Annotated in this window: 105 protein-coding genes, 2 tRNA genes and 1 pseudogene (1 of these 108 running past the window's edge); 63 read left to right on the forward strand and 45 right to left on the reverse strand. The window is 45.2% G+C overall.

Annotated elements, in window-relative coordinates; translation table 11 throughout:
* Both secG and EL341_RS01970 read left to right on the forward strand, forming a co-directional pair.
* Positions 1-125, forward strand: partial view of a preprotein translocase subunit SecG gene (gene secG, locus EL341_RS01965; protein WP_047779818.1) — the 3' portion only. Its footprint begins 208 nt before the window's first position; the window shows 125 of its 333 coding nt (coding positions 209-333); its start codon lies beyond the left edge, outside the window; its stop codon occupies positions 123-125.
* 43 nt (positions 126-168) lie between these two features.
* Positions 169-255: transfer RNA gene (locus EL341_RS01970), tRNA-Leu, on the forward strand.
* A gap of 117 nt (positions 256-372) precedes the next feature.
* On the opposite strand, the gene EL341_RS01975 is transcribed toward EL341_RS01970, so the two are convergent.
* From EL341_RS01975 to EL341_RS01990, 4 genes are all read right to left on the reverse strand, one after another.
* A complete protein-coding gene (locus EL341_RS01975) occupies positions 373-1,245 on the reverse strand; it encodes a phosphorothioated DNA-binding restriction endonuclease (protein ID WP_074820501.1) in 873 nt (290 codons plus the stop codon).
* A 227-nt stretch (positions 1,246-1,472) separates the two neighbouring features.
* Positions 1,473-2,432 (reverse strand): GTPase, encoded by a 960-nt coding sequence (yjiA, locus tag EL341_RS01980; RefSeq protein WP_074820500.1) that lies wholly within the window; start codon positions 2,430-2,432, stop codon positions 1,473-1,475.
* A 32-nt stretch (positions 2,433-2,464) separates the two neighbouring features.
* Positions 2,465-2,668: a YbdD/YjiX family protein gene (locus tag EL341_RS01985; RefSeq protein ID WP_047779821.1), complete on the reverse strand. Its 204-nt coding sequence runs from the start codon at positions 2,666-2,668 to the stop codon at positions 2,465-2,467.
* A 147-nt stretch (positions 2,669-2,815) separates the two neighbouring features.
* Complete coding sequence (locus EL341_RS01990; RefSeq protein WP_047779822.1) at positions 2,816-4,969, reverse strand: carbon starvation CstA family protein; 2,154 nt, start codon at positions 4,967-4,969, stop codon at positions 2,816-2,818.
* 632 nt (positions 4,970-5,601) lie between these two features.
* Between EL341_RS01990 and EL341_RS01995 the strand changes: the two genes are divergently transcribed.
* From EL341_RS01995 to truB, 9 genes are all read left to right on the forward strand, one after another.
* Positions 5,602-6,207: an ankyrin repeat domain-containing protein gene (locus tag EL341_RS01995; RefSeq protein WP_047779823.1), complete on the forward strand. Its 606-nt coding sequence runs from the start codon at positions 5,602-5,604 to the stop codon at positions 6,205-6,207.
* Between the two features lie 385 nt (positions 6,208-6,592).
* Positions 6,593-7,993, forward strand: a complete 1,401-nt coding sequence (locus EL341_RS02000; protein WP_074820498.1) for an amidohydrolase family protein — start codon at positions 6,593-6,595, stop codon at positions 7,991-7,993.
* Between the two features lie 170 nt (positions 7,994-8,163).
* Positions 8,164-9,093, forward strand: coding sequence for a LysR substrate-binding domain-containing protein (locus EL341_RS02005; protein WP_074820496.1), 930 nt, complete (start codon positions 8,164-8,166; stop codon positions 9,091-9,093).
* 588 nt (positions 9,094-9,681) lie between these two features.
* A tRNA-Met gene (locus tag EL341_RS02010) sits at positions 9,682-9,758 on the forward strand.
* A gap of 203 nt (positions 9,759-9,961) precedes the next feature.
* Positions 9,962-10,414 carry a ribosome maturation factor RimP gene (gene rimP, locus EL341_RS02015; protein WP_047779826.1) on the forward strand — a complete coding sequence of 151 codons (453 nt, stop codon included), beginning with the start codon at positions 9,962-9,964 and terminating at the stop codon, positions 10,412-10,414.
* Positions 10,415-10,436: 22 nt separating this feature from the next.
* Positions 10,437-11,924 (forward strand): transcription termination factor NusA, encoded by a 1,488-nt coding sequence (gene nusA / locus EL341_RS02020; RefSeq protein WP_047779827.1) that lies wholly within the window; start codon positions 10,437-10,439, stop codon positions 11,922-11,924.
* A 23-nt stretch (positions 11,925-11,947) separates the two neighbouring features.
* Positions 11,948-14,629 carry a translation initiation factor IF-2 gene (infB, locus tag EL341_RS02025; protein ID WP_074820492.1) on the forward strand — a complete coding sequence of 894 codons (2,682 nt, stop codon included), beginning with the start codon at positions 11,948-11,950 and terminating at the stop codon, positions 14,627-14,629.
* A gap of 68 nt (positions 14,630-14,697) precedes the next feature.
* On the forward strand, positions 14,698-15,099 hold the full coding sequence (rbfA, locus tag EL341_RS02030) for a 30S ribosome-binding factor RbfA (protein ID WP_047779829.1): 402 nt from the start codon (positions 14,698-14,700) through the stop codon (positions 15,097-15,099).
* Positions 15,099-16,046: a tRNA pseudouridine(55) synthase TruB gene (gene truB / locus EL341_RS02035; protein WP_047779830.1), complete on the forward strand. Its 948-nt coding sequence runs from the start codon at positions 15,099-15,101 to the stop codon at positions 16,044-16,046. Before rbfA ends, truB begins: the two co-directional genes overlap by 1 nt.
* Before the next feature lie 94 nt (positions 16,047-16,140).
* On the opposite strand, the gene EL341_RS02040 is transcribed toward truB, so the two are convergent.
* From EL341_RS02040 to EL341_RS02070, 7 genes are read right to left on the reverse strand one after another with little or no spacing between them, the layout of a single operon-like run.
* A complete protein-coding gene (locus EL341_RS02040) occupies positions 16,141-17,445 on the reverse strand; it encodes a DUF58 domain-containing protein (protein ID WP_083399621.1) in 1,305 nt (434 codons plus the stop codon).
* Positions 17,442-18,461, reverse strand: coding sequence for an AAA family ATPase (locus tag EL341_RS02045; protein ID WP_074820490.1), 1,020 nt, complete (start codon positions 18,459-18,461; stop codon positions 17,442-17,444). The genes EL341_RS02040 and EL341_RS02045 overlap by 4 nt, the downstream gene beginning before the upstream one ends.
* On the reverse strand, positions 18,451-19,704 hold the full coding sequence (locus tag EL341_RS02050) for a DUF4350 domain-containing protein (RefSeq protein WP_074820488.1): 1,254 nt from the start codon (positions 19,702-19,704) through the stop codon (positions 18,451-18,453). Before EL341_RS02050 ends, EL341_RS02045 begins: the two co-directional genes overlap by 11 nt.
* Before the next feature lie 2 nt (positions 19,705-19,706).
* Positions 19,707-21,227, reverse strand: a complete 1,521-nt coding sequence (locus EL341_RS02055) for a DUF4129 domain-containing protein (RefSeq protein WP_074820487.1) — start codon at positions 21,225-21,227, stop codon at positions 19,707-19,709.
* The gene (locus EL341_RS02060) at positions 21,217-22,215 is read right to left on the reverse strand and encodes a stage II sporulation protein M (RefSeq protein WP_047779834.1); all 999 of its coding nucleotides are present in this window, start codon (positions 22,213-22,215) and stop codon (positions 21,217-21,219) included. Before EL341_RS02060 ends, EL341_RS02055 begins: the two co-directional genes overlap by 11 nt.
* Positions 22,212-22,904: an RDD family protein gene (locus EL341_RS02065; RefSeq protein WP_074820485.1), complete on the reverse strand. Its 693-nt coding sequence runs from the start codon at positions 22,902-22,904 to the stop codon at positions 22,212-22,214. Before EL341_RS02065 ends, EL341_RS02060 begins: the two co-directional genes overlap by 4 nt.
* A 42-nt stretch (positions 22,905-22,946) precedes the next feature.
* Positions 22,947-23,771 (reverse strand): BPSS1780 family membrane protein, encoded by an 825-nt coding sequence (locus EL341_RS02070; protein WP_175474928.1) that lies wholly within the window; start codon positions 23,769-23,771, stop codon positions 22,947-22,949.
* A gap of 427 nt (positions 23,772-24,198) precedes the next feature.
* Between EL341_RS02070 and rpsO the strand changes: the two genes are divergently transcribed.
* The 8 genes from rpsO (at position 24,199) to yedF (ending at position 32,766) form a co-directional block, all read left to right on the forward strand.
* Positions 24,199-24,468 (forward strand): 30S ribosomal protein S15, encoded by a 270-nt coding sequence (gene rpsO / locus EL341_RS02075; protein WP_047779836.1) that lies wholly within the window; start codon positions 24,199-24,201, stop codon positions 24,466-24,468.
* A 285-nt stretch (positions 24,469-24,753) separates the two neighbouring features.
* Entirely contained in the window at positions 24,754-26,871 is a 2,118-nt protein-coding gene (gene pnp, locus EL341_RS02080) for a polyribonucleotide nucleotidyltransferase (protein WP_047782455.1), read from the forward strand.
* 147 nt (positions 26,872-27,018) lie between these two features.
* A complete protein-coding gene (gene nlpI / locus EL341_RS02085) occupies positions 27,019-27,906 on the forward strand; it encodes a lipoprotein NlpI (RefSeq protein ID WP_047779837.1) in 888 nt (295 codons plus the stop codon).
* Between the two features lie 102 nt (positions 27,907-28,008).
* Positions 28,009-28,086, forward strand: coding sequence for a protein YrbN (gene yrbN, locus EL341_RS17765; RefSeq protein WP_114987452.1), 78 nt, complete (start codon positions 28,009-28,011; stop codon positions 28,084-28,086).
* Entirely contained in the window at positions 28,079-30,007 is a 1,929-nt protein-coding gene (locus tag EL341_RS02095; RefSeq protein WP_074820484.1) for a DEAD/DEAH family ATP-dependent RNA helicase, read from the forward strand. The genes yrbN and EL341_RS02095 overlap by 8 nt, the downstream gene beginning before the upstream one ends.
* A gap of 219 nt (positions 30,008-30,226) precedes the next feature.
* Positions 30,227-30,985: a hypothetical protein gene (locus EL341_RS02100; protein ID WP_047779839.1), complete on the forward strand. Its 759-nt coding sequence runs from the start codon at positions 30,227-30,229 to the stop codon at positions 30,983-30,985.
* 267 nt (positions 30,986-31,252) lie between these two features.
* Entirely contained in the window at positions 31,253-32,524 is a 1,272-nt protein-coding gene (gene yedE, locus EL341_RS02105) for a selenium metabolism membrane protein YedE/FdhT (RefSeq protein WP_232036598.1), read from the forward strand.
* Positions 32,521-32,766 carry a sulfurtransferase-like selenium metabolism protein YedF gene (yedF, locus tag EL341_RS02110; RefSeq protein WP_047779841.1) on the forward strand — a complete coding sequence of 82 codons (246 nt, stop codon included), beginning with the start codon at positions 32,521-32,523 and terminating at the stop codon, positions 32,764-32,766. The genes yedE and yedF overlap by 4 nt, the downstream gene beginning before the upstream one ends.
* Before the next feature lie 54 nt (positions 32,767-32,820).
* On the opposite strand, the gene EL341_RS02115 is transcribed toward yedF, so the two are convergent.
* The 9 genes from EL341_RS02115 to EL341_RS02155 form a co-directional block, all read right to left on the reverse strand.
* On the reverse strand, positions 32,821-33,777 hold the full coding sequence (locus tag EL341_RS02115; RefSeq protein WP_126466865.1) for a D-2-hydroxyacid dehydrogenase: 957 nt from the start codon (positions 33,775-33,777) through the stop codon (positions 32,821-32,823).
* 77 nt (positions 33,778-33,854) lie between these two features.
* Positions 33,855-34,865 (reverse strand): LLM class flavin-dependent oxidoreductase, encoded by a 1,011-nt coding sequence (locus tag EL341_RS02120; protein WP_126466867.1) that lies wholly within the window; start codon positions 34,863-34,865, stop codon positions 33,855-33,857.
* 43 nt (positions 34,866-34,908) lie between these two features.
* Positions 34,909-36,288 (reverse strand): MFS transporter, encoded by a 1,380-nt coding sequence (locus tag EL341_RS02125; RefSeq protein WP_126466869.1) that lies wholly within the window; start codon positions 36,286-36,288, stop codon positions 34,909-34,911.
* Positions 36,289-36,514: 226 nt separating this feature from the next.
* Positions 36,515-37,408 carry a heme o synthase gene (gene cyoE / locus EL341_RS02130; protein ID WP_074820474.1) on the reverse strand — a complete coding sequence of 298 codons (894 nt, stop codon included), beginning with the start codon at positions 37,406-37,408 and terminating at the stop codon, positions 36,515-36,517.
* 11 nt (positions 37,409-37,419) lie between these two features.
* Positions 37,420-37,752, reverse strand: a complete 333-nt coding sequence (locus EL341_RS02135) for a cytochrome o ubiquinol oxidase subunit IV (protein ID WP_074820472.1) — start codon at positions 37,750-37,752, stop codon at positions 37,420-37,422.
* The gene (locus EL341_RS02140) at positions 37,753-38,379 is read right to left on the reverse strand and encodes a cytochrome o ubiquinol oxidase subunit III (protein ID WP_047779847.1); all 627 of its coding nucleotides are present in this window, start codon (positions 38,377-38,379) and stop codon (positions 37,753-37,755) included.
* On the reverse strand, positions 38,369-40,366 hold the full coding sequence (gene cyoB, locus EL341_RS02145) for a cytochrome o ubiquinol oxidase subunit I (protein WP_047779848.1): 1,998 nt from the start codon (positions 40,364-40,366) through the stop codon (positions 38,369-38,371). Before cyoB ends, EL341_RS02140 begins: the two co-directional genes overlap by 11 nt.
* A gap of 3 nt (positions 40,367-40,369) precedes the next feature.
* A complete protein-coding gene (gene cyoA, locus EL341_RS02150) occupies positions 40,370-41,257 on the reverse strand; it encodes a ubiquinol oxidase subunit II (RefSeq protein ID WP_047779849.1) in 888 nt (295 codons plus the stop codon).
* Positions 41,258-41,649: 392 nt separating this feature from the next.
* Positions 41,650-42,216 (reverse strand): metal-dependent hydrolase, encoded by a 567-nt coding sequence (locus EL341_RS02155; RefSeq protein WP_074820470.1) that lies wholly within the window; start codon positions 42,214-42,216, stop codon positions 41,650-41,652.
* A gap of 261 nt (positions 42,217-42,477) precedes the next feature.
* On the opposite strand from EL341_RS02155, the gene EL341_RS02160 reads away from it, so the two are divergent.
* The gene (locus EL341_RS02160) at positions 42,478-44,190 is read left to right on the forward strand and encodes a M14 family metallopeptidase (protein ID WP_164720427.1); all 1,713 of its coding nucleotides are present in this window, start codon (positions 42,478-42,480) and stop codon (positions 44,188-44,190) included.
* Between the two features lie 70 nt (positions 44,191-44,260).
* On the opposite strand, the gene EL341_RS02165 is transcribed toward EL341_RS02160, so the two are convergent.
* Both EL341_RS02165 and ubiU read right to left on the reverse strand, forming a co-directional pair.
* Complete coding sequence (locus EL341_RS02165) at positions 44,261-45,142, reverse strand: U32 family peptidase (RefSeq protein ID WP_126468228.1); 882 nt, start codon at positions 45,140-45,142, stop codon at positions 44,261-44,263.
* 12 nt (positions 45,143-45,154) lie between these two features.
* On the reverse strand, positions 45,155-46,150 hold the full coding sequence (ubiU, locus tag EL341_RS02170) for a ubiquinone anaerobic biosynthesis protein UbiU (RefSeq protein ID WP_047779852.1): 996 nt from the start codon (positions 46,148-46,150) through the stop codon (positions 45,155-45,157).
* A 530-nt stretch (positions 46,151-46,680) separates the two neighbouring features.
* On the opposite strand from ubiU, the gene ubiT reads away from it, so the two are divergent.
* Positions 46,681-47,202 (forward strand): ubiquinone anaerobic biosynthesis accessory factor UbiT, encoded by a 522-nt coding sequence (ubiT, locus tag EL341_RS02175; protein WP_047779853.1) that lies wholly within the window; start codon positions 46,681-46,683, stop codon positions 47,200-47,202.
* Positions 47,196-47,699 carry a GNAT family N-acetyltransferase gene (locus EL341_RS02180; protein ID WP_074820463.1) on the forward strand — a complete coding sequence of 168 codons (504 nt, stop codon included), beginning with the start codon at positions 47,196-47,198 and terminating at the stop codon, positions 47,697-47,699. Before ubiT ends, EL341_RS02180 begins: the two co-directional genes overlap by 7 nt.
* Here the strand turns inward: EL341_RS02180 and EL341_RS02185 are convergent.
* Positions 47,696-47,959 carry a GIY-YIG nuclease family protein gene (locus tag EL341_RS02185; RefSeq protein WP_074820461.1) on the reverse strand — a complete coding sequence of 88 codons (264 nt, stop codon included), beginning with the start codon at positions 47,957-47,959 and terminating at the stop codon, positions 47,696-47,698. The genes EL341_RS02180 and EL341_RS02185 overlap by 4 nt on opposite strands.
* Before the next feature lie 188 nt (positions 47,960-48,147).
* Here EL341_RS02185 and EL341_RS02190 point away from each other — a divergent pair, with 188 nt between their 5' ends.
* The gene (locus EL341_RS02190; protein ID WP_126468229.1) at positions 48,148-48,576 is read left to right on the forward strand and encodes a YhbP family protein; all 429 of its coding nucleotides are present in this window, start codon (positions 48,148-48,150) and stop codon (positions 48,574-48,576) included.
* Here the strand turns inward: EL341_RS02190 and EL341_RS02195 are convergent.
* The 4 genes from EL341_RS02195 to nrdD form a co-directional block, all read right to left on the reverse strand.
* Positions 48,573-48,839, reverse strand: a complete 267-nt coding sequence (locus EL341_RS02195) for a type II toxin-antitoxin system RelE/ParE family toxin (RefSeq protein WP_047779856.1) — start codon at positions 48,837-48,839, stop codon at positions 48,573-48,575. The genes EL341_RS02190 and EL341_RS02195 overlap by 4 nt on opposite strands.
* A 3-nt stretch (positions 48,840-48,842) precedes the next feature.
* Positions 48,843-49,100, reverse strand: coding sequence for a type II toxin-antitoxin system RelB/DinJ family antitoxin (locus tag EL341_RS02200; protein ID WP_126466873.1), 258 nt, complete (start codon positions 49,098-49,100; stop codon positions 48,843-48,845).
* Between the two features lie 194 nt (positions 49,101-49,294).
* Complete coding sequence (gene nrdG, locus EL341_RS02205) at positions 49,295-49,759, reverse strand: anaerobic ribonucleoside-triphosphate reductase-activating protein (RefSeq protein ID WP_047779858.1); 465 nt, start codon at positions 49,757-49,759, stop codon at positions 49,295-49,297.
* Between the two features lie 128 nt (positions 49,760-49,887).
* On the reverse strand, positions 49,888-52,026 hold the full coding sequence (nrdD, locus tag EL341_RS02210) for an anaerobic ribonucleoside-triphosphate reductase (protein ID WP_114987456.1): 2,139 nt from the start codon (positions 52,024-52,026) through the stop codon (positions 49,888-49,890).
* Between the two features lie 396 nt (positions 52,027-52,422).
* On the opposite strand from nrdD, the gene EL341_RS02215 reads away from it, so the two are divergent.
* From EL341_RS02215 to EL341_RS02320, 22 genes are all read left to right on the forward strand, one after another.
* Positions 52,423-54,669 carry a YgiQ family radical SAM protein gene (locus EL341_RS02215; RefSeq protein ID WP_114986154.1) on the forward strand — a complete coding sequence of 749 codons (2,247 nt, stop codon included), beginning with the start codon at positions 52,423-52,425 and terminating at the stop codon, positions 54,667-54,669.
* A gap of 1,143 nt (positions 54,670-55,812) precedes the next feature.
* Positions 55,813-56,403 carry a winged helix-turn-helix domain-containing protein gene (locus EL341_RS02220; RefSeq protein WP_074820454.1) on the forward strand — a complete coding sequence of 197 codons (591 nt, stop codon included), beginning with the start codon at positions 55,813-55,815 and terminating at the stop codon, positions 56,401-56,403.
* Positions 56,404-56,691: 288 nt separating this feature from the next.
* Positions 56,692-56,928 carry a Flp family type IVb pilin gene (locus EL341_RS02225; RefSeq protein WP_083399620.1) on the forward strand — a complete coding sequence of 79 codons (237 nt, stop codon included), beginning with the start codon at positions 56,692-56,694 and terminating at the stop codon, positions 56,926-56,928.
* A gap of 138 nt (positions 56,929-57,066) precedes the next feature.
* Complete coding sequence (locus tag EL341_RS02230) at positions 57,067-57,501, forward strand: A24 family peptidase (RefSeq protein WP_074820452.1); 435 nt, start codon at positions 57,067-57,069, stop codon at positions 57,499-57,501.
* 70 nt (positions 57,502-57,571) lie between these two features.
* Positions 57,572-58,399: a hypothetical protein gene (locus tag EL341_RS02235; protein WP_126466875.1), complete on the forward strand. Its 828-nt coding sequence runs from the start codon at positions 57,572-57,574 to the stop codon at positions 58,397-58,399.
* A 49-nt stretch (positions 58,400-58,448) separates the two neighbouring features.
* Complete coding sequence (locus EL341_RS02240) at positions 58,449-59,756, forward strand: type II and III secretion system protein family protein (RefSeq protein ID WP_083399619.1); 1,308 nt, start codon at positions 58,449-58,451, stop codon at positions 59,754-59,756.
* Entirely contained in the window at positions 59,753-60,256 is a 504-nt protein-coding gene (locus EL341_RS02245) for a hypothetical protein (protein WP_074820447.1), read from the forward strand. The genes EL341_RS02240 and EL341_RS02245 overlap by 4 nt, the downstream gene beginning before the upstream one ends.
* Positions 60,257-60,267: 11 nt before the next feature.
* A complete protein-coding gene (locus tag EL341_RS02250) occupies positions 60,268-61,404 on the forward strand; it encodes a hypothetical protein (RefSeq protein WP_074820444.1) in 1,137 nt (378 codons plus the stop codon).
* Between the two features lie 11 nt (positions 61,405-61,415).
* Complete coding sequence (locus EL341_RS02255) at positions 61,416-62,699, forward strand: CpaF family protein (protein WP_047779866.1); 1,284 nt, start codon at positions 61,416-61,418, stop codon at positions 62,697-62,699.
* Positions 62,696-63,577, forward strand: coding sequence for a type II secretion system F family protein (locus EL341_RS02260; protein WP_074820442.1), 882 nt, complete (start codon positions 62,696-62,698; stop codon positions 63,575-63,577). Before EL341_RS02255 ends, EL341_RS02260 begins: the two co-directional genes overlap by 4 nt.
* Entirely contained in the window at positions 63,574-64,410 is an 837-nt protein-coding gene (locus EL341_RS02265; protein WP_114986157.1) for a type II secretion system F family protein, read from the forward strand. The genes EL341_RS02260 and EL341_RS02265 overlap by 4 nt, the downstream gene beginning before the upstream one ends.
* On the forward strand, positions 64,403-65,146 hold the full coding sequence (locus EL341_RS02270) for a tetratricopeptide repeat protein (protein ID WP_047779869.1): 744 nt from the start codon (positions 64,403-64,405) through the stop codon (positions 65,144-65,146). The genes EL341_RS02265 and EL341_RS02270 overlap by 8 nt, the downstream gene beginning before the upstream one ends.
* A gap of 3 nt (positions 65,147-65,149) precedes the next feature.
* A complete protein-coding gene (locus EL341_RS02275; protein WP_074820437.1) occupies positions 65,150-65,644 on the forward strand; it encodes a TadE/TadG family type IV pilus assembly protein in 495 nt (164 codons plus the stop codon).
* A complete protein-coding gene (gene tadF, locus EL341_RS02280; protein ID WP_232036580.1) occupies positions 65,607-66,197 on the forward strand; it encodes a tight adherence pilus pseudopilin TadF in 591 nt (196 codons plus the stop codon). The genes EL341_RS02275 and tadF overlap by 38 nt, the downstream gene beginning before the upstream one ends.
* A 1-nt stretch (position 66,198) precedes the next feature.
* Positions 66,199-66,603, forward strand: a complete 405-nt coding sequence (locus EL341_RS02285; RefSeq protein WP_074820432.1) for a hypothetical protein — start codon at positions 66,199-66,201, stop codon at positions 66,601-66,603.
* Between the two features lie 92 nt (positions 66,604-66,695).
* Positions 66,696-67,916: a TadE/TadG family type IV pilus assembly protein gene (locus EL341_RS02290; protein WP_232036581.1), complete on the forward strand. Its 1,221-nt coding sequence runs from the start codon at positions 66,696-66,698 to the stop codon at positions 67,914-67,916.
* Between the two features lie 578 nt (positions 67,917-68,494).
* Positions 68,495-69,079 carry a hypothetical protein gene (locus EL341_RS02295; protein WP_074820428.1) on the forward strand — a complete coding sequence of 195 codons (585 nt, stop codon included), beginning with the start codon at positions 68,495-68,497 and terminating at the stop codon, positions 69,077-69,079.
* Positions 69,080-69,146: 67 nt separating this feature from the next.
* Positions 69,147-69,653, forward strand: coding sequence for a hypothetical protein (locus EL341_RS02300; protein ID WP_114986160.1), 507 nt, complete (start codon positions 69,147-69,149; stop codon positions 69,651-69,653).
* 63 nt (positions 69,654-69,716) lie between these two features.
* Positions 69,717-72,269: a TcfC E-set like domain-containing protein gene (locus EL341_RS02305; RefSeq protein ID WP_126466879.1), complete on the forward strand. Its 2,553-nt coding sequence runs from the start codon at positions 69,717-69,719 to the stop codon at positions 72,267-72,269.
* Positions 72,256-72,954: a hypothetical protein gene (locus EL341_RS02310; RefSeq protein WP_232036582.1), complete on the forward strand. Its 699-nt coding sequence runs from the start codon at positions 72,256-72,258 to the stop codon at positions 72,952-72,954. Before EL341_RS02305 ends, EL341_RS02310 begins: the two co-directional genes overlap by 14 nt.
* 4 nt (positions 72,955-72,958) lie before the next feature.
* Entirely contained in the window at positions 72,959-73,972 is a 1,014-nt protein-coding gene (locus tag EL341_RS02315; RefSeq protein ID WP_074820423.1) for a hypothetical protein, read from the forward strand.
* A 33-nt stretch (positions 73,973-74,005) separates the two neighbouring features.
* Complete coding sequence (locus EL341_RS02320) at positions 74,006-74,533, forward strand: hypothetical protein (protein ID WP_074820421.1); 528 nt, start codon at positions 74,006-74,008, stop codon at positions 74,531-74,533.
* Positions 74,534-74,596: 63 nt separating this feature from the next.
* Here EL341_RS02320 and EL341_RS17540 read toward each other — a convergent pair whose 3' ends face one another.
* Both EL341_RS17540 and uxuA read right to left on the reverse strand, forming a co-directional pair.
* Entirely contained in the window at positions 74,597-74,752 is a 156-nt protein-coding gene (locus EL341_RS17540) for a hypothetical protein (protein WP_164720428.1), read from the reverse strand.
* Positions 74,753-74,957: 205 nt separating this feature from the next.
* The gene (uxuA, locus tag EL341_RS02325) at positions 74,958-76,148 is read right to left on the reverse strand and encodes a mannonate dehydratase (protein ID WP_126466881.1); all 1,191 of its coding nucleotides are present in this window, start codon (positions 76,146-76,148) and stop codon (positions 74,958-74,960) included.
* A 745-nt stretch (positions 76,149-76,893) separates the two neighbouring features.
* Here uxuA and EL341_RS02330 point away from each other — a divergent pair.
* From EL341_RS02330 to uxaC, 4 genes are read left to right on the forward strand one after another with little or no spacing between them, the layout of a single operon-like run.
* Complete coding sequence (locus tag EL341_RS02330; protein ID WP_074820417.1) at positions 76,894-78,204, forward strand: MFS transporter; 1,311 nt, start codon at positions 76,894-76,896, stop codon at positions 78,202-78,204.
* A gap of 11 nt (positions 78,205-78,215) precedes the next feature.
* On the forward strand, positions 78,216-80,615 hold the full coding sequence (locus EL341_RS02335; protein ID WP_126466883.1) for a glycoside hydrolase family 31 protein: 2,400 nt from the start codon (positions 78,216-78,218) through the stop codon (positions 80,613-80,615).
* 10 nt (positions 80,616-80,625) lie between these two features.
* Complete coding sequence (locus EL341_RS02340; RefSeq protein ID WP_126466885.1) at positions 80,626-82,110, forward strand: mannitol dehydrogenase family protein; 1,485 nt, start codon at positions 80,626-80,628, stop codon at positions 82,108-82,110.
* Positions 82,107-83,516 (forward strand): glucuronate isomerase, encoded by a 1,410-nt coding sequence (uxaC, locus tag EL341_RS02345; RefSeq protein ID WP_126466887.1) that lies wholly within the window; start codon positions 82,107-82,109, stop codon positions 83,514-83,516. The genes EL341_RS02340 and uxaC overlap by 4 nt, the downstream gene beginning before the upstream one ends.
* A 451-nt stretch (positions 83,517-83,967) precedes the next feature.
* Here uxaC and EL341_RS02350 read toward each other — a convergent pair whose 3' ends face one another.
* Positions 83,968-85,116, reverse strand: coding sequence for a 4Fe-4S binding protein (locus EL341_RS02350; protein WP_126466889.1), 1,149 nt, complete (start codon positions 85,114-85,116; stop codon positions 83,968-83,970).
* A 327-nt stretch (positions 85,117-85,443) separates the two neighbouring features.
* Between EL341_RS02350 and mgtE the strand changes: the two genes are divergently transcribed.
* Entirely contained in the window at positions 85,444-86,886 is a 1,443-nt protein-coding gene (mgtE, locus tag EL341_RS02355; protein ID WP_126466890.1) for a magnesium transporter, read from the forward strand.
* A gap of 71 nt (positions 86,887-86,957) precedes the next feature.
* On the opposite strand, the gene panE is transcribed toward mgtE, so the two are convergent.
* Positions 86,958-87,890, reverse strand: a complete 933-nt coding sequence (panE, locus tag EL341_RS02360; protein ID WP_126466892.1) for a 2-dehydropantoate 2-reductase — start codon at positions 87,888-87,890, stop codon at positions 86,958-86,960.
* Between the two features lie 277 nt (positions 87,891-88,167).
* Between panE and EL341_RS02365 the strand changes: the two genes are divergently transcribed.
* From EL341_RS02365 to EL341_RS02380, 4 genes are all read left to right on the forward strand, one after another.
* The gene (locus EL341_RS02365) at positions 88,168-88,890 is read left to right on the forward strand and encodes a phosphatase PAP2 family protein (RefSeq protein ID WP_232036583.1); all 723 of its coding nucleotides are present in this window, start codon (positions 88,168-88,170) and stop codon (positions 88,888-88,890) included.
* Between the two features lie 18 nt (positions 88,891-88,908).
* Positions 88,909-89,496: an undecaprenyl-diphosphate phosphatase gene (gene ybjG, locus EL341_RS02370; RefSeq protein WP_126466894.1), complete on the forward strand. Its 588-nt coding sequence runs from the start codon at positions 88,909-88,911 to the stop codon at positions 89,494-89,496.
* A 423-nt stretch (positions 89,497-89,919) separates the two neighbouring features.
* On the forward strand, positions 89,920-90,927 hold the full coding sequence (locus EL341_RS02375) for a collagen-like triple helix repeat-containing protein (protein WP_126466896.1): 1,008 nt from the start codon (positions 89,920-89,922) through the stop codon (positions 90,925-90,927).
* A gap of 73 nt (positions 90,928-91,000) precedes the next feature.
* The gene (locus tag EL341_RS02380) at positions 91,001-92,728 is read left to right on the forward strand and encodes a ShlB/FhaC/HecB family hemolysin secretion/activation protein (RefSeq protein ID WP_074820400.1); all 1,728 of its coding nucleotides are present in this window, start codon (positions 91,001-91,003) and stop codon (positions 92,726-92,728) included.
* A 69-nt stretch (positions 92,729-92,797) separates the two neighbouring features.
* Here EL341_RS02380 and EL341_RS02385 read toward each other — a convergent pair whose 3' ends face one another.
* Both EL341_RS02385 and EL341_RS02390 read right to left on the reverse strand, forming a co-directional pair.
* Positions 92,798-93,259 carry a YehS family protein gene (locus EL341_RS02385; RefSeq protein ID WP_047779886.1) on the reverse strand — a complete coding sequence of 154 codons (462 nt, stop codon included), beginning with the start codon at positions 93,257-93,259 and terminating at the stop codon, positions 92,798-92,800.
* Between the two features lie 198 nt (positions 93,260-93,457).
* The gene (locus EL341_RS02390; protein ID WP_047779887.1) at positions 93,458-94,333 is read right to left on the reverse strand and encodes a LysR family transcriptional regulator; all 876 of its coding nucleotides are present in this window, start codon (positions 94,331-94,333) and stop codon (positions 93,458-93,460) included.
* 111 nt (positions 94,334-94,444) lie between these two features.
* On the opposite strand from EL341_RS02390, the gene EL341_RS02395 reads away from it, so the two are divergent.
* Positions 94,445-94,909, forward strand: a complete 465-nt coding sequence (locus tag EL341_RS02395; RefSeq protein WP_114986174.1) for a multidrug/biocide efflux PACE transporter — start codon at positions 94,445-94,447, stop codon at positions 94,907-94,909.
* A gap of 431 nt (positions 94,910-95,340) precedes the next feature.
* Complete coding sequence (locus tag EL341_RS02400) at positions 95,341-96,366, forward strand: TerC/Alx family metal homeostasis membrane protein (protein ID WP_074820398.1); 1,026 nt, start codon at positions 95,341-95,343, stop codon at positions 96,364-96,366.
* A gap of 56 nt (positions 96,367-96,422) precedes the next feature.
* Here the strand turns inward: EL341_RS02400 and EL341_RS02405 are convergent, their stop codons facing one another.
* From EL341_RS02405 to EL341_RS17550, 5 genes are all read right to left on the reverse strand, one after another.
* Positions 96,423-96,608 (reverse strand): hypothetical protein, encoded by a 186-nt coding sequence (locus EL341_RS02405; protein WP_126466898.1) that lies wholly within the window; start codon positions 96,606-96,608, stop codon positions 96,423-96,425.
* A 17-nt stretch (positions 96,609-96,625) separates the two neighbouring features.
* Positions 96,626-96,787, reverse strand: a complete 162-nt coding sequence (locus tag EL341_RS17545) for a hypothetical protein (RefSeq protein ID WP_164720429.1) — start codon at positions 96,785-96,787, stop codon at positions 96,626-96,628.
* Between the two features lie 85 nt (positions 96,788-96,872).
* The gene (locus tag EL341_RS02410; RefSeq protein ID WP_074820396.1) at positions 96,873-98,228 is read right to left on the reverse strand and encodes a sigma 54-interacting transcriptional regulator; all 1,356 of its coding nucleotides are present in this window, start codon (positions 98,226-98,228) and stop codon (positions 96,873-96,875) included.
* Positions 98,215-100,047, reverse strand: a complete 1,833-nt coding sequence (locus tag EL341_RS02415; RefSeq protein ID WP_126466900.1) for an ATP-binding protein — start codon at positions 100,045-100,047, stop codon at positions 98,215-98,217. Before EL341_RS02415 ends, EL341_RS02410 begins: the two co-directional genes overlap by 14 nt.
* On the reverse strand, positions 100,031-100,297 hold the full coding sequence (locus EL341_RS17550; protein WP_164720430.1) for a hypothetical protein: 267 nt from the start codon (positions 100,295-100,297) through the stop codon (positions 100,031-100,033). Before EL341_RS17550 ends, EL341_RS02415 begins: the two co-directional genes overlap by 17 nt.
* Before the next feature lie 99 nt (positions 100,298-100,396).
* On the opposite strand from EL341_RS17550, the gene EL341_RS02420 reads away from it, so the two are divergent.
* The 3 genes from EL341_RS02420 to EL341_RS02430 all read left to right on the forward strand — a co-directional run bounded on the left by EL341_RS02420 (position 100,397) and on the right by EL341_RS02430 (position 103,261).
* A complete protein-coding gene (locus EL341_RS02420; RefSeq protein ID WP_126466902.1) occupies positions 100,397-100,903 on the forward strand; it encodes a periplasmic heavy metal sensor in 507 nt (168 codons plus the stop codon).
* A gap of 452 nt (positions 100,904-101,355) precedes the next feature.
* Positions 101,356-101,895 carry an SLATT domain-containing protein gene (locus EL341_RS02425; RefSeq protein WP_126466904.1) on the forward strand — a complete coding sequence of 180 codons (540 nt, stop codon included), beginning with the start codon at positions 101,356-101,358 and terminating at the stop codon, positions 101,893-101,895.
* Positions 101,888-103,261: an RNA-directed DNA polymerase gene (locus EL341_RS02430; RefSeq protein ID WP_126466906.1), complete on the forward strand. Its 1,374-nt coding sequence runs from the start codon at positions 101,888-101,890 to the stop codon at positions 103,259-103,261. The genes EL341_RS02425 and EL341_RS02430 overlap by 8 nt, the downstream gene beginning before the upstream one ends.
* A gap of 248 nt (positions 103,262-103,509) precedes the next feature.
* On the opposite strand, the gene EL341_RS02435 is transcribed toward EL341_RS02430, so the two are convergent.
* From EL341_RS02435 to EL341_RS02465, 7 genes are all read right to left on the reverse strand, one after another.
* Positions 103,510-103,977, reverse strand: a complete 468-nt coding sequence (locus tag EL341_RS02435) for a DUF6392 family protein (RefSeq protein ID WP_126466908.1) — start codon at positions 103,975-103,977, stop codon at positions 103,510-103,512.
* A gap of 61 nt (positions 103,978-104,038) precedes the next feature.
* Positions 104,039-104,506 (reverse strand): DUF6392 family protein, encoded by a 468-nt coding sequence (locus EL341_RS02440; RefSeq protein ID WP_126466909.1) that lies wholly within the window; start codon positions 104,504-104,506, stop codon positions 104,039-104,041.
* A 60-nt stretch (positions 104,507-104,566) separates the two neighbouring features.
* Positions 104,567-105,034: a DUF6392 family protein gene (locus EL341_RS02445; RefSeq protein WP_126466911.1), complete on the reverse strand. Its 468-nt coding sequence runs from the start codon at positions 105,032-105,034 to the stop codon at positions 104,567-104,569.
* Between the two features lie 60 nt (positions 105,035-105,094).
* Positions 105,095-105,562 carry a DUF6392 family protein gene (locus EL341_RS02450; protein ID WP_126466913.1) on the reverse strand — a complete coding sequence of 156 codons (468 nt, stop codon included), beginning with the start codon at positions 105,560-105,562 and terminating at the stop codon, positions 105,095-105,097.
* Positions 105,563-105,622: 60 nt separating this feature from the next.
* Positions 105,623-106,084 carry a DUF6392 family protein gene (locus tag EL341_RS02455; protein ID WP_126466915.1) on the reverse strand — a complete coding sequence of 154 codons (462 nt, stop codon included), beginning with the start codon at positions 106,082-106,084 and terminating at the stop codon, positions 105,623-105,625.
* A gap of 2 nt (positions 106,085-106,086) precedes the next feature.
* Entirely contained in the window at positions 106,087-107,622 is a 1,536-nt protein-coding gene (locus EL341_RS02460; protein WP_164720431.1) for an S-type pyocin domain-containing protein, read from the reverse strand.
* Between the two features lie 476 nt (positions 107,623-108,098).
* On the reverse strand, positions 108,099-108,830 hold the full coding sequence (locus tag EL341_RS02465; RefSeq protein WP_126466920.1) for a DUF6882 domain-containing protein: 732 nt from the start codon (positions 108,828-108,830) through the stop codon (positions 108,099-108,101).
* Between the two features lie 399 nt (positions 108,831-109,229).
* Here EL341_RS02465 and EL341_RS02470 point away from each other — a divergent pair, with 399 nt between their 5' ends.
* The 4 genes and pseudogenes from EL341_RS02470 to EL341_RS02485 all read left to right on the forward strand — a co-directional run bounded on the left by EL341_RS02470 (position 109,230) and on the right by EL341_RS02485 (position 115,045).
* On the forward strand, positions 109,230-111,032 hold the full coding sequence (locus EL341_RS02470; protein ID WP_126466922.1) for a DUF4153 domain-containing protein: 1,803 nt from the start codon (positions 109,230-109,232) through the stop codon (positions 111,030-111,032).
* Between the two features lie 651 nt (positions 111,033-111,683).
* Positions 111,684-112,064, forward strand: a pseudogene (locus EL341_RS17690) (peptidoglycan DD-metalloendopeptidase family protein); the annotation flags it as partial.
* Between the two features lie 426 nt (positions 112,065-112,490).
* On the forward strand, positions 112,491-113,648 hold the full coding sequence (locus EL341_RS02480) for a YbfB/YjiJ family MFS transporter (RefSeq protein WP_126466924.1): 1,158 nt from the start codon (positions 112,491-112,493) through the stop codon (positions 113,646-113,648).
* A gap of 332 nt (positions 113,649-113,980) precedes the next feature.
* The gene (locus tag EL341_RS02485; protein WP_269471917.1) at positions 113,981-115,045 is read left to right on the forward strand and encodes an HAD family hydrolase; all 1,065 of its coding nucleotides are present in this window, start codon (positions 113,981-113,983) and stop codon (positions 115,043-115,045) included.
* Positions 115,046-115,343 lie beyond the last annotated feature (298 nt).

A 115,343-nucleotide genomic window follows, 5' to 3' on the forward strand; every position in this document is an offset into this window, starting at 1 on the left:
TGGGTAACCTCAGCACTCATCAGGACAAAAAAGTCGGTGAGTGGGATGACCTCAGCACCCCGGTGAAAACTGAGCAGGTTAAACCTGTGCCTCAGAACACACCAAGCAGCGATATCCCACGATAAGGGATAGCAAGAGTTCTGGCAGGCGATAGGCTTGCCAAGCAGTGCCGAGGTGGTGGAATTGGTAGACACGCTACCTTGAGGTGGTAGTGCCCGATTGGGCTTACGGGTTCAAGTCCCGTCCTCGGTACCAATATTGAAGAAATAGACGCTTAGAGCGTCTATTTTTTTGTCTTAAATTTGAGTGATAATTCTTGTTTTGATATTCATTCTATAAAATGAGAGATAGACGTTCGAACCAAAATAGACACTAACTCTTAAACACCTGTCCCCGATGCCATTCCACAAACTTATCATGTGGATAATATTCGGCATTCTTAGGCAACAATATTGATTGCCCGGCAAAATCCCAAAACAGTCGTTCAACGATTTGGCTGCCGTTTACGCCTTCTGAAATCAGCAGTTTCATTCCATCATCGATACCGATAACTCCCATATCAAATGCGGAATGATGCAGTGAACACAGCGCCAGTCCATTATTTACCGAGCATGGGCCACCGTATTGCTTCCATTTAATATGTGCCGCTTCCAGCCCAACGGGAGTACTGTCATGCCGTAGGTTGTAGCCGCATATTGCACATTGATAGTTATAGGCTCGAAGTATACTTTGGCGGAAATGAGGATCGCGGGTTTTACGTATGTCATGAAGCAAGAAATCCAAGCGGTTAGCAATCAATTCCTGAATACTTTCAGGAAAATGTTCACTCAGAATTTGCTCTGCTAGTTTATTGATAAGTGATGGCTTGCTATGTATCAGCTGATAGGCTTCCTGATCGAAGCCTCCCATGACCCCATATTCAATCAGTTCTCGCTTTGGCGGCTCTTTGTTGCCTTTCTGTGGCGTACACAACTCAGTATTCTGCAAATCCCAAAATCCATCACTACGTAATCGCCAGAATGGCATAGCTGGATAGTGACCCCGCCTTTGGGGACCGAAACTGTTTAGCAGTTCCAGTAATTGTGGGTGGATTTCCTCACCATAGTTAAATAGGCGTTCGTGGCCTTTTTGATACTCAGAAAGCACATACAGTAACAATAGCGGCTTATGCGGTGCACGTTGATCGCCTTTACGCCAAATGGTCAGGTTGGAAATGGCAGTTTGTAGTGCCTTGCCAGAGATCATCTAAACATCCTGTCTAACAGCTTGAGGTTATTGCGATCATGCTCGCAAAAGTAACCTAATTCAAGCCGTCTAAATCATGTTGGGATACGGGTCTTTAGACAATATGTTGATTGAACAGATAAAACCGAGATCCCGGTTTTCACCGGGATGACAGGATTTATTCGTTCTTACATGCAGAGTGAAATGCTTAGCTGAACGGTACTACCGCCAATAGGGGACACTTAACCCTATAACTCCGCAAACTTAGCCCGAATTTCTTCCTCAGGCAAATCAATACCAATAAACACCATGGTACTTTTGCGTTCTTCGTCCTGTTGCCATTCTGTGTCCCAGTCGGCGTTATACAGGCGTTGTACACCCTGAAACAGCAGACGACGGGAATCATCTTTGATCGACAGAATTCCTTTATAGCGCAGCAGGTTGTCGGCGAAGGTTAACAGTAGGTTTTCCATTACCTGCGAAATCTGCTTTAGCTCCAGCGGCTTGTCATGATAAATCACAATCGACTGAATATTATTCTGCGGCTGTGGAATGCGACGAAATACCGGCGCTGATGGGGTAACGCTGAGTTTATCGTTCAGTACAAACCCTTCAATATCGAACAGAATGCTGAGGTCGATATCGCCATGGGTGACGGTATGAATCGGTGCACGGGCGTTCATCAGTTGTAAACGTTGAATTAGCGCTTCATTATCCGATGCAATATCGGTTTTGGTGAGCAGGATGCGGTCGGCATAACCGATTTGCGCCTGCGAAATGGTAAACTTATTCAGCTGCTGGTCGGCATGTACTGCATCTACTAAGGTGAGAATACCATCTAACAGAAAACGCTGGCAGATAAGCTCATGGGAGAAAAAGGTCTGGGTGATAGGGCCAGGATCGGCCATGCCGGTACACTCAATGATCAATCGATCGAATTCCAGCTGTCCTTTATCCACACCGTCTAACAGGTCCAGCAGCGCATCTTCCAGTTCGTTCGATTTACTGCAACAAATGCAACCATTACTGAGGGTGGTAATGCGGCTGGCGCGGTCGCCAATGATGGTGTTATCTATTGGAACTTCACCGAATTCGTTTTCGATAACGGCAATCTTGTAACCGTGATTTTCATTCAGGATATGGCGTAAGAGCGTGGTTTTACCTGCACCCAAAAAGCCTGTCAGGATGGTGACTGCAATGGGTTTCATTGTTGTGTCCTTAATTGATTAACTGCGGTTGATCAGCAGCAGCGCATACCGCCTTTGCCGTCTCCGCCGTAGCGAGCCTGTTGGCGTTCACGGAAAAACTCTTTATAGGTCATCATCGGTTTATCCGGATGGTTGTCTTTCATATGCTGCACATAAGTATCATAGTCGGGCACACCGACCAACATACGGGCCGCTTGCCCAAGATACTTACCCGCTTGCCCGAGATTTCCGAACATCTTTTTTCTCCAGGAAAATACGCTGCATAATTTAGAGGGAATCTGATTGATAACGGGCGCAGCATATGCCGCGCCCCTGTATATCAGATTGTCATGATGTTGAATACGGCTTAATTCACATTATGCAGTGTATTCATTAAATCATCATTAATGGTGCGATGAAACCTGGACGCCACCTTCAGGAACCGGAACATAAGGGGTTTCCTGATCGGTACGCTCTGGGTTTTTACGCGCAGCCATCGCAGTTTTAATACCGTAGAAAATGATGCTGTAAACGACTAACAGGAACATGATGCTTAAACCAGCGTTAGTGTAGTTGTTAACGACAATATGGTTCATATTAGCAATCTGTTGTGCAGTCAGCTCAGCGCCGCCTTCAGCGATTTTTTGCTTATAATCGTTAGCCAGATAGAAGAAGCCTTCCAGCTGAGGATTGTTGCTGAACAGTTTCAGGCCAAGTGCATAAGTGGTACAGATCAACAACCAAACGGCTGGAACCACGGTAACCCAAATGTACTTAGTGCGCTTCATCTTAATCAGAACCACAGTACTCAACACTAACGCAACCGCTGCCAGCATCTGGTTAGAGATACCGAACAGAGGCCACAGGCTCTTCACGCCGCCCAGAGGATCCACTACGCCTTGATACAGCAGGTAGCCCCACAGACCAACGCAGCCAGCGGTACCAACAATACCGGCAACCAGTGAGTCAGTTTTCTTCAGGAATGGAACGAAGTTACCCAGCAAGTCTTGCAGCATAAAGCGGCCAGAACGGGTACCTGCATCCAATGCGGTCAGGATGAACAGGGCTTCAAACAGAATACCAAAGTGGTACCAGAAACCCATATCCGCAGCTGGAATGATCTGGTGGAACACGTGAGCAATACCAACGGCCAGCGTTGGTGCACCACCTGCGCGGTTCAGAACTGACGGCTCACCAATGTCTTTGGCGGTTTGTAGGATCTGCTCCGGCGTGATAACAAAGCCCCAAGAGCTAACGGTTGCCGCCGCATGGGTGGTTACGTCGCGCAGTGAAGCCATGATCATTGGTGCATCTTCAGTGCCCAGTCTATGCAGGTCTGGCATGGTGATGCCTAACGCTGCTGGCGGGGTGTTCATGGCAAAGTACAGGCCTGGCTCGATAATAGAAGCCGCAACCAGTGCCATAATCGCCACGAAAGATTCCATTAACATTGCACCGTAACCGATAAAGCGAGAATCGGTTTCGCAAGCCAGCAGTTTTGGTGTTGTACCGGAAGCGATTAAGGCGTGGAAGCCAGAAACCGCACCACAGGCAATGGTAATAAACAGGAATGGGAACAGAGAACCTTTCCAAACCGGGCCAGTACCGTCAATAAACTGAGTAACCGCAGGCATTTTTAAATCTGGGTTAAGAATAACGATACCAATAGCTAATCCGACGATAACGCCGATTTTCAGGAAGGTCGCCAGATAATCGCGCGGAGCCAGAATCAACCATACTGGTAGTAAGGCAGAGATAAAGGCATAGCCGATCAGAGTATAAGTAATGGTGGTGTCTTTAAAGGTCAGTGCTGGGCCCCAGTATGGGTCATGGGCGATAACGCCGCCGAACCAGATGGATGCCACTAATAAGATAATACCAATAACCGAAACTTCACCTACGCGGCCAGGACGTAGATAGCGCATGTAGATACCCATAAACAGCGCGATCGGTACAGTAGAACAAACGGTAAATACGCCCCACGGGCTTTCGGCTAGTGCTTTAACTACGATCAGAGCCAGAACAGCCAGGATAATGATCATAATCATAAAGCAGCCAAACAGCGCAATGGTACCCGGAACCGGACCCATTTCCTTTTTGATGATCTCACCTAAAGAGCCACCGTTACGGCGTGTGGAGATAAACAGTACCATAAAGTCTTGTACTGCCCCTGCCAACACTACGCCCGCCAGCAGCCATAAAGTACCTGGCAGATAGCCAACCTGTGCTGCTAATACTGGACCAACTAAAGGACCGGCACCGGCAATCGCGGCAAAGTGGTGACCAAACAAGACGTTCTTATTGGTTGGTACATAGTTTAAACCATCATTATTAACGACGGCTGGTGTTGCACGAGTCGCGTCCAGCTTCATCACCTTAGTGGCGATATAGAGGCTGTAGTAGCGATATGCCACTAGATAGACGGATATGGAAGCAACGATAATCCACAGGGCACTGATGTGCTCACCACGACGTAGTGCTACCACGCCGAGGCAAGATGCGCCGAGAATCGCCAACAATATCCATGGGATGTGTTTTAATATCCCCGCTTTGTTCATGAGGTATCCTTTTTATTCTTATCAGTAAAAATTAAGTGATTGATTCGGTTATATATGGTTTTAAGTAAATGGCTGCCTGATCCGAACCAATATTATTCCCCTCCGAAAGGGAGGGATAAAATGGCAGCGGCTCATTATCGTGGCTCAAATAAGAGGATGACATCTCAATTTCAGTCAGCGGTTTAATCGGATGGTTAAGCGGTTAAAATCAGGTGGTAAGTGGTTATTCTTTGAAGAAAGCGGTACTGCAAGGGGAATATATTATTAACTCGTTTTATACATTTATGCAATGTCTACTAATCTGTGAGTTTTAATCTCATCATTTATTGATGGCTATCACAAAACGGAATAAATATTTTTCCGGCTACTATTTTTATGGGGAGAACTCTAAGAAAAGAGTTAATTTCTTGCCACAAAAGTGAGCTTAAAATTGACGATCAGAGACGTAATCCCACTATTGTTGAATAGTATTCAATAATTATCCGTTGCATTGATGAACAGATTTTAAACGCATTCTCTTTGCTGAAAACTATTGATATGCTGCATTCCGTATGAAATGGCAAACAAAACGATCTTTATAATCATCGCCATTATCCGAGATTATTCAGTGCGTTTATTGTAGAGGAAACATGATGTCATCTGGCGATCTCGTGCAGGAGTTTTTACTTGCGGCTGAAAAAGGGCAGTTAAATGTTCTAGAATCTTGTTTACAAACAGGTTTAGACATTAACGTCACAAATAGGCAGGGAAGAACGGCTATTATTATCGCTAGTTTGCATAAACAGTATGAATGCGTCTCTTTTTTACTTCATGCCGGGGCCGATATTAATATTCAGGACCAAACCTGCTTTAATCCTTTCTTATTAAGCTGCCTTAATAATGACCTTCAATTGTTGCGTATCATATTACCCGCTAACCCTGACTTAACGGTATTAACTCGTTTTGGTGGCGTAGGTATTACTCCCGCCAGTGAAAAAGGGCACGTGGACATTGTTCGCGAGTTGCTGGAAAAAACCAATATTAACGTTAACCACACCAATTTTTTAGGTTGGACACCGTTGTTAGAAGCCATTGTGTTAAATGACGGCGGCAAAAAGCAGCAGGACATTGTCAAAATGCTGCTGGATAACGGCGCTAACCCGCATATGACGGATAAATACGGAAAAACTCCGCTGGAGTTAGCGCGTGAGAAAGAATTTCATGAAATTGCAGAGTTGCTGATAGCGGCAGGCGCATAGTTTCTTTTACGGACGCTGGTAGCAGAAAATAATATTGATTAATGATGAGCGGCTTTATTTAACCCACTATCAAGAAAGTTTAATGACGTCAGCTAATATCATTCATGAATCGATAATCAAAGAAGAGCATTCGCTTTAGTGATTCAAAGTAATAATGATTTCTATGGTTCTATTTGAGCATTTTTACTGTCGTCATTTAATGACGACAGTAAAAATGTGATGCTGAGAAATACGCTAAATCAGAAATAGAGAGAAATTATCCATCGGCTGATAACCATGCTGGCTGAGGGAGAACGTGAACGTATTTATCCGGTTAATCCCGATAAACGCTTCATCAAAAATGTGGGCTGCGGCTCTCATCGAATCATAGGGTTAGGAGAATCGAATGCAATCAAATAAAAATGCTGACCGTAGAGCGTTTCTCACCCAAACGGGTAAAGCGATGGCAGCCTGTGCGTTGCTGGGTTCTACTTCGGGTATCGCCTATGCTAACGGACCATCAAAAGAGAACAAGGACGATATTCTCAACGTGAATAAACTGATTGATAAGCACTATTATCTGGACAATATCCGCCTTGAAGACGGTTTCATTTATCAGAATGAAACCGTCATCGGTACCAAAACGTCGCTGAACACGCTGGAAATTCAGGACGGCAAAATAGTGGCGATCTTGCCGAACCGCCAACACACTCAGACACAACTGCCAGCCTATGATGCCGGTGGCATGCTAATGCTGCCTGCTTTGCGCGATATGCATATCCATCTGGATAAAACTTTTTATGGTGGTCCATGGCGTGCGCCAGCTTCCCGGGAAGGGAAAACGATTATGGATATGATTGCTCTGGAACAAAAGCTGCTGCCGGAACTTCAACCTTATACTAAAGATCGAGCAACCAAGCTGATTGACTTAATACAGTCGAAAGGTTCGGTTATTGCTCGTAGTCACTGCAATATTGATCCGGTGTCCGGGCTGAAAAATCTGCTGGCACTGCAGGAAGTGCTGGAACAAAGGAAGGGGGATTTTAGCTGTGAAATTGTGGCCTTTCCCCAGCATGGTTTACTGTTATCCAAATCTGAGCCCTTGATGCGTGAAGCTATGCAGGCGGGAGCGCATTATGTGGGCGGTCTGGACCCGACCACTGTCGACGGTGCCATGGAACAATCGTTGGATACCATGTTCCAGATAGCGCTGGATTATGACAAAGGTGTCGATATTCATTTGCATGAAACCAGCCCGTCCGGCGTAGCGGCGGTGAACTATATCATCGGGACAGTTGAAAAAACGCCGTTGCTGAAAGGCAAGGTCACAATAAGTCACGCGTTTGCTTTAGCCATGTTAAACCCACAGGAAGCTGAGTTGACGGCTAAAAAGCTGGCTGAACAGCAAATTACTATCGCTTCAACCGTACCAATCGGCACCTTGCATATGCCGTTAAAAATGCTAAAACGTGAGGGCGTATTGGTTATCACCGGCACTGACAGTGTGATTGACCACTGGTCGCCGTTTGGTCTGGGGGATATGCTGGAAAAAGCAAACCTCTACGCACAGCTTTATACTCGGCCGGATGAGTTTGCCCTGTCGCGGTCTTTGGCTATTGCGACCGGAAATATTCTACCGCTGAATGATAAAGGGGAGCGGGTATGGCCAAAAGCACAGGATGAAGCCAGTTTTGTGCTGGTGGATGCCTCTTGTTCAGCTGAGGCTGTGGCGCGTATTTCTCCTCGTCAGGCGGCATTTTATCAAGGCCAGATGGCGAGTGGAGCCGTAGCTAAAGCGGTGAGTTAACAACATACCAAGTGCATCTTTTTGACATCATCGTCATAAAACGGTGCAGGAAAAGACGTAATGCTCGCTTTGTGAATGGAACAAAGCGGGCATTTTTGTTCTTCAGTTGTGGAATAAGCGGCTAAAATAGCCATGGTCGATTGCGGGTATAACAAGGGAATAATAACGGCATGAACTCAATATTTACCGAAGAGAATTTATTAACCTATACCACCGCAGCAAAATTCGGCAACTTTAGTAAGGCGGCAGAGGAGCTTGGTATTACTACCTCTGCGGTTAGCCATACCATTAAACGTATCGAAACCTATCTGGGCGTGATGCTGTTTATTCGCAATACGCGAAATATTGAGCTGACGGAATCAGGTTACTATTTTTATCGTAAGGCGACAGAACTGCTGAATAACTTCTACGCAATCAAGCGCAGCATTTATACCATCGATCAAGGGATCGAAGCCCGGGTGCGAATCTGTATTAACCAATTGCTCTATACGCCCTACCACACGGCAAAACTCTTGCAGATGTTAAAAAAGCATTTTCCTACCTGCCAGATTACGGTAACCACTGAAGTGTATAACGGCGTGTGGGATGCCATTATTAACAACATTGCTGATGTTGCTATCGGCGCTCCAGGGACGTTGCTCGATGGGGGCGGTATTGACTATAGCGAAATTGGCGTGATTCGTTGGCAGTTTGTGATCTCGTCCAGTCATCCGCTAGCTTTGATGACCGAGCCTATTTCTGAAAGTCAGTTACGTTTGTATCCCAGCATTATGGTAGAGGATACCGCCCAGACTATGAATAAAAAGGTAGGTTGGCTGTTGCACGGGCAGGAGGCGCTTCGGGTGCCCGATTTTCACACTAAATGCCAGTGCCACATCCTTGGCGAAGGCGTGGGTTTTTTACCGGACTATATTGCCAAAGAACATCTGGATAGTGGCTCGTTAGTGGTTAAGAAAATCCAAAATCCACGACAGGACTCCCATCTGTTGTTGGCAACGCAACATTCCGCTACCGGTCAGGTCACCCAATGGATAAAAAATGAATTTCAGGAAGGGGGCATATTGGCGGCGTTGTATAGCGATTTTTTACATCCTGATTAACGTGGTAATGCCAGTCAGTTAAGAAAATGCGATCGGTAAGTTTTATTTTTTGACCTTTCTTTTGACCTTTATATTGAGCGCTGGAATTCAGCCGACAACTGAGAGAGGGAGCACGCCCATCAGGGATGATGGGCGAGGCGCTGCTTCTCCAGGAGAGAATCAGCGCCGGTGCGTTAACCCGAGCGAAGGCGGAGGGGAGCCGCCGTAGGCGGCCTGGATTCGGGGGCGAAGGCGTGGGAGTGCAGAGGGCGTTCGCCTAACGCCCTCTGCTCGGCCACGTGCACCAATGTTAATTGATGCTCTGCACTGATAGTGGACGAAACTTTCGCTGTCATTAAGCTTAACTGACAAGCATTACCTGATTAACGTGGCTGTTTTGAGTTTGTGTCATTCAGGATAGTAATGAAATGGAGTTCGCTATTAGCGGGAGCATTGTTACCATTAAACTGAGTGCGTTGTGATTTCAGTCCTTGATGAATGCCTTTGGGCTTAAATAGAATAGCTTAGCTATTGAATTTCGCCTTTATCCCCCTCCTTTTCTGCATTTGCCTTTTGTAGGTGGTTGGCGTATTATACACATCATTCGGGCGCGGGGTGGAGCAGCCTGGTAGCTCGTCGGGCTCATAACCCGAAGGTCGTCGGTTCAAATCCGGCCCCCGCAACCAATTTTCCCTAGTTTATTTTCAAATAATGTAGCGACGCTTGTTGCTATTGATTATTTGAAAAGATACTAAACTGGATAAGTAGATCAATCGCTTATTACAGAAATAGGGTCCAGTTGCAAAAGCCCCGACTTATCGGGGTTTTTTGTTATTAGGCAGCAAAATCACTGGGCTATAGGCCCTTTTTTTACGTCTTGGGGGTGGGGTTGTCCACACTAGAACAGAAGTTGACGGAATTGATCAGTGCGCCAGTTGAAGCATTAGGCTTTGAATTGGTTGGCATTGAGTTCATTCGGGCCCGTCAATCAACACTACGCATTTATATTGATAGTGATAAAGGTATCAACGTTGATGATTGTGCCGATGTGAGTCATCAGGTCAGCGCGGTACTGGATGTTGAAGATCCGATTACAACGGCTTATAACCTGGAGGTTTCTTCCCCAGGTATGGAAAGACCGCTTTTCACTGCGGCTCACTATGTGCGTTTTATCGGTGAAGATGCCAGCCTAACGTTGCGTATGGGGATACAAAACCGTCGTAGATGGGTAGGCAAGATTAAATCCGTTGAGGGTGAAATGATCACCCTTGATGTTGAAGGTAAAGATGAAGTATTCGCGCTGAGTAATATTCAGAAAGCGAATCTGGTTCCCCATTTTTAGAGCTCATATGAGGCACAACTAGATGAATAAAGAGATTCTGGCTGTTGTTGAAGCGGTTTCTAATGAAAAGGCGCTTCCTCGTGAGAAAATTTTCGAGGCGCTAGAAACTGCTCTGGCAACGGCAACTAAGAAAAAGTATGAGCAAGAAATTGACGTACGCGTAAGCATCGATCACCGTTCAGGGGATTTCGATACTTTCCGTCGTTGGATGGTTGTTGATACCGTGACCCAACCAACGCGTGAAATTACGCTGGACGCAGCGCGTCTGGACGAACCTGAGATTCAGGTTGGCGATTACGTTGAAGATCAGATTGAATCTGTAACGTTTGACCGTATCACCACGCAGACTGCAAAACAGGTTATCGTACAGAAAGTACGTGAAGCTGAACGCGCCATGGTTGTGGAACAATTCCGTGAATATGAAGGCGAAATTGTTACTGGTATGGTTAAAAAAGTTAACCGTGACAGCATTATTCTCGACCTGGGTAACAATGCAGAAGCGGTTATTGGCCGTGAAGATATGCTGCCGCGTGAGAATTTCCGTCCGGGTGACCGGGTACGTGGCGTGCTTTATATCGTTCGTCCTGAAGCGCGTGGCGCACAGTTGTTTGTTAGCCGTTCTCGTCCTGAGATGTTGATTGAATTATTCCGCATCGAAGTACCAGAAATTGGCGAAGAAGTGATTGAAATTAAAGCAGCAGCTCGCGATCCAGGTTCCCGTGCAAAAATTGCCGTGAAGACTAACGATAAGCGGATTGACCCGGTTGGTGCCTGTGTTGGTATGCGCGGTGCGCGCGTGCAGGCGGTTTCCGGTGAATTAGGCGGTGAGCGTATTGATATCGTGCTGTGGGACGATAACCCAGCGCAGTTTGTTATTAATGCGATGGCTCCCGCTGACGTGGCCTCTATCGTCGTAGATGAAGATAGACATACCATGGATATCGCCGTTGAAGCCAGCAATCTGGCACAGGCGATTGGTCGTAATGGTCAGAACGTTCGTTTAGCAGCTCAGCTTACCGGCTGGGAACTGAATGTGATGACTACCGAAGAGTTACAAGCAAAACATCAGGCAGAAACGTACGCTGCTATTGATACCTTTACCAAACATCTGGACATCGATGAAGATTTCGCTACGGTACTGGTTCAAGAAGGTTTCTCATCCTTAGAAGAGCTGGCTTATGTGCCAGTGAAAGAACTGTTGGAAATCGACGGTCTGGATGAAGACACTATTGAAGCGTTACGCACCCGTGCTAAGAATGCGTTAACTACGCTGGCATTAGCGCAGGAAGAGAGCCTTGGCGACAACAAGCCGGCAGAGGATTTATTGAATCTGCCTAATCTTGATCGTTCTATGGCGTATAAACTTGCTGCAAAAGGCGTTTGTACGTTAGAAGACCTTGCTGAGCAAGGTGTTGACGATTTAACAGATATTGATGGCCTGACGAGTGAGAAGGCCGGTGAGCTAATTATGGCTGCCCGCAATATCTGTTGGTTTGGCGATCAAGAGTAATCACTGTAGCAGGAAGGAACAGCATGTCAGAAGTAACCATTAAATCGCTGGCCGAAGAGATTCAAACTCCGGTAGACCGCCTGCTGCAGCAGTTTGCTGATGCAGGCATTAAAAAGTCTGCGTCGGACTCTGTGACCCAGCAGGAAAAAGAAACATTACTGGCCCACTTAAACCATGAACATGGTGGTGCGCCAAGTAAACTTACGCTACAGCGTAAGACTCGTAGCACACTGAGCATTCCAAGCACCGGTGGCAAAAGCAAATCTGTGCAGATTGAAGTGCGTAAGAAGCGTACTTATGTGAATCGTGATTCACAGGAAGCTCAAGAAGCTGAAGCCCAGGCAGCACGTGAAGCCGAAGAGCAGGCAAAACGCGAGGCTGAAGAACTAGCCAAACGCGCTGCTGAAGAGCAGGCTAAGCGTGATGCAGAAGAGAAAGCTAAGCGCGAAGCTGCTGCTAAAAAAGCGGCAGAAGAGAAAGCGAAAGCGGCTGCAAATACTAAGCCAGCTGCTGCTAACGCGAATGCTAAAACTGAAAAACCAGCTCAGACGGACAAAGCCCGTCGTGAAGCCGAAGCAGCAGAACTGAAGCGTAAAGCGGAAGAAGAAATGCAGCGTAAGGTTGAAGAAGAAGCTAAGCGTATAGTAGAAGAAGCACGTAAAATGGCAGAAGAAAATGAAGGCCGTTGGGCGGCTGAACCGGTAGAAGATGTGACCGATTATCACGTTACTACCTCTCATCATGCGCGTGAAGCGGAAGATGAGAACGACCGTAAAGTTGAAGGTGAACGTCGCGCCCGCGGTGGTAAGTCCGGTAAGCCGAAGAAAGGGAATAAACTTTCTGAGTCTAAAGCCGACCGTGAAGAGGCTCGCGCCGTTACCCGTGGTGGTAAAGGTAAGCGTAAGCCAAGTACACTGCAGCATAGCTTTAATAAGCCTGCTCAGGTAGTTAACCGTGACGTTATCATCGGTGAAACCATTACCGTTGCTGAACTGGCTAACAAAATGGCAGTAAAAGGCTCTCAGGTTATTAAAACCATGATGAGGCTGGGTGCCATGGCAACCATCAACCAAGTTATTGATCAGGAAACTGCGCAGCTGGTTGCTGAAGAAATGGGCCACAAAGTTATTCTACGCCGTGAGAACGAGCTGGAAGAAGCGCTGATGAGCGATCGTGATATCGATGCGTCACTGGAGCCACGTGCACCGGTTGTGACCATCATGGGTCACGTTGACCACGGTAAAACCTCGCTGCTGGACTATATCCGTTCAACCAAAGTCGCCTCTGGCGAAGCGGGCGGTATTACTCAGCACATTGGTGCTTATCACGTTGAAACAGACAACGGCATGATTACTTTCCTGGATACTCCAGGACACGCCGCGTTTACGTCAATGCGTGCTCGTGGTGCTCAGGCTACGGATATCGTGGTTCTGGTGGTTGCGGCCGACGATGGCGTGATGCCACAAACTATTGAAGCTATTCAACATGCTAAAGCCGCTAAGGTACCGATCGTGGTTGCGGTGAACAAGATCGATAAGCCGGAAGCGGATATGGATCGCGTGAAGAATGAGTTGTCTCAATACAACGTACTGCCAGAAGAGTGGGGCGGTGATACTCAGTTTATCCCTGTTTCCGCTAAAGTGGGTACCGGTATTGATGATTTGCTGAATGCTATCCTGCTACAGGCTGAAGTTCTGGAACTGAAAGCGGTGCGCGATGGTATGGCAAGCGGCGTTGTTATCGAATCATTCCTGGATAAAGGTCGTGGTCCTGTGGCTACGGTTCTGGTTCAGGAAGGTACGCTACATAAAGGCGATATCGTTCTTTGTGGTTTCGAGTACGGCCGTGTTCGTGCGATGCGCGACCAGGTTGGTCAGGAAATCACCGAGGCGGGTCCATCTATTCCGGTAGAAATTCTGGGTCTGTCAGCCGTACCGGCTGCGGGTGATGAAGCCACTGTGGTGCGTGATGAGAAGAAAGCACGTGAAGTAGCGCTTTATCGTCAGGGTAAATTCCGTGAAGTGAAGCTGGCTCGTCAGCAGAAATCTAAGCTGGAAAACATGTTTGCTAACATGGAAGAAGGTGATGTTTCTGAACTGAATATCGTGCTGAAAGCAGACGTTCAGGGTTCTACCGAAGCGATTACCGAATCATTACTGCGTCTTTCTACTGATGAAGTGAAAGTGAAGATTGTTGGTTCTGGCGTAGGTGGTATTACTGAAACTGACGCCACGCTGGCTGCGGCATCTAACGCGATTCTACTGGGCTTTAACGTACGTGCCGATGCATCTGCGCGTAAAGTGGTTGAGGCTGAAAGCCTGGATCTACGTTACTACTCTGTTATCTATGACCTGATTGACGAAGTTAAACAGGCCATGAGCGGTATGTTGGCACCAGAATACAAACAGCAAATTATTGGTCTGGCTGAAGTACGTGACGTATTCCGTTCACCGAAGTTTGGTTCAATTGCTGGTTGTATGGTGACTGAAGGTATCGTTAAGCGTCACAGCCCAATTCGTGTACTGCGCGACAACGTGGTTATCTATGAAGGCGAGCTGGAATCCCTGCGTCGCTTTAAAGATGATGCCAGCGAAGTGCGTAACGGTATGGAATGTGGTATCGGCGTTAAGAACTATAACGACGTACGCGTTGGTGACATGATCGAAGTGTTTGAAGTTATCGAGGTTAAGCGTACTATCGCTTAAGGCTTGTCACTTAAAGCAGTATCTATGCGGGGGGCCTTTATGCCCCCCTCATTATTGGAGAATATATTATGGCAAGAGAATTTAGCCGTACTCAGCGCGTTGCGCAGGAAATGCAAAAAGAGATCGCCATTATTTTACAGCGTGAGGTCAAAGATCCGCGTATTGGTATGGCGACGGTTTCCGGCGTAGAAGTTTCACGGGATTTAGCGTATGCGAAAGTATTCGTTACTTTTCTAAATGATAACGATGAAGAGTCGATTAAAGCTGGTCTGAAAGCATTGCAAGATGCCGCGGGTTTTGTGCGCTCATTATTGGGCAAAGCGATGCGTTTACGGGTGATTCCTGAGTTAACGTTTGCTTATGACAACTCTCTGGTAGAAGGTATGCGTATGTCTAACCTGGTTACCAGCGTAGTCAAAAATGATGCTGAACGTCGCGCTGCGGCAGGTGAGGATGAGGACAACGCGTAATGGGTCGTCCTCGTCGTCGCGGCCGTGATATTCACGGCGTATTATTACTGGATAAGCCGACGGGCATGAGCTCCAACGATGTCCTGCAGAAAGTAAAACGCATTTATAATGCTAACAAAGCGGGCCATACCGGAGCTTTAGATCCTTTAGCTACCGGTATGCTGCCGATTTGTCTTGGGGAAGCAACCAAGTTCTCCCAGTTTTTATTGGATGCGGATAAGCGCTATCGGGTGATTGCTCGCTTAGGTCAGAGAACCAATACTTCGGACTCTGATGGTGAAGTGATCGCTGAACGTCCGGTCAACTTTACGCAGGCCAGTTTAGATACTGCGTTAGCTCAGTTTCGTGGTGAAACCGATCAGGTTCCTTCCATGTATTCTGCATTAAAATATCAGGGTAAACCCCTGTATGAATATGCCAGAGCGGGTATCGAAGTACCGCGCGAGTCGCGCAAGATTACCGTTTATGAATTGAAGTTTATTCGTTGGCAAGACAATGAGCTGGAGTTGGAAATTCACTGCTCTAAAGGGACGTATATTCGTACCATCATTGACGATCTCGGCGAATTGCTTGGTTGTGGTGCTCACGTTATTTATTTAAGACGTTTGAACGTTGCAGACTACCCGACAGAAAGAATGGTAACGTTAGAACAACTTCAACAGATTCAGAGTGATGCACTGGCGGAAGAACGTTCCCCGGTGGCTGAGTTGGATCCGTTCTTACTACCGATGGATAGTGCGGTTGCTGATTTTCCTGAAGTTAACCTACTGCCGGTGATGGGCGTGTATGTTAAACAAGGGCAGGCGGTACAGGTTGCCGGCGCACCTAGCAGTGGTCTGGTACGCATCACCGTTGGTGATGAAAGAGAGTTTATCGGCGTCGGAAAAATTGACGATGATGGCCGAGTCGCTCCCCGTCGTTTAGTGGTAGAACAGCCAGCCGAATAGTTATTGTTGAAACTGGTATTATCATCCCGACTTTATTCCCGAAATCCCCGCGAAAGCGGGGATTTTGTCTTTATGCCAATCATCTCAAAAAAACCTAAAGCTTACCTGCCGCTTTAATCGCCAGATAACGGTTGACGCTTTCTACCGCTAACTGTTGAGGCTGAACATCCAGACATAATATGCCAGCACTGCGTAGACGAGTGAGAACCGCCTGACGCTTGGCCTGATAGTTGGCGCTGGCTGCTCTAAGGGCGGCATCTTGCTGATTGGTAATGGCAATAGATGAGGCTTTATCCAGTTCAGCTTCCCTTAGGCTGGCCACCAAAACCAGATGACGTTTACTCAACAACTTGACGGCAGATTGAAGGCTTTGTTCATCTTCATCCCGCAAATTAGTAAATAGCACCACCAGAGAGCGTTTACGTTCACGGGCGATTAACGATTGGGCTGCAACTTCAAAGTCACTGCTGTGCAGCGAAGGTTGTAGATCATAGACTTCATGTAATACCCGGTTAATACCATTAACTGAACGAACTGGCGGTAAATAGCGATCCGAACCGCCGAAGGCCAGTAAACCGACGGAATCATCGTAACGTAGACCCACGTAGGATAATAGCAGCACGGCATCCAGCGCATGGTCGAAGTGAGTAAGCTCACCTTCACTAGCGCCCATACGGCGGCCGCAGTCCAGCATAATCAGAATTCGCTGGTTACGTTCATCCTGATATTCCCGTGAGATCATTTTCCTCATGCGGGTCGTGGCCTTCCAGTCGATCTGACGCATGGCATCACCACTACGATATTCTCGCAGTTGCTCAAACTCCATACCCTGTCCACGCTTGCGGTATTTGTGGAATCCCATCCCGGCCTGAGTAATAGTCGTTTGCAACGCCATTTGAGTGATAGGGGCAAAGTTAGGAAAAATACTGATTTTTTGTGCTTTACCGACCAACTCCTGACGCTGCCATAGCTGCCATGGGGAACTGAGGCGTAGATGAACCTGACCAAATGACAGATCGCCACGCATTAATGGTTTTATACGGTAAACAATCTGCGATAGTTTGTGGGCGATTAACGTCACATTGATGGTTTGATCGCGGTATTCGCATTTTTCCGGCGGCGAGTCTTTCAACTGAATTTTTTGGCCTTGTTCAACCGAAGTGGTGATATTCAGTTTTACATCACACCATACGGTTTGAGGAAGGCTACTGGCCACTTCTCGCTGAACTTCTGGTAGCGGCTGGCGGTATAGTCGAGCTGCATCAACGGTGAGAAGCAACAGGGCTACCCCACCGATAATTAACCAGATGGATAACCATGACGGTATGATGGCGGCAGCAATCGACCCTGTAAACCAAAGGGCAGCGACGATCAACAATCTGCGAGCGGGCAGAATCATCTGCGTGGTGCCTCAATCTGTTCCAGCAGTCGGTTCAGAATATGTTCTTCTGTCAGACCTTCAATCTCCGCATCAGGAGACAGAGCGATACGATGACGCAAGGTAGGAATGGCTTGCTGTTTAACATCGTCTGGCGTGACAAAATCGCGTCCGGCTAAGATAGCACTGGCTCGAGCGGTACGAATTAACGCAATACCACCGCGAGGGCCGGCACCGGTGCTGATACCCGGCCAGTTACGCGTAGCTCTAACAATACGCAAGGCGTAATCCAGCACGCTGTCATCCACCTGAATGCTGGCAGTAATTTTTTGTAAGGCAATAATCACTTCCGGGCTGGCTACGGGCTCAATTTTATCAACTTCTAATCGGTCACCAACGCGCTCAAAGGTACTGGCAGAGACCAGCTCACGCTCTTCTGCTTCAGTAGGATAGTCGAACATCACATGCAGCAGGAATCGGTCTAGCTGAGCTTCCGGTAACGCATAGGTACCGTCTTGCTCTATCGGGTTTTGGGTGGCAATCACCAGGAATGGTGGCGTTAGCTGAGCGGTTTCCCCCTCAATAGTGACTTGCCCTTCCTGCATGACTTCCAGTAGAGCTGCCTGTGTTTTAGCCGGTGCCCGGTTAATTTCATCGGCCAGCATCAGGTTAGTAAAGACCGGCCCACGGCGTACCACAAACTCAGCAGCTTTCATGTCATAAAACATATGGCCGGTAACGTCGGCAGGCATCAGGTCAGGCGTAAACTGGATTCTGGATGAGTGACAAGCACAGGCTTGCGCCAATGCTTTGGCGAGAAGCGTTTTGCCCAGTCCGGGAACGCCTTCTAGTAGCACGTGACCACCGGCCAGCAGTGCACAGAGAATCTGCTCAACCACATGGCTCTGGCCGATAAAAACCTGACTAATCTGACTCTGGATACGCTGTATAACTTCAGAGGCTTCCTGTGCTGAAGTGGGGACAGAGGCTACCGCAGAGGTAGTAGAAAAAAAGTTATCCGTTGAGTTAAATTCCATAATTTAGTCTCCTACTCGTACTGCTTTGCAGTGAGTTTAAGCGATCGATCAGTAGGCATAAGGTTTGGGCGCACTGAGTAAATTGGTTAAGTTGTTGTATATCAGCCTCAAGTGCCTGAGTAATTAAATCCATATCATAATGGGTAATTTGTTCAATTAGATGGGCGTCACTGCGGCTACCGGGATGGTGTATTCTCAGCGGTTGCAGCAGTCGCAGAACCTCTTCCCTCAGCGGTGTAATCAGTCTGATGTAGTCACGATTTTGTAAATGGAACTCTGAAACTGCTTTCAAGTGCTCGGTTAAACTTGGGCGAATCGGCGGCGGTGTTGGAATAAGCGCACCAAAACGCGGAATATAACGCCAAAGTACCAATAGAATGCAGAGCCCAAACGCCAGCAATGAGTAAAAGGCGTTTTCAACCAACCAGCGCATTAGATTAGGAAAAGTCACATAACGAACCAGATAAACGGTATCGTCCCTGTTTGGTAGTGTAGCCATATGTATCCACAATTTGCTGTGGTCATATTTCTTGATGTTGGCGTTAGTGAATAAATGCAGGGGAACAACGGTCACGAAGCCTTTATCAAACTGAAAACGACTTATGATTTCCCAGTCGCTTTTAGCGGATGCCATCACCGATTCTATTGTTTGCCCATCAACATAAAAACGATTGGTTTCGCGCATGGCGGCGACCATTTTGTCTTTTTCAAAGACAATATTGGACCTGTCACTATTGGCGCGATTTTGTTCAACCTCGTCTTGATCTTGCCGATCTTTTTTAGCCTGTGTTTCCGACAGCTCTTGCTGACATTCGTCATCGGCGTCATCACACTCATCATCAAGATAGATATCAAATAGCTCTTGCAGCTCAATACTGTGTTCATCAGAACGCGGTGATAGAACAAGATGACCGCCTGCCTGAACCCATTTCATCAGTTTGAGTTTTTGAGAGGGCTCTTTCAGTAAATCAACGTTAAACAACACTAAGGTCGCATTTTGCGGCAGTTTACCCAAGGCCAGTGTGTCACCGATAGTTTTAACCTGAAAACCAGATTTACTCAGCAACTGTTCCGCCGTGTAGTAACGGTTACTGGTTACTTTCAGGCTCGGCGGAATCGTGACCGTTTTCTCTACCCATTCAAGTTTGCTGTAGAGATAGAGCGCTAAAATAGCTAACAGGGCGACCAAAATAATAATAACGGCACCAACGTTGGAGCCTTCTCTGACATGTCCTTTTGCCATGATTAGCTCGCCTCCCACTGAGATTGATGATCGTAGTGAGTCGGCCATTCAAGACACAGTTGCTCTAAGCGGGCAAGATCCGGTGAACGGTGAGCGTAGGCCTGAGCTAGCCAAAGCTGGGTGAGCTGGATAAAGAAAGCGCTGCTGCTCAGGTTGGCGCGTTTAACCAGTCTGATGCAGTCCTGCTCGGTATCCGATGAGCGAAACAGCACGCGATCGCGATGAGCCAGTACCGAGAGGGAACCGCGAAACAAGAGGCTGAGGGCAGAACGCAAATCTCCTGAACGAATCATGGCTAAAGCAACTTCGGCGATATTTTCAGGTAAGGATTCTGGTTGAATATCCAGACCTGCAATTTGCGCCGGAGGTTTCTCCGATGTTTTTCTTTTCGTCTGAATAACCGGTAAACGAATAATAATCAGATAAACAATGACCGCAATGGCTAACGCCAGTACAAACCAAAGGAATCCCTGGCCGACATTCGCTACACCATTAAAGGCTGAGCCAGTGTTAATGCTCGTCGGTTTATTGGGCGACTTGGTTTTTTCCTTTTTGGGCTTTTCTTTCTCATCAGAGAATTTCAGGCTTTTTTCGGTGGTTTTTCCGCCGTACTCCGACTGTTGCAGGATATTATTCAGCCTGTCGGGGGCCTGAATAATCGCTTCCTGACGGAGTGATTGTTCACCCGCATGGGATGGTGCTGGTTGCATCATTAAGCCGAAAGTTATAACGGCAAACAGGGCACCAAATAGGCTGGAAGTGGTGCTGTGGCGCTTTTTCTCTGTTTTTCGAAACTGTAACTCAATGTCCCAGGCTTCAATATCACTGCGTCTTTTTAAGTAGAGAGAAAAGCCAGCGGCAACATAAATCGGTTCCCACAATAAGATGCCCAGCGTGTACAGACCCAGAGAGAGCTGACTCAGGTAGCTAAAGTCGTTGAAGGTCAAGGTATCAAACAGATCATCACTGAAACCATTGCTATCAATGGAGAGCATGGCCAGAAATGCCATCGCACAAATTGGGAAAATCTGCTCAATAATGATGCCATAGAGGGTCAAAATAATGGCGTTAATCCCGATATAGCTGGAAATAGAACGGCGTCTGATTCTGGCATTGCGCCCCTTTACACCTTCCAGTACATCAACCGGCAGCGTGAGGGAACGATAGGGGGTAAAGCGAGCCCAAGTTAAGGCACGAAATAGTCGGGTTTTAAACAGCAGTGTAGGGATCGCCCGCATACTCTGGCGAATGGTTGGTGCGTCACCAAATACTGCACGACTAATGACAAACAGCGCTATCCGATCGAACATTGGTTTGATCCACCAAACCAGCAGATAGAGTAAAAGGTAACTGTTGCTACTCCAGTAAGTCAGGCTGAACAGGATAGCCAAAACCGGTAGAGTAAAACAGAACCAGGCTCCATACAGTGGCTTAAACCAGTGCATGGCCATTCTAACACCAAGATCGATGGCTTCATTAGCGTGTCTGGGGCGCAGTACAATGGCTAAACGTTCAAGCTGCATGGCGACGCCCTGTAAAGATAAAATAGCCTAACAACAACAGTAGGTTGAATAGGCCTGCGCCAATTTTAATGGCGAGTGGGAAGTTATGGGGTGACCAGAATGCTTCAATCATCGCTGCGATTAAGAGCATAACTCCGCTACCGCAGAGCAGGCCTAATACTGAACGGGCGGTGATTCTCAGAGAATCGGGACGGCTTAGACGACCGGGAACGATTAAACTCCAGCCCAGTTTTAGCCCTGTTGCGCCAGAAATGATAATACCGCCAATTTCAAAAGCACTATGGCCGCTGACAAAAGAGTAGAAGTTGCGGCCAGCACCAATATTGATCAGGCGAGCTTCAACGGCCCCCATATGTACGCCGTTAAATATTAGGGTATAAATCGTGCCTAATCCGGCCAGCAATCCGCCAGCAAAGGCCTGAAAAGCGATACTAATATTGTTGTAAATATAGAAGCCGAACATTTTCCAGTTGGAACCGGCATCACGAAGAATGCTGGCACCATAGTCAAAAGCATCATCACCGCTGTACATTTCATCCATCTGATACACGCTATCCGGTGACATAATCACATAGATAAAGTCGGGCCATAATCGCACGACAATCATCATAATGATCCAGGGTGCCATAATCAGAAACATGGATAGCATCACCCAGCGTAGATTGGCCCGCAGGTCGGCAGCAAATCCCCCAGCGGCATAATTCATCATTCTTTGGCTAAGGCCGCTGTTGGCACTGTAAAGAATATCGTGACCCTGCTGCACCATATTGTGTAGTCGATCGATTAACAGCAGGCTATAGCCTCGGTCACGGGCAATGGCCAGATGTTGGCAAATATTGCGGTAGCGGTGGGGCATATCATGATTGGCAAAAATGGATTGCGCTGTTTGAGCATCATAATTTTTTATCGGCTTTTGACGATAGTTAAGCCAGTTCTCAAAAGCCGTCCATTCAACCTGATGTAGTACCTCAAAGCGCTCCTGCTTCATGGCTTACGACCTATTAAAAAGTTGGCGATGCCGATCAACCGGGTTGCTCCCTGAGGTTCTTCGGTATGGGATGTCTGGGACAGCGTAGGTAGCAGCGCAGCCAATTCTTCCTGACGCGGTTTGGTTAAGCCGGGCGTTCGTTCCGCAAATGTCACCACGATTTTTTGGGTTTCTCTTGATAGTGGGAAATCAGGCGGAATGGGCGTAGCTTCAGGAACGGTAAACTTAGCGGTGTAAGGAACGCTATAAACAACCAGTGTGCCGGCGACAATATCTCCCAGACGACGAAATTGTTTATTAACCAACATCGATATCAGGCCAAAAAGATAGAACAACGGGAAAAAGTCAGCGAAGCGTAGGAAATTACGGATAATCGAGGCACTCAGGCCAATAGGTGTTCCGTTATCGTGTATGACTTTCAGACCAAGCAGGCGTTTACCGGGGGTTTTTCCGTTAAATAACACTTCAAAAAACACCGGGTAAAACCACTCAATTAAGAAGAGGCAAATTAAAAACAGGCCAAGACCAACGTCATCAAACATAAGTGTCGGGATCGCAATCAGAGCGATAAGGCACCAGCGTAGAGCAGTATCGATCAGAAAGGCAAAACCGCGAGGTAAAAATCCGGCGGGATGTAAGCGGATTTCAATTAACTCGGGGGTAGTAATATCACAAACGGTATCCAGCATAGAATATTAAAGCCGGGCAACGTACCCGGCTTTATCTCTTAATTATTGCTTGGCGTTAGCAATAAACAGACTACGGTAGCTGGTGTAGTAGGTTGCCAACATGAGAGGCATAGTAATTAACAGACCTAAACCTAAAGGCAACACTGAAATCGTCATAACGATACCCAGTACAATGAAGTACAGCAGACCAGGTAGGATATTTTTCTTAACCGCAGACAGGCTCATCGAAATAGCCTGACCCAGAGTCAGGTTATGAATAACGATTAAAGCAGGAGCAAACCAGGTTAACGCGTAACCTACCATGTAAATAACAAACATTAGCAGGAAGGCTAAGAACATCATACCTGTGCTGGCACCGGTTAATGCCATTGATGGGTCGCTTCCAGTTTCAGCACTCATGGCTAAAGCAAACAATGCGCTACCACCCACCACGAACATGACGATGAGGGACAAAATCATCACACCGAACATGACTGCGCCAACGCCAATCAGTGAACCTGCGTTCTTCTGGAAACCAGAGAAAAGCAGACCGAGATCGAATTCACCAGTAGTACGCTGTTTTTCACACAGTGCCATAATGCCGCCGATAAACACCGGCATGATCAGCGTTGCCAGAATATTCAAAAATGGAATGAACTGGATAATCATCATGATAACGAACAGAATCACGCCTAACAGAACCCACATACCTAATTTAGGTTTCATGAAGTTCCATGCCTGGCCGATCCAGTTTACGCCTTCGCCAGCAGGAACAGCTTGACCGCCGGGTACAAAGACTTCGTTTTCATTATTGGTCGCGACAGCTACGTCATCAACGCTGGATTCTGGAGGAGTGTAGGGATTATGTGGGTCTTGTTGTTGAGTCATTATATGTTTCTCTTTCCTTAAGGAGTTTATGGTCAACTCAAAGTATTGACCAAATCCATATTAATAATAAATTTATCTTTAGTTTTTTTAGGCCAATGGTTCCCTGACAAAAATCCACCAATAGCAGATATCAGGGAGCGATAGATAATACCCGCCAACCTGTTGGATTAAAAGCGGCAAGTGATGGTTTTTTGTGGCTATTTGTTACGCTTTTTTCTTAATATGGATTTATTGACTATACTAACCAGAATACATAAGCCTTTGGGGCGTTTCCCTTACCCGGTTGACTAAATTTATTTGGCCGGGACTAAGGCGGTTCTCTTGCTATCTGGCGGGGAGCGGAGTAGTATACGTCGGCTTATGTATTGGGTGGCTGAATTAGAGATCGGCGCCTGTTTTGTTTATTCCCAAGAATTGGAGTTCTATAATGTCTCTAAGCGTTGAAGCGAAAGCTAAAATCGTTGCTGAGTATGGTCGTGGTGCAAACGACAGCGGTTCACCTGAAGTACAGGTTGCTCTGCTGACTGCACAAATCAATCACCTGCAAGGTCACTTCTCCGAGCACAAAAAAGATCACCACAGCCGTCGTGGTCTACTGCGCATGGTTTCTCAGCGCCGTAAGTTGCTGGACTATCTGAAGCGTAAAGACAGCTCACGTTATACTCAACTGATTGCCAGTCTGGGTCTGCGTCGCTAAGTCGATGAGTTTCAGGAGAAAGGGGCCAATTATGGCCCCTTTCTTCTAGGATTAGATGATAAATAGCAGTATCATAGAACATGAGTTCTTGGGGGCTTCTGGTGCAGAGGTTCGCGCGGCTAATGAAAGTATTGACAATAATTGCCATTAAAAGTGATGGCGTCGTTTGTTAGTTAAACAATATTTTCATTAGTCGCGAGGATGCAGTCAGAAGAGTAAGTTAAAGTGAGCCCGCTGCCGGCAAAGATGCCCGGCTGGCTAATCATAAAAATGAAGGAAAATCGTTTGCTGAATCCGATCGTTCGTAAATTCAAATATGGTCAACATACCGTGACGTTAGAAACCGGTATGATGGCGCGTCAGGCAACTGCCGCTGTAATGGTTAATGTTGATGACACCGCGGTATTTGTTACCGTTGTTGGGGCGAAAAAAGCCAAAGAAGGTCAAAGTTTCTTCCCACTAACCGTAAATTATCAAGAGCGTACTTATGCTGCCGGCCGTATCCCTGGTGGCTTCTTCCGTCGTGAAGGTCGTCCTAGCGAAGGTGAAACGCTGATCGCGCGTTTGATTGACCGTCCTGTTCGTCCACTGTTCCCTGAAGGTTTCCTGAATGAAGTTCAGGTTATCGCTACCGTTGTTTCTGTGAATCCACAAGTTAGCCCGGATATCGTGGCCATGATTGGTACCTCAGCTGCCCTGTCGCTGTCAGGTATTCCATTTAACGGTCCTATTGGTGCAGCCCGCGTTGGTTTCATTAACGATCAATATGTACTGAACCCAACCATGGATGAGCTGAAAGAAAGCCGTCTGGATCTGGTTGTTGCTGGTACTCAAAGTGCGGTTCTGATGGTTGAATCAGAAGCTGAACTCCTGAGCGAAGAGCAAATGCTCGGTGCGGTGATGTTCGGTCATGAACAACAGCAGATCGTTATTGATAACATCAATGCGCTGGTTGCTGAAGCAGGTAAACCGAAGTGGGAATGGCAGTCACCTGAAATCAATCAGGCGCTATATGCACAGGTTGAAGCGCTGGCCGCTGGCCGTTTAGGTGATGCTTACCGTATCACCGATAAGCAAGAGCGTTATGCACAAATCGGCGTTATCAAAACTGACGTTATCGAAGCGTTGATTGCTGGCAATCCTGATTTAAACCAAAGCGAAGTCGGCGATATGCTGAGCAGCATCGAGAAGAATGTTGTTCGTAGTCGCGTATTACGCGGTGAGCCACGTATCGACGGTCGTGAAAAAGATATGATTCGCGGTCTGGATGTGCGTACTGGCGTATTACCTCGCACCCATGGTTCTGCTCTGTTTACTCGTGGTGAAACTCAGGCGCTGGTTGTTGCTACCCTAGGTACGGCTCGCGATGCTCAGAACATCGATGAACTGACCGGTGAACGTACCGACAGCTTCCTGTTCCACTACAACTTCCCTCCGTACTCCGTAGGGGAAACCGGTATGGTGGGTTCACCTAAGCGTCGTGAAATTGGTCACGGTCGTTTAGCGAAGCGCGGCGTGCTGGCAGTGATGCCAGATCAGGCTGATTTCCCATATACCGTTCGTGTGGTATCAGAAATTACTGAATCTAACGGTTCATCGTCGATGGCTTCCGTATGTGGCGCATCACTGGCTCTGATGGATGCAGGTGTACCGATTAAAGCTGCCGTTGCGGGTATCGCAATGGGTCTGGTTAAAGACGAGACAAACTTTGTTGTTCTGTCTGATATTCTGGGTGATGAAGATCATCTGGGCGATATGGACTTTAAAGTAGCCGGTAGCCGTGAAGGTATTTCTGCTCTGCAAATGGACATCAAAATTGAAGGTATTACTCGCGAGATCATGAAAGCGGCTCTGAGTCAGGCTAAGGGTGCACGTTTGCACATTCTTGGCGTGATGGAACAGGCGATTTCTGCACCGCGCGGTGATATTTCCCAGTTTGCTCCACGTATTCACACCATCAAGATCAACCCTGAGAAAATCAAGGATGTGATCGGTAAAGGTGGTGCGGTTATTCGTGCACTGACTGAAGAAACTGGCACTACCATTGAAATTGAAGATGACGGTACAGTGAAGATTGCAGCGACTGACGGCGACAAAGCGAAACATGCTATCAGCCGTATCGAAGAGATCACCGCTGATGTTGAAGTGAATCGCGTGTATGCTGGTAAGGTTACTCGTATTGTTGACTTCGGTGCCTTCGTTTCTATCGTTGGTGGTAAAGAAGGTTTAGTACATATTTCTCAAATCGCTGACAAGCGCGTAGAGAAAGTATCTGACTACCTGCAAATGGGTCAGGAAGTTCAGGTTAAAGTGATGGAAGTTGACCGTCAGGGCCGTATTCGCTTAAGCATTAAAGAAGCGAATGCACCAGCTCAGGACGCGCCAGCTGCATCCGAAGAGTAATTGCGGTCGCTACTGTAGCCGTAAGCAATGACACGGTGCTTTATTGAAGATGATAAAGCACCGATTGTATGACTGGGACAGGGAGTTCTTGTGTAAAAACAAGTGGATGGTAGGATACCTATCCCATGTTTGTCTTCGGGAGTTGAAATGAAGCCTATTTTACGCTGGTGCTACATCGTTGCAACAGCCATCCTGTTAACAGGATGCAGCAGCCTTGAAGGGCGTAAATATGGCGTTTTGGCAATTCCATTGCAGCCGACGCTGCAACAGGAAGTGATGTTGGCACGTATGGAACAGATCCTTGCGAGCCAAGTATTATCAGGTGATGAGCGAGCGCAGCTATTGTACGAACGCGGTGTGTTGTTCGATAGTCTTGGACTACGGGCACTGGCGCGAAACGACTTTTCGCAGGCGTTAATGATTCGTCCTGATATTCCAGAAGCATTTAACTACTTGGGAATATATCTGACGCAGGGTGGCAACTTTGATGCTGCTTATGATGCGTTTGATTCTGTATTAGAGCTTGATCCAACTTATAACTATGCGCGTTTAAACCGAGGGATTGCCTTATATTATGGCGGTCGCTACTTTTTAGCGCAGGATGATCTGCAGGCGTTTTATCATGACGACCCTAACGATCCTTTCCGATCTCTATGGCTATATTTAGCCGAAAAAGAGATTGATTCAGACAAGGCAAAAAGAGCGCTTGAAGAGCGTTACGCCAAAGCTGAAAAAGGAACGTGGGGCTGGAATATAGTGGAATTCTACCTTGGCAAGATTAGCGAAAAAACGCTGATTACTCGCCTACAGGAAGAAGCAACGGATAACACTTCGCTCGCTGAGCATCTCAGTGAAACTGACTTCTATTTAGGTAAGTATTACCTGAGTCTGGGGGACAAGAACACCGCCGTGGCGTTGTTCAAACTGACGGTTGCCAACAATGTACATAACTTTGTTGAGCACCGCTATGCACTGTTGGAATTAGCCTTGTTTGGGCTAGAACAAGACGACCTATCAGAATCGGATAAAAAATAGACTGACGAATACGTCTAAACGACCTTGCTAAGTAGGTTCTACTTACAAGGGCGGTTTTTCTGTTCGTTTTTTAATCTAATTTGAGCTGGTTCACACTTTTAAATGAAAATCACTGAGTATTTTCTCAATAAGGTATGTAGACTGGCCGCCATTTTTAGTGAGGCACGTGTACATGTCTGAGATAGAAACCTCTTTTGCTGATTTAGGCTTATCAGCACCTTTATTAAAAGCACTGACCGATATGGGTTATGAAAAACCATCCCCGATTCAGTCGGCTTGTATTCCCCACCTGCTGGGCGGTCGCGATGTATTAGGTATGGCGCAAACCGGTAGCGGTAAAACAGCGGCATTCGCATTGCCGTTCCTTAACAATATTCAAGCTGATATGGCCTGCCCGCAGGTTTTAGTATTAGCACCAACCCGTGAATTAGCCGTTCAGGTAGCAGAAGCCTGCACCGAATATGCTAAACACATGTCAGGCGTGCGCGTCGTGGCCCTTTATGGTGGCCAGCGTTATGACGTTCAATTACGTGCTTTGCGTCAAGGACCACAAATTGTCGTGGGTACCCCAGGCCGCCTGTTAGACCACCTGAAGCGTGGAACCTTAGACCTGTCTAAATTGAAAGGTCTGGTTCTGGATGAAGCCGACGAAATGTTACGTATGGGCTTCATTGAAGATGTTGAAACGATTATGGCGCAGATTCCGGCTGAACATCAGACCGCTCTATTCTCTGCGACCATGCCTGAAGCGATCCGTCGTATTACGCGTCGCTTTATGCGCGATCCACAAGAAGTTCGTATCCAGTCTAACGTGGTGACCAGACCTGACATTAGTCAGAGTTACTGGACCGTTTACGGTATGCGTAAGAATGAGGCGCTGGTTCGTTTCCTGGAAGCGGAAGATTTTGACGCTGCGATCATTTTCGTGCGTACCAAGAATGCCACGTTAGAAGTTGCTGAAGCTTTAGAGCGTAGCGGCTATAACAGTGCTGCATTGAATGGTGATATGAACCAAGCGCTGCGTGAGCAAACGCTGGAACGACTGAAGAATGGTCGTCTGGATATCCTGATCGCAACTGACGTTGCCGCTCGCGGCTTGGACGTTGAGCGCATCAGCTTAGTGGTTAACTACGATATCCCGATGGATTCAGAATCCTACGTGCACCGTATTGGCCGTACTGGCCGTGCAGGTCGTGCAGGACGTGCGCTGTTATTCGTTGAGAACCGTGAGCGTCGCTTACTGCGTAATATCGAACGCACGATGAAGATCTCCATTCCTGAAGTGGACCTGCCATCTGGCGATCTGTTAAGCAAGCGTCGTTTAGAGAAGTTTGCCACGCGTGTGAGTCAGCAGTTAGAGAGCAGCGATCTGGATCAGTATCGTGCGCTGCTGGCTAAACTACAGCCAGCTGAAGAGCAGGATATCGAAACATTGGCAGCGGCTCTGCTGAAAATGGCACAGGGCGAACGTCCATTGATTCTGCCACCGGATGCACCAGCCGATCGTCGTCCGCGTCGTGAACCTCGTGACCGTGACGATCGTAGTAACGATCGCTTTGGTCGTCGTGAGCGTGATGGACGTAATGAGCGCGGCGGTGACCGTGATGCAGCACCTCGTCGCGAACGCCGTGAGGTGGGTGAAATGGATATGTACCGCATTGAAGTTGGCCGTGATGATGGTGTTGAAGTGCGTCATATTGTTGGTGCTATTGCCAATGAAGGTGATATCAGCAGCCGTTATATCGGTAACATCAAATTGTATGCTACTCACTCAACGATTGAGCTGCCAAAAGGCATGCCTTCCGATCTGTTGCAGCACTTTACCAAGACTCGTGTACTTAACAAGCCGTTGAATATGCAGTTTGTTGGTGATGCACCAGCAAGTGAACCACGCCGTGGCGGTGGTCGTCGTGATGGCGGCGGTGCTGGTGCTGGTGGTGGTGATCGTCGTCCATCTTCGAATGGCGATCGTCGTTCATTCGGTGGCGGAGCAGGTCGTGGCGATCGTAATGGCCCAAGCCGTGATGGTCAGTCCCGCGGCCCACGTCGTGACGGTGGTAACAGTGCACCGCGTCGTCGTCCTACTTCAGGTAATGAGTAGTTTAAAATAAGCATTTTTAGGTTGATTCACCTAAAAATCTTAATATAAAACGTTAAAAGCACCAGATGAACAACTCATCTGGTGCTTTTTGACTTTATATAAGTGTGGTATTTTACTTAGCTCTCTGCTTTGAGGACATTTTTATGGAAAATTTATGTCCTGTAGCGATCTCGTTGTAAAGTAGACCGATAAATCACTTCTATTAATGGATTACCAAACATGAAGAAAGCAAAAAATATTTTACCTATCCCTGCGTTACCGATTATTCAAAGCGCAGTGATGTCATTAGCGCCAACCTTTGGCGGTGGGCGTCATGATGGCCATATGAATGTATTATGTGCATATGTCCGTGGTGAAAAAACGGAAGCTGACTTAGCTAGCTACTTAAAAGACAATAAACTTGAAGCCACCAAAGACAATGAGTTTGCGCTGTTTTTAGGTGAGAAGCGCGCGGAACAATCAACGGCTTGCGCAGCATATATTGCCAGTAGCGTATTAATTGCCCCAAACCTGGGAGAGTTTCTTGAGCCAGTAAAAGAGGCTAAGCCTAAAGCTAAGGATGCTGGCCCTGAGTTTTCCATCAATCAGGAAAAACTAACGGTTTCATTAACCACTAAACTGGCTATCGCATTAGCGAACTCCGATCTGTTTGCGCTGATTGCTGGCTCATTGCCGGAAGGCCTGACTGTTGAAGGCTATCGTGCAGAAGTCTGCCGCTTATTTGGCGTATTGGCACCGGTTTATCTGGAACGCGTTCAGATCCATTATCAAAATGGCCTACAATTTAATCTGCTACAAATGCAGAATAACCAGTTTACCTTTAACAGCTCAACCGGATATCTGTTCCATTACGATGTTCAAGGTTTGAGCCTACAGTTAGGTGGTATCAACTGGTATGGTCGCGGTCAGATTATGGGGCAGGATTACGTACTTAACGTAGACTACTTCAGCGATAAAGTGGTTGAACTGCTTAAGTAATCGATAAAAATTATCCTGCTGAAAGCAGGTTATGGCCCCGGTTAATGTTATTACCGGGGCTTTTTTATTTATATTTAGCTATTGGTAGCGGGAATACCCGTTAAAAATAACAGCATTTTTATTGCTGATTGAGTAAAATGTCGCGGCTTTGTTCAACAAAGCGTATTTCGTTACTTAATACTGCAATACGTCAATTCTTATCTTGTTTGTCGCCGTTTAGGCTGGCAAGTGCTGATACTGTTCCTGATTAAGATTGGCTTATCATTATTGAGAACATTATTTATCAAAAATAATTTTTTCAAGGATAAGAGATCTATGCGTTGGCAAGATTTTAAAACCCAATACCTGATAAGGTTCTGGGCACCCCTTCCTGCGGTTATTGCGGCAGGTATTCTCTCGACTTACTACTTCGGCCTGACCGGCACATTCTGGGCAGTTACCGGTGAATTTACTCGCTGGGGTGGTCATTTGGCGCAGTTGTTTGGCGCGAATCCTCATGAGTGGGGCTATTTCAAAGTAATTGGCTTTGAAGGGACCCCGCTGGATCGTATCGACGGTATGATGATTATCGGCATGTTTGGTGGCTGTATTGCGGCCGCTTTGTGGGCTAATAATATTAAGCTGCGTTTACCTCAACACCGTATCCGTATTTTTCAGGCGGTATTGGGGGGAATTATTGCCGGGTTTGGTGCCCGTTTGGCGATGGGATGTAACCTGGCCGCTTTCTTTACAGGTATTCCTCAGTTTTCCCTGCACGCTTGGTTTTTTGCTCTGGCAACCGCGGTAGGTTCTTATTTTGGCGCTCGTTTTACGCTGCTGCCGATGTTTCGCATTCCGGTCAAATTGCAGAAAGTGAGTGCGGCTTCACCGCTAACCCAAAATCCGACGCAGGCGCGTCGACGTTTTCGTCTGGGAATGGTGATATTTCTGCTGATTGTTATTTGGGGAATGGTTGAAATAACCCAAAGTCCAAAACTGGGTATCGCTATGCTGTTTGGGCTGGGTTTTGGCTTGCTGATTGAACGGGCTCAAATCTGTTTTACCTCTGCATTCCGCGATCTGTGGATTACCGGACGTACCCATATGGCAAAAGCGATAATTATCGGTATGGCAGTGAGTGCCGTTGGTATCTTTAGCTATGTACAAATGGGCGCTCAACCTAAAATTATGTGGGCTGGCCCTAACGCCGTGCTGGGTGGATTACTGTTTGGCTTTGGTATTGTGCTGGCCGGCGGTTGTGAAACCGGTTGGATGTATCGCGCAGTAGAAGGGCAGATTCACTACTGGTGGGTTGGTGTCGGTAACATTATTGGTGCCACCATTCTGGCCTATTTCTGGGATGATTTTGCCCCGGCGTTGGCGACTAATTACGACAAAGTTAACCTGTTGGATACCTTCGGCCCCTATGGTGGCCTACTGGTGACTTATCTCCTGCTGGGACTAGCCTTTGCTGCCATGCTATGGTGGGAAAAGCGCTTCTTCGCCAGAAAAAATGCGGCACAGCAGTTATCCCTTGAGACCAGTAAGGAGTCTTTATGAGTATTAACGTAAAAAATATCGTGCCTGATTATCGTTTGGATATGGTTGGTGAGCCTTGCCCTTATCCGGCAGTGGCGACGCTAGAGGCGATGCCGCAGTTAAAATCTGGTGAGGTGTTGGAAGTGATTAGTGACTGCCCGCAGTCTATTAACAACATTCCTTTGGATGCCAAAAATCACGGCTATGAAGTTCTGGACATTCAGCAGGATGGGCCAACCATTCGCTATTTAATCAGAAAATAGTCAAACAGCACCGGGTCGTTTGGGAATATCACGACCCGGTCTGAACCATAGGTTTTAATTCACCACATTTTGTGGCTTACCAGCGATATAACACTTCAGATTATTCACCGTAATATCCATCATACGCAGACGAGCCTCCTTCGGTGCCCAGGCGATATGTGGCGTGATAATGCAATGACGAGCGTTGAGTAACGGATTGTCTTTGGATGGCGGTTCAATGGACAGAACATCCAGTCCGGCACCGGCAACTTTGCCGCTGTTCAAAGCATCGGCCAGATCCTGTTCGACAATCAGACCACCGCGTGAAGTATTAATTAACATCACGCCGGTTTTCATTTTAGCGATACTGCTTTGGTTGATAATACCGGTATTCTGATCGGTCAGTGGGCAATGCAGGCTGATAACGTCAGATTCCGCCAGTAGCTGGTCAAGACTCACCACACGTATATTGGGCTGTTCAATGCTTTTGTTTTGACTTGGGGTATAAACCAGAATCTCCATGCCTAACGCCAGCGCAACCTTAGCAAAGGCTGAACCAATACGACCATAACCAATTAACCCCAGTTTTTTGCCCATTAATTCAATCAGTGGAGAGTGCCAATAGCTGAAATCGATACTGTTAGTCCAGCCGCCGGAACGGACATCACTGCTGTGTTCACCAACGTGATGACACAGTTCCAGCAGGAGAGCGGTACTTAGCTGTGCCACTGATATAGTGCTATAGCTGGGGACGTTACTGACAATGATGTTTCTCTGGCGCGCGGTCTGGATATCAACCACATTGTAACCGGTTGCCAGAACACCAATAAACTTGAGGTTCGGGCAATGTGCCAGCGTTTGTGCATTTAGCGGTGTTTTATTGGTGAGTACGATTTCTGCATCACCAATACGTTCAACAATTAATTCCTCTGGGGTGCGTTCATAAACGGTGACCTGACCTAACTGTTCAATGTCATGCCAGGAGATGTCACCGGGATTTAGCGTATGACCATCTAATATAATAATTTTCATGGTTCACCAGATTCTCCATATTGGTTTAATAAGTCACTTCAAGGTAAAGCTAATTGTTATTGTTATTAATCAATTTATTATCGAACTAAGTTAGCACGAATCTGGGCAATAAGCTCAAAAGAGCGGATGCGCGCCTGATGATCAAAAATCTGACCGTTAATCATAATTTCATCGGCACCGGTATCATTAATCAGATTCTGTAAACCGGTACGTACGCTGTCTGAATCGCCAACAATCGATAGGCTTAACGTATGATTGGCGCTGTACAGCTCATGCTTGGCGGCGATGTCATTGATATCGGCTACCGGAGGCGGTAACGGACCTGGTGTACCGCGCAGCATATTGATGAAGTGCTGCTGTAAAGAGGTAAACAGCAATGTTGCCTGTTCCGTGGTATCTGCGGCAATCGCATTGACGCAAACCATGGCATAAGGCGCAGACAGATTGGCGGATGGGCGGAATTCTTTGCGATATAACGTTATCGCCTGCAACATCATATCTGGGGCGAAGTGGGAGGCAAAGGCAAAGCGTAATCCCATTTTTGCCGCCAGCTGTGCGCTATACAGACTGGAGCCCAATAACCAAATCGGAACCTGCAAGCCCTGACCCGGAATGGCTTTAATCGGCTGGTTTGGTTGCTCATCAGCAAAATAACCTTGCAGCTCTACAACGTTACTGGGAAAGTTTTCTACCGTATCGTGGTCGTTCCGACGCAAAGCCTGTGAGGTCTGTTGATTGGTACCTGGCGCACGTCCCAGCCCCAAATCGATGCGATCGGGGTAGAGTGATGCCAACGTGCCGAATTGTTCAGCGATAACTAATGGCGAGTGGTTTGGCAGCATGACCCCACCGGCACCAACGCGAATGCTGGATGTGGCACCGGCAATAAAACCAACCAACACTGAGGTGGCTGAACTGGCAATGCCTTCCATATTATGGTGTTCAGCCATCCAGTAACGGTGATAGCCAAGACGTTCAGCCTGAATCGCCAGCTCTTTCGAGCGGCTAAATGCCTGAGGAATAGTGCCGCCCTGAATAATGGGCGATAGATCAAGAACGGAAAGTGGTACGCTGGAAGAGTTAGACATACTGGTATCTCCACTATTGTTGTTAATAGTTTATTCCGCCGGATTATGCCGGTTGAGTATCATACGAACTGATTAACTGTTCTAACTTAGCACGACTGGTTTTATCTGAATCTATTTTTATATAGGCTGATCGTTCTTCTGGCACGATGATCACATCATTAACGCCATCGAGGACTTTTAGATCCCTTTCCAACATGACATTTTTTAGCGCTAATGGAGGTAATTCAATACGCAGGCTGCTGACATAAGGCGGCTGCTTCATGGTTGTACTAAGCACCAACCACAGGACGCAAAGTACCACGCTGCCCAAAAAGACGGCACTGGTACCGTTAAAGCCGAATAGCCATCCGCCCAGGCTTCCGCCAATAGCGACGCCAATGAACTGACTGGTTGAGTAGACGCCCATTGCAGTGCCCTTATAGCCAGCTGGCGCTTCTTTACTAATCAGAGAGGGTAAAATGGCTTCCATGATATTGAAAGCAACAAAGAAGAGCTGAACCCCGGCAAACATTACCCACAGGTGTTGTCCACTGACAAAAAGTATAGACTCTGCAATAAGAAGCAGAGCTACGCAGGTTAAAAATACCTGCTTCATCTTACGTTTTTTTTCCGCAATGATGATGAAGGGTACAACGGTGATAAAAGAAACCAGCATGGTCACCAGATACACTTTCCAGTGATCGGCAGGCATATAGCCGGCATTTTCCATCGCGACCGGTAAGGCTAGAAAAGTGGCCATCAATAGCGTATGCAAACACAAAATACCAATATTTAACTTCACCAATCGACTATTGCGTAGCACTTTACTGAAGCTGCCTTTCACCATGCCTGATTCGCGGTTTAATACATGCCCGGAAGGATTAGGAATTAGGGTGAGGGTCAGGACAATACCGGTTAGCGCCAGCACGGCAATTCCCCAGAATAGGGCACTCAGACCAAAAGCATGAGTAATAATAGGGCCCAGTACCATGGCAATAGCAAACGTGATACCGAAACTAACGCCAATAAATGCCATGGCTTTGGTACGGTTTTGTTCTCGGGTGAGATCGGATAAAAGAGCCATCACAGCGGCAGCAATGGCACCGGAACCTTGTAAGGCACGGCCAAGAATAATGCCCCAAATGGAATCACTGAGTGCGGCAATGATGCTGCCAATAGCAAAAATAAGTAGTCCGCCGACAATTAGTGGTTTGCGACCTACGCGATCGGAGATCAAACCAAAGGGGATCTGGAAAATAGCCTGAGTCAGGCCGTAAATACCGATAGCTAAGCCGATGAGTGGTTTGGTGGCACCGGCCAGCGCCATGCCGTAGGTGGTTAATACCGGCAGAACCATAAACATGCCCAGCATGCGCAATGAGAAAACTAAACCTAGCCCCCATGTAGCTCTAAGTTCTTCCGGGGCCATTTTATAATCGTTCATATCACCTCAAATAACACTATTTTGACTCCCGAACTGAACAACGAGAGCCATCTATTATTCTACTTTTCCCATCAGCGGTTTTAATTATTATGGGGATTTGACGGTGGATAGAATAGTTGCTGGCGTGACAAAATACTTTGTTTTTCTAAGAAAAATCGCAATGATTGGTATAAAAATAGGGAATATCGAGAGTTGTTGAGTAACAACGAACGATATTCCCAGTATTTTACGGACGAATAAGCGTCAATAATGATTCCGATGACATGGCCTGAGAATAGTCAACGGACATCATGATGCTTAATGTGGTGATAGCAATAATGGAGAAGATAAACAGCTTTCGGGCCCAAATTCGGTTATCCGAGGTTGTGTATCCGGCCAGTGCCATTACCAGCCAGCCAATACCGACTACCGCAGAGACAAACAGATAGCTGTAGCCTGCGTAACCGCTGATGCTCAGCATCAGGGTGGCGATGATAAAGCCGATGATATATAGCGTAATATGATTTTTGGTCACTGAAATGCCGCGTTTAACCGGCAGAACCGGTATCGACGCTGCCAGATAATCCTTGTAGCGGAAAATGGCAATGGCATAAGAGTGAGGCATTTGCCACAGGCTGAAAATAACCAGCAGCAATAGTGCACCCATATCAAACTGATTACTGACCGCGCAATAACCGATAACCGGAGGTGCGGCACCAGACAGACTGCCGACCAAGGTTCCATATACGGATTTGCGCTTCAGATACAGGCTATACAGACCGACATAAACCACGAATCCCAGCAGTGCAAACTCTACGGCTAACAGGTTGGTGTAGACGTAAAGTAAGGCAAAGCCGGCTATGCCTAATAAACAGGCATAGACGATAGTCACCGAGGGGGAAATCAGACCTTGAACCAAAACGCGGTTCTTAGTTCTCTCCATCAGACAATCGATATCTCGGTCAATGTAGTTGTTAAACACACAGCCGGAAGCGACGACTAAAGAAACGCCGATGACAGTAGCAAACAGCAGGGAGAAATCTACGTTGCCTTGGGAGGCGAGTAGAAATCCCCCGATAACTGAAATCATATTGCCAAAGATGATTCCCGGTTTTGTGACTAACAGATATTTCTTGATCATCTGAGTAGCTCTTAGTGAACCATCATGTTGGTGTTAAGGTTATGCATAATCCATAGTGAACCTACAACGACAATGGCAATAATCAATCCGGTAAATATCAGGGCAACAAAGTTCCAGCCGCCCTCTGATTTTGTGTTCATATGTAGGAAGTAAACCAAATGAACCACAATTTGTACTACGGCAAACAGCGAAATCGCGACGACTAAGGTCGCCGGTGCCGCAGCACCGGTCATCACCATCCAGAAAGGCACAGCCGTCAGAATAACCGAAAGAACAAATCCGACAAGATAGGACTTAACGGAACCATGGCTGGCGCCGGAAGCATCTACAGCGGTATTTTTCATTTAGATATTCCCCATCAGATAAACAACGGTAAACACACAAATCCAGATAACGTCCAGGAAGTGCCAGAACAAACTCAGGCACATTAAGCGGGCGTTGTTCTTTGGCGTTAACCCTTTCTTTGATACCTGAATCATCATGATGGCCATCCAGATCAGGCCAAGCGTCACGTGCAGTCCGTGAGTACCCACTAAAGTAAAGAAGCCGGATAAAAAGGCACTGCGTGATGGGCCATAGCCTTCACTGATCAGCAGATGAAACTCATTAAGTTCCATGCCAATAAAGCCGAGACCAAACAGGAAAGTAATGGCTAACCAACCGACCACCTGACTTTTGTTACCTTTATACATCGAGATAATAGCCATACCGTAGGTAAAGCTACTTAACAGCAGTAAGGCTGTTTCACCCGCAACATAAGGCAGTTCAAAAATGTCTTTGCCTGATGGGCCATCGGCAATGCCGGTGGCCAATACAGCGTAAGTGGCGAAAACGGCAGCGAACAGAATACAGTCGCTCATCAGGTAGATCCAGAAACCGAAAACGGTTTTGGCGCCACTGTCATGGTCGTGATCGTGGTGCTCATGCCCTTGGGCATGAGCGTTTGGATTGATCAAGGTATCAGTTGCCATGGTTTATCACCCCTGCTTTACTGAGTTGTTCAAAATGCTGATTTTCAATTTTCTCAATCTCTTCCACAGGGACATAGTAATCGGTGTCATCATTAAAGGTATGGACGATATAAGTCACAGCCATACCGATCAGACCAACGATAGCCATCCACCAGATTTCCCAGATCATAGCAAAACCGAATACCACGCTAAATGCGGAGATAATCACGCCTGCGCCAGTGTTTCTTGGCATATGAATCGGTTCATATGATGCAGGGCGTTGATAAGCCGTACCGTCATCTTTCATATCCTGGAAGGCATCGATACCTTTGATTACCGGAGTATGAGCGAAGTTATAGAATGGCGCTGGTGAAGAGGTTGCCCACTCCAGCGTACGGCCGCCCCATGGGTCGCCAGTAACGTCGCGATTCTTGTTACGATCTCTGATGCTGACCAGTAACTGCAGGATCTGGAAAGCAATACCGATAGCAATTAATACCGCACCAAATGCAGCAACCATCAATAGCGTTGTCCATTCAGGTTGTAGGCTGTAGTTCAGGCGACGGGTCATACCCATAAAGCCCAGAATGTACAGCGGCATAAAGGCCACGAAGAAACCGATAATCCAGAACCAGAAAGCATATTTACCCAGCGTTTCATTCAACTTGAAGCCGAATGCTTTCGGGAACCAGTAGTTGAATCCAGCCAGACAGCCAAACACCACACCACCAATAATGACGTTATGGAAGTGAGCAATCAAGAACAGGCTGTTATGCAAGACATAGTTGGCACCCGGTACTGCTAACAGTACGCCGGTCATACCACCCACGGTAAAGGTCACCAAGAAGCCCAGCGTCCACAGGATTGGTGTAGAGAACTGAATACGACCCTGATACATGGTAAACAGCCAGTTAAATATTTTCACACCGGTTGGTATGGAAATAATCATGGTGGCAATACCAAAGAAGGCGTTAACGTTGGCACCGGCACCCATAGTAAAGAAGTGGTGCAGCCAAACGATAAAGGACAGGATGGTAATGGCTACAGTAGCCCACACCAACGAGGTATAACCAAACAGGCGTTTTTTACTGAACGTGGCAACAACTTCGGAGAAAATACCGAAACAAGGGAGAATCAGGATGTAAACTTCCGGATGGCCCCAGGCCCAGATCAGGTTAACGTACATCATCTGGTTACCACCAAGATCGTTGGTAAAGAAGTGGAAGTCCAGATAACGATCGAGGGTTAGCATGGCTATCGTTGCGGTCAGAATAGGGAACGCGGCGATAATCAGTACGTTGGCACACAGCGCAGTCCAGGTAAAGACCGGCATCTGCATCATCTTCATGCCTGGTGCACGCATTTTCAGAATAGTGGCAAAGAAGTTTACCCCGGTGAGTAGCGTACCAACCCCGGATATTTGTAAGCTCCATATCCAGTAATCGACCCCGACCCCCGGATTATAAACCTTGCCTGAAAGCGGCGGATAAGCCAACCAACCAGTTTGGGCGAATTCACCCACCCCAAGTGAGATGTTAATTAACACCACACCGGCAACGAACAGCCAGAAGCTTAGGGAGTTAAGGAATGGGAAGGCAACGTCACGGGCACCGATTTGTAACGGTACAACGATGTTCATTAAACCAATAACGAACGGCATCGCCATGAAAAAGATCATAATAACGCCGTGGGCGGTAAAGATCTGATCGTAGTGATGCGGCGGGAGGAACCCTTCGCCACTGGTTGCTGCTGCCACCGCCAGCTGAGTACGCATCATAATGGCATCGGCAAAGCCGCGTAGTAACATGACCATCGCGACCAGAATATACATCACGCCGATTTTTTTATGATCGACGCTGGTCAGCCATTCGTTCCAAAGCCACTTCCATTTACCAAAATAGGTAATCAGTGCAAGAAGCGCAATTCCGCCGATGATAATGAAGCCAACGGCACCCATGATAATCGGTTCACGATAAGGAATCGCATCAAGTGTTAATTTTCCTAACATCGTTTATTCCTCGGCTCCTGAATGATGTGAGTGCTTGCTCATATCCATACCCATATATTTATTAATAATATCAAGGTATAGACCAGGCTTAACTGTCGAGAAGTATTCAACGGCATTGTTTTCGCTTGGCTTGGCAAGTTGATTGTAATCAACCCATTGTAGCTGATTAGGAGACTGTTTAACTTTTTCAACCCACTTATCGAAATCTTCCTGAGAAGTGACAATAGCGTTGAACTTCATGCCGGAGAATCCCTTACCGCTATAGTTAGCCGAGATACCCGGATATACGCCTTTCTCATTGGCAATTAAATGCACAATGTTTTGCATACCGGCCATCGCGTAGATTTGGCTACCAAGACGAGGAATAAAGAAAGAGTTCATCACGGTGTCTGAGGTAATTTTGAATTTTACCGGCACGTTATCAGGGAAAGAGAGCTCATTAACGGTGGCAATACCAAGTTCCGGATAGATGAATAACCACTTCCAATCCATCGACACGGCTTCAATGGTAATGGTTTTCGCTTCACTTTGTATTGGCTGACGCGGATCGAGTTCCTGAGTACTTTTCCAGGTTAATGCCCCGAGTACCAGAATGATAACGCAGGGAATTCCCCAAACTACCATCTCAATTTTATTTGAGTGGGCCCAGTTAGGCGTATATTTAGCGTTTTTGTTGGATTCGCGATATTTCCATGCGAAAAGAAAAGTCATAAAAATAGCAGGGATAACAACAATTAACATCAGAACGATGGCGGTTATTATCAGGGATCGTTGTTCCATCCCGATCTGCCCTTTTGGATTCATCAGTGCCATGTCGCAGCCGCTGAGCAGTAAGCCAGCAATCGCGAGCAACAACACCTTAGAAAACTTATTGCATTGTTTGAGTCTCATTGAACGACCTCATGACAAAGTACATAAGCGCTTTGTGGTATTAAAAACCCATCAAAAGACAATGGGCCCAGTTTGTGGGGGCAATTTTATGGAAAAGTTATAAATATGTAAATATGATTAAATCATTGTCATTAAATGATATGGGGATGTTGTTGTTTAATTGAGCTAATGATTCTGATTTTTTTAGGTAATCAGGAGTAAATGTCTGCTTTAAGGGGAGTGAACCCCTAGTTTACTATCAAAAATCTTTTAATGGTATTTATTGCTGATTTTTATTTTATAAACTAAAAGGCGATTGAATTGGCGAGTGGTAGGTTAAAAGAGAGGGTGAGGCAAAAAAGTTCGATATTATTCACCAGAAATCACCCTATCTTTAGTGTGGCTAAGGAAGACTATTGCTGAGATAGATTATGCTGATGATTGAGCGGCGAATGTACCGGTTGTTTTCTTAACATAATTAACCCAATCATCATCACGATACCAGGCAGCCATACCCACAGTAATTCTGATTGGATAACGGCAATACCGTTCGGTTTAAGGTATTGAGCCAGTTGGAACGGGGCAACTTTAATCACCTGAACCGGTGCAAAAAATCGTTCTTGTGACCACGGCCATAACCAGCCAACGCCCATTCCACCGGTGGTTAATGAATCCAGTACGCTGTGCGACAGTAGAGAAACGGTGAGGAACCACCAGATTCGCCAATATCCTACCTTAAACCAGCGCTTTAATAGTAAAGCCAGCGTTGGCAGAGCAAAAGCAAACAGCAGCGAATGAGTAAAGCCCCGATGACCAAAAGCATTGGCATAGGCAATACCAAATTTAAAAGCGATAACATCCAGATCGGGCACCATAGAGCAGGCAACGCCAGCCAGCAGAAGCGAAGGGGGGATGTTCTTTGTTCCTAATCCTAAACCCAGACAAAGGGGAACGGCAGCATGGGTAACAACGGTTGGCATAATGAAACGTCCTGTGATGAAAATGCACGCTACAAGCATAAATAACTAAGGGTAAAGCAGTTCTGGGCGTAATATTGCGGTGGTTATGTGAAGTAGGTATGAAGTAGTTAAGTAATGTCTGTGTAAATCAGCGCGTTTCGACGCTGATTGCGCAATTTTAGGGTTACCGGAAGTCATAATAGACTTATGATTAGCTCCTGTGAGCATCGGGCAGTTAGTGAAACTGACAATGGATACTGTTTTCTTTTCTGGAGACATTCAATGAAGCGTTTTTCCCGTACTGTGCTATCTGCACTGTTCCCCTGTGTACTTGGCATGGTTATTTTCCCTGCAAACACGCTGGCAAATTACGATCCTGCGAAAGATTATCGTGAAATTCCCGCTATCGTGAAACAGTTCCCGGAGCCCAGTAAGATTGATATGGGAACGCCTGCTTTTGCTGCGGACAAAACAGATTTTACTTCTCAACGGGAAATGGAAGATTTTATTAATCAGCTGACGAAGACGTCTGACTCATTAAAAGTGCGCATCATTGGGCAATCTCAAAAGGGAAATAATATTCCGCTACTGGTGTTTTCTGATTCACAAAGCGTAACGCCGGAAATTCTATTAAAAAATGGCAAACCAACCGTGCTGATTCTGGCGCTACAACACGGTAATGAACCCGCACCGGGAGAGGCCGCATTAGCCTATGCTAAAAGTTTAGCCGAAGGGAAAGAAGGGGATGTCCTTTCCCGGGTTAACGTGTTGATTATTCCACGGGCTAATCCTGATGGCGCTGAAAGCTTTAGTCGCGATCTGGCCAACGGTATTAATCTTAACCGCGATCATTTATTGCTAAGTTCGCCGGAAAGTCGGGCAATTGCTCAGGTGTTCAATCAGTATCAGCCAGATGTTGTGTTGGATGGTCATGAATATAGCGTGGCGGGGCGTTGGGTAGAGAAATTTGGTGCGGTACAGCGTTATGATGCGATGTTACAACAGGCGACCACCAACAATTTACCGCCCCGATTGGCGAAAACGATGGAGAAGCCTTTCCGGGAAAGCATCGTGAATATTTTTGAAACCAATGGATTAAGCCACTCTTGGTACTACACCACTGACAAAAATAACATGAAGGATAAAACGTTATCAATGGGCGGCATTGGTGCCGATACCCTGCGTAATATTGCCGGGCTGCGTAACTCGGTCTCGTTTCTATTGGAAAACCGTGGGGTAGGATTAGGTAAAGCCCATTATGCTCGTCGAGTATATACCCAACTACTGGCGATGCAGACTATTGTTAAAACGGCGGCTAAAAACAGTAAAGAGCTGATTGAATTGGGACGTGATATTCGTAAGGATATTTCGAATGAAGCCGGGCAGGGCGCCATTGTGGTTAAGGGAAAGGCAACTCCAGAAAAGCACACCATTTTGATGATCGATGCGAAAACCGCCGATGGAGTAAAAGTTGAGGCAGACTGGAACTCCTCGTTAAATATTACCCCAGTGATTACTCGCTCCCGTCCTTATGCTTATTTGCTAGCACCAGCGGAGAAAAAGGCGGCTCAGCAGCTTCAGGCTTTGGGGGTTGAAGTTTATAGAGTTAATCAGGCACAAAAGATAAAGGCGCAACAATATAGCCTCACAGAACAGAAAGATGCGCGTAAAAAAGACGTGACTGGCAGCGTTGGCACAACCGGTAATACCATGACTCAGGTAACGACACGAGTTGAAGATATAGAGTTACCGGTGGATGAAGGCTATTACTATATACCGTTAAAGCAGCCACTGGCGAATCTGGTGATTGCCGCATTAGAACCGGAAACTCAGGGCAGTTTTATCGCCAATGGCCTAATCACCTTACCGGCTAAGGCTGCACTAACCAAAACCAAGGGAGCGACAGCAAAGGGCAAAGCGGAGATAGAACCTAAACGATTACCCCTTTACCGTTTACCTGAAAGCGCTGAATTATCATTGATGTTGATGCAATAAATAAACGGCCCCCGCACACCTCGATGTCTGTGGGGGCCATAATATATGTTATGGGCTTTTCTGCTATTGCCTATTCCTGAACCAGCTCCAGCCCGGCAATACGTTTCCAGTACCCGTTGCAATCAACATGATTTGCCAGAGAAACTGGTGATGTACCGTCTTGGTTATGGCGAAACTGGTCTACTATCTCCAGCGTTTCTCTGCCCTGAGGGGACAGACGCACGATATCGACTAATCCTTCCATCTCTGACAGATTATTAACGAGGTTATAGCAATAGCCACTTTGCGTTTGGATACCGTTGAGCACAAAAACTTGCTGGTTCTCCTGCGAAATGACATTTCTGCCGGTTGGGTAGTTAATGCAACAGGTCTGGCAATCATCTTTTGGTCGATTTTCCGAACGAGCCGTAAAGCAGCGTGCTGAGTAGGCCAGTGGTAGATGACCATAGCTAAACACTTCCACTTCAAATTGGTGACGGATACCTAATTCTTCACACTGATTAAGCAGGTTAACCAACCAATCGCGGGAGAGTTCCACTGGCATACACCAACGCATCATCCCTTGCTTATATAGAGAACGCAGAGCATAAGCGTTATAGCAGTTGAGCGCCGGGCCAGCGACATAGGGAAGGCCACGCTCAGCGGCCATATTCACCGCTCCTAAATCATTTGCTTCTATCAGGAACTCGCCATTTTCAATATAGCGTTTAAGTTCGGTTAGTTCTGACGGCGCTTCCAGTAGGGCCAGCGTTGATATCACCACCTGTTTGCCTGATTGGGCTAGCGTTTTAGCCAGTGCCAACCAATCGTTAACCTTCATTTCGCGCCGCTTACTGCAAACGGCTTCACCTAAATAGATAATATCAGCGCTACTTTTCATTGCCGCGTGATAAAAGGCTTCTGTCTCGGTTTTGGGCCAATAATAAAGTAGTGGCCCGAGGGAATATTTCATCATTTTTTCCTGCTACTGCCATTTACGGTGATAGGCGCCCAGCGTGGTTTGGGTACCTTCAGACATTGAGCCTAGCGTTTCCATCCAGGACTGTTCAACGCGAAAGTTTTGCGGATCGGCCATACAGCGATCGATGGCCTGACGCCAGACTTTTGCCACTTGGCTAACGTAGGCGGGACTGCGTTGACGCCCCTCAATTTTGACTGAAGCGATATTAGCGCCCAATAATTCCGGCAGTAATTCCAACGTATTCAGGCTGGTGGGTTCTTCCAGTGCATGATACAACTCGCCATCAACCCGGTAGCGGCCTTTACACAATGTTGGATACCCGGCATTTTCTCCGTCCTGATAACGGTCAATCAATACATCATTTAAACGGGACTCCAGTCCCTGAGGCGTTTGCTGCCAACGAACAAAACGCGCGGGAGAGCAAGCGCCAACCGTATTGGGGGATTCACCGGTCAGATAAGAGGAAAGGTAGCATCGACCCTCCGCCATAATGCACAGACTACCAAAAGCAAACACTTCAAGAGGAACCGGGCTGGTACGGGCCAATTGTTTTACCTGATGCATCGACAACACTCGGGGCAGTACCACGCGAGCCACATCAAAATTACGCTGATAGAAATGAATAGCCTGCTCGTTGGTGGCCGAAGCCTGTACCGAAACGTGGCGTTCAAGCTGTGGGTGCCTTTCCGCTGCATATTCCAGCATGGCAATATCCGCCAGTATTAAGGCATCGGCGCCAATATCCGCAGCCATATCCACGGCGCGCTGCCAACGAACATAGCCATCAGGGTGAGCGAATGTATTGATAGCGATGTGTAATTTGCGTTTATGGCGGTGAACATAACTTACCGCCTCCTCCAGTTTTTTATCGGTAAAGTTAAGTCCGGCAAAATGGCGGGCGTTGGTATCGTCTTTAAAACCGATATAAACCGCATCAGCACCGTTATCTACGGCCGCTTTCAGCGCTGGTAAATTACCAGCAGGGCAAAGCAGTTCCATCTCGTATTCCTGAAAAGTAAAGGTTATAAAACAGATTAATGACAAGATCCTAATATACTTAATCGAAGGGAGAGACGGGCGTGGGGGGCGACTTGGCGTAAACCAACGAAGTACCCGTTGCCCGACTAGGCCCGACGTACTCTGTCGCTGAGTGTTAATGGTCTTCCGGCTGAGTACTTAGGTGATATTGGTGCGGGTTTTTTACAGCCGGAATAGCCATTGGATTCAATTTGAAAAGCTTTGTCAGTCGTCTCTAAAAACATCGCTATTAATAACCTATTGAAGTTGCTGCATGTATCATCCGATGATTGTAATTAACCTTTTGATAACGATTTTTGATTTGGGGCAGCTTATTATCGAATGGTAGGGTTAATGCGATGTACAAAAGTACAGGCAGGGGAATTCATCGTTTAATATGGTGTCTGAAATGCAGGATGGCAGATAAATTGATAATTCTTTGACCTGACTCGATGATCTTGAACATCATTGTGGCAGAATAACGGTAATTCTTTTTCAGCAGGAGTCAGCCCGTGTTACAACAACTGAGAGCCCGTTTGGTTCGGCAGGGACCTTCCCTGTTACGCTTACCAATAAAATTTACGCCTTTTGCTCTGCAAAAGCAGGTTCTGCAACAGCTGTTGAGCTGGCAATTTCGTCAGGCACTGGCAGAGGGCGAACTGGATTTTCTGGAAAGCCGTTGGTTAAAAGTTGAAGTCCGCGATCTGGCGTTATGCTGGTTCGTTACCGTGCGTGAGGGTGTACTGCTGGTGAGTGATAATCAGCAGGAAGACGTTAGCTTTTGTGGTGATGCCAACGACCTGATTTTAATTGCCGCCCGTAAGCAGGATCCCGATACCCTGTTTTTCCAACGCCGTCTGGTGATTGAAGGGGATACCGAGCTTGGGCTGTATGTGAAAAATCTGATGGATGCCATTGAGCTGGAAAATATGCCGGCGCCATTACGCATTGGTTTACTCCAACTGGCAGATTTCGTTGAGGCCGGTTTAAAAGAGGGCGGCGAAGCACATTCGCGCGCGCCAGCATCGTGTTAATTCGCGTTGAAATACCGGTTGATGCCGCGGGTATTGATAAACTGCTGCGCAAGTCTTTTCCCAGCGAAGCAGAGGCTCAATTGGTGCATCAACTGCGAGAAAATGGGCTAATTACCTTAGGTGTCGTGGCGACGGATGACTACGGCGGCGTAATTGGTTATGTGGCTTTCAGCCCAGTGATGATTAACGGAGAGGAACTTCAGTGGGTTGGTCTGGCTCCTCTGGCGGTGGCAGAAAAGCATCGTGGAGCCGGTTTAGGTAAGGCGCTGGTCTATGAGGGACTGGATGCGTTAAATGAATTTGGTTATGCGGCGGTTGCTGTTCTGGGCGATCCCGCCTATTACGGTCCGTTAGGTTTTAAGACCGCTGCTGATTTTAAACTACGCTGTAAGTGGCCTGATACCGAGTCAGCATTTCAGATATATCCGTTAGCGGAAGAGTCGCTGAACGGTATTTCCGGGTTGGTGGAGTATTCTGAACTGTTCGATCAGTGTTAAATTTTTAGCCATTCCGTTAGCGAATTCATTGAAAGCTGGTTAAAGACCAGCTTTTCTTTTTGTGGTTTAGTCAGCTGTTTTATGCGGTATTCCAGCTTTAAGGCTGTTGAATGCCCCCCGATGAGTACCTGATAAACCAGTGTAAGCTGGCCTGCATTTCTTAATGCCTTAGCGCCTTTTCCCGACTGGTGTTGCTTGAGTCGGCGTTCGACACAGGTAGTAATTCCGGTATACAGGCGGTTATCGGCGGTACGCAGCATATAGAGATACCAATTTGTGGCTTCGGCTGTGTGGGAAGGAGTACTGTCTGTCACGGTAAAGGTCCGTTATCGGTAGTCGGCATGGCGCTATTCTAGCAATTTAAATGGTTATCGGCATGACTGCTGTTTTAGCGAGATGCTTGTGTTAACGTTATTCTTATATAAGTCGGGAAATCAATGTGGTAATGATGAGTAGTGATATCAAGGCGATAAGTCGCTATCTGGCTAAAAATCATGTTGTGACGCTATGTACCACAAGCGGTACCGATTTATGGTGTGCCAGCTGTTTTTATCTGTTCGATCGGCAGAGCATGGGGCTGATTATGATGTCTGAAACCCATACTCGGCATAGCGAAATGGCACTGGCTAACCCTCAGGTTGCCGGAACGATTGCCGCGCAAACTAAAAATATTGCCTTGATTCAGGGTATTCAATATAAAGGGCGGATTAATTTACTTTTGGGTGAAGAAGAAACCAAAGCGAGGCAACTTTATGTCGCGCGTTTCCCAGTGGCCAAAGTGGCTACCGCGCCTTTGTGGTTACTGAGTCTTGATGAAATCAAAATGACGGATAACAAACTTGGATTTGGTAAAAAACTGTTTTGGCAACGTGGTTAAAATAGATCTGCGTGGCTTCCTACGCGATAGAGCCTTAATTCAGAGTCTGTTCGTTGATAGATTAACAGTATATCGGGAGCACAATGACATTCCAGATAATGAATATAGTGACCTGCCAATTTATGTTCCCGGTACTGAACCGGCAGTAACTTTCCGGTCTGTAATAATGAGATGGTTTCTAAAATAATCTGTTGTGCTTTTTTATTATTGGCATAGCGCTTGGCATCTTTTTTAAATCGGCTCTGGTAAACAAGCGCTAACATTAGCTACCACTCAAGTTCTTTCTTCAGGTCGTCTATTGAGTTAGCGTGGTGTACGCCAATACCTCGTTCAAAATCTTTAATCGCCTGCAGCGTTTTTTTATTCGGCTTAAGTAACCCCTCCGGGATCTCGCCGGTTGCTGCTAATTGTTTAATCACCATACGAATCACCGTTGATAGATCTAACCCTAGTGCTTTTGCATTTTCCATGGCTGCTGCCTTAATTTCAGGTGAAACTCGCGCTTTAACGATAGAACTATTCATAACACCTCCCCCTATGAATGATGATCATATTGTGTTCACGTTGTGACCACAAATCAATGGGGAAAGGTATTTTTAGGAAGGTTACTCTTTATTCTTTATATATGAATAGGTTTATCTTCAGAATGGAGAGATATTGCAGAGTATGCCGAAATTTAGTGTATGTCTTTAGCTTAGCTATCAAAAAATAGGGGGATTTAACGTAGTTTATGCACCACTTGATTGCTGCTGCCGCGCCATAACAACGATGGGTCGGCCAGTTCTTTGATGAACTTACCGTCAATTAATACGTTCACCAAATCGACAACGTCCCTTTGTTGAGCTGTTAGCTCTGAGAGTAAATAACCAGTCCAAATCCAGATATCCTTCCCTTTACACTCGTCCCGTACCCGCTTAACCAGTTTCAATATTGAAGGCACGTTTTGTGGGTGTAGCGGATCGCCGCCGGACAGACTGAGTCCCTGGCGTGGAATACGGCAGTCGTTTAAATCGGCAATAATCCGATCTTCCATTTCCTCGGTAAATAAGACGCCGGAGTTCAGCCGCCAGGTACTTTTGTTGTAGCAACCGTCGCATTGGTGAACGCAGCCGGAGACGAACAGGGTGCAGCGAGTGCCGGGGCCGTTTACCACGTCGATGGGATAATATTGGTGAATATTCATCGGATTACTTTCTGTTTCATCGTATTCTGGTTTTGCAAAGCCTTGGGTGCTAACTATCTTGAGTATGTCTTGACCTTCTTTTCAGCAACATGGATGTGCTTAATCGAAGGTCAAGACAATCACGACCGTTAACCTAACTGACCATTAGCCAAATGTTTTACCCGTCGTTTAACTTCTTCCTGTTTACCGGCGTTGAATGGACGGGCGTCAGGGCTGCCGAGGTAGCCACAGACGCGGCGGGTAACCGAGACTTTGGATGAGTCATGGTTACCACATTTCGGGCAGGTAAAGCCTTTACTGGTACATTCAAATTCACCGGAAAAACCGCATTCATAACACTCATCAATCGGAGTATTGGTGCCGTAGTAAGGGACGCGGCTGTAGCTGTAGTCCCATACATCTTCTAACGCTTTCAGATTGTGCTGAAGGTTAGGATATTCTCCATAACAAATGAAACCGCCGTTAGCCAGTGGTGGATAAGGGGCTTCAAAATCCAGTTTGTCGTAAGGATTTACTTTCTTCTCTACGTCAAGATGGAAGCTATTGGTGTAGTAACCTTTATCAGTCACGTCCGGTATTACACCAAACTCAGCAGTATCAATGCGACAGAAGCGGTTACACAGGTTTTCACTTGGCGTACTGTACAGGCTGAAACCATAACCGGTTTCATTCTTCCACTCTTCCGTCGCTACCTTTAAGCGCTGGACAATTTCAACCGCTTTATCGCGCAACATTTGGCTATCGTAAGGGTGAACCTGATTGCCAAACAGGGCATTAACGGTTTCATGAATACCGATATAGCCTAAAGAAATAGACGCCCGGCCATTTTTGAAAATCTCGGCGATATCATCATCAGCTTTTAAACGTACTCCACAGGCACCTTCCATATAAAGGATAGGTGCGACGCGGGCTTTAATGCCTTCCAGGCGTGCGATACGGGTCATCAGGGCGCGCTTGGACAGTGATAAGCGCTGTTCCAGAATCTGCCAGAAACGGGATTCATCACCGCGGGCTTCCAGAGCGATACGTGGTAGATTGAGGCTAATCACACCAAGGTTATTGCGGCCATCGTGGATTTGTTCGCCGTTCTCTTCATAAACGCCGAGAAAACTACGGCAGCCCATTGGCGTTTTAAATGAACCCGTCACTTTAACCACTTGATCGTAGTTAAGAATGTCTGGATACATGCGTTTGGAGGCACACTCTAGCGCTAACTGTTTAATATCGTAGTTAGCATCACCAAACTTATGGTTTACGCCATCGCGAATGGCAAAGACTAATTTAGGAAAAACAGCGGTTTTGTGATTTTTACCTAAACCGGCAATACGATTTTTCAGAATAGATTGCTGAATCAGGCGAGCCTGCCAATCGGTACCCAGACCAAAACCGAAAGTAACAAATGGCGTCTGACCATTAGCGGTATGCAGTGTATTGACTTCGTATTCTAACGATTGGAAAGCGTCGTAGCACTCTTTTTCCGTTCTGGATTGGGCATACTCTTCCGGATTAGTAATGTTCCATTCAATGGCGATTTTTTTATGTTTGTTATAACTTTCGCTGACAAACGGCGCTAAAACTTCATCAATGCGATTGATGGTGGTACCACCATAAATATGGCTGGCGACTTGAGCAATAATCTGAGCGGTAACGGCGGTGGCCGTTGAAATGGATTTTGGCGGTTCAATTTCCGCATTACCCATTTTAAATCCGTTGGTTAACATGCCATTGAGATCGATGAGCATACAGTTAAACATCGGGAAGAATGGCGCATAGTCCAAATCATGATAGTGAATTTCGCCACGTTCATGAGCCATAACAATGTCTCGCGGTAGCAGATGCTGCTTGGCATAGTGCTTAGCGACGATACCTGCCAGCAGATCCCGTTGGGTCGGGATGACTTTACTGTCTTTATTGGCATTTTCGTTAAGCAGTGCAATATCACTTTGTTCAACCAGTCCCTTGATTTCCTGATTCAGGCGGCCGCGCTTTTCACGGGAAATATCTCTATCGTGGCGATATTCAATATAGGTACGGGCCAGCGTTTTGTAGTTACCGCTCATCAGCTGGTTTTCTACTGCCTGCTGAATTTCATTAATATCGACTGCGGTTCGACCTTCCATCTGTTGCGAGACGGTTCTTGCTACGCTGGCACAATAGTCATCGTCGTAGATATCGGCGGCGGTAGCAGCACGTACAATCGCTTCTTTAATGCGCACTTCATCGAAAGGTACTTTGCAACCATCGCGTTTAATGACAACTGGTTTCACCATTGGCTCCTTCACTAGCTGACTGTTTAGTCTTCTTTATTCGTAGTTATCCACAAGAACACCCTGTGTTTTAGACGGGGATCTTGTGGATGAAATGTGGATAATTACTATATATAGATGTTGAGAGGGATATATTAACTATATATTGTATCTTTCATAAATGAAAGGCGATTTAATTGACGAAGAACAAGGATTTGGTAGGTTGCTTATTCTTTGCGCTAAAATAGCTAAGTAAAATGTGTTTCCATCAGCGCTGAATGATGCAACCGATTTTAGCCAATACGTTATTCATCTGTCGTGTTTCGCGATTTTATCGGTGATAGATATTTATAATTCTGTATAATTCTCGGCCTGTCGGATAACCGACCCCAAACAACGTATTAATGAGCTTCCTTTATGAGTACCAGCATTAGTCTGATTCAGCCTGAACGCGATCTGTTTTCCTATACGCCATACTGGGCGGAATGTTTTGGCACTGCGCCATTTTTACCCATGTCTCGTGAAGAGATGGATATTCTGGGCTGGGATAGCTGCGATATTATTATTGTGACCGGTGATGCCTATGTGGACCATCCAAGTTTTGGCATGGCAATTATTGGCCGGATGCTGGAAGCGCAGGGATTTCGTGTTGGTATCATCGCTCAGCCTGACTGGACAAATAAAAATGATTTTATGCGTCTTGGAAAGCCTAACTTATTTTTCGGCGTGACGGCGGGCAACATGGATTCCATGATTAACCGCTATACCGCCGATCGCCGAATGCGTCATGATGATGCCTATTCACCGGATAACATCGGTGGATTGCGTCCTGACCGGGCTACATTGGTTTACAGCCAGCGTTGTAAAGAGGCTTATAAAGATGTGGCGGTTATTTTAGGCGGGATAGAGGCAAGTCTGAGACGAATTGCTCATTATGATTACTGGTCTGATACCGTACGTCGTTCGGTGTTGGTCGATTCGAAAGCCGATATGCTGGTGTATGGCAATGGTGAGCGACCAATGGTAGAAGTGGCTCATCGTTTAGCGGCAGGCGAAAATATTGCCGATATTAAAGATGTGCGTAATACCGCTTTAATGTGTAAAGGGCCGCTTCCCGGTTGGTCTGGTGTGGATTCAACTCGACTGGATAAGCCCGGTCGTATTGATCCCATTCCTCATCCTTACGGGGACGATTTACCCTGTGTGGATGAAAACAGTAAATTTGCCATAGAAAAAAAACCAGCGGCTAAAGAAGTGATTGTTCAGCCAGCCAAGCCGAAACCATGGGAAAAAACTTACGTTTTACTGCCTTCTTATGAAAAAGTGAAAGCGGATAAAGTGATGTATGCTCATGCTTCACGCATTTTGCATCATGAGACGAATCCCGGCTGTGCCAGAGCACTGTTGCAAAAACATGGCGATCGCTATATTTGGATTAACCCGCCGGCTATCCCATTATCTACTGAAGAGATGGACAGCGTATTTGCGCTACCTTATCAGCGGGTTCCTCATCCTATCTATAAAGGAAAGAAATTACCGGCTTATGAGATGATCCGCTTCTCGGTGAATATCATGCGCGGCTGCTATGGCGGATGTTCTTTCTGTTCCATCACTGAGCATGAAGGACGGATTATTCAGAGCCGTTCGGAAGATTCAATCATTCGTGAAATTGAAGAAATTCGCGATAGCGTACCGGGATTTACTGGTATCATTTCCGATCTTGGCGGCCCGACTGCCAATATGTATATGCTGCGTTGCCAGTCTCCTAAGGCAGAACAAACTTGTCGTCGCGCTTCCTGCGTATATCCTGAAATTTGTCAGTTTATGGATACCAACCATGAACCAACGATAAAATTATATCGTCGGGCAAGGGATTTAAAGGGTATTAAGAAAATCTTAATTGCTTCAGGCGTCCGCTATGATTTAGCGGTTGAGGATCCCCGCTATATTAAGGAATTGGCGACCCACCATGTTGGTGGCTATCTGAAAATTGCTCCAGAGCATACCGAAAAAGGCCCATTATCAAAAATGATGAAGCCTGGCATGGGGAGCTATGACCGTTTCAAAGAGCTTTTTGATAGTTATTCAAAACAGGCGGGCAAAGAACAATATCTGATTCCTTATTTCATCTCAGCTCATCCAGGAACGGAAGATGAGGATATGGTGAATCTGGCGTTGTGGTTGAAGAAGCATCGTTTTCGTTTAGATCAGGTACAGAATTTTTATCCGTCGCCGTTGGCTAATGCGACAACCATGTATTACACCGGTAAAAATCCTTTATCCAAGATAGATTATAAAAGTGAAGAGGTGGCGGTACCTAAAGGCGATCGTCAGAGACGCTTACAAAAAGCATTATTGCGTTATCACGATCCTGCCAACTGGCCTCTTATTCGTACTGCTTTGGAAGAGATGGGCTTAAAACATCTTATTGGTAGTCGCCGCGATTGTTTGGTTCCTGCTCCGACAATTGAAGAGCAGAGATTGGCAAAACGCAATCTACGCAATACTCGACCAGCGTTGACTAAGCATACTAACATTACCCATCAACGTGATCCTGAAAAGCGTTCTAAATCTGTTGGTAATAAGCCTGATAATCAGGCGTCATCTAACCAACGTCGAAAAGAAGGAGCCTTGAATAAGAAGAAAAAAACGACAATTCTTTAATCTGGACACGCTTTCATTTCTTTTTTATTCTTTTCTTTAACACAATAGTTCTCTCATCAATGGGGGAACTATTGTCTTCCTCATTTTTCGTAGATCACGATAAAATAGTTTTATCCCCTCCCTTTCATTCATTAATTAAATGATATTTATTGACGGAGTATGGGGAAAGATTTTTATTTTGTATCATTTGTGTTAAATGTACTGTTGAGTGTCTATAACAATCAGCAAGCGATATGGACTAAACAAAAAGATTAGCGGGCTGATTTATAGAAAATATTTATTAATATGGCTTTATTATTATCATACGCTTTTTTCTTGAGGGTTTAAGTAAGAAATGACTGGTATGAATAAGTAAAGCTTTAGCTGTAATTTCCGTTAGTATTTCTTTTTTTACAACGCATTGGAAGCACTTTTTCTTAACTGGTCGTAGCATTTTTTTTATTTTAAGAAAAAAATAATGACCTTTTCCAATTCATTTGTTGATCTAGGTCACATTTTTTGATTTTGAGTGATTATTATTTAACTTAATGATAAGTAATGATTTTTTTTAAATCTGATGTTTTATTGAATGTTCATTATATTATATTTCCTTATTCAAAATGTCTTTTTCTATTTTTAACTGGCTGGAATGGGTGTTTTTCAATGCCTAATGAGAATAATTGAGATTAATTAAGACTAATGATATTCGGATAATCAATCGTTTGACATAATATTAAGCAACTGGTTATATACGTCACCAGATAAGTATTTTCCTATAGTCTGTATTATGATTGTAAGCCTGGTGAAGCTGTGGTTTGAAACGATTTACAGCTCCATTGCTATAAGGTGAGATGGGGCGATTGGTCTAAATCATTAGATAATGATATTGAGATATAATTAATTCTATTGAGATAGGGTTAATTGATGGTTTTTGCAGATCAAATTTAAAAAATGATACTGAATAATTAGTATCGTTAGGATTTTTACGCATCAAACTACACTTAATTAACCATCAAATATATTGGTGGCAAGGGTATTGATAGAAATTGAGAATTAAATAATTTGGTTCACTAGGCTTATTAAGTAATAAAGTGACCCCCTGTTAGATGTAGTGGTTATGAGTATGTATAGTTTAGGTTTTGAGACAAAGGGACATATCAACCTATGAGCACTAAATTTAAGTTGGAGAACGGAGTCGAATTTTCCCCTTCCGAACGATGTTTAATTGGACCAGATGGAACAGTTCTCGAACTCACTGAAAATAGCCTCAGATTCCTCATTTTGTTATTAAACGGTGTAACTGAAAAAGAGAAGCTGATTCATCAGGTTTGGAAAGAGCAAAGTGGCGCTATTAGTGAAAGTAGCTACTATGGTCAGCTATATACGCTAAGAAAGGCATTTTCTCAGGTTGGATTAAAAGAGACGCTAATACGTACTATTCCCAGAAAAGGGGCTCAATACGTTGGTAAGGTAACGAAGGTAGTGATGGAGAATCCTTCATCAGTTACTGAGGAAGTCTCCGTTAGTACGACTAGCCCTCAACAAACGACGGTCGATTCAGTTCAACCCAGAGTTGTGGACCAAAATTGGTGTGATAAAGAAAAAGCGGAAACGGTGAATGTTGCACCCAGAGGAATACTTGCTGAATCTCGTTTAAATAAGTTCGCTTCGCTGCTGGCGGTCGTTGCCGTTTGCTGGTTAAGCATATTGTCAGTATTGACCGTCTATATCTTATTAAATCATATTACTAACTAGTTAAGGTCTGACGAATTTCAAATATGAACTATTAAGGATATCTCAAGTTAATTAATGCTTATTGAGTGGAATAATAAAAAGCGAATGTGTTCTACTTAGCTCCGTTATCCACTGGTTACCGGGACATTTAATCGAATAGATAAATCTATCCTGACAATTAAATGTTAATACAAATCTGGGATGATAAGTTGGTAACTATAATTACCGCCTGGTAAAGGCGGGTTTATATCACTAAGTAAATTAAATTGACTCTTAATAATAAGAGATTCTCTCACAAAGGAATTAGATATGTTTAATATGATGACTAAAGGTTATGTTGCTGCTTCTCTGCGTATTGAAAGCTTTCTTAAGAATCAGCGCGGTATCACTGCAATCGAGTATGCATTGATCGGTGTGGCAATGGCTTCTCTGTTAGCTGTAGTTTTAGGCACTGGCGATGGTAGCGGTTTCCTGTATGAACTGAAGCAAACATTCCTGAAAATTAGCCAGTCTATTAAAGCTGTCACTGTTGGTAGCACTAAATAATACGACTTTAATAGCAATGGGGTAATTATTATATACCATTGCTATTAATTAAAACCTATATGAAGAATATAGGTTATTGGATTTCATTAAAGTGCTTAGATTTCTCTAAGCACTTTAACTATTATAAAAAGGGATGTGATGACACTTATAGTTAATGGCTTAACTGCGATTATTTTTATATTACTCATTTGGATATCTTATACGGATATTCGCACTAGGATTATTAGTAATAAAGCCGTTATTGCTATTTTTGTTATATCTCTTCTATTGGGGATTTTTTCCCATCAAAGTATTAATTTTCTTGCTGCCCTCAGTTTTTTATTGATTGGATTTATTTTATTCCATCTTAACGTGATGGGAGCTGGCGACGTAAAACTCATTTCTGTGCTTTCACTTTGTTTAACCGCCGAGCAAATTTGGCCATTTTTATGGCTAACTGCGGTGCTGGGTGGCTTTTTGGCATGTATAGGCCTTTTATTTTTTCGTAAATCCGTTCGTTCATCTGGCGTCCCTTATGGGCCCGCCATTGCCGGAGGGTTTTTTTTCGTTTTATTAACCCAACTGAATCAATAAGTCTCAATGGTTATTAATTCAGTGATAGTAAGTATCAGTAATCCTCAGAAATAAAAGGAGTTATTCATCAGTGAATCATAGAGTGATGTTTTTTATCTCATTAATCGTTATTGCTGTTGGTGTAATGGGAATGATTGTTCAAAGTGGGGGCGATTCACCTCAGGTTAGTGAAGAACCTACGGTGGAAGCAAAGCCATCTTCACAACGTACCATTATGTTAGCTAAGGCAAAAATTGAGTTGTCCAGCGGTTACATTCTCGGGGCCAACGATTATGAATTAAATGAGGTTACCGTAGAAGGGAACAGCGATCTTATTCGTCTTGATATCTCTGCACTTAATACCGGCACATTACGTGGATATTTAGTCAAAAGCCCGATTAAGGCTGGTAGCTATATTGAGTCCGGAATGCTCGAGGGGCCTGATAGCCCAGGTTATATCCTCGATAGCCTGGGGGAAAACGAGATGACCTATAACTTCCCTGTTCGTCTTGATAATAGCTATTTACTGGATTCTTTAGCGGTCGGTGATGACGTCGCGCTCTATCTGCGCATGCTGGAAGTGTCAAAAGACAGCCGGATGAAGTCGGAGGTTGGGCTGGAGTCTAGCTCGGGTGGAGCAGCAGGACAAAGCGATCAGTATGTTTTAAGTCGACTCATTTCCCCACTAACGGTGCTCAGCATACCACCGAAGGTGGAAATATCCCCGAGTTTACGTAGCGATGAAATTATTGGCTTTATCCAGCTAAGGGCTCGAACTCGGGATTTGGAATTTATCCATACGGTAGAAAAAGCAGGTGAATTACTTTTGTTGCCAGTTCATGGTGGCACAGAGGCTGGCAAGATCAGACTGGATTCATTACTACCTCAATTACGCACAATAAAACAAATCAGAGGATAGCTTCGTGTTTAGGGAAAAAATTAAAGCGCTCACGATATTTTCGACCTTAATGATGAGCGCACTATTTTCGTCATGGGTACAGGCTTATGAGGTGTATTTAGAGCCCGGTGAATCTCGGGTGGTACAGACTCAGGAAAATATCGATACCGTATTTATCTCTTCTGCTGATATTGCCGACTATGAATTGGTCAGCGATAACAGCTTGGTATTGTATGGTCGTAAAGAAGGGCGGGCTGATTTCACCGCATTTGATAAAAGCGGTCGGCAGATCATACAGATTGCTCTGGTGGTGAATAATCTGCTGGGTAACGTCGATAAAATGATTCGGACTGAATTTTCTGATAGTAATGTTTCTATTCAACGATCAGGAAGCAGCTATCTGCTAAGTGGCACGGTGCCGAATGAGGAAGCGCGCGACAGAATTTACCAAATTGTGGGTGAAGGGGTGGGCGCGGAAAAGATTGAAGTAAAGAAAAAAGTTAAGGAAACCAGTGATGGTGGTGGCGGCTCTGATGAACAAGCCCCTTCATTCCTCAGTGAAGTGACCTATAAAGGTGTGATTAATAAACTGAGATTGCCGATCACCAATCAGGTCAATGTGAAGCTGTCCATTGTGGAAGTGACGAAAGACTTTACCGATAACGTTGGCATTGACTGGAGTACCATCGGACAAAATGCCGGTACCTTCAATTTCATTAAGTTTGATGCTGATTCGCTAAGCAATCTGGTTCACGCCATCAAAAACGACTCTATTGCCAAAGTATTGGCTGAACCGAATCTCTCGGTGATGTCGGGTGAAACCGCCGACTTTTTGGTGGGCGGGGAAATACCCATTGTAACGACCTCACAAAACGGCACTAACGTTCAATACAAAGAGTTCGGTATCAAACTGAATATTGGCGCCAAAGTGGGCGATACCCGGCGTATTCGTCTGACGTTAGGGGAAGAAGTCAGTAGCCTGGACAATCTCTATAACACCGCAGCCGGCGACTCCTTCCCAGCCTTAAAAACGCGCAGAGCAAGAACTACCGTTGAATTAGGCGATGGTGAAAGTTTCTTACTGGGGGGATTGATCAATACCTCGGAAAAAGAGGCGTTAGCTCGCGTACCTTACGTTGGCGATGTTCCTATTCTCGGGGCATTTTTCCGTAATGCAAAAACAGAGCGTAACCGCACCGAGCTGGTCGTGGTTGCTACCGTCAATCTGGTTAAGCCAGTGTCTTCAAGGGATATTGTATTTCCTAATTTTGTTCAGACCAGCACCACCGAGCGATTTTTTAACTTCACGGGTTTTAGCGATAGTCGTAATAAAAAGAGAGCGGTTGAGTTTTTGAGTAAGGGAGGATTTATTAAATGAAGCTATTAGCTACGTTGGCCTTGTCTCTATTTACCGTTGTCTCTGTCGCTCAAGTTCAGGCGAAAGATCAGACTTATAACAGCCGATTTTACGCTTCGCCTGAAGTCGAAACCGAATCATTTGCATTGAACGGTAAGTCTGAGGTCGATAAAGAGATTTTGCTCGGCAAGCTGTTGCACCGAATCAGCTCAGATAGTAATAGCACGGTCAGTATTAACTGGTCCAAAAGCGATTTTAAACCGGTGGCAGAACAGATCCGTAAATCACTTATCAATAACGGTATTGCGCCTTATACCATCAAGATTCACCAGTCATTAGGTGGATTTGATACACAGGTGCAAGCCAACTTAACGGTGCGTATTGAATCGGTCCGTTTAAGAGCTCAACACTGTAATTACAATCGTCAGAACTATTACTACCGAAAGAATGACGATCTAGGATGCGCGCTGAATAACACCCTGCGCAGAAGTTTAGTGAACCCAATGGATTTTATGTTTTAAGGACGTATGTCATGTTGTTATTTTTACAGAAAGATGATGTCCGCAAGAGTAAGAGTCTGAGTGAAAAAAGCACGATGGTTATTTCATCGCGCTTGGGACTTCGTCAGGAAATCTGCCAGAAAATTCGCATGGGGGGCGTTTCTCAGGTTGAGGAGATCAACGCTAATTTTCTCACCAGTGACAAGATTGAACTGCCAGAGTTTCTAAACGGCGTCATTATTGATATTGAAAACTACAAAGATACGGCCAAAGCTGTATCGATTATTTATAGCAAAATCCCTCGGGATTGCTGGTGTGTGGTGGTTGGCGATATTGACTCTATCGCGGTAGCGCAAAAGTTTAGCGAGAGTGGCATTGCGTACTTTTATTCGACCTTCCAGCTGAATGATATGGTTGAGCAGATTGCCTCGGGTCTACCCAAAGTCGGTGGTCGTAAAGCGATTAATATCAGTGTATTAGGCTGTAAAGGTGGCATTGGCACGACATTACTGAGCTACCAGCTATCCCGTTCGATTACTCATGCTAAATCTTTACCGTTACTGCTGTTACAGGGCGATAACGGTTCACATGACATTGACCTACTGTTAGGTAAAAAGCTGAATCAAGACGTGGTCGCCTATAACGATAACCTGGATTTAAAGCGGGAAACATCCGTATTTTCCCCTGATTTTTCTCAGGAAGATTATGGCAACTACAACTTTATTGTTTTTGACCAGAATATTCATAACTGTGAAAAAGAGCAGTTAAATCAGTTAGCAGAAAATACCCAGTGCGCCATTTTGCTGATTGATTACAGCATGTCATCGGTACGCGTGGCACGTAAGTTTCTTGATGAGTATGAGCGAGTACAGCGCAGTAATGTACGTTCTTCCCGTCGCTTGTTTATCTGTCTGAATGAAAGTCGCCCGGCACTGGATGCCCGCCTTTCTTTAACGGATTTACAAACACTATTGGGCCACCCAATCACTATCAGTCTGCCATATGTGAAGAAAGCCGGTGAAAAATTGATGGCACCTGGCTTATGGAAAACTGGGCGTAAGCAGCCGTTAGATCAGCTAATGCGTTATGTATTGGGCGTGGAAGAAGCGAAAAACAATAAACAAAATGCGCCAATGCTTACCCAGCTACGTCATCTTTTTTCCAGATAGGAGGGAAATAAATGGAACTTGATATTGCACTCCAGGCTCTGATCCGCGAAGAGACCATGAAAAGCATTGAGGTGGATAAGATCGAGCACTTGGTGCTGGAACGCGACATGTTAATCAGTGAGCTGGATAAGAATGTCGAGAAAGTGATTGCCGATAAAAATCTGTATGTGAATGCTTATCAGCAACGGATTATGGTGGAAAACATTGCCGATGAAATACTCGGTTTTGGCCCGCTTCGTGAATTTATCGAAGATGATACGGTTAGCGATATTTTGGTGAACGGACCTGAAGCCATCTTTATTGAGCGTCGTGGCCTGTTGGAAAAAACCAATCGCCGTTTTATTGATAATACTCAACTGACGGATATTGCTAAACGCTTGGTATTACAGGTTGGACGACGTATCGATGAGGGACGTCCACTGGTGGATTCTCGCTTGCCAGACGGTAGCCGACTTAACGTGGTAATTCAACCTATCGCGTTAGAAGGGACATCCATCTCGATTCGTAAATTCAGTAAAAATAATAAAAGCCTGGCTGATTTAGTGGGATTCGGCGCGATGAGTAACGAGATGGCTAACTTTTTGATTATCGCTGCACGCTGTCGGGTCAACATTATTATTTCTGGCGGTACCGGTTCCGGTAAGACCACGCTGTTAAACGCCTTGTCGCAGTATATTTCAGAAAATGAGCGAATTTTGACGCTGGAGGATGCGGCGGAATTACGCTTAATGCAGCCCCATGTGGTGAGGCTCGAAACCCGATTGGCTGGGGTAGAAAATACCGGTCAAATTACCATGCGCGACTTAGTGATCAACTCACTGCGGATGCGTCCTGACCGCATTATTGTTGGGGAGTGTCGGGGTGAAGAGACGTTTGAAATGTTGCAGGCGATGAACACCGGCCACGACGGTTCGATGTCGACACTGCATGCCAACTCACCGCGTGATGCCGTTGCCCGTCTGGAAAGTATGGTGATGATGTCGGGTATGAGCATGCCGTTAACCGCAATTCGCCGCAATATTGCTTCCGCCGTTAACCTGATTGTACAGGTCTCGCGTTTAAATGATGGATCGCGAAAAATCATGAATATCACTGAAATCATGGGGATTGAAGGGGATAACGTGGTGTTACAGGATATTTTTACTTTTCATAATAAGCAGACCCGGTCGGAAGAGGGATTTGTTGAGGGAGAGTTTAAAAATCATGGTTTATTAATGCGCTCTGCCATCATGACGAATGCCTATATGTTCAACCTCGGCAGTGAGCTGAAGCAGATGTTTGGTATGACCTCATGATCGCTAATCTACTCTTTATTCTGCTCGGAGTCGTCTTACTGGTGGTCAATGTGCGTCTGTGGAAAAAGCAGAACAAAACGTTTGATACGGTGAAATCCGTTCGGGAAACCCAAAATATTATCAGCCAGAAGCTGACATCATTCTGGCGCGAGTGGATGCAGTATTTCCGGGGTTATAACAACGAGAAGATGGTGCTTAATGCTTCAGTGATGTTTGTGACTTTTGGCATGATGTTGTTTGTTAACATTTACTGGACTCATTTTAACTGGGGCTTAATTATTGCACTCACCATTCTCATACTTATCTGGGGAATGATGCATTTTGGGCGTGCTACTAATAAAAAACTCTTTGATAACAGTTTTCCCGAAGTGCTTTCGGTAGTGAATGCGGCGGTTTCTTCTGGCAGCAGTATTCATCATGCGCTGGAACGCTGTGGCCAGGATGTGGCTGGCCCGCTGGGTGCTGAATTTCACCTGATCAGTCGACGACTGAATCTGGGAGAGGATGCTGAAGTCGTGTTCGATGATGCTTACCAGCGTTTTAAATACAAAGAGTTCTACTTCTTTATTATTGTCATGCTGGTTAGCGTTCAGCGGGGTGGGCAACTGCGGGTGCTCATGAATCGTTTATCGCGGGTGGTGGCGAGTACCAAGGCGATGGAGCGTAAAAAGTTGGCGATGACCTCTGAAGCGCGGATGTCAGCCAAAATTGTGGCGGCTATTCCACTGCTGTTCTTTATCGGGATGAAATTTCTTAATCCAGAGAACTTTGATTTCATTATTAATGATAGTACCGGGCAACTGATTCTTTACTACGTACTGGCGAGTGAAGGAATAGGACTGTCGGTTATTTGGTTTCTGGTGAAGAGGGCGACATGACGATTATCTTTTATCTGGTACTCGTGTTACTCGGCGGCGCTTTCCTGTTTATCTTAATACGCGAACGCCAATATGTGCAGCGTATTAAAAAGACAATTGATGGGGAGGATATTGAATTACAGGTGATACGTACACCGACACGTGAATATGAAAGTTTGATTGAGAGTAACAACAAGATTATCGGCTTTTTTTCTGAACTGGATAAAAAGGTCAATTATAAGCTAGCCATTATTATTGGTGTCGCGTTGTTACTCTTTTTGCTGTCAGAACTCAATATTCTATCGCTGGATTTAAATACCGGTGCGTTGATTATCACACTGATATTGGTGGCGGTTATCGTCCTACCGGACATGATCCGCAAGCTGCTGATCAAATCCAAGACCAAAATTATGATGGACGATATGCCTTATTTTATCGATCTGGTCGCGGTTTGTGTTCAGGCAGGAATGACGGTTGAAAGCGCGCTGAAATATGTCGCCGAACACTTTGGCAATATTAACCCAGACTTGGCCAAAACGCTGGATCGGGTAGTTCGTCGTGCTGAGGTGAAAGGGTTAGAGAGTGCATTGAAAGAACTCTATTACACGCTACCGACGCTAGAAATAAAGATGTTTTGTACCGCATTACAGCAGAGCGTGTTTTTTGGTACTTCGGTATATGAACAATTGATGGATCTCTCTAAAGATATCAGAGATCTGCAACTGCTTTCCACGGAAGAAAAAGTCGGCAATTTGTCAGCCAAGATGAGCGTTCCACTGATTCTGTTGGTGATGTTTCCGATCGTTGTATTAATTGCTGCTCCAGGATTATTAAGGATTTTATCGAATGTCTAAATTAACTTCTCTTTCGTTTACTTTGGCAATAGTTTTGCTGCTTGGTGGCTGTGGCAGTATGCAGCGCTTAGATGAAACATCTTTAGGCTACAAAGAAGATATTTTACTGAGTGCCAAAAACTATAACGGATTAATCGATCTGTACCGCAGCTGGCTGAAACAAAAAGATGATCCCAAAATTCGCTATAAGCTGGCTAATTATTATTATCTGGTTGGCGACAGTAAATCATCAATGTATTACCTGCAGCCGCTAATGGAAAAGCCGGATGATGCGATTTATCTGCTACAAACCAAAAATCTGATTGCTTTAAAAGAGTATGACAAGGCCATCAGAGTGACGGATATGCTGTTGCAACGCAATCCGCAAAGTGCCGATGCATACAATTTGAAAGGTGTCGCTTATGCAGAAAGCGGACGTTTAACCGATGCGAAAACGGCGATTGAGCGTTCAAGAGAACTGTTTATTGCCGATGATGTGGCGATTAACAATCTGGCGATGATTTCTATTATTGATAACCGCTATGACGATTCCGTCCGGCTACTACTGCCACAGTATTTACGCGGTCGCAAAGGCGATCAGCTATTACATAACCTGGTGTTTTCATTGGTGAAAGTTGGGGATGTTCGTTATGCCCGTGACATCATTGAAGCAGAAAAACTCTCTGATAATCCTGACAATATTATTGAAGCGTTAAACCGGGTAGATAACGTTACGGCAAATACAGGGAAAGGTTAAAGGATGATTTTATCGCAAATAACCCGGTTCTGGCGTCACCGGGAGGGGGTAGCAAGCATTGAGTTTGCTATGGCATTTTTTGGCTTCTTCGTCATGATTTTATTTGTCGCTGAGATAGCCCGACTGTCTTATATGTCAGCGGTAGTCGATCTGGCGGTTAGCGAAGCGGCCAAAGAGGCTAAAAATGCCAAGCAGGCTGATTCTTCAGCTTATCAGGCGCGTTTTCAAACGCGACTGGTGAGCGAAGGGGGGCGTTTATGGCGCTTCTTAAGTAAGGAGGACGCCATCAAGATTCAGGTGAATTTTGCTAATAGTATCTCCGACTTACTGAGCAACAACTACAGCGCATCGGCAAAAAATAGTCCGTTAGCCCGTTACCAGCTTCAGTATGACTACCATCCGATGTTTTTCCCGTTTCCGGGAGTATGGGCTGATACATTATTAAATAGGGAGGTGATCTTTGTTCAGGAATATGAACGCTCAGCCTTTGTTAACTAATGACCGCGGGTCTGTCGCCGTTGAGTTTGGTCTGATTTCACTGGTGCTGATTTTCTTTGTGGTTTTTCTGGTGGATTTAGTGCTCCAGCAAGCACTGGTCGGTAAGTTGGATCGCGTGACCTATTCAATGGCGGGAACGTTAAGGGAAAGAACCCAACTGTATAAATCTGATGAATATTTGAATCAGGGACAGGTGGAACAAATTGCTGCACTCTCCCGTAAGGTATTGAAAGATATGCATAGCGGGGCTGATCTGTCTCAATTATCCATGACGGTAGAAGAGCTGCATTTTAAAGAACCAAAGCTGGTGGGGGGAGGTAATGCAAAAGAAGTCACGCGCTATCAAAGCTATCAGGTTGGTGGACAAGTCTGTCAGCCTTATACCACGTTAAATAACATGCAGGAGCTTTCCCCCAGAGGCAGCTATGGGCGCTGGGTGCCGATGTATCAGGTCACTCTGTGTCTGCCCTCGAACAGTTGGTTCAGTAAACTGACGGGCGATGGAGATGGCAAGTCACAGCAGAAATCTTTTGCCGTTGTCGTTGTGAGATAACGTGAAATATCTGATAGACAGCTGGGTGAGTGAAATTATTGCTATCAGTATGATTGCTATGGCTGGCCCGGTGGCTTATGCCCAGTCGTCATCCGACATGAATGCGGTATTGTTTGTTGATTCAGCACTGATACAGCAGCAAACATTAATTACCGAGATTAATGAAGCGCTTTATTACAGTCCGACGTTACAGTCGCAGCTTCATGTACAGGTGATTGATATTAATCCGGATGGTCATGTATTTAATGGCGCGTTGGATTACAGCTATGACAAAAGCGGAGAGTGGGTGGCGAAATACCGACCGGGAAAATTGCCCTATTTGATCTGCCTGCGTGGAGATAAAACCACTTTCAGACAAGAGTTATATCAAGCTAGCGAGATAAGAGAATGTGTAACAAAAGGATAAGTCACAAACATGAGGAACGCTCTGCATCGCGCAAATCGCTGATCGGTGAACTAAGGCGTTTTTCTGATAGTCATAGAGGCGCAATTGCCGTTATGTTCGTCCTGCTGGGCGGTTTTTTATTAGGGATGGTGGCATTTGGTTTTGAAGGTTCGCGCTTTGTGATGGAAAGAGCTCGACTTTCTGATGCGATGGAGCAGGCTGCGCTGGCTTTATCTGCCGAAGATAACGGTAATCTTACCGCAGAGGCCCGAAGCCGTAATCAATATTTAGCGACTCAGTATTTTAAACGCTATATGCGTAATGAAAAAAGCGTATCTTCGCCGAATATTTCGGTATCAGGCGTCATTAATGTGCCTGGTAGTAACGGTAATGTGCAGTATGTGGAATATCGGGTTGATGCAGTAACTACGCACGATTCTTGGTTTTCATCGACCTATTTTCCCAGCTTTAATAAAGTGGTTGAAGTCGGTGATAACGGTGCCTCGCGTAAATATCGTTCAAATATTGATGTGGTATTTGCCACCGATTTTTCTGGCTCCATGACCGATCAGATGCCCGGTAGTGGTGGTAACAGCAAAATTACTGAGTTAAAACGCATTGTGCTTAAGTTATCTGATGAACTGTATAATTATAATGTGAATAACAAGGTAGGATTCGTGCCTTTTAACTGGGGCACCAGTCGTGATGGTCGTTGTAAGATTGCCTTGTCGACGAATCCACGCCTTAACATAATCGATGAGTATGATCTAAGACGTCTGGATGGTCGAGAGGGCGCAGTTGTTGATTATGCAGCGACAGTTAACGCTATTCCCAACGATCCAATCAATGGTATTGATGTTCCGTTATCTAGCGTTCATCCACGTTCTAATTGGGCGTGTTTGTTGACCAGCGTATCTCATGAAGTTGAGTTAACATCCAGTAAGTCGCAATTATCAGCGATTAACTCAATGACGGCCGGTGGCGGGACTTTTGTTAGCTCCGGTATTCTGCGAGCAGCTCAGGTATTGAGTAAAAGTACCGCAGCCAAGCGTGTGCTGGTGATTGTCTCCGATGGAGAAGATGACCCTAATGTTAAGTTAACGACAAACCTGATCAATGCCGGGATGTGTGAAAAGATTAAACAGGTGATGGCTACCCGATATTCCGTTGGTAAAATTGCTTTTGTTGGCGTGGGTTACAAACCGAGCACCGATTGGACGAAGTGCGTAGGCGTCAGTAATTTCTACGTTTCTCAGAATATTGCTCAGTTGGAGGAAGACTTACGCCGTGCAGTGTTTGAGGAAGTGGGGCACAATACTCTTAAGAGATTTTGATAACGGATAAGATATTTAATATCTTATTTTAATCCTTAGCGTTATTAGTAAATCTAAATTAAACCTAATAATACAGCTGGCTGCTAACGTGGCTAGCTGTATTATCCTGGTTGATATTATCGCTGACAGTGTGGCTCATCCCTACTATCTATGCGATATCATTGTTTATTATTCCTGCCAACGATGACCGCGTTCATTTTTCTTGATTATCGAATCTATTGAAATAAAAGACTGAGATGAATTAAGGAAAATTGATTACCGGGAATATGTAAAAGTTACTATTATATTCGTGAAGCAGGAATAGTATTGAAAAGGATTTTAATCTCTCCATTTTATTCAATTCTATCAATCTGTATTTAATTCACCATTATTCGATTATTTAACTTTTACATTATTGCAGTAGCTCGGTATTTTTCCCTGATAACGGGGCGAAATAGTCCGTTCTAAATATAAGATATCTATCCCTTAATTTTAATGTCTCACTCTATTTTCAGGGTGTGGCATTAAAGCAAAGTGAAATATCTTTGGTTTGAATGGAATCGTTAGTATCAATCTATTTATTATGGGTATAAATTAATATGAAAATTAAACATTTAGCACTTGTGGTCGCAGGACTGGCTTTTTCTAGCGCGGCGTTGGCAACAAAACCAGCTAACTATGATATGCGCTTCAATATTTCTGCAGAAGTGCCGGATAGTGTTCTGATTACTGACCCTGAGGGTAATCCAATTACTGAACTGGATATCCGTTTAACTCCGGCTGGTTCAAGTCATGCTGGTAGCACTCAGAGCATGTCTGCTGATACTCAGAGCATCCAATCCCTGCGTTTATGGAGCAACAAAATTACCGATACTAAAGTTAAGTTAACTTTAGACGATAATGACGTTGCAACGGGTTCTGCATTTGCTTTAACCAGCAATGCCGGTGGTCAATTAAACAAAATGAATTTCAAAGTATCAGCGCTTGAAACAGGTGCAGCGAAATATGATTTTGTTAACTCCGGTGATAATAAAGACTATACCCTGACTACCGTTGGTGCTGGGGATACTGGTCATGCTGAAAAAGAAATCGCTTTTGTTTTCGAATCAACTAAGGCTTATACCGAATATCCTGCTGGTGGTTATAGCGGTGTTGTTTACGCTAACGTAACCGTAACACCATAATATAATATATTTTATATTATGATCATTTAGAGAACAGGTTGGCGTAAGCCAACCTGATATAAATGGCATGAAAATAATTAAATACTCTCTAATTATGTTATTGGGCATTCATTTTTCTGTATTGGCCGGTAGAGGTACCAGTATTGAAATGTCCGTTGATGCCGAGATGTTGGCAAAAATTGTTATCTATTACAAAGGGGTTGACGTGACATCAGGAGAGTTGAACTTTCCGCTATCCGTTGATTCTGACACGCGAAAATTTGCCAACACCTCCGATAATTTTTATTTGGTGGGTAATGTTACTCAGGCAAAAATTATTATGGAAGATAGCCCATTTGAATTGGTTTCAGCCAATGCGGGTGGGGCGATTATGCCGCTAAATGGTTATTTCACGATGAACTCTGTACAAACCAATGCTGAAACTGAACGTATTGTACCGGTATTACGTCGATTGAATGATGGCAATAATAATAATGGGCTAAAAGTCACTTTTGAATCGAAAGATTTAGCGAGTAATTATGGTGCAGGTGTTTATTCCGGTAAATTTACGCTGATATTGACCCCTATATTATAAGTATAAAAACATGCCGGGTTCTGGCTTTGTCCGAGCCATAAAATATAATGACATGGATAATAAATGAATAGGAAGTTTAATTTAAATCGGTTAGTTAATACTATTTTCGTTATATTCCCTATGGCAACATGGGCAACGGAAAGTACCGCACCTATTTCATTGCCTGAAGGATTTGATGAAGTTTTTAATTCTGAGTTAACCGGTATTCTCGATCTTATCGTTGCTGATATTAACGTGGGTACTTATGCGGTTAGCTACAATATGGGCACCGTTAGTATTCAGGATCCTGCCACCGCCGCGAGTCGTATCTTATCCGGTGCCGTGCCAAATTTATCCGTCACACTTAACCAACTGACCAATGCGCTATCCAAACCGATTCCGCGAGTCAGTAAGTTGGGCTTTCCACAAGCGTCGGTGACGGCTTATATCAATGAAAATGATGCGCGGGTTGTGCTGGTGCTACCTAATAATTATCTTTCAGTACAAGCCAGTGGTAATAAGGAAAACCAGTTTATCGATTATCAACATGGTTTAGGTTTTGTTCATAGCCAAAACCTAAACTATTTTGATGATAGTTACGGGTCTAATTTTAACCTGATGTCGACCGATACGTTGAGTTTAACCGGTAACAGTTATCTTAATGGTTCCTGGAGTATTTCCCAAGGATCTAACGTTATTTTCGATGAGGCGGCGCTTTATCTGGAAGATGAGCTAACCCGCTATAAAGTTGGTCGTCAGAATATCACTAACAACCTGACTAGCAGTACGCCTTCCATGTCATACAGCTTTATGAATCCGGTTAACTTCGATGGTGTTTCACTGGGTTATTTATCGGATTATTATCGCGATCGTAATGATGGTGCCGCTTCACCGGTGACGCTGTATATGCCGACTGGCGGTACTGTAGAGATCTATCGTCGGGGTAAGCTGATTGATATGCAGCAGATGCCCGGTGGATTACAAACCCTGAATACCGATCGTTGGCCGACGGGCGGTTATGACATCACTATTGTGTCAAAGCTGACCAATGGCAGTGAAGAACGAAAGACTCAGCCTTTCTATAAGCGCAACGGTAACTTTAAGTCAGGTCGGCTGGAGTATTTATTACAGTTAGGTCGTTACGATGGACTGATGAATGACATTATTAATCAGTGTGGCGACTGTCTGAATGAGCAGACCAACAACCAAGTTAAAAATAATAATTTTGGTAGTGCTGCCGTTTCTTACACCACAGCAAACGCGATTTCTCTGGGTAGTGGTGTTATCCGTGATGATGAGCTGACTTATGGTAACGCTAGTCTGGATGTGCCAATAAACTCGATGTTTATTGAGCGTATTTATAGTGATGGCATCTACGGTAATGCTGGCTCTTATGCTTATAGCGTTGCTGGGTCTAAAAGTTTTGATAACACCAGTTTTAACGTTACCTATCGTAAGAGCGTATTTAATGGTGATATTCCTGAATATGGTCGGTTTGGCATTATTCCAGCTTATGACAATGAATATCTACAATTGGGTATGCGTACCTATTTACCATGGAGGCTCGGTTTTGGTGTCGATTATAGTCGCAGTACTAGCTATAGCAACGGTGGGCGTGAAAACAAGGGTAAGCAAAATACCGTTGATGTACTGTTGAACCGCGATTTTCAACTGTCTAATGACATCAGTTTACGAGTTGATGCCGGTTATCACACCGGGAAAGATGCTTATAACGATGAGGACAGTGAACGCGATCATCAGCTCTATACCCAGTTTACTTTAGGCTTTACCGACAGTCGCTATAACCATTATCAGTCGTTATATCTGAAAGCGCGGAATTCTGACCGTAGCGGTGATGATGGCACTTATAGCGCCGACTATAACCTGACAGTAAATAACCCGGAATTTGATCGCGGTGGCCGATACAACATGTATTTGACCGCATCAGATGAAGTCGGCGTTAACAAAAATGCCGGTGGTAACCTGACGGTGAATAACCGTTTTGGTTATACCTCGATAGGAACCAATAAATCTTTTAATGACAGTGGCTATCGTCAATCCTTTGTCTCTCAACGTAGTGGTTTTGCTATCGGTGATGGCGGCATTGCTTATGGTTCAGTGACCAACCAAAGCGCGCTGGTGGTTGATGCCACCACGCTACCGGAAGACCAATATTTCGAAGTACGCAATAGCAACAGCAGCTCAGTGATTGTTCCTGGCGGTAAAGTGACAACCATTAGCATCCAACCTTATACCCAGATCGATACTAAAGCTGAGCAGGTTTATACCGGTAATGAAAATAGCTTTTATAACGTCACGGCAAAGAATACCTCTACGCATATTATGCCTGGGCAGTCTTATAAAGTGACCTTGAATGCGATGAAAAACCAAACGGTAACTGGACGGATTTATTACGCGGGTAAGCCACTGATTAATGCACGGATTGTAGGTAGTAACGGAATTTCTGACGAAGCAGGCTTCTTTATTGGTGACTTTATTATGGATGCCAATGACACGTTAGAGCAGTTGAAGATTCGTAAAGGGGAAGAGCAGTTCGTTTGTCAGATTGATCAGAGCAAAACTAAAAATTTGCAGGGTGTAATTCAACTTAATGGAGTCGAGTGTGAGCAGATTTAATTTTAAGCAGTTTTTTATGGTTATTGGTATGGGGATCGTGGGTATGACTTCTTTTACCCTGCCTGCGATAGAGGTTATTCCCATTATTAAACAGATAAAAATGGATACGCCGAGAGATAACTATATCACCATTAAATCTTCATTCCCGGCTTCTGAAGGTAAAGAACAATATGAATTTGTTTCTCTGGATTTGTTTCACGTAACGAATCCGGGTGAAGCCAAAGAGAATTTCGAAAAAGAATTAAGTAAGCCAAGCCCAACGCTGCTGTTTTCGCCGACCAAAGTTGTGATTCCTTACGGCGCCAGCAAAAAGATCCGCATTATGGCGCTGAAACCGGTAGAGAAAGAGCAGATTTATCGTCTGCGCGTTCGCCCTACCTATCCTGAAGATGCTATCGATCCGGGCAAGGTGCGTTTTGCTATTGGATATGACGTATTAGTGCGCTATTTACCCAATGGTTCTTTGACTCAAGAGCTAAAAGTGAGCTGTAGCGGTGGTAACTATCAGTTGGAGGCGATGGGGAATAGTCGGGTTGAAATGCGTAAGGTGATGGCCGACGGCAATAAAGTCGAAGATACCAACGTCTATCCAAACCAGATGAGAAAGATTAAAGCCAAGCGTGAGCTGACATTCGAGGTTGAAAATAAACCCTATCAGTATGTTGCCTGCGCTTTAAAGGAGTAAGCCAATGAATGATGAAGCAAGTTACCGCCTGCATAATGTGATACTTGCGTTGCTGTGTGGCGTTTTGGGGCTGACGTCCTATGGACTACGAGCTTCCGCAGTACAGGGAAGTGGTGATGTGATCATTAATATCGAAAAGAATGTGCCGGGTCGCTATAGCACCACCGTTACCCGTAATAGCGGTGCGGGATCTTTAGGGGCATCCTATGTGACCACCAATTTGTCAGATAAAGAGAAACTGGTGGGGTTAGTTCAAGGGGCGGGACAGGGCGTTTGCTCTGGGCGTTATTTGACCGGAACCGGCGAACTACAGGGTATTAGCATCCCTATTGCGATGTTTAGCCAGCGGCCTTATCGATATGAAAAAAATTATCTATGCGGTAGTCCGGTTAATTTTGCCTCATCTAACGGTGATAATGTGGTCGGTTTTGTTCTTGGTGCCACCATTGACGGTGATTCGACCCAGATTAAGTTGGCGGAGAATATCGATCTGAGTAAGTACGCGGGCCAGCGCATTTTACTGGGTAATGTACGCCTGACCGGGGATAACCGCGAGATTCAGTCAAACAATGTTTACCTCTCTTTTGCTCGTACATTGCGTAGCGATCCAGCGGTGATTGAAGCGTCTTTTATTAAGCTGGATGCCGCCAGATTCAGCGAAGTGGCGATTAATGAAGATACCACTAAAACAGCAATGTTGAACGTCAGACGCATCTCTGATGCGCCAGCTACGTTGCTGCCGTTTACCATAACGTTTGAATCGAAGAAAGGGGCGCCAAACTCAGAGTTCCGTATGTACTCCCACGAGGAACCGGGCAAGTTTATTCCTTATACCGTGAGATTTAATAAACGCGCTATTGGTTATGGCGAGCTGCTTAATTATTCATTGGGCAGCACCAACGGTGCATCAGAGCTGTTTGAAATTAATTTTGTTATTCAAGGAAAAGATCTGGTGGGTTTAAAAGGAGGAACGCATTTCTCCGATACCTTTACCGCAGTGGTCACTCCGGGACTTTAAGCAAATAGTGAAAGCCAGTAACAGGAAGAGATAATGAACAATAAAAAGGTATTGATCGGGCTGATGCTATCGTTGTTTGCTGCCCAACAGTCATATGCTGCAGCCGTACCCGTAAGGACTTCGATAGAAGTCACCGCAGAGATAGCCAGCAGTATTCAGGTCATCTACGATCGTAATTTGGATGTCACTGAAGGTAACGTTCAGGTGAAGCTGGAGGATACTGGCGGTTATATGATGGGGATGACGAAGTCTTTCCATTTTATTGGTAATGCCAGTAAGGTTCGGCTCAGACTGGTTGCCCCAACTGGTGGGGGATTAGCGAAAGTTGGCGATCCTGATAATTTTGTTATGGGAATCGGAACACTCTGGTATACAAGCCCAACACAGTCGGGCGGTGATACGGGATTTGACCGTGACGCAACGGTATATCCGACGTTATCCGATATACCTTCCGATACCAGCGGAACTTATATCCGCTTTAGGTCATTCCAGCAAACGGTAAACTATCCGTTGGGAAGCTATAGCGGTACTTATACGCTGGTCGTTACACCGACTACTTGATATTAAAGCGTGTATCAGTCCCTCGCCGGCGCTACTTTCCTCGCTCGTTTTTTGGGACAGTATTTAGTTCACTTTAGGTTTAACTGCTTGATTACTCTTGTCCGCTGCGGTTTCTTTTAACGACGGCATCGCAGCTGATTTATCGGTCAGTACGGTTAGGGTAGGCAAGGAAAGGTTGGTTAATCCCGCAATATTGGCGCGAAAGTAAGATAGGTTCATGGCATCCCCTGATAGTCACTGTATTGGCAACGTATAGATTAACTATAGGGGGAATTGCGCGATATCATGCATTTTCATTGTCAATTTGGGATATATCTCTAACTAACGGCGTTATTTATCATATTATTTAGCTGAGATATAAAAAGGGCGGCTTAATAAGTATTACCCCTTATTAAGCCGCCCTTTTTACCAATAAATTAACAACTTATTTCATATCGGCGAAGAAGGTGCGTTTTAGGGCTAATTCTACGCCGCGAACCTCAGCAAGACCTTTTAAGCGACCAATGGCGGAGTAACCTGGATTGGTTTTCTTCTTCAGGTCATCCAGCATTTGATGTCCGTGGTCAGGGCGCATTGGGATCTTACGCATATCACCGGCTTTTTGACGGCGAGACTCTTCGGTCAGAATCGCTTTCACCACCGAATACATATCCACATCACCCTCTAAGTGGGCACCCTCATGGAAGGTTTTTGGATTGTCTTCCCGGCAGGTAGAGCGCAAGTGAGTGAAGTGGATACGATCGCCGAAGGTTTCGATCATTCGCACCAAATCATTATCTGCCCGTACTCCGTAAGAGCCGGTACACATAGTGAAACCGTTATGAATACTGTCAACGGTCTCCTTTAACCACTGCATATCTTCAATGGTTGAGACAATACGCGGCAGGCCGAGAATTGGGCGCGGTGGATCGTCAGGGTGAACCGCCAGACGCAGGCCGCAAGCTTCCGCTACCGGAACAACCTGCTGTAGGAAGTAAGCCATATGCTCACGCAGCTTGGCTTTATCAATGCCGTCATAGGTGGCCAGATGTTTGCGGAACTGCTCCAGGGTATAGCCTTCTTCGGCACCCGGCAGGCCAGCGATAATATTACCAACCAGCTTATCAATATCTGCCTGACTCATGGCGTCATAATAGGCTTTAGCCTGAGCGACTTCTTCTGGTGTGTAGTCTGCTTCGGCACCTGGGCGTTTTAGCATATGCAGTTCAAATGCGGCGAAGGCGATTTGGTCAAAGCGCAGTGCTTTGGAGCCATCCGGTAATTCATATTCCAGATCGGTACGGGTCCAGTCTAATACCGGCATAAAGTTATAGCATACGGTATCAATTCCGCAGGTAGCCAGATTACGAATAGACTGCTGATAGTTGGCAATATGCTGCTTATAATTCCCGGTTTGCGTTTTAATCTCTTCATGAACGGGAATACTTTCCACCACGGACCACACCAGACCTTTGGCCTCAATCACCTTTTTGCGTTTTTCAATCTCGTCAACTGACCAAACTTCACCGTTAGGAATATGATGCAATGCCGTGACGATACCAGTGGCTCCAGCCTGACGGATATCATCTAAAGATACCGGGTCATTCGGACCATACCAACGCCATGTTTGTTCCATAATATTGATCCTTATGCTGTCTACTTTATTTCGATTTAAGAAAACCCTGCGTATTCACTTATGCGTTATTGATAACGAACGACTTTAAATACGGGCGCAAGCTGCTTTATCTGTTAATCAGATTCCGACCGTTTATTCCGCAAGGAATCAAGGGATGAAATCCAATACATCACTATCAAAATTAGGGGGATCAATCTCAGGCAGAGTCATCCTGTTTGTTTTACATGTTTTCAATGCTGCCACATAAAAGGGTATTGGTCGTGTAACCACGACTTGCTCAATACTGATTGAGCATAACCAATCCTGATTTACTGCCTGATCTTTATCCGACAGTTTTATTGTATGTAGTAATAAACTTCTCGTCAATAATTGGTTTACCAATTTAAGGTTGGCAGTTTTGCGTTTTTTTTACTCACTCATGACAAGTATATTTTGTTTTTAATATCATGGTGTTGATGTTTTTATTATCATTTTTTATATCAGGAAAATATCAGTGCTACAGCATTTTTTTCATTGTTTTATTAACAGGTTAACCAAAATTTAATTTAAGTTAATTAAAATAGTTAATTATTTCAAATGATTATATTTAATTAACTGGTTTTGTTTGACCTATTTCATAATAATTACTTTTACCGTGATTGATATCTCAATTTTTAATGTTTAAAAATGGTAATTTGCAGTTAACTGGTAGACCAATTATTTAAGTGGTTAATATTACCGCTTACAAAAATAAGGAGCTTCTTCGATGAGCAATGATGTAGTAAAAGCGGTGTCATCATCAGCAAGGAAGTTTAAAAATTTACGTTGGTACATTTTAATACTATTTCTTATTGGCGTTACGGTTAACTATATTACCCGCAATTCACTCGGTATTTTGGCTTCGGAGCTGATTTCCGATCTGAAAATGACGACAGAACAATATTCGTATGTCGTTGCCTCATTTCAATTAGCCTATACCATATTTCAGCCGTTATGTGGTTGGTTTATCGATGTTATTGGGCTGAAAATAGGTTTTGCTATCTGCGCGGTGATTTGGTCGGTTGCCTGTATGCTCCATGCCGGGGCAGGAAACTGGATTCAGTTAGCAATTTTACGTTTTATTATGGGGGGCTCAGAAGCAGGAGCAACGCCAGCAAACGCGAAAGTGATCGCTGAATGGTTCCCTAAAAAGGAACGTCCGGTTGCTGCTGGCTGGGCCGGTGTTGGCTTCTCCATTGGTGCAATGTTAGCCCCACCGATTATTGTTATCTTCCACGTTGCTCTGGGCTGGAAAGGCGCGTTTATCGTTTCAGGTGCGTTAGCCTTAGTGTGGGTTTTGCTGTGGTGGAAGTTCTATCACAACCCGGATAAGCATCCTAACTTATCGGTAGAAGAGCATCAGTATATTGAGCAAGACCAGGAACCCGTTCAGGAAAAACTCTCGTTTTTTAAATCGATTAAAATATTAAGTAAAGAGCGGAAGTTCTACGGTATCTGTATTCCGGCCTTTCTTGCAGAACCCGCATGGGCGGTATTTAGCTTTTGGGTACCGCTTTATTTAGCCAGAGAAATGGGGATGGAGCTAAAGCAAATTGCTCTGTTTGCCTGGTTACCCTTTTTGGCAGCGGACTTAGGCAGTATTGCCAGCGGCTATTTAACCAAACTGTATATTAAATTCTTTGGCTTCACGCGTATTAACTCGGTTATTGCCAGTTCCGTTACCGGTGCATTTTTAATGCTCTCGTTAGCTTTGATTGCGGTTACCAAAGATCCGTATGTGGTTATCCTGTTAATTTCAATCGGCGGTTTTGGTCATCAGGTTATTTCCTGCATGTTAAGCGCCTTAGTTGTGGACTGTTTTGATAAAGGTCAGGTTGCGACGATGAACGGCTTGCGTGGCTCATCAGCTTGGATCGCGAGCTTCTTGTTCTCACTGATTATCGGTGCGTTTTCTGAAACAATTGGCTTTAATCCATTGTTTGTCGCCATGGGCTTTTTCGACTTAATTGGCGCTATTTTCTTAATTACTTTAGTTGGTGAAAGAAGAAAGAAAGCATCAGCATTAAATAATCAATAGAGATAATTGAAATGAAAACGTTAAAAAACTGGGTCCTTAAAGAACACGCGGATAACTGCATTCAACTGACGGTCAACCAGCAACATGTCTTTTGTCTCTATGTATTAGAACAGGATATGTTTCGCGTTCTGATTAAACGCAATAATGCATTAGCGTTGGATCGCACTTGGTGTATTGCTCCTGAAGGTGATGTGCCTTGGCAGGGCAGAGATCGTTTAAGCACTGAAGGTTTCTCTTTACCTGATTACCAACTGATAACAGACGATGACCAATTAATTATTGCAACCAAAAAGCTGCGGGTCACGATTAGCCAACCGCTGACTTTAAAATGGGAATACAAAAATGGTGATGGCGAGTGGGCACTATTAGTAGAAGATCGCCCAACCGGTGCCTATTTACTGGATACGAAAGGTGAAGGTATTGCTCATTATCAGCGCCGCTACAAAGATGAACAATATTATGGTTTAGGCGAAAAAGCGGGTGATTTGAATCGCGCAGGCCGCCGCTTTGAAATGCGTAATTTAGATGCCATGGGCTATGATGCCTCTTCCACCGATCCTTTATATAAACATATTCCATTTACCATAACGCGCCGTAACGGCGCTAGCTTCGGCCTGTTCTACGATAACTTAAGCTGTTGTTGGTTGGATTTGGGTAATGAGCTCGATAACTATCATTTACCCTATCGTCGCTATGAGGCTGAGTCTGGCGATCTGGATTACTATTTCTTTGTTGGACCGAAAACGTTGGATGTCACCAAATCCTTTGTGCGTTTGACAGGGAAAACTCTATTTGGTCCTAAATGGAGCTTGGGCTATAGCGGCTCAACTATGCACTATACCGATGCGCCTAATGCTCAGGAGCAGTTACTGGAGTTTATTAAGCTGTGCCAACAGCATGATATTCCCTGCGACTCATTCCAGCTCTCTTCGGGTTACACCTCCATTGGTAATAAGCGTTACGTCTTTAACTGGAACTACGACAAGGTTCCTCAGCCCAAAGTGATGTCTAAAGCCTTCCACGATGCAGGATTAAAACTGGCAGCAAACATAAAACCGTGTTTATTACAGGATCATCCAAAGTATCAAGAAGTGGCAGCGGCTGGCCTGTTTGTGCGTGATTCAGAGCAAGATGTGCCAGAACGTTCCGTTTTCTGGGATGACGAAGGGTCGCATCTTGATTTTACCAATCCGGCCACGGTTCGTTGGTGGCAGGATAATGTAACGTCTCAATTGTTGGAGATGGGCATCGGTTCAACCTGGAATGATAATAACGAATATGAAATCTGGGATCGCGAAGCGCGCTGCCACGGTTTTGGCAAAGAGATTGCGATTAAACATATTCGTCCCGTGATGCCACTGTTAATGATGCGTGCTTCCCTTGAAGCCCAACAAAAGTTTGCCCCTGAATCGCGTCCTTATCTGATTTCTCGTTCTGGCTGTGCCGGTATGCAGCGCTATGTCCAAACCTGGAGTGGCGATAACCGCACCAATTGGACAACGCTGCGCTATAACACCCGGATGGGATTGGGTATGAGTTTGTCTGGCCTGTATAACGTCGGCCACGATGTGGGTGGTTTTTCTGGCGATAAGCCTGATGCGGAACTGTTTGTTCGCTGGGTTCAGAATGGTGTGATGCACCCGCGTTTCACTATTCACTCATGGAATGACGACCAGACGGTGAATGAGCCTTGGATGTACCCGAGTATTACGCCGATTATTCGTGAATCAATGCGCCTGCGTTACCGTTTACTCCCTTATTTTTATCATCAATTGTGGTTGGCCCATCAAGAAGATGAGCCGATGCTGCGCCCAATGTTCTTGGATCATGAGCATGATGAGAAAACGTTTGCAGAATCAGATGACTTCCTGATTGGTAAAGATCTATTGGTGGCCAGCGTGGTTGAGCAGGGACAGCGTGAAAGAGAAGTTTATCTGCCGGACAATCAAAATGGCTGGTATTGCTTCTACAGCGGTCAGTGGTATAGCGGTGGGCAGACGATTACCGTACCGGCACCATTAGAGCGTTTACCGCTGTTGGTTCGTGCCGGCAGTATGATTCCCATGTCAGAACGTATTGGTTACGTTGATGCGGCTAAAGATGAGAGCCGTGAGCTCTGTTTTTATCCGCAACAGGGTAAAGGTCAAGCGCAGGGTTACCTGTTTGATGATGATGGGGAAAGCTTCGGTTATCAAAAAAATAATGCAATCTGGCTGGATTGGATAATGACCTCAGACAATCAGCGTATCGATCTAACGCTAAGTACACGTGGTGATTATCAACCTGCCTGGCAGCGGATAAAAATATCTTTGCCAGCGACTGAAAGCCGTCCGCTGTTTGTTAACGGCCAATCCGTTGGTGAAATAAGCTTGGCCGAACTTAATGACAATGAGATGAATAAAAGAGGTTAGCAAGATTGTGATGGGTAGAATAAATAACACGGTATTGCCATCGGCGGTAGAGCAGCCTCAATATCAGCGTAGCGAGTTAAAAAGCCGCATTGTTCATCTGGGGTTTGGTGCATTTCACCGTGCTCATCAGGCGCTATTAACCAACCGGGTATTGCAGCAGATTGGTGGCGACTGGGGTATTTGTGAAATAAGTCTATTTGGCGGTGAATCACTGATAGCTTCACTGCGTGAACAGGATCATCTGTATAGCGTGCTGGAGAAAGGCGCGGAAAGTAATCAGGCGCTGATTATTGGTTCGGTGGCGGAGTCTTTGCATCCGGCGCTTGACGGAATAGAACGTATTCTGGAGAAAATAGCCGAGCCACAGGTAGCCATTGTTTCCATGACTATTACTGAAAAAGGCTATTGTGTCTTACCGGGCGGCGGTGGTCTGGATCTTAATCATTCTTTGATTAAGGCGGATTTGAGTCATCCACAGCAGCCAAAGTCGGCTATTGGAGTAATTGTTGAAGCATTACGTCGTCGCCGTGAACGTGGGTTGGCTCCTTTTACCGTCTTGTCCTGCGATAACATTCCGGAAAACGGCCATATCGTGAAGCAGGCCGTTTTGGGATTGGCACAGCAAAGCGATCCGCAGTTGGCTGATTGGATAAAACAGCATGTGCCTTTTCCAAGTACCATGGTTGACCGCATTGTGCCGGCAATAACCGATGAAACGCTGGCAGAAATCGAACTGGCGCTTGGAGTGAGCGACCCATGCGGTATTGCTTGCGAACCGTTTATTCAATGGGTGGTGGAAGATAATTTCGCTGCCGGTCGTCCGCAGTGGGAAGCGGTCGGTGCTGAATTGGTAAGTAACGTCGTGCCTTATGAAGAAATGAAACTGAGAATGCTTAACGGCAGTCACTCATTTCTGGCTTACTTAGGCTATCTGGCTGGCTATCAACATATTAATGATTGTATGACCGATGAGGCTTATCGCACAGCGGCTCACCGCTTAATGCTACAAGAGCAGGCACCAACGCTGAGTTTGCAAGGGGTGGATTTAGCAGGATATGCCGATCGATTAATTGAACGTTATAGCAACCCATCCCTTAAGCATCGTACCTGGCAAATTGCTATGGACGGCACCCAGAAGTTACCTCAGCGGATGTTGGATTCAGTGCGTTGGCATCTGGTTAACGGCAGCGGTTTTGATTGTCTGGCACTGGGCATTGCTGGATGGATGCGTTATGTCGGCGGTATCGATGATAGCGGTGCTTCCATTGATGTTCGCGATCCGATGGTTGAGCGTTTGCAACAGGTTTGTCAGTCGACTCAGGACGGCGCTGAGCGAGTGCAAGGGCTGTTAGCTATTCACGAAATTTTTGGCACCGCATTACCGCAAGACAGCCGTTTTGTTGATGCCGTTACCCGTAGCTATTTAGCCTTGGTCAAGCAAGGGGCTAAAAATACGGTACATCAACTTATGGCAAATGGGAGTATTCCATCATGAAAGCATTTTTAGGCGACGATTTCTTATTAACCACTGATGCCGCACAGCGTCTCTATTTTGAACATGCTGCGCCGCAGCCTATTTTTGACTATCACTGCCATTTACCGCCGAAAGACGTGATGGAAAATCGGCAGTTTGGCAATCTGGCTGAAATCTGGTTAGCCGGTGACCATTACAAATGGCGGGTATTAAGAACTGCCGGTGTGGATGAACGATTGATTACCGGTGATGCCAGCGACTATGAGAAGTATCTGGCTTGGGCATCGGTGGTGCCTAAAACCTTGGGCAATCCGATTTATCACTGGACCCATTTGGAACTGAAACGGCCGTTTGGCATCAGTAACGTTTGCCTGAACGCTGGCACCGCGGAGCAAATCTGGCATCAAGCGAATGAATTATTGGCTCAGCCACAGTTTTCTGCTCGCGGTATTATGCAGCAAATGAATGTGAAAATGGTGGGTACCACTGACGATCCGATTGATTCATTAGCCTACCATCAGGGCATTGCCGCCGATGATAGCTTTGATATTCAGGTGCGCCCTAGCTGGCGCCCGGATCGCGCCTTTAAAATCGATTTACCCGGGTTTACCGATTATATTCCGCTATTGGAAAAAGCAGCGGATATCGCCATTGAGCGTTTCAGGGACCTGTTGAATGCTCTGGAGAAGCGGTTGAATCATTTCGCTGCTCATGGCTGCGTGGCCGCCGATCACGGGGTTGAGATTGTGCGCTTCGCGCCAGTTCCCGCTGAGTCGACGCTGGATGCCATATTGGCTAAGCGACTATCCGGTCAGGCGTTAAGCGATCTGGAAATTGCCCAGTTTAGCACGGCGGTTCAGGTTTGGTTGGGGCAGCAATACCATCAGCGCGGATGGGTGATGCAGCTGCATATTGGTGCTTTACGTAACAATAATCAGCGTATGTTTACTCGCCTTGGTGCCGATGCCGGATTTGACTCTATTGGCGATCGTCCGGTAGCGGAAGCGTTATCCGGTTTGTTGAATGCACTGGATTGCGATGATCGTTTACCGAAAACCATTCTTTACTGTCTGAATCCGTCCGATAATGAAGTATTAGCGACCATGTGCGGCAACTTCCAGGGCGGTGGTATTGCTGGGAAAGTACAGTTTGGCTCCGGCTGGTGGTTTAACGATCAGAAAGACGGCATGCAGCGTCAGATGATGCAACTGTCACAGCTCGGTTTGTTGAGCCAGTTTGTGGGTATGTTAACGGACTCCAGAAGCTTCCTGTCCTATACCCGACATGAGTATTTCCGCCGCATTCTCTGCGATATGGTCGGTGGATGGATGCATAACGGCGAAATTCCGGCAGATTTCCAGTTGGTCGGTCAGATGATTGAGGATATTTGCTACGGTAACGCTGAGCGTTATTTTTCTCAGAAGTAGGGTTCGCGTTCTGAATAGATTCCGGTTTGCACCGGAATGACGATGATGTTTCAACCTGCTTATGTCGTCATCTAGCTTATGTCGTCATCCAGCTTATGTCGTCATTCAGCTTATGTCGTCATCTAGCTTATGTCGTCATTCAGCTTATGTCGTCATCTAGCTTATGTCGTCATCTAGCTTATGTCGTCATCTAGCTTATGTCGTCATCTAGCTTATGTCGTCATCTAGCTTATGTCGTCATCCAGCTTATGTCGTCATCCAACTTATGTCGTCATCTAGCTTATGTCGTCATCTAGCTTATGTCGTCATCTAGCTTATGTCGTCATCCAACTTATGTCGTCATCCCCGCGAAAGCGGGGATCTCGCCCTTAAACCAAACGTTGTCATTAAGCTAAAACCTTAGATGATTCGCTACGCCTGCGGTTTTCACCAGAATGACAGAAAGGACACATCAGGGATGACCTAACTGCTGACTGGCCGGAATCAAGCGATAGTAAAACTGTTCCGGTAGTTGAGTGTCCCAATGACCGGCAAACTTAGCATAGCCAATGGTTCCTGCCAGAATCAGGGTCAACATTAAGGCTACGGCCATACCTGATAGCCCAAGACTATGGGTTGCTCCGGGTTCTCCCTTTGGTTTGGTGAGGGAAAATACCAGCGTGTCTTTTGCCGGGCAGGACTCCACACAGGACATGCAAGCAGTACACTCAACGGTGCGTACCTGAATTAAGCGATCGACCGGAATACGCGATGGGCAAGCCTTAGCGCACTTACCGCAGTCAATGCAGCTATCGGCATTACGGCGAATCTTAAAGGGGGAAAATAGTGAGAAAATACCAATCAAGGCGCCATAGGGGCATAAATAACGGCACCAGAGGTTTTGAATAAACAGGCTACCGATGGTCAGCACGATAATTGAAATTAGCGTCGTTTCTCCGATAAATCGAAAGAAGTTCAGCATTTTGACGTCAGCAACCAGACCATAGGGCGACATCAGAAAAGCCTGTAGCGCCTGTACCGGCATGGGGATGACCAGATAGAGAAAAAATGCCAGCAGCAAATACTTCAGTCCGCGCAAGGGAATATCTAACCAGCGAGGCAGAAGAAAATGGCGGCCAAATAGTTTTTTACCCAGTGTAGCCAGCGCTTCAGACAGCGTTCCTATCGGACATAACCATGAACAGAAGGCTTTCTTCAATAAGAAACTCATGGCTAAAAAAGCAATCAGTAACAGCATGGAAGCGGCATGAACCGGGGGAATCTGCCAGGTTTCCAGCGTATATTTCAGATTCATCAAGCCCGCGATGGGCAGCCATCCCTCAATCCCTGCTGGACGTTCCACAAAGGTGCTATTGCCGCCAGTTTCGTAGAAACGTACCCAATAATAGAAAGTTATGCAGATATAAATATTGATCAGTAGAAATACCGACTGAGCCGCATGACGCCAGAGCTTTGCGTTACGCAGGTCATACCAAGGCAGTTTTCCTCCAATCGTTCCCGGGCGACGCACCAGTTTTTTTCTGGAGCGCTTGGCCGCCTGCGCAATATCATCATCAATTACCGGCTGTAAAATACTGTGCTGATCGTTCTGAGTATTCATATGGCTTATCGTTATTTAAGTTATTGCTACAGTTAATGATATGAATAAAATGGCATCGGGAAATTAACTGTCAGATTATTGCATTTTAAATACCTGTTTATTGAGATGGATCGGTTTTTAGCGTAATAGAACGCTAATCTACTCTTTAGGGGTAGAGCGGGTTTCCTGCGCCATATCTATTGAGAAAAGTATTCTGAATTTTTAGGCAGATTAAGAAAAATATTCACGACTATTTATAGTGGAATCGGCTATGGTAGCGCCGGACAGATTATAAAACCGGAGATAGCCCGCTGCGGCAGTCAATATAATGAAAGAGCGACGAGCACTATGACGCAGAATGAATTACTGAATGAACAAATGACCAGTTCAAAGCTGGAGCTGAATCGGCAACGGATTCTTGAACTGCTGTCGGATGGTTTATTGGTTGCCGCTATTGACTATGGACAGCAGACTTCAAGCCTGTCAGACCCCTCATTAGATAAAGAAATCAGTGAGCTTCGCCGGTTAGTTAACAAACTGCACGCCGCTGACCTTGCCGACTTATTAGAGTCACTGCCGAAAAATAAACGACAGGCTATTTGGTCGCTATTAAGCGATGTTAAGCGCGGCAAAACCTTGGTTGAAGCTTCCGACGCAGTCTGGGACAGTCTGATTGAAGATATGAGCGATCGCCAACTGCTGGCCGCGCTTCAACATCTGGATTTGAACGATCAAGCCTATCTGGCTGGCCATCTTCCCCGTGATTTAGTTGAGCAACTATTAGCTTCTCTGGATGCACCACAGCGCGCCAGAATTAGTGAAGTGATTCATCTGGGGCGAGATAAAGTCGGTGCATTGATGGACTTTGAACTGATCGCTATCCGGGATGATATTACATTGGCAACGGTGCTGCGTTTTTTGCAACGGCGAAAAAATATTGCTGATTCTACCGATAAGATCTTTGTTATCGATCGGGAGAACCGGCTGATGGGCGAGCTGTTGATTACCGATATTTTGCTGCATAAACCGGAAACGCCGGTCGCAGCGCTAATGCTGAAAGAACCGCTGACTTTCCTGCCGGATGATAAAGCCGAAGATGCTGCCAGTGCGTTTGAGCGTTATAACCTGATCAGTGCGCCAGTGGTGAATCAGCAGAACAAGTTAATTGGTCGCTTAACCGTTGAAGATGTAGTTGATGTAGTGATGGAAGAGAGCGATACCGACTTGCGTCGAATGGCGGGATTAAGTGAGAAAGAAGATATTTTTGCTCCGGTACTGACTTCCGTTCGTCAACGTTCTGCGTGGCTGGCTATTAATCTGTGTACCGCATTTATTGCATCACGAGTGATTGGGCTGTTTGAGGGAACCATTTCAGAATTGGTGGCTTTAGCTGCCCTGATGCCGATCGTCGCCGGGATCGGCGGTAATACCGGTAATCAGACCATTACCATGATTGTTCGGGCGCTGGCTCTGCATCATATTCGTTCCGGCGATATGCCCTTTATGCTGATGCGTGAACTGGGTGTAGCACTGATTAACGGCATTGTCTGGGGAGGCGTGATGGGCGGGGTAACCTACCTGTTGTACGGTAATCTGGAAATGGGTGGCGTGATGACTTTAGCTATGCTGCTCAATTTGCTGTTGGCCGCGATTATGGGGGTTATTATTCCGATGACCATGAATAAACTGGGCAGGGATCCGGCCATTGGTTCCAGCGTGATGATTACCGCAATTACCGATACCGGTGGCTTTTTTATATTTTTAGGGTTAGCAACGCTGTTTTTGGTATGACTTGTTATAAGAGCGATATTTCGCTCTTATAAGCTATGGGGATGATGTGGTCAGTCAGATTAATCAGTTCGTTACTGGTTAGCCACCCTCTGCGATTCATAGGCTTTCAGGTGGGTGTAGGCTGCGCGTAAGCGGATTAGTGTGTCCATGTTCATACCGGATTGTTCCGCGCGGAATAACAGATCGCCGACGATTTGCTCTGCTTCAATACGTGAACCATGTTGTAGATCCCGGTACATGGATGCGGTCAGTGTTGAGCCGGGTTCGGTTAGCATACGATGAGCGCGTTCCACATCCGGTTGATAGCCGTGCTTAACCGCAATACTGCGAATTTCTTCTATCAGCATCAGAATAAAGGTTTTCCCGTCAGGAGCCGCAATAATTTCACCAATTGGTGCGCGCATCAGGCAGGTGCCGGCGGCCAGCGAAGCGAGGAAGAGCCACTTTTCCCACATGGCCAGAGTAATATTGCTGCTGAGCTCAGAATCAAACTTAGCCTGTTTTAAGATGTGCGCAATTGCTTCTGCTCGGTTGGTTTTCACGCCGTTTAATTCACCGAAAGTAATATTATGCGTTGGCGTCATCTGGTGTATGACACCATCCGCTTCAACGGTCGACACGATGTTACATAACCCACCCAGTACCTTGTCTTTACCAAAGGCATTTTCCAGCGTTTGTATATGACGCATACCGTTAAGCAACGGAAGAATAACGGTATTGCTGCCGACGGCGGGAGCAAATGAGCGAATGGCATCTTCAAGATCGTAGGCTTTACAGCTTAGTAGAATCAGGTCAAAAGGTTGTTTAATTTGTTCGGCCAGAATGGTGGGCGGCGAGGAAAGGGTGATGAGGTTATTTTGTGGATCTTTAATCACTAATCCGTTTCGCTGCAATTTTTCTGCTCGGGCTGGGCGAACCAGAAAGGTCGTGTCCTGATGTGCCTGCAATAACTTTGCTCCGAAATATCCCCCAACGGCGCCAGCCCCAACGGTAAGAATACGCATATAAAATCCTCTGCCTGACAGATAAGCCATCTGTATATGAAGTGAAGAACCAATATATTCCGAAATCTAACAGAGATCGAAAATACATTTTGGAATAGGCCAGAATTCACCATCTTGACCGCCAATGATTTTAGTCTAATGACCCTGTTTGGCTTTAAATAACCAGAGGGTTGTTCAACGCTGCTTTCTTAAGATTTCACTAATAATTATCCAATATGCTTATCGATATTCAGCCGCAAAGCGGCTGCTTTTTAGCGGGCCAGAATAGGGTAATTGAATGATCGATCGTAAACCAATGCTCTGGTGGGACAGCGTTCCTCAGCCATTGCCTGCTGCATTTTATATTCGTCAAATTATCGCTCTGACGATAGTTGCGGCGATACTTTGTTTTATTTCTCTACAGGATCAACTTGATTTTTGGCTTACGCGTCAATGGTATCAACCAGAGACTCACTCTTTTCCTTTACAGAATAATTTTTGGTTGGAATTACTGAATCACAAATTAGTGAAGTTTTTGATTGTCGGTTCGGCCATTGCTGGTCTTGGCTGGGGGATATACCGTAAAAATCTTCGCTTGATAACGGTAATGGTATTACTGGGGTTAGGTACCGCGGTGGTTGGTCTATTGAAAGCGTCCAGTATTCATTCCTGTCCCTGGAGCCTGTCTGAGTTTGGTGGGCAGGCGACTTATATTCGGCTTTTTGGCTCGGTTTCTGCGGGAGTTAACGCGGGCCCAGGGCAATGTTTTCCTGGCGGCCATGCGTCATGTGGTTTTGCCGTAATGGCGCTGTTTTTTCTTTTCTATCCTCAACAGCCTAAAGCGGCATGGTTTTACTGGTGGCTGGGTATTGTCTTGGGCATGGCGATGGGGTTTGGACAAATGATGAGAGGAGCGCATTTTCTTTCTCATAATCTTTGGGCGGGTTGGTGGGTGTGGGCTAGTCAGGTCGCTTTTTATTTCCTGATAACTAAAACGCTATTGTGGCTGCGAACCAGATAGGTCTTGAGGTGATGTTTAATGGAACAGTTTAATCAGCAATTATTTTTGATGCTCAACGCTACGCCTAATTCAAGTCATTGGATAATGGTGCTGGCCCATTTTTTCGCTCAACAGGCCATTATGATGATCCCCGCAGCCGCGTTGATTGGCTGGCTGTGGGTTCCTCGCCGTGAACTGATAGTGAAAATGTTAATTACTTTATGTATTGCGATGATATTGGCGAAAATTATCCAAGCGATATATCCACATACACGTCCGTTTGTTGAGGGCGTTGGCTATCAGTTTTTAGCACATGCTAATAGCGATTCCTTTCCCAGCAATCATGGTACTGCGGCATTTGCTTTTGCTCTGGCCTTTATTTTCTGGGGACGCATGATATATGGCGCAGCATTCTTGATAATTGCTTTAGGTATTGCATGGTCGCGAATTTATCTGGGAGTGCATTGGCCTATGGATATGGTCGGTGGTTTTCTGGTTGGGTTACTTGCCTGTTGTTTAACTGATTTGATTTGGTCTGGATTAGGAAAACAAGTCTTAAATAAATTGGAGATGTTTTATCGTCGGGTTTTCGCCACGCTGATACAGCGTTGTTGGGTAAAATATTAATTCCTGTTAATTATTGCTGATAGAACGCAGCCATTAAAAACAACCTGCCACTTGTTAAATAGTCGATAAGGATATAGCCATTTAACAAATAATACTCCCATCTATTTATAAACTCTCTCGCTCTTTTATTATTTTAATAAATTTTAAATATAGTTTTGTTTTATATTGTAATTTTGACGAAGGGAGATTAACTGTCTGTCTCAAAAGGTGATTCTTGAGACAGGTAGTTATATTTTTTCTTGGTGAGCATTTCAAATATGACATAAAGGTCATAACCGCATTGCTATTTTTGATGAAACTAATTCTATTTTATTCATGTAATTAACAGCGAATAAATATCTTTGTTTGTCAGCTGGAATATATAAAAACCAATTCTACACTTACCTTATACGCCAATAGGCGTATTTATCGGGGGTAATCATTATGCGCCGGACAGATATTGGCCGCTTGAGCAAAATAGCACTGGCAGTATTACTTGCCTGTTCGCTCGCGGCATGTAGTGGGGGCGGTGGCAGTTCTAGCCACTCTGCAAAAGGTGGTGGTGGTCAAACGATTGATGGAGGCGGTAGCGGCGGTGGTAGTAATGGCGGTGGTGGTAATAACGGCGGCGGCGGCGGTAACAACGGCGGTGGCGATGGTACTGATACCACGACGACCACAGGCGAGGTTCTTACTGATGCCGGTGGTGCGGTAAATGGCATCGGCGATACGGTGAAAGATGTGGGTGGAATTGTCAGTAATGTCAACTTACCTGACGCTGGCGGTACTCTCGTTCAAGGCACCGTTTCACTGCTCGATTCTACCGGTAATGCGATTAATGATATTGGTACCGGCATCCAGGATGGTGTAGGTCAATTAGGTGAAAATCCTAATGCGATTGGTACCACAGTGGCAGGCGTACCAACAGCGGTTAGCACTCTGGGTACGGGGGTATCTGGTTTAGGGGATACGATTACCGATCTGGGTGACAGCCAATTGTTAGGTGGGGTAGGTAGTACCGGACTATTGAGTACTACTGGTGGTTTAGTGAATCAAGTTGGCGGTGTTGTGACGAATGTGGGTGATGGTTTAGCGACCGATCTGACGTCTGGCGCGACATCTCAAGTGACGACCGAACTGACGAGTGTTGTTGCTCCAGTTATTGGTACTACCGAGGGTTTAACCCAGCAGGTCGGTGGGACTACTGGATTAGCGGCTCCGGTGAATAGTTTACTGGATCAGGTTGGTGGCACGGTTAGCGATTTAGGCACTCAGATTTCTGCCGGTGATTCGTCTCTGGGCGGTCTTGGTGGCACGGTAACCAATGTGGGTGAGGCGATTAGTGATGCGGATGGCCTATTGTCAGGTCAAAGTAGTACGACAGGTACGACAGGTACGACTGGTACTTTGAGCGGCACCGTTAGCGGTCTTACCGGTATTCTGAGTAAATAAATAATAAAGTCTAATTTCACGCCCCCCTTTATTGGGGGGCTTTCTTGCCCGGGTGCTTTAAGGGATGTAAATTATGAAAATAAGGCAAATAGGTATTTTTTGTTTATTAACGTCGGGCGCTACTGGCGCATGGGCCGATGTTCTTCCGACTCTTATTGATCCAAATAACCCGGCCAAGGTTGCTCGGGAAGTCCCCAAACCACCGTCTCAACGAAGTACGGCTATTCAGGTTTCTACCCCCTCTTCAGCAACAAAAGCTTCGCTAACCGGGCTTACCCCGGATACTCTGATAGAGGTGAATCACCTGCGGTTTATTGGCGGAACTCGATATAGTAATCGTGTTCTGGCCGCGCCCTATGCCAGTTTAATCGGTAAAAAAGTACCGCTAAAACAACTGCTCGCCGCGACTCAATTGCTCACTGAGCAATATCGTCAGGATGGTTATATTCTTTCCTATGCCTATATTCCGGCGAAAAATTTTCAGCAGGGTACGTTAAATGTTGTTTTGGTTGAAGGTTATATCGCCAATAGTCGGATAAAGAGTGATAACACGGCGATTGCTAAAAAATTAGGCAAGTTAGCCCGTAAGATGATGGAAGAGAAACCACTGACCAAAGATTTGTTTGAACGCTATAGCATATTGATGAGTCGAATACCGGATGCCAAAGTGACCGCTTCGGCCAATAACCCGAACAATATTTATGGCGCAACAGTATTGGATGTGAAGTCAGAACATCCTCGTTATTGGAACCTGAGTTCAACGCTGGATAGTCGTAAGGATGAACAGAAGGCGGTTATCAGCGGTACCCTTAGTGGATTAACGCCGTATGGTGAGCAACTGGGGGTAGCAACCATGCTGCCGCTAGGTAACAGCGACAATAAAGAAAACTATGTGGGTTTAAACTATCAGCAGTATTTAGGCGATGATGGTTTACAGATGCAGCTGAAAGGCAGTTATTACCAGAAAAAGCCTAAAAAATATACGCCTGTCCTAGTGTTACCTCAGTATAACGTCGATATTGGTGGCAAAACCGATGCAACTCAATATACCAGCGGGATTCAGTTTAACTATCCGCTGGTGCTGACCAGAAAGAAACAGTGGACGGTGAGTGGTGGTCTGGATTATTTAGATAAAAGTTACGATCAGTATTATCGCGGTCAGATACAAGGGACATCTTTTTCAGTCAGCGAAACGCAGACACTACGTTATCCTGCGGCGGAAGTCTCTCTATTTGGCTATCAAGAATACACTCAGGCATTATGGACGACTCGCCTTAACGTTCGTCAGGGAATTGAAGGAGCGATATCTAACAGTACATTACCGGCGACAGATATTCCTTTTACTCGCTGGAGAATGAATAACGATATGGCTTACCTTTTTGCCGAGAAATGGCGTTTAAGCGCCAGCATTGAAGGTGATTGGTCTGATAATGATTTACCGGAACCTGAACGTGTTAGTTTTGGTGGGTTACGCTATGGTCGGGGTTATCCCGATGGGGATGCTAGCGGTGACTATGGCTATGGTGGACAAGTTGAAATGCGCTACTTATATAGCCGAGAAAGTCAGTGGCTGAATACGGTTCAGCCGTATGTGGTGATGGATACGGCCCATACTTACTTTAACCAGCCGGCATTGGCAACTCGCCAGTTAGCTTCTTACGCTGCCGGCGTCACTATTGGTGACGGTAAACATTATTCAGTTTCTTTGGAAGGGGCCCGACCAATAGGGGATTTACCTGGCGACAGCGATAAGCGTGGATTGCGCTTTAACGCCACGTTTACCTATAACTTCAATAACTAATTTATTTGGTTCGCAGATATGAGCAGTCTAATCTGGAGAGATTCCGGCTTAGACTGCTCAATACATCGATTAACCGCGCACGCGAGTGGTCAATCCTTTGAGGAAGTATCTCAACAGTTGATCGCCGCATTCACGGTAGTTTTTATGACCTGGTTTGCGAAACACCGCGCTTAGTTCAGGTTTAGAGACGCGAAAATCGACAGATTTATAGATATCTAACAGATCGGTATCTTTCAGTTCAAAGGCAATCCGCAATTTTTTCAGCACGATGTTATTGGTTATTTTGGCTTCGATTGCCGGTGCCGGGAAGTTTTCATCTTTACCGCGTCTGAAAAAGATCAGACCGTTAAGAAAATGTCCCATAACGTGATCGTTACACTCTTGGAATGCTGGGTCGTCTTCTTTTTTTAGCCAACTGGCCATTTCAGCCAGAGTCACATCCAGGTCAGCCAGTTTGACGATCTGAACCATCTGGGCATCGCTAAGATCCAACATATAACGAACGCTGCGCAGGGTGTAGTTATTTACCATAGTTATCCAATTTTTCTCTATTCAGAACCAGCTTTAGTGATTTATACCGGTTATACAGGGTATTGCTTATTTTTATCAGTGGATAATGGTTAACCGCTGATGTTCGGGCGTGCATGCATAGTAGGCACTAATGCACCGTTTCTCAATGATGATTTTTACAAATATTGTCGCTATTTCACAGGACTTTTCCATCTGGCCTTATAGCGGTTGTTTATTGGTTTGCAGTAACTGTTCTAAAAACCATTGTCCGGCAGGGCCGGGCGGCGTGTTTTTTGACCAGACAGCATCGACAGAGATCATCCTTGGCCAGCCGCGCACCGTGAGTTCAAATAGCTGACGTTGACTGAATTGCTTAACTAACCAGCGAGGTAGAACCGCCCAGCCAAATCCCTGTTCCGCCATTTCCAGTAACATAAGATAACTGGGAGCTGACCAAATCAGCCCCTGAGGCACCCGTTCTTGAGTGCGTAGATAGGTATTCAGGCACAGCTGGCGGGAATTGGCTAATTGTTCTTTGGTGACGTGTGGGAATGTTGCTAAAGGATGCTGACGGGAAACAAAGATGCTCATTTCGGTTTGTTCCAGCAGGCGGGAGTATCCGACATCTTGAGGGTAGCTGCTTTGAACCTCTATCAGACCGATTTGTGCTCTACCGCTTTGCAATAAAATCAGCACATCTTCTTCTTCGGCAATCATGCATTCAAATTCAATGTCCGGATAGCGTTGCTCAAATTTTTGTAGGATCTCTTCATGCTGGGTTTGCTGATAAGTATCAGACAGGACAAAGCTTAAACGCGACTCTACCGGTGCGGATAGTCGAATGGCCAATTCATCCAACCGCTCGCTGGCGGACAGAATCGCTTTAGCCTGATTAAGTACTCGCAGGCCATGGGGTGTCAGCACCGGATGGCGGCTGCTTCGGTCAAACAGCGTCAGGCCGAGATCGATTTCAAGGTTGGCGATAGCAGAGCTGATCGTCGACTGGCTTTTATGCAACTTACGCGCGGCCGCAGAGAAAGAGCCCTGTGAGGCGGCTTCAACAAATGCAACTAAGGCTTCAGGTGAATACTTCATAATGTATCGGTTTTGTCGATGGTATCTATCTTTATTGTATCTCAAAAAACGATAATAATGCGTGGGTCGTTACCGATATTATTGCAACAGGATTCACAAGATAGGTCATTTATGCAGAACAAAACATTAACAGAACGCGTTTTTCACGCTGTCTGCTTCGAAGGTATTGCCCTTATTATTACCGCGCCACTTTTTGCCTGGTTGATGGGACGCACCGTTTTTCAAATGGGTATGCTGGCAATCGTACTTTCGACCACGGCGATGCTATGGAACATGATTTATAATGCTATTTTTGACCGACTATGGCCGTCAAATCGGGTAAAACGTACTGCTAAAGTTCGTATTTTCCATGCGTTGGGGTTTGAAGGCGGATTTATTCTTATCGGATTAACGCTGGTTATGATCACGTTAGGCGTGAGCGTTAAGACTGCATTTATCATGGAAATCGGCTTCTTTATTTTCTTTTTGCCTTATACCTATATTTATAATTTAGCCTATGACTCATTGAGGGAGCGTTTTATGAAACGCAGGGCTAAAAAAGTGGCGATGGCTTTTGCCGAAAATCACGATAAATAATGTGTGGGGTAATATTGTTTAGTTAAGAAAATATGAGTCGTTTATCTTTGGCTCTTTCTATTGAGGGCAGTCATTAAGCTTAACTGACAAGCACTAGGGGAATATAAAGGTTCCCCTCAGATTGTTGATAAAGTACTCATATACGCAATCGTCGGGAGAGACGGGTGTGGGGGGCGTAGCGGGCTTGCCCGCCGGAGTGCCCGTAACCCGGCTAGGCACGACGCACGCTAAAGTTGAATACTGATGTCCTTCCGGTTGAGCACTTAGGTGATATTCACTCAAGATTTTTACAGCCGGAACAACCATTGATGCTGATTAAAAAGTTTGTCAGCAGCCTCAGGGGAACATAAAGGTTCCCCTTTCTCTTGCGTGGTGGTGTTATAATCAATGCATTCTTGCGTTGTTATAACACTATTAAGGCCTTACCCATCATGGAACAAACCAGTCTGGGCTTCCCTCCGTTAACCGTGACGGTTTTTATTATTCTGGCTGTTTCTGCCCTGACCATCGACCTGATTGCCCACCGTAAAGACAAACCCATTAGCCTGAAAAAGGCTTCGTTATGGAGTCTGTTTTGGTTGGCGATTGGTTTAGGTTTCGGCGGATTTCTTTATTTACAGCATGGCGCGGAGATTGCCAGCCTGTATCTTACGGGTTATGCGCTGGAAGAAGTGCTCTCTGTCGATAATCTGTTTGTGATTATGGCCATTTTCTCCTGGTTTAAGATCCCTGAAGGCTATCGTCACCGAGTGCTGTATTGGGGAATTATTGGGGCTATCGTCTTTCGTGCTATTTTTGTGGCGATCGGTACCAGCCTACTGGCGTTGGGACCGTGGGTGGAGATGGTTTTTGCCGTGGTGGTGTTCTGGACGGCAGTGATGATGCTGCGTGCTAAACATGATGGCGAAGAAATTGAGGACTATTCCAACCATCCGGCTAATCGCTTAATACGGCATATTTTTCCGGTTTACCCCAAGCTGGTGGGGCATCACTTCCTGCTAAGTGCAGCAGAAGTGAAAGCAGATTTGGCCAAGCCTGAGAACAAAGGCTTTGTGTTCCATGTGAAAAAAAACGTACGTTATGCCACACCATTACTGTTGTGCGTAGCGGTGGTTGAACTTTCCGATGTGATGTTTGCTTTTGACAGTGTGCCGGCGGTGATTGCCGTCAGCCGTGAACCGCTGATTGTCTATTCTGCCATGATGTTTGCGGTACTTGGCTTGAGAACCTTGTACTTTGTACTGGAAGCGCTGCGCGGTCATTTGATTCATCTGGAAAAGGCGGTGGTGTTTCTGCTGTTTTTCGTCGGATTCAAGCTGGCGCTGAATGCCAGCGATCATCTGTGGCATCATGGCTATGAAATTAGTGCGGTAGCCAGTCTGGGTGTGGTATTGGGCGCGTTGGCGATTGGTATTCTTGCCAGCTTTGTATTCCCGCCTAAATTAACCGAAGAGTAGCGATTAAAGATGGCGTCACCGAATGGAACGCCATGGGATATTTTATACCATCGAGTTTACTGGTTAACGATGACTTTATAGTAGTTGTCGTTATCCAGTTTACCCACTTCTAAAGTAATTTCCGTCACAACATTTCCTGATGGACTAAACATCGGCTGCGCCAGCGCCATAATGGTTTTAGCCACTTTCTGTTTTACTGCCTCAGAGCGTCCGGCAAACATACGAAAGTCGATATGTATCACTGCTTTATTTTGATCCGCTAAACCGATAACCGATCTTTCAATTGGTTGAATATAGGTTTAAAGCTTGAGACATCGGAAGAAATAATCGGCGAAACGGCCTGATGCAATTGCAAAACAAAGGACTCGAGTTTGTCCTGTGCCGGTAAGTTGGGTGTATAGGTCAGTTTAATCTGAGGCATAATCATATTCCGTATTGAGGTAAATTATTTTCTTTACAGGCTAAACCAATAAAAATTTCGGCGACAGCAGAATAATTGCCGAGTATCAGCCCGATGACTTTTGTAATTTTGCCAGTAGCGTTTTACGAGTAATACCTAGCTGTCTGGCGGCTTCGGTTTTATTTCCGCCGGTTTTCTCCAGTGCACTAAGAATAGCCTCTTTTTCTACCTGTTCCAACGGTTGAATCGGCCCATCAGCATGCTCGCTACTGACGCTCTCTTCAATAAACTGGTTGATGCTTAACGGTAGCTCTTTTTCGCTAATAAAGTCGCCGGTAAGCAGGATAACCGCGCGCTCGACGGTGTTCTCCAGCTCGCGAACGTTACCCGGCCAGCTATATTTCAGTAGCATATCCATGGCCTGTGGCGTAAAGCCTTTAACGGATTTACGGTTGCGTTGAGCAAACTTCTCCAAAAAGTGCATCGCCAGCGTAGGAATATCTTCATTGCGAGCCCTTAACGGTGGGGAATCTACCGTCACAACGTTAAGGCGATAGTAGAGATCTTGACGAAACTTACCCGCTTCAACATCGGCTTTGAGATCGCGGTTGGTGGCGGCAATCAGTCGAACATCGACATTCAGGGTTTGGTTGCTGCCAACCCGCTGGATTTCCCGCTCCTGAATGGCGCGCAGTAATTTTGCCTGCATCAATAAAGAGACCTCGCCAATTTCATCGAGAAACAGCGTGCCTTTATCCGCCTCCATAAAACGGCCTTCCCGACGCTTATCCGCACCGGTAAAGGCCCCTTTCTCATGGCCAAACAGCTCAGACTCCAGCAGGGATTCACTGAGGGCTGCACAGTTGACGATCACCAGCGGCTGCGTTTTACGCAGACTGTTAGCATGAACCGAACGGGCGATCAGCTCTTTACCGGTACCGGATTCACCGCAGATAAGCACCGTGGCTTCTGAAGGGGCGATCATGGCGATCATTTCCATCAGTCGACGCATTTGTACGCTGCGGCCAATCATATTCTGGCTATCAATGGTGAGTTGCTGCTTGAGAGTCTGATTCTCGCTTTTCAGGTAGGTATGTTCCAGCGCTCGCTCGATAGTGAGCTGTAACATATCGAAATCCAGCGGTTTGGTCAGATAGTCATAAGCCCCGGCTTTAATGGCTTCAACGGCTGACTCAATGTTGGAATAAGCCGTCATAATCAGAATAGGGATGGCGGGGTTATAGGCCTTGATGGCTTTAAGGGCTTCAATACCGTCCATCTCTGACATACGCACATCGGTGAGAATCAGGTCAAAAGGGCTTTGTTTGACCTGTTCTATGGCTTCCAGACCGTTATGGGCCAAAGTAACCTGATATCCCCAGCCTTTCATCAGTGCCTGAATAATCGTGCAATGGCTCAGATCGTCATCAACCACTAAAATATGTGCTTTATGCTTTGTCATGATCGGACGCCTCCTGTGTCTGACGGTCGAAGAGATGTTGGGTGCTATATCGCAGCGGAATTGTCATATTGAAGTCGGTACCCGATTGCGGATGACTGTGAACGGTGATTTTCCCCTGATGTTCTTCAATCACTTTTTGCACAACGGTCAGGCCGAGGCCGGTACCGGAAGCTTTAGTGGTAAAGTAGGGGTTAAAAATATTGGCTAAATCGTCCGGCTTAATCCCTTTACCTGAATCCTTGATCGAGATGTGTAAATCGTTATCTCCGGCTGATTTGGCGCTAACCGTCAGCGTACCGTTGCTGCCTATCGCCTGAATGGCATTAAGATAAAGGTTGAGCAGCGCCTGAGTGAAACGATCCGGATCTATCTCTGCCGGAGGGAGATCGTTATCGGCGTGGAAGTCGATAACGATGTTTTTACTTTCCGCATCCTGACGTATTAAGTGAAGTGAGTGCTCGATAAGCGCATTCACATCAACTTGCTGAATGCGTAAATCAGTCGGGCGGACTAATCCCAGTAACTCCGTAATGACGCGATTTAATCGATCAACTTCTTTTGCCATCACTTTTGCCAGTTCTTGTTCCTCGCTGCCCTGTGCCGAACGGCCTTCAAAGTACTTAGCAAAGCCTTTGATTGAAGAGAGTGGGTTACGAATCTCATGCGCCACGCCGGCGGCCAGATTACCGATAGCCGCCAGTTTCTCTTTGCGGCGCACTTCTTCCTGTAGTTGACGCACTTCGCGCATATCTTTGAAGATAAATACGTTACCGAGAAAATGACCGTCGTCGTTAACGATTTTTGCCACGCTGATGCTGAGAGGGATGGTCTGCCCGTTTGCCAACGGATAATCAATTTCACGTTCTACCACCGGGTGTTGGCGGTGGCTACTTTCCACTAATTGATTCCATTCTGCGGGTAACGCCTGCTGAATAGGTTGACCAAACAGCTGACTGGCGCGGCTGCCGAGCATGTTTTCCGCAGCCTGATTGACGACTCTGATTTGGCGCTGCTCATTGGTGGTAATCAGGCCAATCGGCAGATTGTTGATGATCTCGGTAGAGAAGGCTTTTGAATCTTGCAGTTGCTGACTGGAACGTTGATAGCGGCGAGCCCAGAACAGGGCTAACAGGCTGGCCAGCGCTAACAGCAGCAGAATAGAGAGAAAGATGATGGTATTGCGGATATCTTTTTCTCGCACTGCATCCAATGCTGAAGTATCAAAAGCGGTGAAAATAACGTTCTGTTCTTCATCTTGAACCGAGGTGTTGTTGCCGCTGTAACCCTCAGGATTGCGATCCCGACGCATATTCATCATATGTGTACGGTGGCCGTTACCGCGCTTTAGTGGTTTAAAGAAACGGTAAACCTCAAATGCGTTCTGAGTTTTATTTTGCTCATCAACAAAAGGAGCAATGCGCCACTGTTCCGTCGAGTTGACTTTTAAGGCGTCCATTTCTTTTTGAGTATACAGCTGGGTACCCACTCGTTCAGGATCGCTGTGGGCTAAAACTTTACCCGAGGTATCGGTCACCGCCAGATAAAGAATGCCCGGTTGATAGGCCATCTCTTCCAGTAAGGTTTGGCGCTGTTCGTGACGCCAACGCAGGCTCATGCCGGTGCGGGTACCGGACTCAAATGAACGAATCAGCACGGTACTCTTTTCCAGCAGGGTTTGGATCTCAATCTCACGCCCGCGGTTCAAGTCCTTAATCGTCATGGTAATGATAATGCCAATCAGGATGACCACCGACCCAATAAAGAACCAGGCAGGAAAAGCCGGTAGAAAGCCTGACTTTCTTTTAAATTCCTTGCTCATCGCTATCCTCATTATGCTGGTGAGTCGGGCTGGGTAAATATCTGAGCGAGTAAAAATTACCCATACTATAAACCTTGCGGGTAAAAATTACCCGTTGTTCCTGATGGGCAAGTAGTGCAAACGACGGCGTTTCTTCAGAGCAAAAATTGAATATTGATATTGATGTTTGGGTGTTCAACGACGGTTTTCCTTTGCTGACGGCCTTTTCAGGGGCGGCGATTACATTATTTTTATCATCCTTTCTATTCAATTTTCGTGCCAGCCTAAAACTGGCACGCTAGTTGCAATCATATAATCAAGCCAACGAGCGATATTTCATTTATTGATACTAAACAGAAGGAAATTAATCATGACTCTGAATAAAACTGCGATTGCTGCCATTATCTCTCTTGCTGCTCTGACTGGATTCGGCGGCGTAGCGATGGCACAAAATGAGACCACCGGCCATATGAATATGAATGGACAAGCGATGCCAAATGCTCAGGGAATGAATCATAGTAAGGGAAATCACCGTGGTGGCTATATGGCCAACATGACTCCAGAACAGCAGGCAACCAGCCAGAAAGCGTTCGATGAATTCCAAACCAAAACGGCTGATTTACGTCAGCAAATGATGTCTAAGCAGTATGAGTACAAAGCCTTATTAACCAGCAAGACGGTAGACGATAAGAAAGTTCAGGCAGTGAGCCAAGAAATTAGCGCCCTGCGCGACAGTATTTATCAGCAGCGCGTGGCGATGGATACTCAACTGGCGAAATCGGGCATTCCTATGGCTGGCCGTCATATGGGAATGGGTATGGGAGATCATCAAGGCATGGGCGGTAAAGGCATGCATTCAGGTCGAGGCTGCCGTTAATTAATTAACAAATATTATTTCGGTAAATAAAATGGCCAGAGCTTTGTTGAATACAGGGCTCTGGCTTAATGTTTTTAGCAGCGAGCCTGGGTGTCATTAAATTTGACCGTCGGCTTGGTGCCAGGAGCGGATGTTAGTAAATCTGCACCGCATTAATTGGAGGGGCACAGGCCAATATTTTTACGCTTGCTTCAATATATGCAACTATCCTCAGTTGAGGCATTTCAAAAAAAACATTTTCAACTTAACCCAATGATATTAAGTTGATTTATTATTAGGGTTGGTGATATAACTTATAGTAAGAGAGACAGGTTCTTCCTCTTACTTTTTGGTAAGGGCGGCTCTGATAAAGAACAGCGTAAGCTGTTGAGCTTCTGCTCACTGATCCTGCGGGATGTTCAATAAGTATTCAAATTTCCTTGTCTCTCTCCCCTTTTCACATGGAGATGTTCATGCTCAACAAGGTATGGTTTACCTATAAGGCACGGATTCAGGCACACCATCGGTTAGAATGGATGGATATGCATTCGCAATTTCTTCTTGTTTGGTACGCTATCTTAGGTGCTGCGTTAGCGGTTGTTGCAATCCGATACCCAACATTACTGGGTAAAAATACAGATATTTTTGGCGCGATTTTGTCTATTGCATTGCTTGGTGTATCGCTGTCTGTTGCAAATCGAGATTTCCGCGGCAGGGCGTTGAATATGCGAAAAAATTATTTGGCATTGCAACATCTGTACAATGTTATAAATACAAGAAATGCCGTTCAACCAGAAGATATCGTTAAATATGATGAGTTAATGAATGATGTAGAAAATCACCGAGATATGGACGATAAGACGTCCCGAGTACGCAATGCTTCACAGTTGACGTCTCGGCAGCCAGGGAAAAAGGAATATTTCCAAGTCTATTTTTTTACAGTGTTCAAGTATGTTGTTTTACTCATTTTCTATACTACCCCGGTTATCGTTGCGTGGTACCTCTATGAGTAGTGCTGTGCGTAGTTTTAAGAGATGTTTTACAGTAAAAAATTTAAAGAAGATTTATTTCGAAAAAATTAAAGAGTCAGGTGCTATTGGCATTGATCGAGTTAGACCAAATGGTTTTGAGAAAAATCATGCTATTGAATTGTCATTGATTGCTAGGAAAGTTACTGATGGGAGCTATAAATTTACTGCCTATAAGGAAAAGTTAATATCGAAGGGAGCATATTCATTTCCCCGACAGATTTCTATTCCAACTGTTCGAGACCGAATCACACTTCGAGCTCTATGTGAGTCTCTCTCAGAAGTCTTTCCGAATGCAAAACTATCACTGCCACAAATAGCAATAGAATCACTTAAAGATGCTATTGACTCTGGACAATATAACGAATTTGCTAAAATTGATCTCAAAAATTTTTACCCTTCGATTCCCCACGAATTAATTGAAAGCTCGATAAAAAACAAGATCAGAAAAGTTGAGTTCAGAACACTTATCAGTAATGCTATTTCAACTCCGACAGTCAGTGAGTCTACAGGGAGTAAAGGTTCAGTAAAAAATGGAACCGGAGTGCCTCAAGGATTATCTATTTCCAATGTTCTAGCGGAAATTGCATTGCAAAAGATTGACGAAAAAATCAGCCTCATTCCAAATATTTGGTATAAACGTTATGTAGACGACATCCTTATCCTTACCAAGTCTGGAACTTCTGCTGAAGTTGCTGATGCAATTATAGGCGAACTGGAATATATAGGTCTTTCCCCACATCCCATTGGTGGAATTGATTCAAAATCAAAAGTGGGGGTATTGAGTAATGCTTTTAATTTTTTAGGCTATGAGGTAAGCGAAAAAGGGATTGCAATCAAAAAAGATAGTATATTGCGCTTTGAATCATCACTTGCAAAAATATTTACCGCTTATCGACATGCATTAGCTAAAGCAAAAAGTAAGAAAGATAAACAACGGGCAATAGCGTACTGTCAATGGAAGCTTAATTTACGCATTACTGGATGTGTGTTTGATGGGAGGCGTATGGGGTGGGTGGCTTACTTCTCTCAAATATCCAGTACAACCCAGCTCCGAGCCGTTAATCATACTATAACAAAGTTGATTAAGCGGTTTGAAGTAAAAGATATTATCAAACCCAAATCATTAATTAAAACATTCTACGAGTGGCATCGAGGGGATAAAAGCTCTCACAAATACATCCCAAACTTTGATGATTTATCAGTCGAGCAACAAAGAGCGATAGTTTCTTTATGGGTTGGAACTGAAGAAGCAAGTAAGCTAAGCAATACAGTAATAGTAAGAATGTTTAATTACAAAATTGCCTCATCTGTCAAAGAGCTTGAGCAGGACATCGCCGGTTTTTCATAGAGTTCAACATTAAATTTATTTATCTCGACTACAAGGGAAGGATCTCCCCCTTATGCAAAACAATACCATCCATCTAGCTGCGGCCAACTTCCGCTCCTCGCTCATAGCCGACTGTTAGATGTGATCATATTTCACTACAGAACAGGCTCGGAATAAGTAGCGATTAATACACCAATCTTTATTAGTACGCGACTATAATTTCTGCTCTCTATTGATGTTATGCATCTATGATGTTCGGCTGCCAAATGCTACCAGCGAACTTTTGCCGTTGGTAAGAAAGAAATGTACTTAGCTCGTTCTTGAAGGTCATAAGAAATTTGCATACTGGTTGGGATGTGGGCATTTATAACTGGGTATAATTCTGTCCAACCAAATTGGCGTTTCATTATCATCTGTGGTGGTTGAGACTTATCTGGAGCGCCAAACTGATTATGCATCCATGCTCGATTCATCTCAGGTACTAATGGTGAGGGGAGTTCATTGGGAAAGCGGTACTTTTCCTTTTTTTCATTAAGCAGTGTTAGTGTCATTTCTTTAAATATTTGCCCCTCTCTGTAAAATGATAAAAAAACACCCTCTTTAATCATGTCTAAACAAATAACATCATCCCCGGAAAAACCTGTTGGTTTGGTTATATAGGGAATTAACCCAGCATCTATTATTTCCTGATAGGTTTTCCCTAAGCTCTGGATAAGTGCGGCTACATTCACGGTCATAATGAGTACTATCCCTGTGCTTTGTTGATGCTATGCATCTTGGAGTTCGATTGCCCAAATGTTACCAGCGGACTTTTTCTGTTGGTAAGAACGTAATCGCCCTGACTCTATCTTGCAGGTCATAATCGATTTGCATACTGGTTAGAATCGTTGAATTCTCGTATTGATATAATTCTACCCAGCCATAATGGTCATTAAAGGACACTCTAGGTGGATGAGACTTTTCTGGTTTCCCTAACTGGTTATGAATCCACGCTCGATTCATTTCAGGTACCAATGGTGAGGGTAGCTCATTGGGAAAGCGGTATTTTTCATTTTTTTTATTGAGTATTCTAAGGGTCATTTCAACAAAAACTCGGTCATTTCGATTAAAGGTCAGGAAAATTCCTTCTTTAGCCATCTCCAGATTAAGGAAGGGATCACCCGATGAACCTGTTGGTTTGGTTCTATACGGAATTAACCCAGCATCCATTATTTCCCGATAGGTTTTTCCCAAACTCTGGATAAGTGCTTCTACATTTACGGTCATAATGAGTACTATCCCTGTGCTTTGTTGATGCTATGCCTCTTGAAACTCAGTTGCCAAATGCTACCAGCGAACCTCTGAGGTAGATAAAAAAGAGATGGACTTTACTCTCTCCGAGAGGTCATAAGAGATTTGCATACTGGTCGGGGGGCTGGCATCCATAATGGTATATAATTCTGTCCATCCGACATATTTGTTCAATCTTGGTCGAGGTGGTAGTGCTTTTTCGGGCTCGCCAAATTGGCTATGGATCCATGTTCGATTCATCTTAGGTACTAATGGGGAAGGCAGCTCATTGGGAAAGCGATATCTCTCATTTTTCTCATTAATAATCTTAATACCTATTGCATATAAAATATTATTATCGCGTTTAAAAGCTAAGTGCATACCTTCTTTCACCATATCTAAACATAAATCAGGATCTCCGTAATCTCCTGTTGGTTTGGTTATATACGGAATTAACCCAGCATCTATTATTTCCTGATAGGTTTTCCCCAAACTCTGGATAAGTGCGGCTACATTTACTGTCATAATTAGTACCATCCCTGTGCTTTGTTGATGCTATGCATCTTGGAGCTCGGCTGCCAAATGCTACCAGCGAACTTTTGCCGTTGGTAAGAATGTAATGGATTTCACGCGTTCCAACAGGTCATAAGAAATTTGCATACTGGTTGGGATGTGGGCATCCATAACGGTATATAGTTCTGTCCATCCGACATATTTGTTCAATCTTGGGCGAGGCGGTAGTGCTTTCTCTGGCTCACTAAACTGGCTATGGATCCATGCTCGATTCATCTCAGGTACTAATGGTGAGGGGAATTCATTGGGAAAGCGGTATTTTTCATTTTTTTCATTGAGTATCCTTAATGTCATTTCAACAAAAACCCTATCGCTTCTATTAAATGACAGAAAAAGACCTTCCTTTGCCATTTCTAAACTAAGGAATGGATCACCTGGAGAGCCTGTTGGTTTGGTTATATAGGGAATTAACCCAGCATCTATTATTTCCTGATAGGTTTTCCCTAAGCTTTGGATAAGTGCTTCTACATTTACGGTCATAATGAGTACTATCCCTGTGCTTTGTTGATGCTATGCCTCTTGAAACTCGGTTGCCAAATGCTACCAGCGAACTTTTGCCGTTGGTAAGAATGTAATGGTCTTTACTTGCTCTTGAAGATCATAATCAATCTGCATACTAATCATAGAATTACTATATTGATATAGCTCTACCCAGCCATAATGATCGTTCATGAAGATCTCTGGTGGATGCGATTTTTCAGACTCACCAAACTGGCTATGAATCCATGCTCGATTCATCTTAGGTACTAGTGGTGAGGGTAATTCATTAGGAAATTGATACTTTTCATTTTTGTTATTGAGCATTCTTAGAGTCATTTCAACAAAAACTCGGTCATTTCGATTAAAGGTCAAGAAAATTCCTTCCTTTGCCATCTCCAGATTAAGGAAGGGATCACCCGATGAACCTGTTGGTTTGGTTCTATACGGAATTAACTCAGCATCCATTATTTCCCGATAGGTTTTTCCCAAGCTTTGGATAAGTGCTGCTACATTTACTGTCATAATCAATACCACCCTTGTTCTCTGTTAATTCTGTGCATTTTTTCACGAGCTTGCTCAAGTTCAGTCTCGGTAACACCGTAATCGTCTTTCAGCACCTTTTTAACCGCTTCGAAATTCCGATCCAGTGCAGATTTTAATTCTCTTGAATCATAGTCAATCTGTGTTGGAGAATTTCGGCCTCCGTAGGTTTCACTAATTTTACGGTGAACATCTTTTGGAACAATCATTGAGGCAACTTGTTTGGCTTTTGCATTAATGACATCGCTATTTAATTTTGGTTTTACTCTTCTTAAATATGCCTTAACTGCGGCCGATGACGGCATATGATCGGCCTCATATTCACCACCACGTGACCGCCCCTCAAAATCACCATACAGTTCTACTTCCAGTAACTTCACCGGCGGTTTACTAAGGTAAATATAAACAGGCTGAAAGGCACCGGTGGGATGGACTAGAATATAGTCCCGAAAGTTCTTGTCTTCCGGTATCGGCAAGGTTTCAGTATAGCCGCCAGTGGCTGTCGGCTCTGGTAATACGGTAATTGTTGGGGGCGGACGAAAAACATCGTCATTGCCGGTATTCTCCGGTGCAATAAAACCCGGGTTATCCGGCGTCCATAAGATGGTAGGGCCTTGCGCACCCGCTTCCCAAAACTCATAGAATCCGCTAGAGGCGTTGAACCTCATCATTTTGACCGGGACTTTACCGGAATCGGTATGATAGCCTTTTACCGTCATCTTGCCGGTTGTGCTGTCTTTTACCCATTGAAAACGTACACGCGTCGGTGCACTTCCTCCCTGAGCCGCCAGACTCTCCAGCTTTTTCTGGTCGAGATAATCTTGCTCACCGCTGTTCAGACCCGATGAGTAAAAGATACCAATCAATCCTACCGTAACCGGATTGGGGGCGGTAAACAGACGACCAGTGAATAAGCGAGAGGGGGCACCGCCGAGATAACGAACGGCAATCGCCCCGGCTTCTGGAGTGACAGAACGAGTGCCTGCGGAAACGGCTAAAGCAGTCGCTTGATAAAATGCCATTTGGCCGAAATTATCAATGGGTTCTGCGCTGGTACCGGCATCAGTGCATCCACTTTCGCGTAGGCAGGATTTGGCAAACACCGGCTCGACAACGGCAGGCGTATTAGAGCGTATAGCTTGAGAAGATTGGGGGGCGATGTCCTGACTGAGTGATGCTGGGGTTGAGGTGCCACTTGCTACCGATGAAGCCCTAACAGACGGTGCTGGTTGTGGGGTATCATCAGCAAATATCATACTATGGCAGGCAATAATCCGGTGAGTCCCGGTAGGGCAACCACAGGCGATAAGATACCCGTCTAGCGCAGCGCCTTTCCCATGAATATTAAAGGTATTCAGCCCCTGAATAATGGTGCCCACTTTGTTGCATTTGGGGCAGGTGGCGTAGTCACCTTGGCGAGCGACAGGTTTTCCATCGCCAAAAAATGAATCAGCGCCGGTAATAATAACGCCGCCGGTAGTTGTTCTGTCGCCAACCACCGCTACTCGCTTGTTCGCCATAAACATCCTTGCTTAGTTGAAACATTGAGCAGAAAAAATAAGCAATAAATGGATGTAAAGCAAAGTTATATGTAGTTTGTTTTATATATAAAGAAAGTTTAAGATTATGATTCCCTGTGTAAATTTAAATTAATTATATGATTTTAATGCTTTATTTTATTTGTGGTGTTCATGGGGAAATAACTAATTAATTTCTTAATAATTTATATAAATAATATCTAATCCTCATATTTTTCATAAACGGTGTGTCACTAACAAGGGGGAAAGTTAGCGGCATATAACCCTAATGTTGTTCAGTTAAGAAAATGTGAGGCGTTTATTCTTTGGTTCTTTCTATTGAGCGCTGGAATTCAGCCGACAACTGAGAGAGGGAGCACGCCCACGTGCTCCAACGTTAAATTATTCTCTGTACTGATAGTGGACGAAACTTTCACTGTTATTAAGCTTAACTGACAAGTATTACCCTATAGCCCTCACTATCCCTTCAAACTCGTTAACCTAAACTGCTCATCAAACTCGGCATTAATCACTGCTTCATTACGCGAGCCGATAAGCTGATGTTCATTATCAACAACCTGATAACCCTTAAGCTTCAGGTAGCTGTTCAGCGCATTTTTATGGTTGATTTCATAGAGCGAAATAAGCTGAGGAAAGGTGGTTAAAATGGCTTGGTGGCTGTCTTGCCATGTGCTGTCGATATCGTCTGATTTAACCGTCACGCACATCATACCGCGCTCGTAGTCGGCAAGGTAATAACCGCTAGCATTGAACATCCCTGATGCGATCAGACCGATAACGTGTAAATCTCGGTCATCGGCCGTATATTCACCGTTAGACAGTAGGTCAATACTGCCATCTTCTCCATACTGTTTTAAGATTAGCGCTTGTTGTAACAACGCAGGGGGGATCTCTGAACGACTGTTAGCCCATGCCCAGAGCCAGGTGGTGGATGAATAGGAAAGTGTACCTAACACCTGTAGCGGAAAAGACATTTTCCCGGCGAAGCTGATGCGGCCTTTATCCAAATCCGCTTCCCATGAGAAATTCTGTACCAGCTCGTCAAAGTTCCCCTGTTTTTCCAGTGCGATGCCGCCATAGCGTTCAATCAGTTGCTGTTTATTCAGACAGTGGCTATCGCCTTCAGCCTGAATAATTTGATGAGGGGCTGACTTATTTTTGTTACCAAAAAGTTTGCTGAGCAGGCTCATTGCTATCCTATATCTATGCTAAATCAAATCGTTAATCGCGTGTATTTTAGTCATAATATTGATAAACAGCACGATTTATTCAGGATAATTATTCTGAATCTTAACCCACGGTTCTTGGTGATAAGATTGACGCACCTTGAGGATTTCACCTCTGGCTTCTATTAGCGCAAATCCTAACTTGCCACGATAGGCTTTTATTTTTAGCGGTAGTTAAGTTTATTTTGTGATCCAAACTTTTTAATATAAAGGTATTACCTGTAAGTACAGTACGTTATTAAAATAAAAACGGTTAAGATACGCGAGATTCTAAGGGTAATTATCACAGTTATTCACAAGGAAGTAAGGAATACCTCAATAGGATTTCTTCGGTATTCCTCTAAATAATCAGGGAGATAATATATGGTGATAGATACGCTCTTACCGAAATTAAGCCGCTGGGCGATTGTGTTGGTTTGTCTGCTGCAAGGAATACTCGTTTATCTGTTTCGTGGCGAACAAAGTGACAGTTGGCTAGTTATCCATCCTGCGGTCGTCATCTATGGCCAAACATTATCATTTGTTTTACCTACCATACTGGCTTTTTCCATCGTCCGAATAACGGATAGTTTACTCTGGCGAAACTTAGCAATTTGTTCCATTGTCGCATTAGGCCTTGCCACTTGGTTTCATTGGAATATGGCCGGGCTAGTTAGCTATAGCCAAAAAGACAGAATTGCCGGGCCCTATTATCTTTGTCTGGGTTTAATACTGTATATGGCTATGCCGTGGCTGCAAATGCGGATTAAAAACAAACAGTGGATCGGCGGCTATTCCTGTATTTACGATTATTTCTGGTGGAATACCCTAACGTTAATTTTTACCTTAACCATGATGGGGGTGTTTTGGGGGATTCTGCGGCTCGGGGCTGAGCTTTTTGGTTTAGTTGATATCTATTTTTTTCAGGATCTATTTTTTCGCAACGATTTCGTTATGCATACGGTGAATGGCTTTATTATTGGGATAGGTATTCTGACCTGCCGGATGCAAATTCAACTCACCAAATTGGCGCGTAATGTTCTCTCCGCAATTGTAAAAGGCTTTTTGCCGCTGCTCTCCGGCGTCGCACTTCTCTTTATTATTACGCTACCGTTTATTGGTCTGAATACCTTATCCGGCGCTTGGTCAGCGGCGGGATTGTTGACCACGGTGGTATTTTTACTGACGCTATCCGTCAGCGTCGTATACCAGAGTGGTTTAAAGGAAAAGCCTTATCCAACACCGTTACGTATGATCGTTAACGGTTCGCTATTGGTCTTACCGGCTTACGCCTTGTTAGCTATCTATTCCGTTTGGCTGCGTATTGTTCAGTATGGTTGGACACCTTTTCGCGTATGGGGACTACTGATTGTCTTGATGGCAACTGCTGCGGCTTGTTGCTATGCCTTTGCCGTCATTCGTAGTCGTAAAAGCTGGTTAAAGCCGTTAGGTGCCATTAATAAGTCACTATTATTAGTGGGATTAGCCCTATTAATTTTGGTTAACACACCACTGCTCGATCCCTATCGGATTAGCGTTAATGGGCAAATGGCGCGTTATACGCATGGTGTTATTGCGGCAGACGATCTCGATTTGGTTATGCTACGTTTCGATAATGGGCGTAGGGGGGAAGATGCGCTTCGTAGGCTGCAAAATGCCCCTGATTATCATCACAATAGTCAATTCAAACTACGTTTGGAAAATGTGATGTCAAAAACGCATCGTTGGGAGGCGGCCAACGAGATTCATGGCTCACCAGAGGCCGTTCCTGAGGTGACGATTCAACAAATACAACAGAATGTATCATTGGCAAATGGTACCTCGATACCCGATGAGAGCTGGTGGCATGCTGTTTTACGTAATTCACAAATGGATATCCACATCTGTTTACGAGAAGAGGAGTCCTGTGTCGTGGCTTCGCTCGATTTAAATACAGATGGTGATGAAGAGTATTTGCTGTGCCATTTACCTGGGATATTAGACATATCTTGTTATGTTTTTACCTTGATCGCCGATGAATGGCATAACATTGGCTACACCTATTTCCCACCTTCCCATGTAACCAATGAACGATTTGCTCAGGCTTTACGCGCTGGTGAGATTAATGTCAGACAGAAAGAATGGGGCGATTTGGACGTTGATGGTGAAAAGGTGCATATCTATTATCCAAGCCTGGAACGACAATAACGCTATCTTTAGATATTAATGGGGCTACAACAGCGGATTTTGCTTGAGCCCCACGAATATTAAAAACAGTATTCAAATTGATGGCTGCCAAGCTATATATTACTTATCAAAATGTTAGGTAATCAGGTGTTGCTACATGATTGTTTATTTTAGATATCTTGATAAGTTTGGACGATAAAAGTTAACTTTATTAATTAAATGACTAAGTAATGTAGATTTTATATCAGGTTATACTAACTTGGTTGAAATAATCCTTCTATGTCATAAGTTTTTTTTATGGATTTTTTGATTATTTTTTATTTATTGATTTTAAATAATTTTTTTCTGTATTTTTTAAGATTCTCGTCCATTTTTATTGCAATATCGGTGACATTTACAAATATATACGAACTTTAAGCGACTTATCAGGCACAATACGGCCTGACTTTAATATCGCTTATTATGAGGTAGTACGCTAATGGAGAATTTTAGCGGGGATAGGACATAATGCAGTCCGTTGTTAATCCAATAAAAAAATTTATGAAGAAACACTTAGTTAATCTTGTTTGTTGCTCTTTATTACTGGTTGCTGGTAGTTCTTATGCATCGCAGCAAAGTTCTCCGGTTAAGAAGAAGAGTATCAATAAAGGTGCAGATAACATTTCTCTATTCCGTTATCCGACGGCTCAGCCTTTTAAAGTGACTTCTCAGTTTAATCCTAATCGTGTTAATCCAGTTACTCGTAAACGTTCCCCTCATGAAGGAATTGATTTCTCAATGCCCATTGGCTCGACTGTGGTGTCTACAGGAGCAGGTGAAGTGGTTATTGCTAAATTCAGTCGTTCAGCCGGTAACTATATTGTTATCCGCCACGGTAATAAGTATTCCACTCAATATATGCATTTGAGTAAATTGCTGGTTAAGCAAGGGCAGAAAGTGAAGCAGGGCCAGAAGATTGCGCTATCGGGCAATACCGGTCGCAGCACTGGAGCACATCTGCATTATGAACTGCGAGTTAACGACCGAGCGGTTAATCCACTTTCTTCTGATTTGATGCTGGTTAATAACTTTAAGTTTACCGACAGCGATGCCGGTACCCGCGTAGCGAAGACGACGTCTAAAAAGCGTTCCGGTAATCCTTTCCTGAGTTCAGCCTCTAAATCGGAAGATTTACAGTCCGCTAGCCTACAGGACGACAGCTTTCAATCAAGAAATTTTGAAACCAAAGTCTTGGGTGATGGCAAGATTATCTATTCAAAAAGAATTCAGCGCACAGCGAATTAATTGAGTAACAATATAGAATAGCCCGCAAATAGCGGGCTTTTTTACGCCTGTGCAAACGGTAGAGGTCGCAGGATTAGAACCAGACCCTTATTTTCTTATTGAGCTTAACTTAATATTTACTTTTCACTGTTCATCATCTTATTTCTGCATCAAGATAGCGGTTATTATTAAGTAAAAAAGTGTTTGGAGCGGAAAATGGCGTTACGAATCGCATTTAGCGGGTTTATTGCCTTGGTTGTGGCGATGGGGATTGGGCGATTTGCTTTTACGCCTCAGGTACCGTTGATGCTGGCAGAAGGACAGTTTTCGCTAACCGGTGCCGGTATTGTTGCCGCGTTTAACTATCTGGGCTATCTGTGTGGTTCTTATGATGCAATGCGCGCTAGCCGCCATGTGGAATATCGTTTATGGGGCGGTATTTTAGGCGCAGTGCTATTAACGTTACTTTCTGCGGTCGTTAGCGGTATTTACTGGCATAGCCTGATTCGCTTTGCGATTGGATGGGCTAGTGGCTGGGGGCTGGTGATGGTCGCCGCCTGGACAAATGAGCGCCTGATAACCTTAGGAAAGCCAAATTTAGCGGCGGCGGTTTTTGCCGGTCCCGGCGTCGGTATTTTTCTGAGCGGTATGTTGGCCGTGATGTTTCACACTCTAGGCTGGAATGCTCAAATGGCCTGGTTTGGCTACGGGAGCGTGGCGTTAATTCTGGTGGCCTGCGTAGCGGTAAACTTTCCTCGTAAGGGGGAGCTACACCGAGGCGATGCACCAGCTCAACCTGCATTGGTCATGACGCGCCCGCTTAAACGGCTGGTGATTAGCTACAGTTTGGCCGGATTTGGTTATATTCTTCCGGCGACGTTTTTATCACAAATGGCGGCACAACGTTTTCCTGATAGCCTGTTTGCGCAGTTTGTCTGGCCAGTGTTTGGTGCTGCATCCGTTGTGGGTATTATTATTGGCATCATGACTCGCCACTATTTTAGTACACCGACACCGGTACGTTTAGCCATTGCTCTTTGGTTACAGGCGTTAGGCGTGCTGTGTGCAGAACTGATACCGGGAATAAGTGGGCTGGTGATGGGGGCAATTTTGGTGGGCGGTGGATTTTTATGCGTGGTGCAGCTTTCGCTACAGTATGGGCGAGAATTGGCACCAAACTATGCCCGCTATATGGCGGGATTACTGACTACAGGATATGCGGTTGGTCAGTTAGTAGGGCCGATGCTATCGGCACTATCAACTGCGCTGACGCATCGGTTAGAACCGGCCTTATATATCGCAGCGGCAGGGTTGTTGGTTGCTGGATTTTTGGTATGGCCGGAAAGGGAGAAAGCTCAGCCAAAGGCGGCCTAGTGCCAGCCTGTTGATGGGTTAACGATCTGTGAAATCAATAAATAATCGCAACGTTAAGCGTTTTTCTATTTGCTTGTTTGCGATCGTTATTTATTCTCCTATTAATAGGATATTTTTAATATCTCATTGGTTTTCTCTTTTAGCGTATTTAATACTTTTGGTGAATCAACCGATCGATAAATTAAATTTATTAGAAAGTTATAAGCAAATAAATCAAAGTGATATTTTCTGAGCTCATTAAAGATGTTTGAAGAAATGGGACTTACCCCCATTTTTTGTGTGGATTACTATTTATAATCGACTCTCTTATATCTTTTTAAAAGGGATGAGCAATGTTGAGTAGAAATAAAGTCATTAGTATTATTACTGGTTTAAGTATGAGCTTATGTTATTTATCATCTTATGCAACTGAACTGACCCATTGGCCGAAAAAACAGGCCGAGGAGCTTAATCAGCTCATTGCTAAAAATGCCCATAAGGGAGAATTCGCCGTTTTTGATATGGATAACACCACCTATAAAAACGATCTGGAAGAGTCACTTATTCCCTATATGGAAAATAAAGGAATATTAAAAAGAGAAAATCTCGATCCCTCACTAAAACTTATTCCCTTTATTGATAATTTAGGCGAGCCGGAAAGCTTATATAGCTACTATCATCGCTTATGTGAACTTGACGATCTCATTTGTTATCCTTGGGCGGCACAGGTCTTTTCAGGATTTAAACTCAGCGAGTTAAATCAGCAAGTAAGTGACCTGATGGCGCTGGAAGGCAAGATTCCGGTAAAATATATCAAGGACAATAAAATCGTTACTTCTGAAGTTGAGCCGCCAAAACCGATGCGTGGTATGCAGGAGCTGTTTCATAAGCTCCAGGAAAACGGTATTGACGTTTACATTATGAGTGCGGCACATGAAGAGTTAGTGCGTATGGTCGCCAGTGATAAAAAATATGGTTATAACGTCAAACCGCAAAACGTTATTGGTGTTAATACCTTATTAAAAAATAGCCAAACTGGCGAATTAACCACTGCCAGAAAGCAAATAAAATTGGGCAATTACGATCCACTAAAAAATAGAGATCTGGAAATTACACCTTATATTGTTAATCCAATGACCTGGTTTGAAGGTAAAGCCGGTAGTATTTTGGCGTATATCGATCAGTGGAGAAAACCTATTCTGGTAGGTGGTGATACCCTTTATTCGGATACTTACATGCTGCTTAATAGCGTCGATATTAACAAGTCAGGTAAACGTTTATGGATAAATAGAAAACCAGAGACGTTAACCAAATTGGAAAATCTGCAACAAGAAATGATGAAGCAACAAAAATCAGCAGGGCAAGCGGTTGATGCCGGTAATAATTGGGTGATTGTCACCCAACAGGAAATTCTGTAATTACTGCTGATAGATAAAATCATAGATGATAGTCAGCGAATGACTGATTTCATTTTATGGTAAAGCAATATCAATATTAAAAGGCTTTCTGATGCAGGTTAAGGTCAGAAAGCCTTTTTTATTAACGATGTATAGAGTGTCTATGTGATAACTCCGTTCACTTAAGTATTTTTATGTCATCTCACCCATTATTTCGGTGAAAACCGGATCGCGAGGCCAACATTTGCTATGAAAATGCCTCAAAGGGTGAGCGTAGTGAATCATCTGGGTTTTAGCTTTATGACAACACTTAGCCTAA

Source organism: Pragia fontium, assembly GCF_900638655.1.
Taxonomy (GTDB): Bacteria; Pseudomonadota; Gammaproteobacteria; order Enterobacterales; family Enterobacteriaceae; genus Pragia; species Pragia fontium.

Bases quoted from the DNA above. Each gene is read 5' to 3' on its own strand.
- EL341_RS01975 (WP_074820501.1), bottom strand. From the start codon at position 1,245: ATGATCTCTGGCAAGGCACTACAAACTGCCATTTCCAACCTGACCATT.
- yjiA (WP_074820500.1), bottom strand. From the start codon at position 2,432: ATGAAACCCATTGCAGTCACCATCCTGACAGGCTTTTTGGGTGCAGGT.
- EL341_RS01985 (WP_047779821.1), bottom strand. From the start codon at position 2,668: ATGTTCGGAAATCTCGGGCAAGCGGGTAAGTATCTTGGGCAAGCGGCC.
- EL341_RS01990 (WP_047779822.1), bottom strand. From the start codon at position 4,969: ATGAACAAAGCGGGGATATTAAAACACATCCCATGGATATTGTTGGCG.
- EL341_RS01995 (WP_047779823.1), top strand. From the start codon at position 5,602: ATGTCATCTGGCGATCTCGTGCAGGAGTTTTTACTTGCGGCTGAAAAA.
- EL341_RS02000 (WP_074820498.1), top strand. From the start codon at position 6,593: ATGCAATCAAATAAAAATGCTGACCGTAGAGCGTTTCTCACCCAAACG.
- EL341_RS02005 (WP_074820496.1), top strand. From the start codon at position 8,164: ATGAACTCAATATTTACCGAAGAGAATTTATTAACCTATACCACCGCA.
- nusA (WP_047779827.1), top strand. From the start codon at position 10,437: ATGAATAAAGAGATTCTGGCTGTTGTTGAAGCGGTTTCTAATGAAAAG.
- infB (WP_074820492.1), top strand. From the start codon at position 11,948: ATGTCAGAAGTAACCATTAAATCGCTGGCCGAAGAGATTCAAACTCCG.
- rbfA (WP_047779829.1), top strand. From the start codon at position 14,698: ATGGCAAGAGAATTTAGCCGTACTCAGCGCGTTGCGCAGGAAATGCAA.
- truB (WP_047779830.1), top strand. From the start codon at position 15,099: ATGGGTCGTCCTCGTCGTCGCGGCCGTGATATTCACGGCGTATTATTA.
- EL341_RS02040 (WP_083399621.1), bottom strand. From the start codon at position 17,445: ATGATTCTGCCCGCTCGCAGATTGTTGATCGTCGCTGCCCTTTGGTTT.
- EL341_RS02045 (WP_074820490.1), bottom strand. From the start codon at position 18,461: ATGGAATTTAACTCAACGGATAACTTTTTTTCTACTACCTCTGCGGTA.
- EL341_RS02050 (WP_074820488.1), bottom strand. From the start codon at position 19,704: ATGGCAAAAGGACATGTCAGAGAAGGCTCCAACGTTGGTGCCGTTATT.
- EL341_RS02055 (WP_074820487.1), bottom strand. From the start codon at position 21,227: ATGCAGCTTGAACGTTTAGCCATTGTACTGCGCCCCAGACACGCTAAT.
- EL341_RS02060 (WP_047779834.1), bottom strand. From the start codon at position 22,215: ATGAAGCAGGAGCGCTTTGAGGTACTACATCAGGTTGAATGGACGGCT.
- EL341_RS02065 (WP_074820485.1), bottom strand. From the start codon at position 22,904: ATGCTGGATACCGTTTGTGATATTACTACCCCCGAGTTAATTGAAATC.
- EL341_RS02070 (WP_175474928.1), bottom strand. From the start codon at position 23,771: ATGACTCAACAACAAGACCCACATAATCCCTACACTCCTCCAGAATCC.
- rpsO (WP_047779836.1), top strand. From the start codon at position 24,199: ATGTCTCTAAGCGTTGAAGCGAAAGCTAAAATCGTTGCTGAGTATGGT.
- nlpI (WP_047779837.1), top strand. From the start codon at position 27,019: ATGAAGCCTATTTTACGCTGGTGCTACATCGTTGCAACAGCCATCCTG.
- yrbN (WP_114987452.1), top strand. From the start codon at position 28,009: ATGAAAATCACTGAGTATTTTCTCAATAAGGTATGTAGACTGGCCGCC.
- EL341_RS02095 (WP_074820484.1), top strand. From the start codon at position 28,079: ATGTCTGAGATAGAAACCTCTTTTGCTGATTTAGGCTTATCAGCACCT.
- EL341_RS02100 (WP_047779839.1), top strand. From the start codon at position 30,227: ATGAAGAAAGCAAAAAATATTTTACCTATCCCTGCGTTACCGATTATT.
- yedF (WP_047779841.1), top strand. From the start codon at position 32,521: ATGAGTATTAACGTAAAAAATATCGTGCCTGATTATCGTTTGGATATG.
- EL341_RS02115 (WP_126466865.1), bottom strand. From the start codon at position 33,777: ATGAAAATTATTATATTAGATGGTCATACGCTAAATCCCGGTGACATC.
- EL341_RS02120 (WP_126466867.1), bottom strand. From the start codon at position 34,865: ATGTCTAACTCTTCCAGCGTACCACTTTCCGTTCTTGATCTATCGCCC.
- EL341_RS02125 (WP_126466869.1), bottom strand. From the start codon at position 36,288: ATGAACGATTATAAAATGGCCCCGGAAGAACTTAGAGCTACATGGGGG.
- cyoE (WP_074820474.1), bottom strand. From the start codon at position 37,408: ATGATCAAGAAATATCTGTTAGTCACAAAACCGGGAATCATCTTTGGC.
- EL341_RS02135 (WP_074820472.1), bottom strand. From the start codon at position 37,752: ATGAAAAATACCGCTGTAGATGCTTCCGGCGCCAGCCATGGTTCCGTT.
- EL341_RS02140 (WP_047779847.1), bottom strand. From the start codon at position 38,379: ATGGCAACTGATACCTTGATCAATCCAAACGCTCATGCCCAAGGGCAT.
- cyoB (WP_047779848.1), bottom strand. From the start codon at position 40,366: ATGTTAGGAAAATTAACACTTGATGCGATTCCTTATCGTGAACCGATT.
- cyoA (WP_047779849.1), bottom strand. From the start codon at position 41,257: ATGAGACTCAAACAATGCAATAAGTTTTCTAAGGTGTTGTTGCTCGCG.
- EL341_RS02155 (WP_074820470.1), bottom strand. From the start codon at position 42,216: ATGCCAACCGTTGTTACCCATGCTGCCGTTCCCCTTTGTCTGGGTTTA.
- EL341_RS02160 (WP_164720427.1), top strand. From the start codon at position 42,478: ATGAAGCGTTTTTCCCGTACTGTGCTATCTGCACTGTTCCCCTGTGTA.
- EL341_RS02165 (WP_126468228.1), bottom strand. From the start codon at position 45,142: ATGAAATATTCCCTCGGGCCACTACTTTATTATTGGCCCAAAACCGAG.
- ubiU (WP_047779852.1), bottom strand. From the start codon at position 46,150: ATGGAACTGCTTTGCCCTGCTGGTAATTTACCAGCGCTGAAAGCGGCC.
- EL341_RS02185 (WP_074820461.1), bottom strand. From the start codon at position 47,959: ATGCTGCGTACCGCCGATAACCGCCTGTATACCGGAATTACTACCTGT.
- EL341_RS02190 (WP_126468229.1), top strand. From the start codon at position 48,148: ATGAGTAGTGATATCAAGGCGATAAGTCGCTATCTGGCTAAAAATCAT.
- EL341_RS02195 (WP_047779856.1), bottom strand. From the start codon at position 48,839: ATGTTAGCGCTTGTTTACCAGAGCCGATTTAAAAAAGATGCCAAGCGC.
- EL341_RS02200 (WP_126466873.1), bottom strand. From the start codon at position 49,100: ATGAATAGTTCTATCGTTAAAGCGCGAGTTTCACCTGAAATTAAGGCA.
- nrdG (WP_047779858.1), bottom strand. From the start codon at position 49,759: ATGAATATTCACCAATATTATCCCATCGACGTGGTAAACGGCCCCGGC.
- EL341_RS02215 (WP_114986154.1), top strand. From the start codon at position 52,423: ATGAGTACCAGCATTAGTCTGATTCAGCCTGAACGCGATCTGTTTTCC.
- EL341_RS02220 (WP_074820454.1), top strand. From the start codon at position 55,813: ATGAGCACTAAATTTAAGTTGGAGAACGGAGTCGAATTTTCCCCTTCC.
- EL341_RS02225 (WP_083399620.1), top strand. From the start codon at position 56,692: ATGTTTAATATGATGACTAAAGGTTATGTTGCTGCTTCTCTGCGTATT.
- EL341_RS02230 (WP_074820452.1), top strand. From the start codon at position 57,067: ATGACACTTATAGTTAATGGCTTAACTGCGATTATTTTTATATTACTC.
- EL341_RS02240 (WP_083399619.1), top strand. From the start codon at position 58,449: ATGATGAGCGCACTATTTTCGTCATGGGTACAGGCTTATGAGGTGTAT.
- EL341_RS02245 (WP_074820447.1), top strand. From the start codon at position 59,753: ATGAAGCTATTAGCTACGTTGGCCTTGTCTCTATTTACCGTTGTCTCT.
- EL341_RS02250 (WP_074820444.1), top strand. From the start codon at position 60,268: ATGTTGTTATTTTTACAGAAAGATGATGTCCGCAAGAGTAAGAGTCTG.
- EL341_RS02255 (WP_047779866.1), top strand. From the start codon at position 61,416: ATGGAACTTGATATTGCACTCCAGGCTCTGATCCGCGAAGAGACCATG.
- EL341_RS02260 (WP_074820442.1), top strand. From the start codon at position 62,696: ATGATCGCTAATCTACTCTTTATTCTGCTCGGAGTCGTCTTACTGGTG.
- EL341_RS02265 (WP_114986157.1), top strand. From the start codon at position 63,574: ATGACGATTATCTTTTATCTGGTACTCGTGTTACTCGGCGGCGCTTTC.
- EL341_RS02270 (WP_047779869.1), top strand. From the start codon at position 64,403: ATGTCTAAATTAACTTCTCTTTCGTTTACTTTGGCAATAGTTTTGCTG.
- EL341_RS02275 (WP_074820437.1), top strand. From the start codon at position 65,150: ATGATTTTATCGCAAATAACCCGGTTCTGGCGTCACCGGGAGGGGGTA.
- EL341_RS02290 (WP_232036581.1), top strand. From the start codon at position 66,696: ATGTTCGTCCTGCTGGGCGGTTTTTTATTAGGGATGGTGGCATTTGGT.
- EL341_RS02295 (WP_074820428.1), top strand. From the start codon at position 68,495: ATGAAAATTAAACATTTAGCACTTGTGGTCGCAGGACTGGCTTTTTCT.
- EL341_RS02300 (WP_114986160.1), top strand. From the start codon at position 69,147: ATGAAAATAATTAAATACTCTCTAATTATGTTATTGGGCATTCATTTT.
- EL341_RS02305 (WP_126466879.1), top strand. From the start codon at position 69,717: ATGAATAGGAAGTTTAATTTAAATCGGTTAGTTAATACTATTTTCGTT.
- EL341_RS02315 (WP_074820423.1), top strand. From the start codon at position 72,959: ATGAATGATGAAGCAAGTTACCGCCTGCATAATGTGATACTTGCGTTG.
- EL341_RS02320 (WP_074820421.1), top strand. From the start codon at position 74,006: ATGAACAATAAAAAGGTATTGATCGGGCTGATGCTATCGTTGTTTGCT.
- EL341_RS17540 (WP_164720428.1), bottom strand. From the start codon at position 74,752: ATGAACCTATCTTACTTTCGCGCCAATATTGCGGGATTAACCAACCTT.
- uxuA (WP_126466881.1), bottom strand. From the start codon at position 76,148: ATGGAACAAACATGGCGTTGGTATGGTCCGAATGACCCGGTATCTTTA.
- EL341_RS02330 (WP_074820417.1), top strand. From the start codon at position 76,894: ATGAGCAATGATGTAGTAAAAGCGGTGTCATCATCAGCAAGGAAGTTT.
- EL341_RS02335 (WP_126466883.1), top strand. From the start codon at position 78,216: ATGAAAACGTTAAAAAACTGGGTCCTTAAAGAACACGCGGATAACTGC.
- EL341_RS02340 (WP_126466885.1), top strand. From the start codon at position 80,626: ATGGGTAGAATAAATAACACGGTATTGCCATCGGCGGTAGAGCAGCCT.
- uxaC (WP_126466887.1), top strand. From the start codon at position 82,107: ATGAAAGCATTTTTAGGCGACGATTTCTTATTAACCACTGATGCCGCA.
- EL341_RS02350 (WP_126466889.1), bottom strand. From the start codon at position 85,116: ATGAATACTCAGAACGATCAGCACAGTATTTTACAGCCGGTAATTGAT.
- mgtE (WP_126466890.1), top strand. From the start codon at position 85,444: ATGACGCAGAATGAATTACTGAATGAACAAATGACCAGTTCAAAGCTG.
- panE (WP_126466892.1), bottom strand. From the start codon at position 87,890: ATGCGTATTCTTACCGTTGGGGCTGGCGCCGTTGGGGGATATTTCGGA.
- EL341_RS02365 (WP_232036583.1), top strand. From the start codon at position 88,168: ATGATCGATCGTAAACCAATGCTCTGGTGGGACAGCGTTCCTCAGCCA.
- ybjG (WP_126466894.1), top strand. From the start codon at position 88,909: ATGGAACAGTTTAATCAGCAATTATTTTTGATGCTCAACGCTACGCCT.
- EL341_RS02375 (WP_126466896.1), top strand. From the start codon at position 89,920: ATGCGCCGGACAGATATTGGCCGCTTGAGCAAAATAGCACTGGCAGTA.
- EL341_RS02380 (WP_074820400.1), top strand. From the start codon at position 91,001: ATGAAAATAAGGCAAATAGGTATTTTTTGTTTATTAACGTCGGGCGCT.
- EL341_RS02385 (WP_047779886.1), bottom strand. From the start codon at position 93,259: ATGGTAAATAACTACACCCTGCGCAGCGTTCGTTATATGTTGGATCTT.
- EL341_RS02390 (WP_047779887.1), bottom strand. From the start codon at position 94,333: ATGAAGTATTCACCTGAAGCCTTAGTTGCATTTGTTGAAGCCGCCTCA.
- EL341_RS02395 (WP_114986174.1), top strand. From the start codon at position 94,445: ATGCAGAACAAAACATTAACAGAACGCGTTTTTCACGCTGTCTGCTTC.
- EL341_RS02400 (WP_074820398.1), top strand. From the start codon at position 95,341: ATGGAACAAACCAGTCTGGGCTTCCCTCCGTTAACCGTGACGGTTTTT.
- EL341_RS17545 (WP_164720429.1), bottom strand. From the start codon at position 96,787: ATGCCTCAGATTAAACTGACCTATACACCCAACTTACCGGCACAGGAC.
- EL341_RS02410 (WP_074820396.1), bottom strand. From the start codon at position 98,228: ATGACAAAGCATAAAGCACATATTTTAGTGGTTGATGACGATCTGAGC.
- EL341_RS02415 (WP_126466900.1), bottom strand. From the start codon at position 100,047: ATGAGCAAGGAATTTAAAAGAAAGTCAGGCTTTCTACCGGCTTTTCCT.
- EL341_RS02420 (WP_126466902.1), top strand. From the start codon at position 100,397: ATGACTCTGAATAAAACTGCGATTGCTGCCATTATCTCTCTTGCTGCT.
- EL341_RS02425 (WP_126466904.1), top strand. From the start codon at position 101,356: ATGCTCAACAAGGTATGGTTTACCTATAAGGCACGGATTCAGGCACAC.
- EL341_RS02430 (WP_126466906.1), top strand. From the start codon at position 101,888: ATGAGTAGTGCTGTGCGTAGTTTTAAGAGATGTTTTACAGTAAAAAAT.
- EL341_RS02435 (WP_126466908.1), bottom strand. From the start codon at position 103,977: ATGACCGTGAATGTAGCCGCACTTATCCAGAGCTTAGGGAAAACCTAT.
- EL341_RS02440 (WP_126466909.1), bottom strand. From the start codon at position 104,506: ATGACCGTAAATGTAGAAGCACTTATCCAGAGTTTGGGAAAAACCTAT.
- EL341_RS02445 (WP_126466911.1), bottom strand. From the start codon at position 105,034: ATGACAGTAAATGTAGCCGCACTTATCCAGAGTTTGGGGAAAACCTAT.
- EL341_RS02450 (WP_126466913.1), bottom strand. From the start codon at position 105,562: ATGACCGTAAATGTAGAAGCACTTATCCAAAGCTTAGGGAAAACCTAT.
- EL341_RS02455 (WP_126466915.1), bottom strand. From the start codon at position 106,084: ATGACAGTAAATGTAGCAGCACTTATCCAAAGCTTGGGAAAAACCTAT.
- EL341_RS02460 (WP_164720431.1), bottom strand. From the start codon at position 107,622: ATGGCGAACAAGCGAGTAGCGGTGGTTGGCGACAGAACAACTACCGGC.
- EL341_RS02465 (WP_126466920.1), bottom strand. From the start codon at position 108,830: ATGAGCCTGCTCAGCAAACTTTTTGGTAACAAAAATAAGTCAGCCCCT.
- EL341_RS02470 (WP_126466922.1), top strand. From the start codon at position 109,230: ATGGTGATAGATACGCTCTTACCGAAATTAAGCCGCTGGGCGATTGTG.
- EL341_RS02480 (WP_126466924.1), top strand. From the start codon at position 112,491: ATGGCGTTACGAATCGCATTTAGCGGGTTTATTGCCTTGGTTGTGGCG.
- EL341_RS02485 (WP_269471917.1), top strand. From the start codon at position 113,981: ATGTTGAGTAGAAATAAAGTCATTAGTATTATTACTGGTTTAAGTATG.